This is a genomic window from Mycobacterium sp. 236(2023), from assembly GCF_029623955.1.
Taxonomy (GTDB): Bacteria; Actinomycetota; Actinomycetes; order Mycobacteriales; family Mycobacteriaceae; genus Mycobacterium.
In genome coordinates this window covers 113,413-226,737 of record NZ_JARSBP010000003.1, presented here as the reverse complement: position 1 = coordinate 226,737, position 113,325 = coordinate 113,413, and the positions used below count along the sequence as shown (strand labels likewise).

At 67.6% G+C, this 113,325-nt stretch carries 108 protein-coding genes and 1 tRNA gene (1 of these 109 only partly in view); 47 read left to right on the top strand and 62 right to left on the bottom strand.

What is annotated here, in order from left to right:
* A protein-coding gene (gene ipdE1, locus P9A17_RS12195; RefSeq protein WP_278038903.1) for an acyl-CoA dehydrogenase IpdE1 crosses the window boundary here: on the bottom strand, nt 1-244 show its 5' portion. It extends 905 nt beyond the left edge of the window; 244 of the gene's 1,149 nt are visible here — the first part of the coding sequence; its start codon is at nt 242-244; its stop codon lies off the left edge, out of view.
* 60 nt (nt 245-304) lie between these two features.
* On the opposite strand from ipdE1, the gene fadD3 reads away from it, so the two are divergent.
* The 6 genes from fadD3 to P9A17_RS12165 are packed head-to-tail and all read left to right on the top strand — an operon-like array spanning nt 305 to nt 7,190.
* The gene (gene fadD3 / locus P9A17_RS12190) at nt 305-1,834 is read left to right on the top strand and encodes a 3-((3aS,4S,7aS)-7a-methyl-1,5-dioxo-octahydro-1H-inden-4-yl)propanoate--CoA ligase FadD3 (protein ID WP_278038902.1); all 1,530 of its coding nucleotides are present in this window, start codon (nt 305-307) and stop codon (nt 1,832-1,834) included.
* Nucleotides 1,835-2,959, top strand: coding sequence for an acyl-CoA dehydrogenase family protein (locus P9A17_RS12185; RefSeq protein WP_278038901.1), 1,125 nt, complete (start codon nt 1,835-1,837; stop codon nt 2,957-2,959). It begins immediately after the preceding gene.
* A 6-nt stretch (nt 2,960-2,965) separates the two neighbouring features.
* Nucleotides 2,966-3,925, top strand: a complete 960-nt coding sequence (locus tag P9A17_RS12180) for an acyl-CoA dehydrogenase family protein (RefSeq protein ID WP_278038900.1) — start codon at nt 2,966-2,968, stop codon at nt 3,923-3,925.
* Complete coding sequence (locus P9A17_RS12175; protein ID WP_278038899.1) at nt 3,922-4,863, top strand: acyl-CoA dehydrogenase family protein; 942 nt, start codon at nt 3,922-3,924, stop codon at nt 4,861-4,863. The genes P9A17_RS12180 and P9A17_RS12175 overlap by 4 nt, the downstream gene beginning before the upstream one ends.
* A gap of 51 nt (nt 4,864-4,914) precedes the next feature.
* A complete protein-coding gene (locus tag P9A17_RS12170) occupies nt 4,915-6,027 on the top strand; it encodes a pyridoxal phosphate-dependent aminotransferase (RefSeq protein WP_278039828.1) in 1,113 nt (370 codons plus the stop codon).
* On the top strand, nt 6,015-7,190 hold the full coding sequence (locus P9A17_RS12165; RefSeq protein ID WP_278038898.1) for an MFS transporter: 1,176 nt from the start codon (nt 6,015-6,017) through the stop codon (nt 7,188-7,190). The genes P9A17_RS12170 and P9A17_RS12165 overlap by 13 nt, the downstream gene beginning before the upstream one ends.
* On the opposite strand, the gene P9A17_RS12160 is transcribed toward P9A17_RS12165, so the two are convergent.
* Nucleotides 7,156-7,668, bottom strand: a complete 513-nt coding sequence (locus P9A17_RS12160) for a GNAT family N-acetyltransferase (RefSeq protein ID WP_278038897.1) — start codon at nt 7,666-7,668, stop codon at nt 7,156-7,158. The two genes, P9A17_RS12165 and P9A17_RS12160, sit on opposite strands and share 35 nt — an antisense overlap.
* Nucleotides 7,669-7,719: 51 nt before the next feature.
* On the opposite strand from P9A17_RS12160, the gene P9A17_RS12155 reads away from it, so the two are divergent.
* Nucleotides 7,720-9,003 (top strand): HNH endonuclease signature motif containing protein, encoded by a 1,284-nt coding sequence (locus P9A17_RS12155; protein WP_278038896.1) that lies wholly within the window; start codon nt 7,720-7,722, stop codon nt 9,001-9,003.
* Nucleotides 9,004-9,031: 28 nt separating this feature from the next.
* Here the strand turns inward: P9A17_RS12155 and P9A17_RS12150 are convergent, their stop codons facing one another.
* From P9A17_RS12150 to xylA, 4 genes are all read right to left on the bottom strand, one after another.
* The gene (locus P9A17_RS12150; RefSeq protein ID WP_278038895.1) at nt 9,032-10,309 is read right to left on the bottom strand and encodes an ABC transporter permease; all 1,278 of its coding nucleotides are present in this window, start codon (nt 10,307-10,309) and stop codon (nt 9,032-9,034) included.
* A gap of 17 nt (nt 10,310-10,326) precedes the next feature.
* Nucleotides 10,327-11,112 carry an ATP-binding cassette domain-containing protein gene (locus P9A17_RS12145; protein ID WP_278038894.1) on the bottom strand — a complete coding sequence of 262 codons (786 nt, stop codon included), beginning with the start codon at nt 11,110-11,112 and terminating at the stop codon, nt 10,327-10,329.
* A gap of 6 nt (nt 11,113-11,118) precedes the next feature.
* The gene (locus P9A17_RS12140; protein WP_278038893.1) at nt 11,119-12,195 is read right to left on the bottom strand and encodes a substrate-binding domain-containing protein; all 1,077 of its coding nucleotides are present in this window, start codon (nt 12,193-12,195) and stop codon (nt 11,119-11,121) included.
* A 100-nt stretch (nt 12,196-12,295) separates the two neighbouring features.
* Nucleotides 12,296-13,534 (bottom strand): xylose isomerase, encoded by a 1,239-nt coding sequence (xylA, locus tag P9A17_RS12135; RefSeq protein WP_278038892.1) that lies wholly within the window; start codon nt 13,532-13,534, stop codon nt 12,296-12,298.
* Nucleotides 13,535-13,697: 163 nt separating this feature from the next.
* Here xylA and P9A17_RS12130 point away from each other — a divergent pair, with 163 nt between their 5' ends.
* Both P9A17_RS12130 and xylB read left to right on the top strand, forming a co-directional pair.
* A complete protein-coding gene (locus P9A17_RS12130; RefSeq protein WP_278038891.1) occupies nt 13,698-14,846 on the top strand; it encodes an ROK family transcriptional regulator in 1,149 nt (382 codons plus the stop codon).
* The gene (gene xylB / locus P9A17_RS12125) at nt 14,843-16,237 is read left to right on the top strand and encodes a xylulokinase (protein WP_278038890.1); all 1,395 of its coding nucleotides are present in this window, start codon (nt 14,843-14,845) and stop codon (nt 16,235-16,237) included. Before P9A17_RS12130 ends, xylB begins: the two co-directional genes overlap by 4 nt.
* Here the strand turns inward: xylB and P9A17_RS12120 are convergent, their stop codons facing one another.
* Genes P9A17_RS12120 through P9A17_RS12110 form a run of 3 tightly spaced genes read right to left on the bottom strand, consistent with a single transcriptional unit; the run spans nt 16,238 to nt 20,264 of the window.
* Complete coding sequence (locus P9A17_RS12120) at nt 16,238-18,166, bottom strand: acetoacetate--CoA ligase (RefSeq protein ID WP_278038889.1); 1,929 nt, start codon at nt 18,164-18,166, stop codon at nt 16,238-16,240. It lies immediately after the preceding gene.
* Nucleotides 18,151-18,888 (bottom strand): 3-hydroxybutyrate dehydrogenase, encoded by a 738-nt coding sequence (locus P9A17_RS12115; protein ID WP_278038888.1) that lies wholly within the window; start codon nt 18,886-18,888, stop codon nt 18,151-18,153. The genes P9A17_RS12120 and P9A17_RS12115 overlap by 16 nt, the downstream gene beginning before the upstream one ends.
* A complete protein-coding gene (locus P9A17_RS12110; RefSeq protein ID WP_278038887.1) occupies nt 18,885-20,264 on the bottom strand; it encodes an MFS transporter in 1,380 nt (459 codons plus the stop codon). Before P9A17_RS12110 ends, P9A17_RS12115 begins: the two co-directional genes overlap by 4 nt.
* Nucleotides 20,265-20,343: 79 nt before the next feature.
* Between P9A17_RS12110 and P9A17_RS12105 the strand changes: the two genes are divergently transcribed.
* Genes P9A17_RS12105 through P9A17_RS12095 form a run of 3 tightly spaced genes read left to right on the top strand, consistent with a single transcriptional unit; the run spans nt 20,344 to nt 22,568 of the window.
* The gene (locus P9A17_RS12105; protein ID WP_278039827.1) at nt 20,344-21,294 is read left to right on the top strand and encodes a LysR family transcriptional regulator; all 951 of its coding nucleotides are present in this window, start codon (nt 20,344-20,346) and stop codon (nt 21,292-21,294) included.
* 9 nt (nt 21,295-21,303) lie between these two features.
* Complete coding sequence (locus P9A17_RS12100) at nt 21,304-22,068, top strand: alpha/beta fold hydrolase (RefSeq protein WP_278038886.1); 765 nt, start codon at nt 21,304-21,306, stop codon at nt 22,066-22,068.
* Between the two features lie 35 nt (nt 22,069-22,103).
* Entirely contained in the window at nt 22,104-22,568 is a 465-nt protein-coding gene (locus P9A17_RS12095) for a hypothetical protein (protein WP_278038885.1), read from the top strand.
* Here the strand turns inward: P9A17_RS12095 and hsaB are convergent.
* The 4 genes from hsaB to hsaA are packed head-to-tail and all read right to left on the bottom strand — an operon-like array spanning nt 22,565 to nt 26,114.
* A complete protein-coding gene (gene hsaB / locus P9A17_RS12090; protein WP_278038884.1) occupies nt 22,565-23,131 on the bottom strand; it encodes a 3-hydroxy-9,10-secoandrosta-1,3,5(10)-triene-9,17-dione monooxygenase reductase subunit in 567 nt (188 codons plus the stop codon). The genes P9A17_RS12095 and hsaB overlap by 4 nt on opposite strands.
* Nucleotides 23,132-23,133: 2 nt before the next feature.
* A complete protein-coding gene (hsaC, locus tag P9A17_RS12085; RefSeq protein ID WP_278038883.1) occupies nt 23,134-24,033 on the bottom strand; it encodes an iron-dependent extradiol dioxygenase HsaC in 900 nt (299 codons plus the stop codon).
* A gap of 12 nt (nt 24,034-24,045) precedes the next feature.
* The gene (gene hsaD / locus P9A17_RS12080; RefSeq protein ID WP_278038882.1) at nt 24,046-24,930 is read right to left on the bottom strand and encodes a 4,5:9,10-diseco-3-hydroxy-5,9,17-trioxoandrosta-1(10),2-diene-4-oate hydrolase; all 885 of its coding nucleotides are present in this window, start codon (nt 24,928-24,930) and stop codon (nt 24,046-24,048) included.
* On the bottom strand, nt 24,930-26,114 hold the full coding sequence (gene hsaA / locus P9A17_RS12075) for a 3-hydroxy-9,10-secoandrosta-1,3,5(10)-triene-9,17-dione monooxygenase oxygenase subunit (RefSeq protein WP_278038881.1): 1,185 nt from the start codon (nt 26,112-26,114) through the stop codon (nt 24,930-24,932). Before hsaA ends, hsaD begins: the two co-directional genes overlap by 1 nt.
* A 178-nt stretch (nt 26,115-26,292) precedes the next feature.
* On the opposite strand from hsaA, the gene P9A17_RS12070 reads away from it, so the two are divergent.
* Together P9A17_RS12070 and P9A17_RS12065 are read left to right on the top strand one after the other, a co-directional pair.
* Nucleotides 26,293-27,363, top strand: coding sequence for a ferredoxin--NADP reductase (locus P9A17_RS12070; protein ID WP_278038880.1), 1,071 nt, complete (start codon nt 26,293-26,295; stop codon nt 27,361-27,363).
* Nucleotides 27,364-27,385: 22 nt separating this feature from the next.
* Complete coding sequence (locus P9A17_RS12065) at nt 27,386-27,967, top strand: hypothetical protein (protein WP_278038879.1); 582 nt, start codon at nt 27,386-27,388, stop codon at nt 27,965-27,967.
* Between the two features lie 15 nt (nt 27,968-27,982).
* Here P9A17_RS12065 and P9A17_RS12060 read toward each other — a convergent pair whose 3' ends face one another.
* Together P9A17_RS12060 and P9A17_RS12055 are read right to left on the bottom strand one after the other, a co-directional pair.
* A complete protein-coding gene (locus tag P9A17_RS12060) occupies nt 27,983-29,080 on the bottom strand; it encodes a GGDEF domain-containing protein (RefSeq protein ID WP_278038878.1) in 1,098 nt (365 codons plus the stop codon).
* 109 nt (nt 29,081-29,189) lie between these two features.
* Entirely contained in the window at nt 29,190-31,340 is a 2,151-nt protein-coding gene (locus P9A17_RS12055) for an acyl-CoA dehydrogenase (RefSeq protein WP_278038877.1), read from the bottom strand.
* 304 nt (nt 31,341-31,644) lie between these two features.
* Between P9A17_RS12055 and kstR the strand changes: the two genes are divergently transcribed.
* Genes kstR through P9A17_RS12040 form a run of 3 tightly spaced genes read left to right on the top strand, consistent with a single transcriptional unit; the run spans nt 31,645 to nt 33,678 of the window.
* The gene (gene kstR / locus P9A17_RS12050) at nt 31,645-32,253 is read left to right on the top strand and encodes a cholesterol catabolism transcriptional regulator KstR (protein ID WP_278039826.1); all 609 of its coding nucleotides are present in this window, start codon (nt 31,645-31,647) and stop codon (nt 32,251-32,253) included.
* A 3-nt stretch (nt 32,254-32,256) separates the two neighbouring features.
* Nucleotides 32,257-33,015 carry a trehalose-phosphatase gene (gene otsB, locus P9A17_RS12045; RefSeq protein WP_278038876.1) on the top strand — a complete coding sequence of 253 codons (759 nt, stop codon included), beginning with the start codon at nt 32,257-32,259 and terminating at the stop codon, nt 33,013-33,015.
* Between the two features lie 48 nt (nt 33,016-33,063).
* Nucleotides 33,064-33,678 carry a class I SAM-dependent methyltransferase gene (locus P9A17_RS12040; RefSeq protein ID WP_278038875.1) on the top strand — a complete coding sequence of 205 codons (615 nt, stop codon included), beginning with the start codon at nt 33,064-33,066 and terminating at the stop codon, nt 33,676-33,678.
* On the opposite strand, the gene P9A17_RS12035 is transcribed toward P9A17_RS12040, so the two are convergent.
* From P9A17_RS12035 to P9A17_RS12020, 4 genes are read right to left on the bottom strand one after another with little or no spacing between them, the layout of a single operon-like run.
* Nucleotides 33,675-34,775: a LacI family DNA-binding transcriptional regulator gene (locus P9A17_RS12035; RefSeq protein WP_278038874.1), complete on the bottom strand. Its 1,101-nt coding sequence runs from the start codon at nt 34,773-34,775 to the stop codon at nt 33,675-33,677. The genes P9A17_RS12040 and P9A17_RS12035 overlap by 4 nt on opposite strands.
* Nucleotides 34,776-34,813: 38 nt before the next feature.
* Nucleotides 34,814-35,686 (bottom strand): metal ABC transporter permease, encoded by an 873-nt coding sequence (locus P9A17_RS12030; RefSeq protein ID WP_278038873.1) that lies wholly within the window; start codon nt 35,684-35,686, stop codon nt 34,814-34,816.
* Nucleotides 35,683-36,480, bottom strand: a complete 798-nt coding sequence (locus P9A17_RS12025; RefSeq protein WP_278038872.1) for an ABC transporter ATP-binding protein — start codon at nt 36,478-36,480, stop codon at nt 35,683-35,685. The genes P9A17_RS12030 and P9A17_RS12025 overlap by 4 nt, the downstream gene beginning before the upstream one ends.
* Nucleotides 36,467-37,459, bottom strand: a complete 993-nt coding sequence (locus tag P9A17_RS12020) for a zinc ABC transporter substrate-binding protein (protein ID WP_278038871.1) — start codon at nt 37,457-37,459, stop codon at nt 36,467-36,469. The genes P9A17_RS12025 and P9A17_RS12020 overlap by 14 nt, the downstream gene beginning before the upstream one ends.
* A gap of 85 nt (nt 37,460-37,544) precedes the next feature.
* Between P9A17_RS12020 and P9A17_RS12015 the strand changes: the two genes are divergently transcribed.
* Together P9A17_RS12015 and P9A17_RS12010 are read left to right on the top strand one after the other, a co-directional pair.
* Nucleotides 37,545-38,693, top strand: a complete 1,149-nt coding sequence (locus P9A17_RS12015; RefSeq protein ID WP_278038870.1) for a GTP-binding protein — start codon at nt 37,545-37,547, stop codon at nt 38,691-38,693.
* 83 nt (nt 38,694-38,776) lie between these two features.
* The gene (locus tag P9A17_RS12010; protein WP_278038869.1) at nt 38,777-39,889 is read left to right on the top strand and encodes a diguanylate cyclase; all 1,113 of its coding nucleotides are present in this window, start codon (nt 38,777-38,779) and stop codon (nt 39,887-39,889) included.
* 3 nt (nt 39,890-39,892) lie between these two features.
* Here P9A17_RS12010 and P9A17_RS12005 read toward each other — a convergent pair whose 3' ends face one another.
* Genes P9A17_RS12005 through aztB form a run of 4 tightly spaced genes read right to left on the bottom strand, consistent with a single transcriptional unit; the run spans nt 39,893 to nt 44,857 of the window.
* A complete protein-coding gene (locus P9A17_RS12005) occupies nt 39,893-40,720 on the bottom strand; it encodes a sulfurtransferase (RefSeq protein ID WP_278038868.1) in 828 nt (275 codons plus the stop codon).
* A 25-nt stretch (nt 40,721-40,745) separates the two neighbouring features.
* Nucleotides 40,746-41,945 (bottom strand): zinc metallochaperone AztD, encoded by a 1,200-nt coding sequence (gene aztD, locus P9A17_RS12000; RefSeq protein WP_278038867.1) that lies wholly within the window; start codon nt 41,943-41,945, stop codon nt 40,746-40,748.
* A gap of 27 nt (nt 41,946-41,972) precedes the next feature.
* The gene (gene aztC / locus P9A17_RS11995) at nt 41,973-42,872 is read right to left on the bottom strand and encodes a zinc ABC transporter substrate-binding protein AztC (RefSeq protein ID WP_278039825.1); all 900 of its coding nucleotides are present in this window, start codon (nt 42,870-42,872) and stop codon (nt 41,973-41,975) included.
* Nucleotides 42,872-44,857 (bottom strand): zinc ABC transporter permease AztB, encoded by a 1,986-nt coding sequence (gene aztB, locus P9A17_RS11990; protein WP_278038866.1) that lies wholly within the window; start codon nt 44,855-44,857, stop codon nt 42,872-42,874. Before aztB ends, aztC begins: the two co-directional genes overlap by 1 nt.
* A gap of 41 nt (nt 44,858-44,898) precedes the next feature.
* Between aztB and aztA the strand changes: the two genes are divergently transcribed.
* Nucleotides 44,899-45,504, top strand: a complete 606-nt coding sequence (gene aztA / locus P9A17_RS11985) for a zinc ABC transporter ATP-binding protein AztA (protein ID WP_278038865.1) — start codon at nt 44,899-44,901, stop codon at nt 45,502-45,504.
* Nucleotides 45,505-45,509: 5 nt separating this feature from the next.
* Nucleotides 45,510-46,268, top strand: coding sequence for a 5-oxoprolinase subunit PxpA (locus P9A17_RS11980; protein WP_278038864.1), 759 nt, complete (start codon nt 45,510-45,512; stop codon nt 46,266-46,268).
* On the opposite strand, the gene P9A17_RS11975 is transcribed toward P9A17_RS11980, so the two are convergent.
* A complete protein-coding gene (locus tag P9A17_RS11975; protein WP_278038863.1) occupies nt 46,261-46,596 on the bottom strand; it encodes a helix-turn-helix transcriptional regulator in 336 nt (111 codons plus the stop codon). The genes P9A17_RS11980 and P9A17_RS11975 overlap by 8 nt on opposite strands.
* A 101-nt stretch (nt 46,597-46,697) precedes the next feature.
* Here P9A17_RS11975 and P9A17_RS11970 point away from each other — a divergent pair, with 101 nt between their 5' ends.
* Nucleotides 46,698-47,900 carry an MFS transporter gene (locus P9A17_RS11970; protein WP_278038862.1) on the top strand — a complete coding sequence of 401 codons (1,203 nt, stop codon included), beginning with the start codon at nt 46,698-46,700 and terminating at the stop codon, nt 47,898-47,900.
* Here P9A17_RS11970 and P9A17_RS11965 read toward each other — a convergent pair.
* A complete protein-coding gene (locus P9A17_RS11965; RefSeq protein ID WP_278039824.1) occupies nt 47,892-50,057 on the bottom strand; it encodes a cation-translocating P-type ATPase in 2,166 nt (721 codons plus the stop codon). The genes P9A17_RS11970 and P9A17_RS11965 overlap by 9 nt on opposite strands.
* A gap of 5 nt (nt 50,058-50,062) precedes the next feature.
* Nucleotides 50,063-50,347 carry a DUF1490 family protein gene (locus tag P9A17_RS11960; protein ID WP_278038861.1) on the bottom strand — a complete coding sequence of 95 codons (285 nt, stop codon included), beginning with the start codon at nt 50,345-50,347 and terminating at the stop codon, nt 50,063-50,065.
* 60 nt (nt 50,348-50,407) lie between these two features.
* On the opposite strand from P9A17_RS11960, the gene P9A17_RS11955 reads away from it, so the two are divergent.
* Both P9A17_RS11955 and P9A17_RS11950 read left to right on the top strand, forming a co-directional pair.
* Nucleotides 50,408-51,406, top strand: coding sequence for a permease (locus tag P9A17_RS11955; protein ID WP_278038860.1), 999 nt, complete (start codon nt 50,408-50,410; stop codon nt 51,404-51,406).
* Entirely contained in the window at nt 51,403-52,116 is a 714-nt protein-coding gene (locus P9A17_RS11950) for a TIGR03943 family protein (RefSeq protein WP_278038859.1), read from the top strand. Before P9A17_RS11955 ends, P9A17_RS11950 begins: the two co-directional genes overlap by 4 nt.
* Here P9A17_RS11950 and P9A17_RS11945 read toward each other — a convergent pair.
* The gene (locus P9A17_RS11945; RefSeq protein ID WP_278038858.1) at nt 52,110-52,373 is read right to left on the bottom strand and encodes a type B 50S ribosomal protein L31; all 264 of its coding nucleotides are present in this window, start codon (nt 52,371-52,373) and stop codon (nt 52,110-52,112) included. The two genes, P9A17_RS11950 and P9A17_RS11945, sit on opposite strands and share 7 nt — an antisense overlap.
* 90 nt (nt 52,374-52,463) lie before the next feature.
* Here P9A17_RS11945 and P9A17_RS11940 point away from each other — a divergent pair, with 90 nt between their 5' ends.
* On the top strand, nt 52,464-53,378 hold the full coding sequence (locus P9A17_RS11940; protein WP_278038857.1) for an MBL fold metallo-hydrolase: 915 nt from the start codon (nt 52,464-52,466) through the stop codon (nt 53,376-53,378).
* Nucleotides 53,369-54,607: an ArsB/NhaD family transporter gene (locus tag P9A17_RS11935; RefSeq protein ID WP_278038856.1), complete on the top strand. Its 1,239-nt coding sequence runs from the start codon at nt 53,369-53,371 to the stop codon at nt 54,605-54,607. Before P9A17_RS11940 ends, P9A17_RS11935 begins: the two co-directional genes overlap by 10 nt.
* Before the next feature lie 6 nt (nt 54,608-54,613).
* Here the strand turns inward: P9A17_RS11935 and rlmB are convergent, their stop codons facing one another.
* From rlmB to carD, 4 genes are read right to left on the bottom strand one after another with little or no spacing between them, the layout of a single operon-like run.
* On the bottom strand, nt 54,614-55,558 hold the full coding sequence (gene rlmB / locus P9A17_RS11930) for a 23S rRNA (guanosine(2251)-2'-O)-methyltransferase RlmB (RefSeq protein WP_278038855.1): 945 nt from the start codon (nt 55,556-55,558) through the stop codon (nt 54,614-54,616).
* A complete protein-coding gene (gene cysS / locus P9A17_RS11925) occupies nt 55,558-56,973 on the bottom strand; it encodes a cysteine--tRNA ligase (RefSeq protein ID WP_278038854.1) in 1,416 nt (471 codons plus the stop codon). The genes rlmB and cysS overlap by 1 nt, the downstream gene beginning before the upstream one ends.
* An 11-nt stretch (nt 56,974-56,984) precedes the next feature.
* Nucleotides 56,985-57,479 (bottom strand): 2-C-methyl-D-erythritol 2,4-cyclodiphosphate synthase, encoded by a 495-nt coding sequence (gene ispF, locus P9A17_RS11920; protein ID WP_278038853.1) that lies wholly within the window; start codon nt 57,477-57,479, stop codon nt 56,985-56,987.
* An 8-nt stretch (nt 57,480-57,487) separates the two neighbouring features.
* Complete coding sequence (carD, locus tag P9A17_RS11915; RefSeq protein WP_278038852.1) at nt 57,488-57,976, bottom strand: RNA polymerase-binding transcription factor CarD; 489 nt, start codon at nt 57,974-57,976, stop codon at nt 57,488-57,490.
* Between the two features lie 332 nt (nt 57,977-58,308).
* Here carD and P9A17_RS11910 point away from each other — a divergent pair, with 332 nt between their 5' ends.
* Genes P9A17_RS11910 through disA form a run of 3 tightly spaced genes read left to right on the top strand, consistent with a single transcriptional unit; the run spans nt 58,309 to nt 61,449 of the window.
* Complete coding sequence (locus tag P9A17_RS11910; protein ID WP_278039823.1) at nt 58,309-58,863, top strand: hypothetical protein; 555 nt, start codon at nt 58,309-58,311, stop codon at nt 58,861-58,863.
* Nucleotides 58,864-58,919: 56 nt separating this feature from the next.
* Complete coding sequence (gene radA, locus P9A17_RS11905) at nt 58,920-60,317, top strand: DNA repair protein RadA (protein ID WP_278038851.1); 1,398 nt, start codon at nt 58,920-58,922, stop codon at nt 60,315-60,317.
* Between the two features lie 58 nt (nt 60,318-60,375).
* Nucleotides 60,376-61,449, top strand: coding sequence for a DNA integrity scanning diadenylate cyclase DisA (gene disA / locus P9A17_RS11900; protein WP_278038850.1), 1,074 nt, complete (start codon nt 60,376-60,378; stop codon nt 61,447-61,449).
* Here the strand turns inward: disA and P9A17_RS11895 are convergent.
* Both P9A17_RS11895 and P9A17_RS11890 read right to left on the bottom strand, forming a co-directional pair.
* Complete coding sequence (locus tag P9A17_RS11895; RefSeq protein ID WP_278038849.1) at nt 61,446-62,207, bottom strand: hypothetical protein; 762 nt, start codon at nt 62,205-62,207, stop codon at nt 61,446-61,448. The two genes, disA and P9A17_RS11895, sit on opposite strands and share 4 nt — an antisense overlap.
* A 56-nt stretch (nt 62,208-62,263) precedes the next feature.
* Entirely contained in the window at nt 62,264-62,884 is a 621-nt protein-coding gene (locus P9A17_RS11890) for a carbonic anhydrase (protein ID WP_278038848.1), read from the bottom strand.
* On the opposite strand from P9A17_RS11890, the gene P9A17_RS11885 reads away from it, so the two are divergent.
* Nucleotides 62,883-63,782, top strand: coding sequence for an A/G-specific adenine glycosylase (locus tag P9A17_RS11885; protein ID WP_278038847.1), 900 nt, complete (start codon nt 62,883-62,885; stop codon nt 63,780-63,782). The two genes, P9A17_RS11890 and P9A17_RS11885, sit on opposite strands and share 2 nt — an antisense overlap.
* A gap of 83 nt (nt 63,783-63,865) precedes the next feature.
* Nucleotides 63,866-66,463 carry a LuxR family transcriptional regulator gene (locus P9A17_RS11880; protein ID WP_278038846.1) on the top strand — a complete coding sequence of 866 codons (2,598 nt, stop codon included), beginning with the start codon at nt 63,866-63,868 and terminating at the stop codon, nt 66,461-66,463.
* A gap of 5 nt (nt 66,464-66,468) precedes the next feature.
* Here the strand turns inward: P9A17_RS11880 and P9A17_RS11875 are convergent, their stop codons facing one another.
* Complete coding sequence (locus P9A17_RS11875) at nt 66,469-67,449, bottom strand: helix-turn-helix domain-containing protein (RefSeq protein ID WP_278038845.1); 981 nt, start codon at nt 67,447-67,449, stop codon at nt 66,469-66,471.
* A gap of 72 nt (nt 67,450-67,521) precedes the next feature.
* On the opposite strand from P9A17_RS11875, the gene P9A17_RS11870 reads away from it, so the two are divergent.
* Nucleotides 67,522-67,773 (top strand): hypothetical protein, encoded by a 252-nt coding sequence (locus tag P9A17_RS11870; protein ID WP_278038844.1) that lies wholly within the window; start codon nt 67,522-67,524, stop codon nt 67,771-67,773.
* Here P9A17_RS11870 and P9A17_RS11865 read toward each other — a convergent pair.
* Entirely contained in the window at nt 67,756-68,520 is a 765-nt protein-coding gene (locus P9A17_RS11865; protein ID WP_278038843.1) for an alpha/beta hydrolase, read from the bottom strand. The genes P9A17_RS11870 and P9A17_RS11865 overlap by 18 nt on opposite strands.
* A 21-nt stretch (nt 68,521-68,541) precedes the next feature.
* Here P9A17_RS11865 and mhuD point away from each other — a divergent pair, with 21 nt between their 5' ends.
* Entirely contained in the window at nt 68,542-68,859 is a 318-nt protein-coding gene (gene mhuD / locus P9A17_RS11860; protein WP_278038841.1) for a mycobilin-forming heme oxygenase MhuD, read from the top strand.
* A 37-nt stretch (nt 68,860-68,896) separates the two neighbouring features.
* Nucleotides 68,897-70,198 carry a serine hydrolase gene (locus tag P9A17_RS11855; protein ID WP_278039822.1) on the top strand — a complete coding sequence of 434 codons (1,302 nt, stop codon included), beginning with the start codon at nt 68,897-68,899 and terminating at the stop codon, nt 70,196-70,198.
* On the opposite strand, the gene P9A17_RS11850 is transcribed toward P9A17_RS11855, so the two are convergent.
* The 6 genes from P9A17_RS11850 to lysS form a co-directional block, all read right to left on the bottom strand.
* A complete protein-coding gene (locus P9A17_RS11850) occupies nt 70,188-70,745 on the bottom strand; it encodes a histidine phosphatase family protein (RefSeq protein WP_278038840.1) in 558 nt (185 codons plus the stop codon). The genes P9A17_RS11855 and P9A17_RS11850 overlap by 11 nt on opposite strands.
* A gap of 15 nt (nt 70,746-70,760) precedes the next feature.
* A complete protein-coding gene (locus tag P9A17_RS11845; protein WP_278038839.1) occupies nt 70,761-71,561 on the bottom strand; it encodes a CbtA family protein in 801 nt (266 codons plus the stop codon).
* Nucleotides 71,562-71,584: 23 nt separating this feature from the next.
* Nucleotides 71,585-71,803 carry a CbtB-domain containing protein gene (locus P9A17_RS11840; RefSeq protein WP_278038838.1) on the bottom strand — a complete coding sequence of 73 codons (219 nt, stop codon included), beginning with the start codon at nt 71,801-71,803 and terminating at the stop codon, nt 71,585-71,587.
* Nucleotides 71,804-72,003: 200 nt separating this feature from the next.
* Nucleotides 72,004-74,547: an ATP-dependent protease ATP-binding subunit ClpC gene (clpC1, locus tag P9A17_RS11835; RefSeq protein ID WP_278038837.1), complete on the bottom strand. Its 2,544-nt coding sequence runs from the start codon at nt 74,545-74,547 to the stop codon at nt 72,004-72,006.
* A gap of 276 nt (nt 74,548-74,823) precedes the next feature.
* Nucleotides 74,824-75,165, bottom strand: coding sequence for a histone-like nucleoid-structuring protein Lsr2 (lsr2, locus tag P9A17_RS11830; protein ID WP_278038836.1), 342 nt, complete (start codon nt 75,163-75,165; stop codon nt 74,824-74,826).
* 106 nt (nt 75,166-75,271) lie between these two features.
* Nucleotides 75,272-76,789 (bottom strand): lysine--tRNA ligase, encoded by a 1,518-nt coding sequence (gene lysS, locus P9A17_RS11825; RefSeq protein ID WP_278038835.1) that lies wholly within the window; start codon nt 76,787-76,789, stop codon nt 75,272-75,274.
* Between the two features lie 23 nt (nt 76,790-76,812).
* Here lysS and P9A17_RS11820 point away from each other — a divergent pair, with 23 nt between their 5' ends.
* Entirely contained in the window at nt 76,813-78,069 is a 1,257-nt protein-coding gene (locus P9A17_RS11820; RefSeq protein ID WP_278038834.1) for an alanine racemase, read from the top strand.
* A gap of 3 nt (nt 78,070-78,072) precedes the next feature.
* Here P9A17_RS11820 and P9A17_RS11815 read toward each other — a convergent pair whose 3' ends face one another.
* The 10 genes from P9A17_RS11815 to ftsH form a co-directional block, all read right to left on the bottom strand.
* Nucleotides 78,073-78,888, bottom strand: coding sequence for a type III pantothenate kinase (locus P9A17_RS11815; RefSeq protein ID WP_278038833.1), 816 nt, complete (start codon nt 78,886-78,888; stop codon nt 78,073-78,075).
* Nucleotides 78,889-78,892: 4 nt separating this feature from the next.
* Complete coding sequence (gene panC / locus P9A17_RS11810; RefSeq protein WP_278038832.1) at nt 78,893-79,837, bottom strand: pantoate--beta-alanine ligase; 945 nt, start codon at nt 79,835-79,837, stop codon at nt 78,893-78,895.
* Nucleotides 79,837-80,781 (bottom strand): DUF2520 domain-containing protein, encoded by a 945-nt coding sequence (locus P9A17_RS11805; protein ID WP_278038831.1) that lies wholly within the window; start codon nt 80,779-80,781, stop codon nt 79,837-79,839. Before P9A17_RS11805 ends, panC begins: the two co-directional genes overlap by 1 nt.
* A 76-nt stretch (nt 80,782-80,857) precedes the next feature.
* Nucleotides 80,858-82,090: a DUF6779 domain-containing protein gene (locus P9A17_RS11800; protein ID WP_278038830.1), complete on the bottom strand. Its 1,233-nt coding sequence runs from the start codon at nt 82,088-82,090 to the stop codon at nt 80,858-80,860.
* A gap of 65 nt (nt 82,091-82,155) precedes the next feature.
* Nucleotides 82,156-82,632 (bottom strand): DUF3180 domain-containing protein, encoded by a 477-nt coding sequence (locus P9A17_RS11795; protein WP_278038829.1) that lies wholly within the window; start codon nt 82,630-82,632, stop codon nt 82,156-82,158.
* Nucleotides 82,632-83,159 (bottom strand): 2-amino-4-hydroxy-6-hydroxymethyldihydropteridine diphosphokinase, encoded by a 528-nt coding sequence (gene folK / locus P9A17_RS11790; RefSeq protein ID WP_278038828.1) that lies wholly within the window; start codon nt 83,157-83,159, stop codon nt 82,632-82,634. The genes P9A17_RS11795 and folK overlap by 1 nt, the downstream gene beginning before the upstream one ends.
* Before the next feature lie 19 nt (nt 83,160-83,178).
* Nucleotides 83,179-83,559 carry a dihydroneopterin aldolase gene (gene folB, locus P9A17_RS11785; RefSeq protein ID WP_278038827.1) on the bottom strand — a complete coding sequence of 127 codons (381 nt, stop codon included), beginning with the start codon at nt 83,557-83,559 and terminating at the stop codon, nt 83,179-83,181.
* Entirely contained in the window at nt 83,552-84,358 is an 807-nt protein-coding gene (gene folP, locus P9A17_RS11780) for a dihydropteroate synthase (protein WP_278039821.1), read from the bottom strand. Before folP ends, folB begins: the two co-directional genes overlap by 8 nt.
* Before the next feature lie 17 nt (nt 84,359-84,375).
* Nucleotides 84,376-84,981 (bottom strand): GTP cyclohydrolase I FolE, encoded by a 606-nt coding sequence (folE, locus tag P9A17_RS11775; protein ID WP_278038825.1) that lies wholly within the window; start codon nt 84,979-84,981, stop codon nt 84,376-84,378.
* 31 nt (nt 84,982-85,012) lie between these two features.
* Nucleotides 85,013-87,400 carry an ATP-dependent zinc metalloprotease FtsH gene (gene ftsH / locus P9A17_RS11770; RefSeq protein WP_278038824.1) on the bottom strand — a complete coding sequence of 796 codons (2,388 nt, stop codon included), beginning with the start codon at nt 87,398-87,400 and terminating at the stop codon, nt 85,013-85,015.
* Between the two features lie 179 nt (nt 87,401-87,579).
* Between ftsH and P9A17_RS11765 the strand changes: the two genes are divergently transcribed.
* Nucleotides 87,580-88,527: an alpha/beta hydrolase gene (locus tag P9A17_RS11765; protein ID WP_278038823.1), complete on the top strand. Its 948-nt coding sequence runs from the start codon at nt 87,580-87,582 to the stop codon at nt 88,525-88,527.
* A gap of 1 nt (nt 88,528) precedes the next feature.
* On the opposite strand, the gene P9A17_RS11760 is transcribed toward P9A17_RS11765, so the two are convergent.
* On the bottom strand, nt 88,529-89,299 hold the full coding sequence (locus P9A17_RS11760) for an MBL fold metallo-hydrolase (RefSeq protein WP_278038822.1): 771 nt from the start codon (nt 89,297-89,299) through the stop codon (nt 88,529-88,531).
* 34 nt (nt 89,300-89,333) lie between these two features.
* Between P9A17_RS11760 and P9A17_RS11755 the strand changes: the two genes are divergently transcribed.
* On the top strand, nt 89,334-90,071 hold the full coding sequence (locus tag P9A17_RS11755; RefSeq protein ID WP_278038821.1) for an SIMPL domain-containing protein: 738 nt from the start codon (nt 89,334-89,336) through the stop codon (nt 90,069-90,071).
* 116 nt (nt 90,072-90,187) lie between these two features.
* Here the strand turns inward: P9A17_RS11755 and P9A17_RS11750 are convergent, their stop codons facing one another.
* From P9A17_RS11750 to dacB, 5 genes are read right to left on the bottom strand one after another with little or no spacing between them, the layout of a single operon-like run.
* The gene (locus P9A17_RS11750; RefSeq protein ID WP_278038820.1) at nt 90,188-92,410 is read right to left on the bottom strand and encodes a molybdopterin-dependent oxidoreductase; all 2,223 of its coding nucleotides are present in this window, start codon (nt 92,408-92,410) and stop codon (nt 90,188-90,190) included.
* Nucleotides 92,411-92,432: 22 nt separating this feature from the next.
* Nucleotides 92,433-93,014, bottom strand: a complete 582-nt coding sequence (gene hpt / locus P9A17_RS11745) for a hypoxanthine phosphoribosyltransferase (protein WP_278038819.1) — start codon at nt 93,012-93,014, stop codon at nt 92,433-92,435.
* Nucleotides 93,015-93,042: 28 nt separating this feature from the next.
* Nucleotides 93,043-93,996, bottom strand: a complete 954-nt coding sequence (tilS, locus tag P9A17_RS11740) for a tRNA lysidine(34) synthetase TilS (RefSeq protein WP_278038818.1) — start codon at nt 93,994-93,996, stop codon at nt 93,043-93,045.
* A complete protein-coding gene (locus tag P9A17_RS11735; RefSeq protein WP_278038817.1) occupies nt 93,975-95,048 on the bottom strand; it encodes a zinc-dependent metalloprotease in 1,074 nt (357 codons plus the stop codon). The genes tilS and P9A17_RS11735 overlap by 22 nt, the downstream gene beginning before the upstream one ends.
* A complete protein-coding gene (gene dacB, locus P9A17_RS11730) occupies nt 95,039-96,409 on the bottom strand; it encodes a D-alanyl-D-alanine carboxypeptidase/D-alanyl-D-alanine-endopeptidase (RefSeq protein ID WP_278038816.1) in 1,371 nt (456 codons plus the stop codon). Before dacB ends, P9A17_RS11735 begins: the two co-directional genes overlap by 10 nt.
* A 124-nt stretch (nt 96,410-96,533) precedes the next feature.
* On the opposite strand from dacB, the gene P9A17_RS11725 reads away from it, so the two are divergent.
* From P9A17_RS11725 to alc, 3 genes are all read left to right on the top strand, one after another.
* Entirely contained in the window at nt 96,534-97,019 is a 486-nt protein-coding gene (locus P9A17_RS11725; RefSeq protein ID WP_278038815.1) for an inorganic diphosphatase, read from the top strand.
* A 140-nt stretch (nt 97,020-97,159) separates the two neighbouring features.
* On the top strand, nt 97,160-97,681 hold the full coding sequence (locus P9A17_RS11720) for a 2-oxo-4-hydroxy-4-carboxy-5-ureidoimidazoline decarboxylase (protein ID WP_278038814.1): 522 nt from the start codon (nt 97,160-97,162) through the stop codon (nt 97,679-97,681).
* Between the two features lie 37 nt (nt 97,682-97,718).
* A complete protein-coding gene (alc, locus tag P9A17_RS11715; RefSeq protein WP_278038813.1) occupies nt 97,719-98,756 on the top strand; it encodes an allantoicase in 1,038 nt (345 codons plus the stop codon).
* Nucleotides 98,757-98,760: 4 nt separating this feature from the next.
* On the opposite strand, the gene P9A17_RS11710 is transcribed toward alc, so the two are convergent.
* Both P9A17_RS11710 and P9A17_RS11705 read right to left on the bottom strand, forming a co-directional pair.
* Entirely contained in the window at nt 98,761-99,162 is a 402-nt protein-coding gene (locus P9A17_RS11710) for a hypothetical protein (protein WP_278038812.1), read from the bottom strand.
* Nucleotides 99,163-99,232: 70 nt separating this feature from the next.
* Nucleotides 99,233-100,270 (bottom strand): TerC family protein, encoded by a 1,038-nt coding sequence (locus P9A17_RS11705; protein WP_278038811.1) that lies wholly within the window; start codon nt 100,268-100,270, stop codon nt 99,233-99,235.
* 219 nt (nt 100,271-100,489) lie between these two features.
* On the opposite strand from P9A17_RS11705, the gene P9A17_RS11700 reads away from it, so the two are divergent.
* From P9A17_RS11700 to P9A17_RS11680, 5 genes are read left to right on the top strand one after another with little or no spacing between them, the layout of a single operon-like run.
* Nucleotides 100,490-104,464 (top strand): Pls/PosA family non-ribosomal peptide synthetase, encoded by a 3,975-nt coding sequence (locus P9A17_RS11700; protein ID WP_278038810.1) that lies wholly within the window; start codon nt 100,490-100,492, stop codon nt 104,462-104,464.
* Entirely contained in the window at nt 104,461-105,807 is a 1,347-nt protein-coding gene (locus tag P9A17_RS11695) for a M1 family metallopeptidase (RefSeq protein ID WP_278038809.1), read from the top strand. The genes P9A17_RS11700 and P9A17_RS11695 overlap by 4 nt, the downstream gene beginning before the upstream one ends.
* Nucleotides 105,804-107,084 (top strand): hypothetical protein, encoded by a 1,281-nt coding sequence (locus tag P9A17_RS11690; protein WP_278038808.1) that lies wholly within the window; start codon nt 105,804-105,806, stop codon nt 107,082-107,084. The genes P9A17_RS11695 and P9A17_RS11690 overlap by 4 nt, the downstream gene beginning before the upstream one ends.
* On the top strand, nt 107,081-108,052 hold the full coding sequence (gene galE, locus P9A17_RS11685; protein ID WP_278038807.1) for a UDP-glucose 4-epimerase GalE: 972 nt from the start codon (nt 107,081-107,083) through the stop codon (nt 108,050-108,052). The genes P9A17_RS11690 and galE overlap by 4 nt, the downstream gene beginning before the upstream one ends.
* 4 nt (nt 108,053-108,056) lie before the next feature.
* Nucleotides 108,057-109,826, top strand: coding sequence for a hypothetical protein (locus P9A17_RS11680; RefSeq protein ID WP_278038806.1), 1,770 nt, complete (start codon nt 108,057-108,059; stop codon nt 109,824-109,826).
* Here P9A17_RS11680 and pip read toward each other — a convergent pair.
* Nucleotides 109,819-110,751, bottom strand: coding sequence for a prolyl aminopeptidase (gene pip, locus P9A17_RS11675; protein WP_278038805.1), 933 nt, complete (start codon nt 110,749-110,751; stop codon nt 109,819-109,821). The genes P9A17_RS11680 and pip overlap by 8 nt on opposite strands.
* A gap of 55 nt (nt 110,752-110,806) precedes the next feature.
* Between pip and P9A17_RS11670 the strand changes: the two genes are divergently transcribed.
* Together P9A17_RS11670 and P9A17_RS11665 are read left to right on the top strand one after the other, a co-directional pair.
* On the top strand, nt 110,807-111,265 hold the full coding sequence (locus P9A17_RS11670) for a CAP domain-containing protein (protein ID WP_278038804.1): 459 nt from the start codon (nt 110,807-110,809) through the stop codon (nt 111,263-111,265).
* Between the two features lie 211 nt (nt 111,266-111,476).
* Nucleotides 111,477-111,965, top strand: a complete 489-nt coding sequence (locus P9A17_RS11665; protein ID WP_278038803.1) for a hypothetical protein — start codon at nt 111,477-111,479, stop codon at nt 111,963-111,965.
* A 130-nt stretch (nt 111,966-112,095) separates the two neighbouring features.
* Here P9A17_RS11665 and P9A17_RS11660 read toward each other — a convergent pair whose 3' ends face one another.
* Both P9A17_RS11660 and P9A17_RS11655 read right to left on the bottom strand, forming a co-directional pair.
* Complete coding sequence (locus P9A17_RS11660) at nt 112,096-112,929, bottom strand: L,D-transpeptidase (RefSeq protein WP_278038802.1); 834 nt, start codon at nt 112,927-112,929, stop codon at nt 112,096-112,098.
* Nucleotides 112,930-113,228: 299 nt separating this feature from the next.
* Nucleotides 113,229-113,304 (bottom strand) — tRNA-Thr (locus P9A17_RS11655).
* Nucleotides 113,305-113,325: the final 21 nt, after the last annotated feature.

Here is a 113,325-nt window from a genome sequence, read left to right as displayed (position 1 = left end):
TCGCATACTCCTCGTAGAACGCGACGCGGTGCGCGACCGACAGTCCGCGACCGCCGTGCTCCACCGGCCAACCCAGGCACGTCAGCCCCGCCGCGGCGAGATGACGGTTCCACGCGAGCCGTTCCTCGAAGGCTTCGTGCTCGCGGCCGGGGCCACCCAGCCCCTTCAATGCGGCGTAGTCACCGACGAGATTCTCGGCGAGCCAGTCGCGGACCTCAGCCCTGAACTCCTGGACCTCTATCACCCCTGTAGGGTAGCCTACCAAGCACTTGCTTGGGTACCCCGGACTGCTACAGGAGCTTCGATGACGACCTCCCCGAGGACCACCCCCGCGGTTCTCGAACGGATCGCTCGAGAGCTCGGAGACCACCTCGCCGTGGTGACGCCGGAACGCTCGCTCACCTACGCTGACCTGCGGTCGGAGGTCAGGCAGGTCGCTGCGGCAATGATCGACGCCGGTATCGAGACGGGTGATCGCGTCGCGATCTGGTCTCCCAACACGTGGCACTGGGTGGTCGCATCCCTGGCCACCCACCACGCCGGCGCGGTCCTTGTGCCGCTCAATACCCGCTACACGGCGAGCGAGGCCTCCGACATCCTGGCCCGCACGGAAGCCCCCCTCGTGTTCGCCTCCGGACAGTTCCTCGGCGCCGACAAGGCAGCCAGCCTCCACCGGGATGCGCTGCCGGCACTGCGCCACATCGTTCGCGTGCCGATCGAGAAGGCCGATGGGACGTGGGACGAGTTCGTGGCGCGTGGCGCGAAGGAAGAAGCTCTGTCCGCCGTCGACGCACGCGCCGCGGCGGTTAGTTCCGACGACGTGTCCGACATCCTGTTCACGTCGGGTACGACGGGTCGCAGCAAGGGCGTGCGGTGCGCGCACCGTCAGTCCCTGGACGCGTCTGCGGCGTGGGCAGCGTGCGGGCAGGTCACCAGCGGTGACCGCTACTTGTGCATCAACCCGTTCTTCCACAATTTCGGCTACAAGGCGGGAATCTTGGCTTGCCTGCAGACCGGCGCCACGCTGTTTCCCGAGCTGACATTCGACCCGGAGAAGGCGATGAAGGCCGTGCAGGACCACGGAATCACGGTGCTGCCCGGCCCCCCGACGATCTATCAAACGCTGCTCGACCACCCCAAGCGGGTCGAATTCGACCTCAGTTCACTGCGTTTCGCGGTCACCGGCGCGGCTACGATCCCCGTCGTACTGATCGAGCGGATGCAGAACGAACTCGACATCGACATCGTCCTGACGGCATACGGGCTGACCGAGGCCGCCGGGTTCGGCACCATGTGCCGCGCCGAGGACGACGCCGTCACGGTGGCGACGACATCCGGCCGTCCGATCGCGGATTTCGAGCTGCGTATCGGCGAGTCCGGTGAAGTCCTGCTGCGCGGACCCAACGTGATGCTCGGCTACCTCGACGACGCCGAAGCCACTGCCGCCGCGATCGATGGCGATCGGTGGCTGCACACCGGCGATGTCGGCGAACTCGACGACGCCGGAAACCTGAAGATCACCGACCGACTCAAGGACATGTACATCTGCGGCGGGTTCAACGTCTACCCCGCCGAGATCGAACAGGTGCTTGCGCGCCTCGACGGCGTCGCCGAAGCCGCCGTAATCGGTGTTCCCGACGAACGACTCGGTGAGGTCGGCAAGGCTTTCGTCGTTGTCAGGCCCGGTGCCGAGCTCGATGAGGCGGCCGTGATCGCTTTCACGAAAGAGCATCTGGCGAATTTCAAGACACCGCGCTCGGTGGCCTTCCTCGACGTGCTGCCCCGCAACCCCGGAGGCAAAGTGGTCAAACCGCAACTGCGAGAGATGAACTAAATGGATCTCACATTCGACGACGCTACCTCCGAGTTCCGCTCCGAGGTCCGCGACTTCCTCGCGGCCAACACGAGCGCGTTTCCGACGAAGTCCTACGACACCGCGGAGGGTTTCGAGCAGCACCGCCAGTGGGACAAGGTGTTGTTCGATGCCGGACTCTCGGTGATCACGTGGCCGGAGAAGTACGGCGGTCGCGACGCCTCACTGCTGCAGTGGATTGTGTACGAGGAGGAGTACTTCCGCGCCGGTGCACCCGGTCGCGGCAGTGCGAACGGCACGTCGATGCTCGCGCCGACACTGTTCGCGCACGGCACCGAAGAACAACGTGACCGCATCCTGCCGAAAATGGCCAGTGGCGAAGAGATCTGGGCCCAAGCCTGGTCGGAGCCGGAATCCGGCAGCGACCTCGCGTCGCTGCGCTCGACGGCGACGAAGACAGACGGCGGCTGGCTGCTCAACGGGCAGAAGATCTGGAGCTCGCGCGCCGTGTTCGGCGAGCGGGCCTTCGGGTTGTTCCGTTCCGATCCGGAGGCGCAGCGCCACAAGGGCCTCACCTACTTCATGTTCGACCTGAAAGCCGACGGTGTGACGGTGCGCCCCATCGCGCAGCTCGGCGGCGACACAGGGTTCGGTGAGATCTTCCTCGACGACGTCTTCGTCCCCGACGAGGACGTGATCGGCGGGGTGCACGACGGCTGGCGCGCGGCGATGAGCACGTCGAGCAATGAGCGCGGTATGTCACTGCGCAGCCCGGCCCGGTTCCTCGCACCCGCGGAACGCCTCGTCGCACAGTGGAAGGACAACCCGGATCCGGCGTTCACCGATCGGGTCGCCGATGCGTGGATCAAGGCGCAGGCCTACCGGCTGCACACCTTCGGCACTGTCACCCGGGTCTCGAACGGCGGGGAACTGGGCGCGGAATCGTCGATCACCAAGGTGTTCTGGTCCGATCTGGACGTCGCGTTGCACCAGACCGCGCTGGATCTGCGTGGCGCCGACGGCGAACTCATGGACGGCGTCACCGAAGGACTGCTGTTCGCCCTCGGCGGCCCGATCTATGCGGGCACCAACGAGATCCAGCGCAACATCATCGCCGAGCGGCTCCTGGGCCTGCCCAGAAAGTAGACAGACGTGAACTTCGAAATAGACGAACAGCAGCGGGATTTCGCCGCCAGCATCGACGCGGCGCTTGGTGCCGCGGATCTGCCCGCCGCCGTGCGGGCGTGGGGCGCAGGCGACACGGCACCCGGCCGCAAGGTGTGGGCACAGTTGGCCGACCTCGGCGTGACGGCACTGTTGGTGCCCGAAAAATTCGACGGCATCGAGGCCCACCCGGTAGACCTGGTGGTGGCGCTGGAAAAGCTCGGCAAGTGGAACGTTCCCGGGCCGGTCACCGAATCCATCGCGGTGGCACCGGTTCTCCTCGGTGATGACGAGCGCTGCGGTGCGCTGGCCGCCGGCGAGCTGATCGCCACCGTCGCGGCACCTCCCCTGGTTCCGCGTGCAGTCGACGCCGATACTGCCGGCCTGATCCTGCTCGCCTCGGACGGCTCGGTGAGCGACGCCGCGGCGGGCGAGCAGCACGAGTCCGTTGACCCTGCCCGAAAGCTGTTCGAGGTCAGCACAACCGGTGAGGCCAAGGCTGCCGACGTGGGTCGGGCGTTCGAGTTCGGTGCCCTGGCGACTGCTGCGCAGCTCGTAGGCGCAGCCCAAGCGATGCTTGATGCATCGGTCGAGTACGCCAAGCAGCGCAGTCAGTTCGGCACGATCATCGGCACCTATCAGGCGATCAAACACAAGCTGGCCGACGTGCTCATCGCCGTCGAGCTGGCCCGTCCCCTCGTCTACGGTGCGGCCTTGTCACTTGCCGACGGATCCTCAGAAGCCGCGCGTGACGTGAGCGCCGCGAAGGTCGCCGCCGCGGATGCCGCCCTGCTGGCAGCGCGGTCGTCGCTGCAGACGCACGGCGCGATCGGCTTCACCCAGGAACATGACCTGTCGTTGCTGTTGCTGCGGGTTCAGGCGCTGCGGCCGGCGTGGGGCGACCCGACCTGGCACCGGCGCCGAGTGTTGGAGGCACTGACCAAATGAGCGAAGAGCGGGAGTTGTTGCGCGACACCGTCGCCGCACTCGTCGAGAAGCACGCATCGCCCGAGGCGGTGCGTGCGGCAGCAGCGTCGGAGCGCGGCTACGACGAGAAGCTCTGGACCATGCTGTGCGAACAGGTGGGCGCCGCAGCATTGGTGGTTCCCGAGGAGCTCGGCGGCGCGGGCGGCGAATTGGCCGATGCCGCAGTGGTACTCGAAGAGCTCGGCAAGGGCCTGGTCCCCACCCCGCTGCTGGGCACGACGCTCGCCGAACTGGCCTTGCTGTCCGTCGACACGCCTGACGAGGAGCTGCTCGGGAGCCTCGCAGAGGGGACGTCGATCGGGACGGTCGTCTTCGATGCCGGGCACGTCGTCAACGGCAACGTCGCCGACGTCGTCGTCGCGGCCGACGGCGAGAACCTCACCCGCTGGACGACCTTCACGACCACACCCACGGTGGCCATGGACATCACGCGGCCGCTCGCCGCTCTCGAAGCCGCCGAGACAGCGCCTCTGGGAACAGACCCCGGTTTGGCCGACATCGCGGCGATCCTGTTGGCCGCCGAGCAGGTCGGGGCCGCGTCGAAGTGCCTTGACCTGACGGTGCAGTACACGAAGGACCGGGTTCAGTTCGGCCGGCCGATCGGCAGCTTCCAGGCCCTCAAGCACCGCATGGCCGATCTGTACGTCGCGGTGCAGTCCGCCAAGGCCGTCGTCGACGAAGCGGTGAGTGACCCGACAGCGACCTCAGCCGCGTTGGCACGGCTCGCGGCCAGCGAGGCGTTCTCGAAGGTCGCCGCGGAAGCCGTGCAGATGCACGGCGGCATCGCGATCACGTGGGAGAGCGACATCCAGCTGTACTTCAAGCGGGCACACGGCAGCGCGCAGCTCCTCGGGGCGCCGCGGGAGCAGTTGCGTCGGCTCGAATCCGAGGTGTTCTAGCCTGAGACCGTGACCATTTCGCTGCGCGCCGGAATCCCGCCGTTCTACGTGATGGACGTGTGGCTGGCCGCGGCTGAACGACAGCGCACGCATGGCGATCTGGTCAACCTGTCCGCCGGACAGCCGAGCGCAGGTGCGCCGTCGGCAGTGCGCGACGCGGCCGTGGCAGCACTGAACCGCAACCAACTCGGCTACACCGTCGCGCTCGGCATCCCCGAGTTGCGTACGGCGATCGCCGGTTCCTACCAGGCCCGCCACGGACTGTCGGTCGACCCCGACGACGTCGTCGTGACGACGGGTTCGTCGGGCGGATTCCTGCTGGCGTTCCTGGCGTGCTTCGACGTCGGTGACCGCGTCGCGATCGCCAGCCCCGGCTACCCGTGCTACCGCAACATCCTGTCGGCGCTCGGCTGCGAGGTGGTGGAGTTGCCGTGCGGACCGGACACGCGATTCCAGCCGACGCTGGAGATGCTGACCGAGCTCGACCCGCCGGTCGCCGGAGTCATCGTCGCAAGTCCGGCCAATCCGACCGGCACCGTCATCCCGCCCGAGGAACTGGCCGCAATCGCTTCGTGGTGCGAGTCGTCGGGGGTGCGGCTGATCAGCGATGAGGTGTACCACGGGCTCGTCTACGACGGCGCGCCCGCGACCAGCTGCGCATGGGAGACCTCACGGGAATCGGTTGTCGTTAACAGCTTTTCGAAGTACTTCGCGATGACGGGCTGGCGCCTCGGCTGGCTGCTCGTCCCGCAGGAGCTCAAGCGGGCGGTCGATTGCCTGACGGGGAACTTCACGATCTGTCCGCCGGTTCTGCCGCAACTGGCTGCCGTCGCGGCCTTCACACCGGAATCCATCGCCGAAGCCGAAGCGCTGCTCGATGGTTACTCCGCCAACAGGACTCTGCTGCTGGACGGTCTGCGGACGATAGGCATCGACCGGCTGGCCCCGACAGACGGAGCGTTTTACGTCTATGCCGATGTCTCGCACCTGACCACCGATTCACTGTCGTTCTGCTCGAAGTTGCTGAACGACACCGGTGTTGCGATAGCGCCCGGCGTCGACTTCGACACCGTGCGAGGCGGGGCGAACGTGCGGTTGTCGTTCGCAGGTCCGTCTTCCGACCTTGAAGAAGCGTTGCGCCGAATCGGGAATTGGCTAGATTGACGCAAACAGCGCAACGCGCACCACTCCTCGCGGCGGGGTTCACGACGGCGTTCGGCGCCCATGCGGTCGCGGGAACACTCGGCACCACCACGTCCGGGACGGCGGCATCACTGCTGACGCTCGGTGCGCTGCTCGCGATCTACGACGGAGCAGAGGTCATCCTCAAGCCGGTGTTCGGCACACTCGCCGACCGGATCGGCGCCCGCACCGTCCTCATCACAGGACTGGTGATCTTCGCCGTGGCATCCGCGTCGTACGCCATTGCCGACGACCCCACCTGGCTGTGGGCGGGCAGGTTCGGGCAAGGCATCGGCGCCGCCGCATTCTCCCCGGCCGCATCGGCTTTGGTGGCGTTGTTGACCCCTCCCGATGCGCAGGGCCGCGCGTTCGGCACCTACGGCTCCTACAAGTCGATCGGGTACACGCTGGGCCCGCTACTGGGCGGGGTGATCGTCGCCATCGGAGGCATGCAGTTGCTGTTCGCGGTGATGGCTGCGCTGGCGGCAGCGGTCGCGCTGTGGGCGCTGGTCTCCGTGCCCGCGCTGAAGCCACGGCCGCGCCAACGCCAGACGCTACTCGACACCATACGGCGATTCGCCGAATCCTCCTTTGTGACACCGACGCTCGCTCTGGCCTCCGCGACCGCGGCGCTGTCGGCAGGCGTCGGCTTCCTTCCTGTGCTGGGCACCCAGGCCGGGCTGTCACCCGTCGTCACCGGAGCTGTGGTGTCCGTGCTGGCGCTGACCACCGCCGTCGCTCAGCCGTGGGCCGGACGTGCACTTGACCGCGGTCAGATCACGGTTCGTGTCGGCATCGGGGCCGGGATCGCCGTCACTGCAGCGGGTTTGGCAGCAGCGCTGCTGCCGGGTCTGGTGGGGCTGCTCCTAGCCGCCGTTGTGATCGGCGTGGGCTGCGGGCTCATCACGCCGCTGGCGTTCACGATGCTGGCGCGGTCGACGCCGGAGGAGCGACTCGGCCAGACGATGGGCGCCGCCGAGATCGGCCGGGAGTGCGGCGATGCCGCAGGGCCGTTGGCCGTCGCAGGGATAGCCGCGGTGTCAACTGTGCCGTTCGGGTTCGCCGGACTTGCGGTCCTCGTGGCCGCCTCCGGGGTGGCGACGGCAACGCTCAATCGGGCCCGCGGAGATACCGAACGTCGGTGATGGCCGCACCACCGATGGTGTCGGCGCGGCGCGCTCCGTCGGCCCTCCACTTGTCGCGCTCGTAGAAGCGTCGGGCGCGTGCGTTTGTTTCCAGAACCCATAGGACGTAGCGATCAAAACCGTTCTTGTACAGCTGTTGTCGAGCGGCGCCGATGAGGAGTTGCCCGAACCCACGGCCCCACCGATCCGGATCGACATACATCGACCACACCTCGCCGTGGTCGGCGAGGCCAACGTCGCGACAGCGTCCGATCGTTGTCAGTCCCACAACCTCGCCGCCGTCAGAGAGTGCCAGCAGCGTGACCGGGCCTTGGGGAAGAGTCCGGTCGAAGGCGTACCTGGCAGCCCGCGCCGCCACGTCGAGTCCGTCCAGGTACTCCTGCGGTAGCAGTCCGCGGTAGCCAACCTGCCAGGCGCGGACGTGAACGTCGGCCACCGCGAGCGCGTCAGCGGGTTCCGCGCGGCGGATCTGGGTCACCGAGAAAGTATGCGCGCGGAGTTGTCGGGGGTTGGGTGTAGCGTCGGATTTGTGATCGAACATTTGTTCGAAGTAGATCCGGAGGCCTCCGAGAAGAAACTCCGGATCCTCGTCGAGCACCTCGAGGAGCTGAAGTCGAAAGCTGCGGCCGCGCAGGCCCGAGCGACCGCGTTGTGGGCGGCCAAGCGTGCCGCGGCCGAGCAGGCTGCCGGGCTGGCCGCGAAGAGACGGGGGAAAGGGCTGGCGTCGGAGATTGCGTTGGCCCGCCATGACGCGCCGGTCAAGGGCAACCAGCATCTCGGGTTCGCCAACGCGCTGGTCTACGAGATGCCGTACACGCTGGCGGCGTTGGAGGCCGGGGTGCTCTCGGAGTGCCGGGCCACGCTGATCGTGCGCGAGTCGGCTTGTTTGTCGCGGCAGGACCGCCAGCAATTGGACACCGAACTCTGTGCGGACCCGGCCCGGTTGGTGGGGTGGGGTGACCGACGGGTCGCCGCCGAGGCCGCCAAGATCACCGCACGTTTGGATGCCGCGGCGGTGGTGGAACGCAACACCAAGGCGGTCAAAGACCGTCATGTCACCACTCGGCCTGCGCCCAACGGGATGGTCTACGTGACGTTCCTGATGCCGCTGACCCAGGGCATCGGCATGTACGCCGCACTCAAACGCGGAGCCGACATGAACGGCGACGGTCGCTCGCAAGGCCAGTTCATGTGCGACACCGCCTATGAGCGGGTGACGGGCCGCAGCGCGACCGTACCGGTGGATGTGAGCCTGAACCTGGTGATGGCCGATACGACGCTGGCCGGTGATGACACCGAGCCGGCCTGGTTGGACGGCTACGGTCCGATCCCTGCCGGGTTCGCCTGCCAGCTCACCGGTGATGCGGTCGCCGACAAGGACGCCAAAGCGACGCTGCGCCGGCTCTACCGCCATCCCCGCAGCGGGCAGTTGGTGGCGATGGAGTCGCGGTCGCGGACCTTCCCGAAAGGACTGGCCACGTTGATCAGGGTGCGGGACCGCACCTGCCGCACCCCCTACTGCAACGCCCCGATCCGCCACCTCGACCACGCCACCCCCGACCGCGGCGGCGGAAAGACCAGCGCGGTCAACGGACTCGGCGTCTGCGAGGCGTGCAATTACGCCAAAGAAGCACCCGGCTGGCGGGTGAGCACGAGTATGCGCGACGGCGCCCACCACGCCGAGTTCCTCACCCCGACCGGGGCCAGGTACCACTCCCTGGCCCCGCCACTGCCCGGGGTGCCGGTACGCCAAAAGATCAGCCTCGTCGAAGGCCAACTCAGCATCGACCTCGTCACTTTCGAAGCTGCCTGATGGACAGCGAATGCTGTTGCAGCCGAGCTTAAGCCAGGCCGGTGGAGGAGCGCCGCCTGCGCGAGATCGCATCGACGCTTGCCGCGAGCAGCAGAACTCCGCCGGTGACCAGGAAGTTGATGTAGGACGACTGGTTGAGCAGACCGAGTCCATTGGCGATGGTGGCGACGACCACGCCGCCGATGACGGCGTCCAGCGCGCGGCCCTTACCGCCGAACAAGCTGGTGCCGCCGATCACCGCCGCGCCGACCGCGTACAGCAACACGTTGCCCGCACCAGAGGACGCCGACACCTTGCCGGCGTACGACGCGGCGATGATTCCGCTGAGTGCCGCGAGCGACGAACACACAATGAACACCGAGATGCGGATCCGGTCGACGTTGATGCCCGCCCGCCGTGCAGCTTCGGCATTTCCGCCGACGGCATAGATGTGGCGTCCGTACGACGTGCGCCTCAGCACCACCGTCAGCACGATCAGCAACACCAGGATCAGCGGGAGCACATACGGGATGCCGCTGATCTCCACTCGCGCATTCACACTGCGGTTCACGCTGAGGATGTACGTGACACCCAGTACGACGAGCGCGAGTGCCGCCACCCGCGCGGCGACTACCCCGAGTGGCGAATTCGCCAGTTGCAGTGCCTTCTTGCGCCGGTAGTTGTAGAACTCCAAACCGGCGAACCCGACCACCACGACTGCCGCGACGACCCATCCCACCGACACCGGCAGGTTGCTGATCGTCAGGCCGCGGATCACCGAATCGTCGACGCGCACGGACCCGCCCTCACCGATCAGCTTGAGCGTCACACCCTGCAGACCGAGGAAGAACGCCAAAGTCACGACGAACGAAGGGATTCCGAGCTTGGCCCGCAACAGGCCGATAGCGAGCCCGATCAACGCCCCGATCGCCGTTCCCGCCAGGATCGCCGCCCACCACGGCCAGCTCATGTTGACGACGGTGAGCGCCATCGCGCACGCCGATACGCCACCGGCGACACCGGCCGACAAGTCGATGTCGCCGAGCAGCAGCACGAACACCAAGCCCATGGCGAGTACGCAGATGGAGCCTGCCTGGGTGATCAGGTTCGCAAGATTGAGCGCCGAAAGAAACCGCTCATTCGCCAGCCCGAACACGATGAACAACACGATGAGGCCCAGTACCGCAGGCAGCGATCCCATATCGCCGCCGCGCACGCGGCGCAGGTAGCCGCGTACCGCGTCGCCGAAGGATTCGTTCGCCGTGGCATCGTCGGCGAAATCGGCATCGGCCAGGGTGACCTCGGATTGTGTCTTGGCAGTGGTCATTTCGATGTTCCTCCTCGTCACATCGACTCGGCGGCCTGCGCAGGCGCGAGCCCGAGGCTGCCGGAGCGCCCGGCGGTGATGAGTTCCACGACCTGTCCGTGCGTGACCTCGGATGCCTTGACCTCGGCAGCCACCCGGCCGAGGTACAGGGCGCAGATCCGGTCTGCCACCTCGAAGACATCGGCCATGTTGTGGGAGATCAGCACGACGCCGAGTCCCTGCTCGGCGAGCCTGCGCACCAGATCGATGACCTGGCGGGTCTGCGCCACACCGAGTGCGGCCGTGGGTTCGTCGAGCAGAACCACTTTCGAATTCCACAGCACCGACTTCGCGATCGCCACCGTCTGCCGCTGCCCGCCCGACAGGCTCGACACGGGCTGCCGCACGGACTTCACCGTGCGGACCGACAGTGACGTCAACGCCTGCCGGGCCATCGTTTCCATCCGTGCCTCGTCGAGCATCCCGCGGCTCTTGAGCTCTCGGCCGAGGAACATGTTCTCGACGATGTCGAGGTTGTCGCACAGCGCGAGGTCCTGGTAGACGACCTCGACCCCGAGTGCCGACACATCGTTCGGGCTGCGCACTGTCACGGGCTTGCCCTCGAACAGATAGGTGCCGCTGTCAATGGGGTGGATCCCGGCGATGGCCTTCACCAGCGTCGACTTGCCGGCGCCGTTGTCGCCGACCAGCGCCGTCACCTGGCCCGGATAGACGCAGAAGTCGACGTCGTGGAGCACGTGCACGACACCGAAACTCTTGTTGACGCCCTGCAATTCGAGCAGTGGAGCCACTGGTTCGGCCATACCGCGTCAGGCTCCCGCGGCGGTGCACATCTCGGCGAACTGGCCCGAGCACACCTCTTCCCTGGACTGGCCACCGTCGTCGAAGACGACATCGATGTTGTCCTTGGTGATCGACTTCGGCGTGAGCAGCACCGACGGAACGTCGCGTCCACCGGTGTCGTCGCGTGACGTGGCGGTCGTCTTCGGCTCCTCGCCGTTGGCGAGCGAGATCGCCACCTCGGCAAGCGCATTGGCTTCCTCGGTCGCTGACTTGTAGACGGTCATGCACTGGGTGCCCGCGAGAATGTTCTGCAGCCCCTCGACCGTGGCGTCCTGTCCGGTGACCGGAACCTGGCCGGCGCGCTTGTTCTTCTCCAGGATCGAGATGACCGAGCCCGCGAGACCGTCGTTGGCGGCATAGACCCCGTCGACGCGACCATCGGCAGCGGTGTACATCTGCTCGAAGATCGTCACGGCCTTGTCGTTGTCCCAGTCCGGCACCGCCTGCTCACCGACATTCTTGATCGTCGGCACCTTGTCGATCACCGAGTGCGCCCCGGCGCTGAACAGCGTCGCATTGTTGTCGGTAGGAGATCCGTTGAGGAACACCACATTCGACGGCTTGCCGCCGAGGCAGTCGACCAGGCCCTGACCCTGGAGCTCGCCGACGATGTTGTTGTCGAACGAGACATAGACGTCGGCGGACCCGCCGAGGGTCAGCCGGTCGTAGTCGATCGTCTTGACGCCCTGGGCGGCGGCCTTCTCCTGGATCGAGGCTCCGCTGTCAGAGTCGAGGTTGACGATCGCCAGAACGGTGACACCGTCGGCGATCATCCCGTCGGCGATGGTGGCCATCGTGTCCGCCGATCCTTCGGCGTTCTGAATCGTGTACTCGACGCCGGCGTTCTTGAACGCGGCCTCCAGCGCGGGGCGGTCCTTGGTCTCCCACCGCACCGAGGACTTGGTGTCGGGCAGGATGACGCCGACCTTGCCCGCGCCACCGTCACCTTGGGCGGACTGGGTATCCGAATTCGAGCCGCAGGCCGTCAGTGTCATGCTGACCCCGACCACGGCGGTGACGAGCAGGGTGCTGGTTCGCTTCACGAAAACTCCTCCGAACAGTTCATGGTGGACGACTCGCACTTTTTGTTGCCCGGTACCACATATAGCGTGACGTGCATCGCTGTGGGACGGTTTGAACGTTTCACCGCGCACCCATCAGGTGCTCGATGGCCAACTGGTTGAGAGTCACGAAACCGCAACCCTTTCCGCCGAAATACGCACCGGAATCGAAATCCTCGTAGGCCGTCCGGTCGGCGAGCAGATCGGCGTAGGACTCACCATCGCCGAGCGTCGGTGTCCGCAATTCGGCCACCTTCGCCGCCGCCATCGCCTCCTGCACCTCCGGGTCGGCCCGGAACGCCGCCGCCCGCTGGCGCAGCAACAGATACATCCGCATGTTGGCCGCCGCGGACGCCCACACGCCGGAGGAATCCTCCGTGCGGCTGGGCTTGTAGTCGAAGTGCCTCGGCCCGTCGTAGGCGACGCCCCCGTCGGGGCCGCCGTTCTCGAGCAGGTCGACGAGCGCGAACGCGTTGGCGAGATCGCCGTGGCCGAAGACCAGGTCCTGATCGAACTTGATCCCCCGCTGACCGTTGAGGTCGATGTGGAAGAGCTTGCCGCTGTAGAGCGCCTGCGCGATGCCGTGCACGAAGTTCAGCCCGGCCATCTGCTCGTGGCCCGTCTCGGGATTCACGCCGACCATCTCTGGATGCGCCAGCGTGTCGATGAACGCCAGCGCATGTCCGACGGTCGGCAGCAGGATGTCGCCGCGCGGCTCGTTCGGCTTCGGCTCGATCGCGAACCTCAGCCCGCCGCCCTGGTCAATCACGTACTGGCACAACAGGTCCAGCGCCTCGCGGTATCGCTCCAGCGCCGCACGGACGTCCTTCGCCGAGTCGTACTCGCCGCCTTCCCTCCCGCCCCACATGACGAAGGTCTGCGCACCGAGTTCGGCTGCGAGGTCGAGGTTGCGTAGGACCTTGCGCAACGCGAACCGGCGCACCGAGCGGTCATTGCTGGTGAATCCGCCGTCCTTGAAGACCGGTTGGGTGAACAAGTTGGTGGTCACCATCGGCACGACGATGCCGGCGCTGCCGAGTGCGGCGGCCAGGCGGTCGATCGCCTGCCTGCGCTCGGCGTCGGAGCTACCGAAGGCGAACAGGTCGTCGTCGTGGAACGTCATGCCGTAGGCGCCGAGTTCGGCCAGCCGCTCGACAGCCTCCACGGCGTCGAGGGGAGGCCGGGTGGCCACACCGAAGGGATCGACGCCGGGCCAGCCGACGGTCCAGAGCCCGAACGAGAACTTGTCGGAAGGACGCGGCGTCAAAAGATCCGGCGTCAGAGCGTCCGCTGCGGTGACAGCGGAGTCCAGGGCGGTCATCAGATGCTCCTCGGGAATCATGGCACCGGAAAAGCGGGCCATCAACGAAGAAATATGCTTTTGTTCTTCGTGCGAACATAAGATGTGGCCTACGACACTGTCAAGGCCGAAGCGAGGGGCGAAGAGTCGGGTGAATCAGCCAGATAGGCCGAGCACTGGACGTGTGGGCACGAGCACCGACGACGTCCGGCGGCGCAACCTGTCGAGCGTGCTGACGCTGGTACACCGCCGCCGTGCGCTCAGCCGCGCCGAACTCACCCGCCACACGGGGCTGTCACGGTCCACCACCAAAGACCTCGTCGAGGAACTCGTCGCCCGTGGCCTCGTCGAGGAATCACCAGCCTCCTCGGTATCCCAGGTCGGACGCCCCAGCCCCATCGTGCGGCCCAGCAACCGCGTCCTCGCCATCGCGGTCACCCCCGAAGTCGACGCCGTGACCGTAGGCGTGGTTTCGCTCGGCGGCGCGGTGCTCGACGTCGTGCGGCGCCCGACCGAGCGGGTGCCGACGGCGGCCGACACCGTCGCCATCGCCGCCGAGGTCATCCACGACATCCGCGACGCCCTCACCGGAGGGCAGGTCGTGACCGCCATCGGCGTCGCGGTGCCCGGCCTGGTACACGGCCCCGAATCCGTCGTCCAACTCGCGCCCAACCTCGACTGGCACGACGCCGAAATCGGCCAGATGCTCAGTAGTGCAACGGATTTGACCGTGTATGCAGCCAACGACGCCAATGTCGGCGCGAACGCCGAGCACCTGTTCGGCAAGCACCAGGACGCCGATCATCTGATCTACGTCAACGGTGGTCCCAGCGGCATCGGCGCGGGCTTCGTCGTCGCGGGCGAACTGCTCGAAGGGGTGGCTGGGTACGCGGGCGAGCTCGGCCACACCTACGTCGGCGGCGGCGAGCAGTGCCACTGCGGAAGCATCGGCTGCCTGGAAACCGAAGTGACGCAGGCGCCTTTGGCACGGCTACTGACCGAAATGGACGGCGGCGCGGGGGCCGATCCTTTCGCCCACACGCATGCCGAACGCGACGTCCTCGCCAGGCAGGGCAAGTATCTGGCGATAGCGCTGGGAAATGCGATCAACATGCTGAACCCACGCTTGATCGTGCTCGGCGGATTCCTGCGCGTCTTCCCGGCTTTCGCCGGTGCCGTACTCCACGAAGAGTTGACGCTGCGCAGCATGGGCGCACCGCGCGACCTGGTCCGCGTCGTTGCCGCCACCCTCGGGGCGGACACGTTGGTCATCGGGGCGGCCGAGCTGGCCTTCGCCCCCGTTCTCGCCGATCCAGGAAGGTACGGACTATGACACTCGTCGCGGGAATCGACTCGTCGACCCAGTCGTGCAAGATTGTCGTCTGCGATGCCGACACCGGCGAGACGGTCCGCACGGCATCCTCGCCGCACCCCCGAGGCACCGAGGTCGACCCGCGGTTCTGGTGGGAAGCGCTGCAGCGCAGCATCACTGAGTCAGGTGGGTTGGACGATGTCGCTGCCGTCTCGGTCGGAGGCCAGCAGCACGGCATGGTGTGCCTGGGTGCCGACGGCCAGGTGATCCGAAACGTGCTGCTGTGGAACGACACCCGCTCGAGTGAGGCCGCCACGCAGCTGGTCGACGAACTCGGCGGCCCGGCCGAATGGGCCCGCCGCACCGGCGTCGTCCCCGTCGCGTCGATCACCGCAGCCAAACTGCGCTGGCTCGCCGACCACGAGCCCGACCACGCCGACGCCACCGCCGCGGTATGCCTGCCCCACGACTGGTTGACGTGGCGCCTCCGGGGATCCGCCGATATCGCCGACCTGCGTACCGACCGCAGCGATGCCAGCGGCACCGGCTATTTCTCAGCCGAATCCGACAGCTACCACACGGATCTGCTCGAACTCGCCTTCCGAGGTCGTCGGCCCGCGTTGCCCCGGGTGCTCGGGCCGCACGAGTCGGCGGGCACGACTGCGGGCGGAATCATTCTCGGGCCAGGCGCCGGCGACAACGCCGCAGCCGCGCTCGGGCTGTCTGCGGGAGCGGGCGACTGCGTGGTGTCACTGGGGACGTCTGGAGTGGTGAGCGCAGTCGGCGACGCCGCCGCCCATGACCCGGAAGGTATCGTCGCCGGCTTCGCCGACGCCACGGGACGGCAGCTTCCCCTGGTATGCACGCTCAACGGAGCGCCGGTGCTCGCCGCGGTCGCCGCCATGCTGCAGGTCGACTTCGCAGAGTTCGACAGGCTTGCACTGTCGGCGGCAGCCGGCGCCGACGGTCTGGTGCTCATCCCCTATTTCGAGGGAGAGCGCTCGCCGAATCTGCCGCAGGCCGCCGGCGCACTTCACGGGGTGACGACCCGAAACCTCAACGCCGCCAACATTGCCAGAGCAGCGGTCGAAGGCCTGCTCAGCTCGATGGCGTACTGCGTCGACAAGATCAGCCAGCAGGGCGTCGACGCCGATCGGATGATCCTCGTCGGCGGTGGCGCCCGCTCGGAAGCTGTCCGCCGCATCGCTCCCGCCGTCTTCGGCACCGCGGTCGACGTACCCGCGCCCGCCGAGTATGTCGCGCTGGGTGCCGCCCGCCAGGCGGCATGGGTGCTCTCCGGCCAGAGCGCGCCGCCGACCTGGACCTCCGAGACAGCTGCCCGCTACGAAGCAGACGCGGTACCGCACATACTCGAGCAGTACCACGCGGCACGAGAACTCACGCTGAGGTGATCACCTCCGCTGTTGCGCCGCATACCAGTCCAGCAGCGCGGGATCGTCGACGGCGCTGCGCTCGACGACTTTCGCCGGGTCGCCGCCCTGGAACAACTTCTTGATCGGCACCTCGAGTTTCTTGCCCGTGCGCGTGTGTGGAATGCCGGGGGCGGCGATGATCTCGTCGGGCACGTGCCGCGGTGACACGTCGACGCGAATCACCTGATTGATCTTCTCGCGCACCTCCTCGGTGAGGTCGACGCCATCGGCCGGGACGACGAACAGTGGCATCCAGTACCCGCCGTCGGGCCGTTCGGCACCGATCACCAGCGCCTCGGCTACCTCGGGCAGGCTCTCGACGGCCTGGTAGATGTCGGCGCTGCCCATCCTGATCCCGTGCCGGTTGAGGGTGGAATCCGACCGGCCGTGCACGACGACGCTGCCGTGATCGGTGATGGTTATCCAGTCGCCGTGGCGCCACACACCGGGGTATGTCTCGAAATACGCGGCGCGGTAACGGCTTCCGTCGGGATCGTTCCAGAAGGCGACGGGCATGGACGGCATCGGCTTGGTGATGACCAGTTCGCCGACCTCGCCGCGTACCGGTTTGCCGTCCTCGTCCCAGGCGTCCAGCGCACAGCCGAGGAACGGCGCCGACAGCTCGCCCGGCCACACCGGCACGGTGCGCACGCCACCGATGAACGCCGACACCACGTCGGTGCCACCGCTGATCGAGGCCACCTGAACGCCCAGCTGGTCGGCGAGCCATTGCGACGACGACGACGGCAGCGACGAGCCGGTGATCCCGACCGACCGTAAAGCCGAAAGATCGTACGCTGCAGCGGGTTCCGCCTCCGCCTTCATACACCCGAGCACGTAACCGGGGCTGGTGCCGAGAACTGTCGCGCGAACCCGGGCCGCAATGTCCCACAGAGCATCCGGCTGCCCGGCCGAGGGACTGCCGTCGTAGCAGACGATGGTCGACCCGACGAGTAGCCCGGCCACCTGGAAGTTCCACATCATCCAGCTCGGGCTGGTGAACCAGAAGAATGTGTCGTCCCGGCCGATGTCGGACTGCAGCGCAACGGCTTTGAGATGCTCGAGGACGACGCCGCCGTGGCCGTGGATAATGCCCTTCGGCAAGCCGGTGGTGCCCGACGAGAACAGAATCCACAACGGGTGGTCGAACGGCACCGCGACCGGCTCCAAGCCGGCTCCGGAACGGTCGGCGAGGTCGTCGAGCGTGAAGGACGCCGTGAGCGTCGGAAGGCCGTCGCGCAGCGCGGCGACGTCTTCCCGCTTATCGCGGTACTTTCCACCGAACGTGTAGCCGTGCGCGGCAACAAGGACCTTCGGCTCCAACTGACCGAGGCGGTCGAGTGCGGCCTTGGCCGAATAGTCCTGCCCGCATGCACTCCACACCGCCCCGATGCTCGCGGCCGCAAGGAATGCGATGACCGCCTCGGGGATGTTCGGAAGGTACCCGACCACCCGGTCACCCGGCTCGACACCGGCGGACCGCAGTTTGTCGGCGAACGCCGCCGACCGCTCAAGCAGTTCAGCCCACGAGATTTCGCGATCGGGCACGCCTTCGCTGACGTGCAGGATGGCCGGCCGGTCGGTGCGCGCGTTGCGCCGTACCTGGTCGACGTAGTTCAGCGTGGTTCCCGGAAACCACTGCGCACCAGGCATTTCGGTGGTCGCGAGAACGTCTTCGCCGCGCTCACCGAGGTCGAAGTAGTCCCACAGCGCTGCCCAGAAGGCTTCGGTGTCGTCGACCGACCACTGCCACAGGACGCGGTAATCGGGGAACGTCGCGTCGGTGCGTCGTTCGGCGAAGCGCGCGAAGTCGGTGACGATCGCTCCGGTGATGTCGTGTTCGGTCGGGACCCACTGCGGCTTGATGGGCAGCCCGCTGCCGGGGCCTTCCTTCACCGCGCGCTCCATCCACCATCCATCGTGTACGAGGCGCCGGTCACCATGCCCGCGACAGGCGACGCCAGCCAGGTGACCAACGACCCGACCTCCTCCGGTTCGACGAGGCGCTTCACGGCGCTCTCCTTGAGCAACACGTCGGTCAGCACCTGGTCTTCTCCGATGTTGTGCGTCCTGGCCTGATCGGCGATCTGCTTGGTCACCAGCGGGGTACGGACGTAGCCTGGGTTGATGCAGTTGCTGGTCACGCCATGCGGACCGCCCTCCAGCGCGGTCACCTTCGAAAGCCCTTCCAGCGCATGCTTGGCCGTGACATAGGCGACCTTGTACGGCGACGCCCGCAGCCCGTGCACCGACGAGATGTTGATCACGCGGCCGAACTCGTTGCGGTACATGTGCGGCAACGCGGCGCGGATCAGCAGGAAGGGCGCTTCGACCATCAGCGCCATCATCGACCGGAACTTCTCGGGCGCGAACTCGGTGATCTCGCTGATGCTCTGAATGCCGGCGTTGTTGACCAGGATGTCGGTCTCCAGCGTCAGCGTCTCCAGCGCCTCGACGTCGAAAAGATCCAGCGTCCAGGCGGTTCCGCCGATCTCCTGCGCCAGTGCCTTCGCTCCGACGTCGTCGATGTCGGCGACGGTGACCGCGACACCCTCGGCTGCCAGGGCCCGTGCGCACGCCGCGCCGATGCCGCTCGCGCCGCCCGTCACCAGCGCGGTGCGCCCGCTCACACGCCTGCCTTGCGCTCGGAGCGTGCCACGTCCTCGGCATCGGCGATGTCGAGCGACTTCAGGTCGATGCCGTTGGTCTCGCGCGCCACCACGACCGAGACGAGCGTGATCGCGCAGGCGATCGCCAGGTAGATCGCGATCGGCACCGGCGAGTCGTAGATGTCGAGCAGCTTGACCGCGATGAGCGGTGCGAGCGAACCCGCGACGATCGACGTCACCTGATAGCCAAGGGACACACCGGAATACCGCATCCGGGTCGGGAACATCTCGGCCATGATTGCCGGCTGCGGCGCGTACATGAACGCGTGGATCACGAGCCCGAGGGTGACGGCCGCCGTGATGATGATGTAGTTGTTGCTGTTCATCATCGGGAAGGCGAAGAACCCCCAGGTGGCACCGAGAACCGCGCCGACCATGTAGACGGGACGCCTGCCGAAGCGGTCCGAAAGGTGACCGACCAGCGGCACGACCGCGAAGTGGACGAGGTGCGCGACGAGCAGGTAGCGCAGTATCGAATTGGTGTCCGTACCGACCTGCACCTTGAGGTAGGTGATCGTGAACGTGACGACGAGGTAGTACATGATGTTCTCGCCGAACCGCAGCCCCATCGCGGTGAACACGCCACGCGGATAACGCTTGAGGACCTCGACCACGCTGTAGGACGACTCCTTGATGCGTTCGGCTTCCTGTTGCGCCGCAACGAAGATCGGGGCATCGGTGACCTTGGTGCGGATGTAGTAGCCGATCAGCACCACCACGGCTGACAGCCAGAACGCGACGCGCCAACCCCAGGACAGGAACGCGTCGTCCGACAGGGTCCCCGTCAGGATCAGCAGCACGACGGTGGCGAGCAGATTGCCCATCGGCACGCCGGCCTGCGGCCAGCTGGCCCAGAACCCGCGCTGCTTGTCGGGGCTGTGCTCGGCGACGAGCAGTACGGCGCCACCCCATTCGCCGCCGACGGCGAAGCCCTGGATGAACCGCAGGGCGACCAACAAGCCGGGCGCCCAGTAGCCGATCTGCCCGAAGGTGGGCAGGCAGCCCATCAGGAAGGTGGCGACGCCGACCAGCAGCAGACTGAACTGCAGCAGCTTCTTGCGGCCGTACTTGTCGCCGAAGTGCCCGAACACCACCCCGCCGACCGGGCGCGCGATGAAGCCGACCGCGTAGGTGGCGAATGCCAGGAAGATCGCGTTGAGCTCGCTGGTGGTCTCCGAGAAGAAGATTTTGTTGAAGACCAGCGTGGCGGCCGTGCCGTAGAGGAAGAACTCATACCACTCGACGACGGTGCCGGCCATCGACGCGGCGACGACGCGCTTCAGACTCTTCGAGATCGAACCCGGCCCGTCGGGCCGGGCATCGTGTTGCGTGCTCATCGCAGCATCCCTCCGTGAAGACCCCTGTGATGCCCACCACAGTTGTGAATGAGTATTCATGCAGCTACCCAGCGCAGCAATGCCCAAAACCGCACCGGGCATCTGCAAAAATGCAGACATGACGTCACCGGGGCGCCGCCCCAGCGCCGATGACCTCCTGGTCCTGCTGTCCGTCGGCCGGACCGGCAAGTACACGACCGCAGCCGACGAACTCGGCCTCAACCACACGACGATCAGCCGGCGGATCGCCGCTCTGGAGGCCGCGGTGGGCGGCCGGGTGCTCGCCCGCGTCGCAGGCGGCTGGGAACTCACCGACCTCGGCCGCGACGCCCTCGCCGCCGCCGAGGCGGTGGAGACCGCGGTCCGGTCACTGGCCACCGACACCGCCGGGCAGCGCGCGCTGGAGGGCGTCGTGCGGATCTCGGCAACGGACGGGTTCTCCGCCTACATCGCCGCGCCCGCCGCTGCCGCGGTGCAGCGCCGACACCCCAAGGTCGCCGTCGAGATCGTCGCGGCAACGCGCCGCGCGACGCAGCAGAGATCCGGCCTCGACATCGAGGTCGTCGTCGGAGAACCGAAAGTCCATCGCGCCAAGGCACTGCGCCTCGGCGACTACTGCCTGGGCCTGTACGGTTCCCGGGACTATCTGGCCGACCACGGCTCCCCCGCGAATATCGCTGACCTGCACAGGTTTCCGTTGATCTACTTCATCGACTCGATGCTGCAGGTCGACGACCTGGATCTCGCACCAAGCTTCGCCCCCGCGATGCGCGAGTCCGTGACGTCGACGAACGTCTTCGTCCACGTCGAGGCAACGCGGGCGTCGGCAGGTATCGGGCTACTCCCGTGTTTCATGGCCGACCGTCACGCCGACCTCGTTCGCGTGCTGCCCGACGAGGTCTCGATCCGGCTCACCTATTGGCTGGTCACCCGCGCCGAGACGCTGCGTCGCGCCGAGGTGGCCGCGGTCGTCGACGCCATCAGGGATCGGGTGCGCGACCAGCACGACGTGCTGCTCGGTAAGGGTTAGCGTTGCGCCATGCCCTTCCTCGAACACGAACGCGGACGCGCCTACTACCGTCATTGGGCCGCAGAGGATCCGACCGCGGCGGTGATCTTCCTGCACGGTTTCGGCGAGCACACCGGCGTGTATCACCGGTACGGCTTCACGCTCAACTCCGCGGGGATCGACCTGTGGGCGGTCGACCAGTTCGGCCACGGCCTGAGCCCCGGCGACGGTGGTGACTTCGGCTCCATCGAGGACAGCGTGGCGCTCGCCGATCAGCTCGCCGAACTCGCCGCAGAGCGCGGGGTTCCGCTGATCGCGCAGGGTCATTCGTTCGGTGCGATCGCCACGCTGTTCCGACTCCTCGACAATCCCGATCCGTTCCGCGCCGGCGTCGTCTCGGGGTCGCCGCTCGTCCCCATCCCCGAGATGCTCGACGCCGACACGTCGTTCGACATCGACCCGGAGTCGCTGTCGGCGGACCCGTTCTATCTCGACGCCATGGTGAACGATCCGTTGGCCTTCGTCGAGGCAGACGGCGCGGCGCTGGCCCGCGAACTCGACCGCGGCTGGGACCGCTTCGGAAAGGATCTGCCGTCGCTGTCCGTGCCGACGTTGGCCGTGCATGGAGCGTTGGACCAGATCGGGCCGATCGGCGCGGTCCGCGCCTACGCCGAACAGATCGACGCACTGTCCCTGGTCGAGTTCCCCGCCGCCAGGCACGACATTCTCAACGAAGTGGAGCACCGACAGGTCGCCGCGGCGATCATCGACTTCATCGCAGCTCAGCTGGCCTGAGAGCAAGTTATCCACAGGAGTTGTGCACAGTGGGGATGAATAACACCGATGTGATTCAGATCGAGCCCGACGACGCGCTGCTGGCGTGCACGACGCTGGATGTCGTCGACCACGTCGACGCCCACCTGCTGCGCACCGAGGTAATCCAGAGGCCGGAGCAATGGGCCCGCGAGATTCTCACGAACGTGACCGCTATGCGGCAGCTGAGTCTTCGCGCCGGATGGACGTTGCTCGGTATCAAACTGCGGCATGCCGATCGCACCGCGATCGCCGGATGGTCCGTCACCCACAACGACGCCGAATACCTGCGGCTGCACGCCGACTCCTTGACCGGGCTGACCGGCGAACTGGTGACCAGGTCGACCGACGACGGCGTTGTGTTCGCGACATTCGTCCGGCTCGACGGACGGGTCGCGCAATTCCTGTGGGACAGGGCGGTGTCGGCGCACATGCTCATCGTCCCGGCGCTGCTTGCCGACGCGGGCGAACGCGCCGGTTAGAGCCAGGTGTCGTCGGTCGTCGCGGTGAGGAATGCCTCGAGATCGTTACGCCAGTCGGCGGGGGTGTTCTTGTCGGGCTCGATGCCCGTGTACTGCCCGTGGTAGAAGAGCAGCGGCCGCGGCTTCTTCTTCGGGACGTCGGACAGTGAATGAACCGCACCGAACACCACGAAGTGATCCCCGCCGTCGTGCACCGAGGCAACCGAGCAGTCGATGTGGGCCAGTGAACCGTCGATGACCGGCGAGCCCAGTTTCGATGGCGTCCAGTCGATTCCGGCGAACTTGTCGGGCTCACGCGAGCCGAAGCGGGCCGAGACATGCTGCTGGTTCTCGTGCAGGATGTTGACGCAGAAGTTGCCACTGGCCTCGATGGCCGCCCACGACCGCGACACCTTGGTCGGGCAGAACAGCACCAGCGGTGGTTCCAGAGACAGCGCCGCGAACGACTGGCAGGCGAAACCGACGGGGGCGCCTTCATGCACCGTCGTGATCACAGTGATGCCGGTGCAGAACTGGCCAAGCACATTCCGAAATGTGCGCGGATCGATCGGAGGATTGGCCACCGCTACTTGAAGCCCACGCTGAAGTCGTGGCCCCACAACGAGACCGCAGTACTCTCCCGCGCCACCCAGTCGTCGTCATCAACTTCGAGTCCCTCACAACCGAACTCGATGTCGAAGCCGCCGGGCGTCTTCATGTAGAACGACAGCATCTTGTCGTTGACGTGCCGGCCCAGCGTGGCCGACATCTTCACCTTGCGGCGCAACGCACGGTCCAGGCACAGGCCGACATCGTCGGCCTCACCGACCTCGACCATGAGATGGACGATGCCGCTGGGGGTTTCGCCGGGCATGAACGCAAGGCTGTGGTGGCGGGGGTTCACGCCCAGGAAGCGCAACCACGCGGGCGCACCGTCGGCGGGTCTGCCGACGAGCTGCGGGGGCAGCTTCATCGAGTCGCGCAGGAAGAAGCCCAGGACGTCGCGGTAGAAGTGCAGCGTCTCGGCGTCGTCGCGGGTGGTGAGCACGACGTGTCCGAGACCCTGCTCCTCGGTGACGAACTTGTGGCCGTAGGGGCTGACAACGCGGCGGTGCTCCAGGGCGACACCGTGGAACACCTCGAGAGTGTTGCCCGACGGGTCGTCGAAGATGATCATCTCGTCCACGCGGCGATCGGCCTTCTCGGCGGCTGTCGCCTCCTTGTAGGGCGTGCCCTCGACGTCGAGACGGGACCGGATGTCCTGCAGCTGCGCGGCATTCGCGGTTTCCCAACCCGACTCCAGCAGCCGGTCGTGATCGCCGGGCACGATGATCAGCCGCGCGGGGAACTCGTCCATCCGCAGATAGAGCGCCCCCTCGGTAGGGCCTGAACCCTCGACCATCCCGAGGACCTTCAGTCCATACTCGCGCCACGCACCGATGTCGGTGGTCTCGATGCGCAGGTATCCGAGCGACTTGATCGTCACGAGTATCCCCCTCTACGTCTTGAGGAAATCGGTGGTGAGCTTGTTGAACTCGTCGAACTTCTCCAACTGGGCCCAGTGACCACACTGCCCGAAGACGTGCAACTGCACCCGCGGAATCTGCTTGAGTGCCACGAGCGCGCCGTCGAGCGGGTTGACCCGGTCCTCGCGACCCCAGATCAGCAGTACCCGCTGACGGAGCTTGTAGACGTCGCGCCACATCATGCCGAGCTCGAAGTCCGCGCCGGCGAACGACTTCCCCATCGCCTTGGTCGCCGCCAGCGACTCAGGCGTGCTGGCGATCTGGAAACGCTCTTCGACGAGCTCCGGGGTGATCATGTTCTGGTCGAAGACCATGATGCGCAGGAATTTCTCGATGTTCTCGCGCGTCGGATCGTTCGCGAACCGGCCGAGCAGCTTGACGCCCTCGGTCGGGTCCGGTGCGAAGAGGTTCACGCTGAGGCCACCGGGACCCATCAGCACGAGCTTGCCCGCCCGTTTCCCGTTGTCCAAAGCGAACCGCACCGCGGTGCCGCCACCGAGCGAATTGCCCACCAGGTCAGCACTTTCGATGCCGAGATGGTCGAACAGGTTCAGCAGAGCCGTCGCGCTGTAGCGGTTGTACTGCTCGTGCTCGGTGTGCTTGTCGGAATGCCCGTAGCCGGGCTGGTCGACGGCGAGCACGTGGAACTGCTCCGCCAGCACCGGGATGTTCTTGCCGAAGTTCGACCAGCTCGACGCGCCCGGCCCGCCGCCGTGCAGCAGCACCACGGTGCGCGCGGCCGGGTCACCCGCCTCGTGATAGTGCAGGCGCATGTCGTCCCGGACCTGCGCGTAGCGCGAGGTCGACTCGAACGTAATCTCTTGCTGCTGGGCAGCTTCGGCGGCGAAAGACGTCACTAGACCATCGTGTCCTGGGGCGGGAGACCGAAGGCGTCGTTGCCGAAGATCAGGTAGGCGCGCTCGGGCTCGTTGGCCGCGTGCACGCGGCCCGCGTGAGCGTCACGCCAGAACCGTTGCACGGGCTGCTCGAGCTGCAGCGCCGTCGCGCCGGAAGCCTCGAAGAGCAGGTCGATCGACGCGATGGCGCGTGCGGTGGCACGCACCTGATCGCGCCGGGCGGCAGCGCGCAGCGAGAACGGGATCTCCTCGCCGGCCTGCAGCAGCCGATACTCCTCGCCGACGTTGCCGATCAGCTGACGCCAGCCGGCGTCGATGTCACTGGCGGCCTCGGCGATCCGGATCTTGGCGAAGGGATCTTCCTTCGACTTCTCACCGGCAAACGCCGCGCGCACGCGCTTGCCCTGATGTTCGACGTGAGCGTCGTAGGCGCCGTAAGCCATGCCCATGATGGGCGCGCTGATCGTCGTGGGATGCATGGTTCCCCAGGGCATCTTGTAGACGGGCGCGGTGTTGTTCTCGTAGCCGCCCGCGGTGCCGTCGTTCATCGCCTTGTACGACAGGAAGCGGTGCCGCGGCACGAAGACGTCCTTGACGACGACGGTGTTGCTGCCGGTTGCCTTGAGGCCCACCACATTCCAGACATCATCGATGCGGTAATCGGTGCGCGGGATCAGGAAGCTGCCGAAGTCGACGGGCTTGCCGTCTTTGATGACCGGACCGCCCAGGAATGCCCATGTCGCATGGTCGCAACCCGAGGACCACTGCCAGGCGCCGCTGACCAGGTAGCCGCCGTCGACGACCGTGCCCGCGCCCATCGGCGCGTAGGACGACGACACCCGGACCGTCGGGTCGGCACCCCACACGTCTTCCTGGGCCTGCTGATCGAACAGCGCAAGGTGCCAGTTGTGCACGCCGATGATCGACGACACCCAACCGGTGGATCCGCACGCGCTGGCGATGCGACGGACAGCCTCGTAGAAGAGCGTCGGATCGCACTGCAGACCACCCCACTGCTCGGGCTGGAGCAGTTTGAAGAAGCCGACCTCATCGAGTTCGGCGACGGTCTCGTCGGGCAGTCGCCGCAATTCCTCGGCGGCGGCGGCGCGCTTGGCGATCCGCGGCAGAAGATCGTCGATACCGGAGAGAACCGACTGCGCGTCGCGCTGTTCAATGGACGTCACTGGTTTGCCTCCAAAGGCGTGCGAAGTAACCTACAAGAGATTAGAACACGTTACGATTTGTGTCGAGTAGCGGTGCCCTGTGGCAGCTGGACCTGCGGACATTCATTTCTGTAACCTGTTCTAGTTATGACCGACGTAAGTGTGGAGAGAGGGCCCCTCCTGTGACGGACTCAGTCTTGTGACAGACGTTGCCGCCGACGAGCCGCTGGGCGCCCATGTGCTCGAACTCGAGATCGCCGACGTCATCGATGAGACGGCGGACGCGCGGTCGCTCGTGTTCAAGTCTCCCGCCGATGCACCCGTGGCGCCGGAGAAATTGCGCTATGCGCCGGGCCAGTTCCTGACGCTGCGCGTCCCCAGCGATCGCACGGGTTCGGTCGCACGGTGCTACTCACTGTGCAGTTCGCCGTTCACCGGCGATCCGCTGACGGTGACGATCAAGCGCACCGCCGACGGCTACGCGTCGAACTGGCTGTGCGACAACGCGCACGCCGGGATGAAGATGCACGTGCTCGCGCCGTCGGGCACCTTCGTCCCGAAGAACCTCGACACCGACTTCCTGCTGCTCGCCGCGGGCAGCGGCATCACCCCGATGCTGGCGATCCTCAAGTCGGCGCTGTCGGAGGGCAAGGGCAAGGTGACGCTGGTCTACGCCAACCGCGACGAGAAGTCCGTCATCTTCGCCGAGGCCCTGCGCGATCTCGCCGCCAAGCACCCCGACCGGCTCGCCGCGATCCACTGGCTCGAGTCCGTGCAAGGTCTGCCGAACGTGACGGCGCTGGCGGAACTGTTCGCCCCCTACACCTCGCGTGAGGCGTTCATCTGCGGTCCCGGCCCGTTCATGGCCGCCACCGAGGAAGCGTTGAAGACCGTGGGGACGGCAGCCGAGAAGATCCACATCGAGGTCTTCAAGTCGCTGGAATCAGACCCGTTCGCCGCGGTGAGCGTCGAAGAAGACGACAGCGACGAGGGCCCGGCCACCGCGACCGTCACGCTCGACGGCTCCACCCACGAGGTGACGTGGCCCCGCAAGGCCAAGCTTCTCGACGTCCTTCTCGACAAGGGCCTCGATGCCCCGTTCTCCTGCCGCGAAGGCCACTGCGGCGCGTGCGCAGTGATGAAGAAGTCCGGCGACATCGAGATGGAGATCAACGACGTGCTCGAGCAGCAGGATCTCGACGAGGGGCTGATCCTGGCCTGCCAGGCGCACCCGAAGTCCGATTCCGTCGAAGTCACCTTCGACGAGTAGCGAGGGGATTACCTTCATCACGATGAACCGGCTAGCAGCAGGCACCGCACTGGCAGCGGCACTGGCGGCGGCGCTTGTGAGCGCACCGGGCGCGGGTGCCGCGTCCAACACGGGCGTCTCGTCGATCCCCGTGGACCCCGCCACCCAGATCCAGATGCACATCACCGCCAATTGCGTGGCAGCCGAGGGTAAGTGCTACTTCAACACCTCGGCCAACCTGCTGACACCCAACGGCCCCACCGGTTTTCCGGGTGACACCTGGGCTCGGCAGACGGTGACACTGCGCAGCTCGAACCGCGACGTCTACCAGGAAGCCTGGTATAGCGCACCCGCGGGCATGCCCCGGGAACTCAAGGGCGCCAACCACGACAACGTGCTGTCGAAGCTCTACAAGGGGCTGCGTGACGTCGAGATCTCGGTGACGACGTTCGGTGGCGGGCCGATCCAGCGCTTCACGACCGACGGCGATTCCCGGCCGCTCGACTGGTCCACAGGACAGCCGAACACGGTGGCCGATTTCATCGCCTGCTCTCAGATCCAGGTGGTCTACAGCGGGGTGAATCTGACCACACCGACCGCCTGCGCGCAGACGACGTTCAGCTAGCAGACCGGACGGACCTCACACCGCGCGGTTGCCGGGCGCGTCGAGCGATCCGTGCCAGGCGTCGGTGTGGTGACACTGGTTGCCTCCGTTGCGTTTTGCGCGGTACATCGCCATGTCGGCCATCGAGATGAGGTGGGTCACGGCGCCGTCGCGATCGCGCGCCGGCACCGAAGCCAGCGGCACACACGCCGTTCCCAGGCTGGCCGTCACCGGGATATCCAGGTCTGCGATGGCGTCGCAGACCTGGTGGAAGCCCGCAACTGCAGTCGCGGAGGGAATCAGATCGGCGATGAGGAATTCTTCGCCACCGCTGCGCGAGATCACCGCAGTCCGGGAGGAGCTCTGGCGCAGCGCCTCTGCGACCGCAACGAGGGCCTGGTCCCCGGCGGCGTGCCCGTACGTGTCGTTGATGCCCTTGAACTTGTCGAGGTCGAGCAGGGCCACGACGAGGTAGTCCTGTGGATCGCGGCGCTGCGCGACCAGGTTGAGCGTCTGCCTGCGAAACGCTCGCCTGTTCAGCAGTCCGGTGAGTGGGTCGAGGCTGGCGTCGAGCACATCACCTTTGAACGTCCGCACGAGGCTGCGGATCGCCAGCGCTATCGCGACGTTGGCCTGCACCACCAGGAAGAGATCGACGACGGCGAGCGCGGCATGCCCTTGCGCTCCGAGTCTGATCGCTTGCCATGTCGCCACCGCCACGAACACGACTGAGACAGCGATCAAGAGACGGGCCGAGTGGAAGAACGCGACGTAGGCCGAGATCGTGGTGAAAGCGATGCACCCGAGCAAAGCCGCCAACGGGTTGGGGTAGGCCAGACAGGCCAAGGTGATCGAGCCCGCGGTCAACGCCGCGAAAACGGTCGACTGCGCGTGGGAGGGCCATCGCCACAGCCATATCGCGGCGCCCGCGAATCCGCCGGCTGCCGCGACCACCATCATCGCGTGCCCCGGCGGGCTTTGCGGACCGTCGGGACCACTGAGCAGGACGAGGACCGCTCCCGCCATCAAGAGGGACGTTGCTGCGACGAACAGCCGCACCTTGGTGGCGATGTCGCGCGACTCCAACGATTCTCGAAACCAGGTGTAGTGATCAGCCTGTGTCCGATCCCGCATCCTTCACCAACTCCGCACCAACTTCGCCACACCAGCGCCGCGCTTTGCTAGACGGCTTCGGCCCTACGATACCCGCCGAGCTTCGCGGTTATGACGAAGTGTTTGCCCGCTAGCGCGGCAGGCCGAGCAGGCGCTCACCGGCCATCGTCAGCAGGATCTGCTCGGTGCCACCCGCGATCGTCAGGCACCGCGTGTTGAGGAAGTCGTGCACCAGATTGTCGGCCACGACCCCGGCACCCTCGGACAAGTCCATCCGGAACTCCGCGAGCGCCTGCCGGTACCGCACACCGATCAGCTTGCGTGCACTCGCCTGCGGTCCGGGATCCTGACCCTCGACCGCGAGCTGCGCGATCCGCTGATCCAGAAGTGAGCCGACCTGCGCGGTGACGATCAGCTGACCGAGCTGATCTTGTTGTGCGCCATCGATTTCGGCGACGCCGCCCTTCTCGGTGACGACACGCAGCAGCTCCTCCATGGGATTGCCCAACGCGGTGCCCTGCGCCATCGCGACACGCTCGTTGGCCAGCGTCGTACGCGCCAGCCGCCATCCGTCGTTGACCTGACCGACCACCATGTCGTCCGGCACGAAGACGTCGTCGAAGAACACTTCGTTGAACAACTCGTCGCCGGTGATCTCGCGCAGCGGCCGGATCACGATGCCCGGGCTCTTCATGTCGATCAGGAAGTACGTGATGCCCTTATGTTTGGCCGCCTCGCCGTCGGTGCGCGCCAGGCACACACCCCAGTGCGCCTTCTGCGCCGACGATGTCCAGACCTTCTGGCCGGTGAGCTTCCAGCCGCCGTCCGCGCGGACGGCCTTCATCCGCAGCGCCGCCAGATCCGAGCCGGCACCCGGCTCGGAGAACAGCTGGCACCACTGCAGCTCCCCGCGCAGAGTCGTCGGCACGAACTGCTCGACCTGCTCGGCACTGCCGTGCTCGAGGATGGTCGGGACCGCCCACCACCCGATGACGAGATCGGGACGAACGACGCCCGCCGCCGCGAGTTCCTGATCGATGAGCAGCTGTTCTGCGGGCCCGGCTTCACGCCCGTGCGGCTTGGGCCAGTGCGGTGCAAGCAGTCCCGTCTCGGCGAAGGCGACCTGACGGTCGGCTTCGGGTGCTGCGGCGATCTCGGCCACCGCGGCGGCGATCTCGGGGCGCAGGTCCGCCACCGAGTCCAGGTCGATGTGCAGGTCCCTGCGCACGCCCTGCTGCGTCAGCGCCGCGACGCGACGCAGCCACCGCGAGCGCCCGCCGAGGAACTGCCCGATGCCGTACGCGCGGCGCAGGTAGAGGTGCGCATCGTGTTCCCAGGTGATGCCGATGCCGCCGAGCACCTGGATGCAGTCCTTCGCGTTGGCCTTGGCGGCCTCGATACCCACCGATGCGGCCAGCGCTGCTGCGATCGACAACTGTGAGGCGTCGCCGTCGGCTTCGGAGGCCGCCCGCGCGGCATCAGCCGCCGCGACCGACGCCTGCTCTGAACGCAGCAGCATCTCGGCGCACATGTGCTTGATGGCCTGGAAGCTGCCGATCGGCTTGCCGAATTGTTCGCGGACCTTCGCGTAGTCGGTGGCCGTGTTCAGCAGCCAGCGCGCCAGCCCGGCCGCCTCGGCGGCCAGGAGGGTGGCGGCGAGGTCGACGACGCGCTGCGCGGGCACCGCCAGCTCCTCGCCCGGGGCGTCGGCGAAGACGACGCGCGCCAGCGGCCGGGAGAAATCGGTGGCGGCCAGCGGCTCGACCGTCACGCCGTCGGCGGCGGCGTCCACCAGCAGCCATGCATCACCGGCGGGGATCAGCAGGACCGACGTCGCGTCGGCGCCGAGCACGTACACGGCGTTACCGCTGACCCGGCCGCCGTCGACGGTCACGTCGGCGTTGAGCGTGACGCCCGCGGTCCGCTGGCCCGTCGCCAGCGACTCGAGCAGTTCGGCGTGTGAATCCGCTAACACCAGGGTGGCCAGGGCCGTCGTCGCGACCGGGCCGGGAACCAGCGCGGCGGCCGCCTCGTCGACCATCGCGGCCAGGTCGGAAACCGTGCCGTCGGCCCCGCCGTGCTCCTCCGGAAGGGCCACACCGAAGATCCCTAGTTCGGCGAGGCTGCCGTAGGGGGCCCGCCACGCGTCCGCGTCTCCTTGCTCGACATCGCGCGCCAACTCCGCGGCAGCGGACGCTGCGGCCCAGGTCCGGACCAGTTCGCGGGCGGCGTACTGTTCGTCAGTGTCTACAGCCGAGGCGTTGGAAAGGCCAGCGGGCACCGGTGCTCCTAGCGTTTGGGCGAGAAGACCGTGCTTCCCACTAGAACGTGTTCTAATAGTGCCAGCGTTCGACCGTCAAGTCGACCGCCATTACAGCAGGACACGTCGGTGTCTCCACGACACGGAGGTGAGAGAAACGTGACTGGCATGCGTATCGTTTTGTCGAAGATCGCATCACGAAGGAGCCACTCGCCGCATGTCTGGGACGCCGGAATTGTCTGAGATGTCCGCGGGGAAGTCGCCGACCTCAGCGCGTGCCACCGGCAACGCGGGGTCTGATTCCCGCCCCCGCCAGGTCATGAACGTGGCGGTGCTCGCCGAATCCGAACTCGGTTCCGAAGCCCAGCGTGAGCGCCGCAAGCGCATCCTCGACGCCACCCTGGCGATCGCGTCGAAGGGCGGCTACGAGGCCGTGCAGATGCGGGCCGTCGCCGAACGTGCCGACGTCGCCGTCGGCACGCTGTATCGGTACTTCCCCTCCAAAGTGCACCTGTTGGTCTCGGCGCTGGGCCGCGAGTTCGAGCGCATCGACGCCAAGACCGACCGCGCGGCGCTCGCCGCCGGTGTGACCGCCTACCAGCGGCTCAACATCATGGTCGGCAAGCTGAACAGGGCGATGCAGCGCAACCCGCTGCTCACGGAGGCCATGACCCGAGCGTTCGTGTTTGCCGACGCATCCGCGGCAGGCGAGGTCGACCACGTCGGCAAGCTGATGGACTCGATGTTCGCCAGGGCCATGAGCGACGGCGAACCGACCGAGGACCAGTACCACATCGCCCGCGTCATCTCGGATGTGTGGCTGTCGAATCTGCTGGCCTGGCTGACGCGTCGCGCCTCGGCGACCGACGTTGCCAAGCGTCTCGATCTGGCCGTGCGGCTGCTCATCGGGGACGGCGACCAACCTAAGATCTGACGCGTGACCCTGCCGCCTGAGTTGAAGAATGCACTGGACTCGGCGGCGGCGACGCCCCGGCTGCTCGTGACGTCGGACTTCGACGGCACGCTGGCCCCGATCGTCAACAACCCCGCCGACGCCCGGCCGCTGCCCGATGCGGCCGACGCGCTCGTTCACCTGGCCGGGCTGCCGTCGACATCGGCCGCGCTGATCTCCGGGCGCGCGCTGCAGACGTTGCGCGAGCTCTCGTCGATGCCCGCGTCGGTAAACCTGGTCGGCAGCCACGGCGCCGAATTCGAATCGGGGTTCGCCCACGAGATCGACCGCGACCTGTTGCAGACCATCAGCGACGGGCTCGAAGCGATCGCGGCCGACAAACCCGGCGTGACCGTCGAGACGAAGCCCGCCAGCGTCGCACTGCACGTGCGCAACGCCTCGGCTCCCGACGGCGACGCGGCACTGGCCGCCGCCTGGGACGCCGCCGCGCAGTGGGACTCCCACGTGACGACCGGCAAGTCGGTCCTGGAGTTCGCGGTCGTCACCACCGACAAGGGGGAAGCCGTCGACATTCTGCGCGCCGAACTGGACGCCACCGCTGTCCTGTTCTTCGGCGACGACGTCACCGATGAGAAGGCCTTCGCGCGGCTGCGCGACTCCGACGTCGGGGTCAAGGTCGGCCCGGGTGACACGGCGGCCCGGTACCGGGTCGACTCCCCCGACGATGTCGCAGCAGCGCTGCGCTATCTCAGCGATCGGCGCGAGGCGAACCGGCTTGCCTGATCGGCAATAGTATTTGCGGTTCCTGCTGCGGCGAACGACATTGGAAGCATGACTGATTCAGCCGCGCTGGGTGCCGAGTGGGACGAGCGCTACACAACTTTCGCCGATCGCATGCCGGACGACGCACCGAGCGCGGTGCTGATCGACGTCGCCGAAAAGCTCACTCCCGGCACTGCGCTCGACATCGGCTGCGGCATCGGCGCGAACGCCATATGGCTTGCCACACAAGGCTGGACGGTGACCGCGCTCGACGTCTCACAGGTCGCCCTCGACCGGGCCACGGCCCGGGCACAGCAGGCCGGTGCCGAGGTCCGATGGATGCTCGGCCGGCTCGAGGATCTCGCCGTTCCGCCAAGCGATTTCGTGGTCGCGCACTATCCCGCGCTGCGTCATTCACCGGGTCACGATGCCGACCGCGCACTGCTCGCCGCGGTCGCACCCGGAGGCACGTTGCTCGTCGTGCACCATGCCAACGTCGAGATCGAACGGGCGAAGGCACACGGCTTCGACCCGTCGGATTACCTCGCCCACGACGATGTCGCCGGCCTGTTCGGAACCGACTGGGACGTGACCATCGAACGGGAGCGCCCGCGCGACAATCCTGCGGGCATCGACGGCCAACACACCCACGACGACATCGTGGTCGCGCGCAGAAAGCGTTAAGCGGGCGGACCCGACGTCCGTCCGCGCACCACCTCGGTGTCGAGGATCTCGATGGCCGGCAGCCCCGATCGTGGGGGACTGTGCAGCAGTTCGCCTGCGCGGCGGCCCTTCTCGACACTGGGCTGCACGACTGTGGTCAGCCCGCGCTGCCGCGCCTCGGGGACCCCGTCGAACCCGGTCACCGTCATCTGCCCGGGCACGTAGATCCCCTTCGCGCGCAGATGGTCCATCGCCGAAAGGGCGAGCACGTCGGCGGTGCACATCAGCGCGGTGATCCGCGGATTGGCCTCCAGCGCCACATCGGCGCCGGCCCCGCCGGACGTCGGCAGATGCTCGTAGCTCTCGACGATGGTCAGCGACGCCGGATCCAGACCAGCGGCGGTCATCGCGTCGAGCACGCCACGGATCCGCTCGCTCTGCACGTGGAAGTGCGGCGTCTCGACCCGCCGCGGGTCGGCGACACCCGGGCCCGGCCCACCGCTCGGTGGGTCCCGATCCAGCCGCATCGTGAGCAGACCGATCTCGCGATGGCCGAGTTCGATGACGTGGTCGGCGAGGCTGCGCATCGCCGCCCGGTCATCGATGCCCACACACGACGCCCCGGCAACATCCTTGGGCTGGTCGACCACCACCACCGGCAGGTGGCGCTGCAGAACCACCGGCAGATACGGGTCGTCATCGGACGAGGAGTAGATGACGAAGCCGTCCACGCCGGCCGCCAGCACCGCCGCAGTCCCGTCGGCCACGCTGCGGCTGGGGCCGACCGCGACGAGCAGCAGGCCCTGGCCCACCTCTTCACACGACTCGGCAAGTCCCGCAACGAAATCGAGCGCAGCCGGGTCACTGAAGGAGTAGTTCAACGGTTCGGTGATCACGAGCCCCACGGCACCGGCCCTGCGGGTGCGCAACGACCGCGCAACGGGGTCGGGCCCCGGGTAGCCCAGCTGCTTGGCGGTGGACAGCACGCGCTCACGCAATTCAGCCGACAGCTGGTCCGGCCGGTTGTAGGCGTTGGACACCGTGGTGCGCGACACCTTGAGTTCAGCGGCGAGCGAGGCCAGGGTCGCACGGCGCCGCGGCGTCGGACTCCTGGACATGCTCCCCGAGGTTAGTGGATGTGGCGGCGCGTGACGCGTCACGCACCTGCGCGCGCCGCGGATCGCGGACTTGAGCGCGGCGCCCGGCGCCCCGCCCACACCAGCAGCCACACCGCACAGGCGATCGTGACGATCACGAAGCTCGGCGGCATGTTGAACATCGCCGACAGCGCCAGACCCGCCCACACCGACGCCAGGCCGATCACCGCAGACACCGCCATCGCCAGGATCGGGCGTGCCGTCAGCATCAGCGCCGTCGCGGCGGGCGTCACGACGAGGGCGAACAGCAGCAGCGTGCCCACGGCCTGGACGGCCATCGTCACCGTCAGGCCCAGCATGACCATGAACGCGATCGACAACCCTCGCACCGGAACACCCTTGGCCTCAGCCACTTTGCTGTTCACGGAGGTGAAAAGCAGGGGGCGGAACATGAACGCCACGGCCGCCGAGGTCAGCACGAGAAGCACGAAGAACAACAGCAGCTGCTGCGCGGTGATCGCGAGCAGGTTGCCGAACAGAACGTTCGTCAGCGTCGACGAATTGCGGGTGGCCAGCGAGTTGAAGAACAGCCCCAGCCCCGTCGCGAACGCGAGCACGGTTCCGGTGGCCACCTCCCGATCCGATGTCCGCTTTCCCAGTGCTCCGATGACCAGCGCACCGCCAACACAGAAGAGGCCGAGGCCGGCCACCGCGGGCAGGCCGAGCAGCACCGCACCCGTCGCACCGGGCAGGCCGATGTGGGCCAGCGCGTGTGCGGCGAAAGCGGAGTGCCGCACCACGATGAAGTAGCCCATCAGACCGGCGGACAACGCGACGATCGTGCCGCCCATCCATGCGTTGCGCATGAACGACGAACCGAGGATGTGCAGCCAGTTCTCCTGGTAGCCGAGCGCGACGACCGTGTGCGTCATCCCCCGCTCCGCATGTAGAGCTCCCCCTGCAGGGTGTGGGCGACCTGAATCTTGGTGCCGTACATGTGGGTGAGCAGTTGCGCGTCGACCACTTGGTCGAGCGCGGCGTGGTGCGCATGTCCGTCGAGGAGGTAGATGGCGCTGTCGAGCACGGCGAGCATCGGGTTGAGGTCGTGGAGCACGACAAGGATCGTGACGCCCAGCTCGCGCTTGAGGCGGGCGAGGACCGCGACGATCTCGTGCTGGTTGCGCAGGTCCAGCGAGGCCAGCGGCTCGTCGAGGATCAGCATCTTCGGGCGGGCCACCAGCGCGCTGGCCAGCGCGATCCGCTGGCGCTGTCCCCCGGACAGATCGGAGAGTCGCCGGTCGGCGATGTCGGTGGCGTCGACCCAGCCCAGCGCCTCCTCGACGCGCTCTCGATCGGCCGCGGTGGTGCGGCCGAAGCCCCAGCGCCGCCCGGTCAGGCCGAGCAGCACGGCGTCGCGCGCGCGGATCGCCTCATTGGCGTTGGCATCGTAATTCTGCGGTACGTAACCGATCTCGTCGTTGGCCGCGCCGGGACGGCGACCGTCGACCGTGACGTTGCCCGACGCGACGGGCAACAGCCCGAGAATCACCTGCAGCAGCGTCGTCTTGCCCGAACCGTTGGGGCCGATGACCGCGACGAAGCGGCCGGAGTCGACCCGGAAGCTCGACTCCGACCACACGGTTCTGCCGGCACGTTCGACGCTGACGTTGTCGAATTCCAGCGCGGCGTCGAATTCCAGCGCGGCCCCCGGCTCAGGTGGTGACATCGAAGGCCTTGGCAAGTGCATCGAGTTGTGCCACCTGCCAATCCTGGAACGACTTCACCTCCGGCGGCAACGTTTCGGTGACCTCGACAACCGGAACACCCGCCTGCTCGGCGGCGCCGCGAATCTGCTCGGGCACCGAACCCTCGGTCTGGGTGTTGTAGATCAGCACGTCGACGCCGCGGTCCGACAACAGCTTGAGGAACGCGTCGAGGTCGGCGGGACTCGGCTCGCTCTCGTTCGCGGCGGCGACCTGGTAGCCCTCCGGGGTGCGGTCGGCCAGCCCCAGCGCGGCGGCCATGTCGTCGAACACGCTCTCTGTCGCCGCGTACGACTTTCCTGCCGCGCCGTTCTTGATCGCGGTGATGGCGTCGTCGTAGGGCTTCATCGACGTCGCGAACTCGGCACGGCGCTCGGCGAAGTAGCCCGCGCCGTCGGCGGAGAGCTTGCTCAGTTCGGCGGTCACGGCGTCGCTGACGGCGTTGACGGCGGTCGGGTTGTACCAAACGTGCGGGTTGAGGCCCTCGTGATGGTGGTCGGCGTCACGGTCGTGACCGGCTTCGTCGTGACCGGCTTCGCCGTGTTCGCTCAGTTCGACGGCGTTGACGACAGGCGCGTCGGGCGCCGATGACGCGGCCAGCTTCGCCGCCCATTCGTCGTAGTGGCCGCCGTTGACGACGACGAGCTGCGCACCTTCGAAGGCGACGGCGTCTGAAGGGGCCGGCTCGTAGTCGTGCGGATCGACCGAGGAACTCGCGAGCACGGTCGTCACGTTGCCGCAGGCGCCGGCCAGCTGCGACACGATGTCGCCCCACTGATCGACGCTGACGACGATGTCGACAGGTGTCGTCGGGCAGTCACCCTGCGGCGCAGCGGCGCCGTCGGCGGCCGAATTGTCGGTGCTGCTGCAGGCGGCGAAGATGAGCGGGAGGGACGCGGCCAGGGCGGCCAGCGCGCGCACCCTTCGAGACGATCGGATCACGCCGCAACGATAACCGTTTTCATTACCAATCGCACATCGAAGTTCAGCCCTACTGGATTTAATGAAAACGATTATCATTACCGTTATGCCATCCTTGACACTGCCGCAGCTGCCCGTCACCGTCCTGTCCGGATTCCTCGGTGCGGGAAAGACGACCTTGCTCAACCACATCCTGGCCAACCGCGACGGCCGCCGCGTCGCCGTGATCGTCAACGACATGAGCGAGGTCAACATCGACGCCGCGCTCGTGGCAGGACAGGGCCATCTCGACCGCACCCAGGAGAAACTGGTCGAGCTCACCAACGGCTGCATCTGCTGCACGCTGCGCGAGGACCTCATCGACGCGGTCGGCGCGCTCGCGCGCCAGCAGCGGTTCGACCAACTCGTCATCGAATCGACGGGCATCTCCGAACCGATGCCCGTCGCGGCGACCTTCAGCTGGGAGTTCGAGGACGGTTCCAGCCTCGGCCAGCTCGCCCGGCTGGACACACTGGTGACAGTGGTGGACGCCTCCACGTTCCTGACGGAGATCGCCCGCGGGGAAGCCCTCGCCGATCGCGATATGAGTGCGGGCGAGGGTGATGCGCGGAGCATCGCCGACCTTCTCGTCGATCAGGTCGAGTTCGCCGACGTCATCCTGATCAACAAGACCGATCTGGTCAGCGAAGCCACGCTCGGCACTGTCGAGACGCTCGTGCAGCGGCTGAACCCGACCGCGAAGATCCTCCACACCGACCACGGCATCGTCGAGATCGGTGAAGTTCTCGGCACGGGCCTGTTCGACCCCGCAGCCGCCGCCGAGGCACCGGGCTGGGACGAGGAGATCGCGTCCGGACACACCCCGGAGACCGAGGAGTACGGCATCTGCTCCATGACGTTCCGGTCGAACCGGCCGTTCCACCCGGGGCGACTCGCCGACGCGCTGGCCCAGACAACTCGGGTGCTGCGCAGCAAGGGATTCTGCTGGATCGCGACCCGGCCGACGATCGCGGCGATCTGGTCGCAGGCCGGCCCGAATCTCGTCATCGAACCCGCGCAGTACTGGTCGTCCACCGACATCACGCCCGGCCAGGAGATCGTCTTCATCGGCGTGAAACTCGATCGCGACCGGGTGCGCGCGCTCCTGTCCGGAGCGGTCCTGACCGACGCGGAAATGGCCGAGGGCGAACGGACGTGGCCGTCGTATCCCGACCCGCTCCCCAAATGGGGCGTAACGCAGAGCCATTCACACTGACGTAGCAAAGGCCAAAGCGCCGATTCAGCGACGGGTGGCCAGCCCTGCCGCTACGGTGGCGAGTTGGGGGGGACGGCCGCGTGATGAGTTCGACGAATTCGGGCAGACGCCGGTTCGCCGATGCTGCACGACGCTGGTGGCACCAGGACGACCAGTTCGACTGGCTGTCCGGCTATCTGCATGCTCGTGGACTCGCGCCCGCCACCCGGCGCCTCATGGCCGTCATCGCCGGCGCCCTCGTCTTCATGGCTTTCGGTGTGCTGGGTTCCTTCAACCGGGTGCCGGTCCTCACCGTCACTGTCAGTGTGGTGGCCTTCATCGCCGGAGTCGGTTACGCGACCCTGTGGCTGTGGACGTGGCCGTCCAGGCGCCAGTCGTTGGCCATGGGCATGATCGGCTCCGCGCTGATCGCCATCGGTTCGATCATGCAGACCGAACCGGAAGTGGCCCTGATGGGATGCTCCGGACTGGTCATCACCGGGGGCTACCTCGCGTTCTTCCACGACGCGAAGGCGATCCTGTTCAACCTCGCCGTCGCCACCACCGCGGGTGGCTTCTGCGCGGTACGGGTGTTCGAGGCGCAGGACAGCGGCGTGGTCGCGGCCGCCGGATTCTGGCTCGTCGTGGAGCTGAATGTCGCTGTGCCGCTGGCGATCCAGACCGTCGTGCGCACGATGGGCGCCGACGTCGTGCGCTCCGACCAGGATGCCCTGACCGGGCTGCTGAACCGGCGAGCGTTCTACGAACGGGCCACCGCACTGCTGACGTCACCCAATGGCGAGCTGAACCTGATCGTGATCATGATCGACCTCGACGCGTTCAAGAAACTCAACGACACCTACGGGCACACCGCCGGAGACCAGGCGCTGACCGCCGTCGGCTGGACGTTGCGCGAGTCCAGTCCCAGCTCCGCGATCATCGGGCGCGCGGGTGGCGAGGAGTTCCTCGTCATCGACACGCTGCCCGCCGTGACGGCCGAGAAGTTGCCCGGCCAGCTCTGCTCTGCGATTGCCGCACTTCCGCATCCGGTCACCGCGAGCGTCGGCGCGGCCGTCGTCGAATGGGGCGCGGTGCCCGACGCCGGACCCGCGATCGAACGACTCATCCAGACCGCCGACGCGGCGATGTACCGCGCCAAGCGTGACGGCGGCAACCGGTGCCTGATCGAGCGGGCCCCCGCCCCATTTCGGAACTGACGCTTACTCCCCCGTCTCCACCGGGCGAGATTCCCCCGCCCACTGCGACCACGAACCCGGGAACAGTTTCGCCCCCACTCCCTCAGCGTGCAGCGCCGCGACGACAAGCGACGCGGTGACTCCCGAACCGCAGTAGACCGCAACATCATTGGCGTCGGACGGGTACCGGTTGGCGACAGGACCGGACAACCTGCCTTCGGCATCGAGGATCCCGGTGCTCGGCACGTTGCGTGCACCCGGGATATGGCCGGCCACCGGATCGACGGGTTCGGTCTCGCCGCGGAACCGCTCGGGCGCCCGGGCGTCGAGTAACACGCCGTCGAATTCTGCCACTTCGTCAGCAGTCAGGGTTGGTAGTGCGCCATCGTAGAGATCCTCGAAGTGGACCGAGATGTCACCGGGTTCGACTGTCGGCGAGCCTGTTTCGAGGCTGCCGCCCGAGGCGGTCCAGGCAGCCAGGCCACCGTCGAGAATTCTGACATCGGCGACGCCTGCTGCCGTCAACACCCACCAGGCGCGCGCGGAACCCGCCCGATTCCAGTCGTCGTACACGACTGTGGGCACCCCGTCCCGCAGACCCCATCGTCGCGCCGCCGACCCGACCGCCGCACCCGACGGCAGCGGATGCCTGCCCCGCCCCGGCACGGAGTGGTCGGACAGTTCGTCGTCGAGGGAGACGTACACCGCGCCGGGCACATGCCCGCGGGTGTACGCCTCCCGTCCGTCCGGCTGCGCCAGCTCCCAGCGGACGTCGAGGACGTTCACCGGTTCACCGTCGGCGATCAGCCGCGCCAGTTCTGCTGCGGTGACGAAGATGTCGGCACGGGTCATCTCACGATGGTGCCACCATCACCCATCAGTGGTCATGCCCGACTGCCCCGCTGAGTTCGTTGGGCGTTTGGTCGAGAGTCGCCGACGCGGTGATGGCGCCGGACTGCAGGTCGACCAGATGAATCTGCTTGGCAGCCGGGTCCGTGACGTACACGGCGCCTTCACGGGTGAACACGGTAGGACGCGGGTCCTGCCAGTCGTCGGGTTCGGTCCACGGACCCGTGACGTCGACGGTCTTCATCTGGGCGCCGGTCACCGGGTCGAACACGTACAGCTTGCCGTCGGTGCCGAGCATCAGCGCCTCTGCCTGCGGGCCGCGGGCCAGTGAGCGGAACGAATAGCTCACCGAAGGCGGCAACTTGACGACCTTGAGCTGATCGGTGGTGGTGTCGATCAGCGAGAACTGCTCGGGACGCTCCAGCTCGGCGTCGGGCTCGATCTTCATGTCGCCCAGCGCAACCGGAGAATCCTCGTGGCCCTTGATGTTGCCGATCCGGCCGTACGGGGTCGGGCTCGTGACCTTTGTGAACGTGCCGTTCGCGTAGATCAGCGCACCGTTCTCACACCCGAGGACGACTTCCTCGTCGGCGACCACAGTCTCACCGTGCAGGCCCGGGCAATCCTCGCTGCGCGCGATCTCACGGTCACCCTGCAACGCGACCGCGCCGGTGCGGCCCTCCGGGTCACCGAGGCTGTGCACCAGCGTACCGTCGGCCAGGATGACCGCGACACCGTGGTGTGGCTGCGGGGTCGTGAACTTCTGCGTGTCAGGCATACCGTCGGCGAGCGCGTGCGGATCGAAGGCCGTGATCTCCCCGGTGCCATCGGCGAAGAGCACGGTGTTCTCACCATGCGGCACAACGTGTCCCGCTTCCGCCGCAGGGAACGTGTCATCGGTCAGCACGGCACCCGACGCATCGAGGACGCGGAAGCCCTCATCGGTTGTGACGAGGACGTGCGCATCGTCACCGGCGGGGTTGACCCGCAGGAATCCGTCGAGCGGGATGTCCTGCTTGACCTCGAGGGTCTCTCCGTCGAGCACATAGAGCCCACCGTCGTAGGTCGCCACCAACGGCTCGATGATCGGCGTGGCCTGAGGCTGGGTCTCGAGCGTTCCGAGATTCTCGGAACTGCCCGTACTGTCGCCGCCCGACCCGCAGGCAGTCAGCGCTGCCGCCGCAAAGGACACCGCTCCGACGCGGTAGAGCCACCGCGGATTGGACATGTTTCGCTCCTTCCGAGCGTTGAGGGCCTACGGCTGTCGCAGGCCCGTCACGATGGCGTCGGTATTGGCGCGCATCATGTCGAGATAGGTCGCCGCCGGCGTGCCCGGCGGGCTCAGCGATTCGCTGTAGAGCGAAACGATCTGCACGTTCACACCTGCGTCCCGGGCCAGCACCCGGGCGAGCTTCTCCGGCTGCGACGAGTCGACGAAGATCGCCGGGACACCGGCAGTTCGGATCGCACCGACCAGCGACTGCAGATCCGAGGCGCTCGGCGCGGCGAGGGTCGTGCCGCTGGGGACGATCGCGCCGACCACGGTGAACCCGAACCGCTGCGCCAGATAACCGAGGACGTGGTGATTGGTGACGAGCTTGCGGCGCTCGACGGGGATGTCGCCGAACCCGGCAGCCATCGCCGCGTCGAGGTCCCGTAGGCGCGTCCGGTAGGTCTGTGCGTTCTGCGACACCGTCGCCGCGTCGATGCCGTCCATCTCGGCCAGGACCGCGTCCTCGATGGCGTCGACCGCGGTGATCATCCGCTGCGGGTCGGTCCAGAAGTGCGGGTCGGGAGCGCCCTCGCTGTCGCCGTCGGTGTAGTGGATCGGGTCGATGCGATCGCCGACGGGCAGTGTCGGAACTCCTGCTTCGGAGGCACTTTCGACGTTGCGGGTGATGTTCTCTTCGAGACCGAGCCCGTTGTAGACGATCAGGCCGGCAGTGCTCATCGCTGCGGCGTCCTGTGCGGACACCCCGAATGAATGCGGATCGGCGTTGGGCTGCATCAGGACTCGGACGTCGGCGGCATCTCCGACCACGTTCCGCACAATGTCGCCGAGGATGTTGGTCGTGACGACGATGCCGCCGGCCTGCTGCGGGGCGCCGCACGCCGTGAGCGCGGCCGCGAGGATCGCGACGAACCATACGCGGATCACCGGCCCGCCTCGACCATCAGCCCTGGAAAGACTTCGGTGCGCAGGGTGCGTGACACCCGCAGACCGTCCTGATAGTCGATCTCGTAGATCTCCCGGGTCTCGGCGTTGTTCACGTAGGCGCGATCCGAGTCGATGTCGACGACCGGTTGCGGTCCGTCTTCGGTGATTCGACTGGGGAACAGCGGAACTCGGGCGGTCTCGGTCTTCGAGGTCACCTCGAACATGCTGAGCGTTCCGTCGCGGCGCAGGACGAGCACGGTGCCGTCCCCGGCGGTGTTGGTAGCGACCGCGTCGGGAACCGGGATCAGCGTCCACGACCGCTGCCTGCTGTCGAGCACCCAGACCGTGCCGGCAGACAAACCGGCGAAGACATCGGCGCGGTCCCGATGGTCCATCCGCGACGGCGCCTTTGGCGCGTCGGCCGGATAGGGCGCGGCAGTGACGGAGAGATCCTTGTCGCCGCCGGTCACCCGGACCGCCCCGGAATCGCACCCGACGACCACCGCACGCCGGGTCGGCATCGCCCACGACGGGTTCGGGCACTGTCCGGTGAGATCGGTTGCCCCGCTGTCGTCGACGACCTGCATGCGCCCCGACGCCGCGACCGTGACGAGACGGCCGCCGTAGGGCACCACCGCGACGGCATCGCGGGGGACCTGCAGGCCCTCAGGTACTGAGACCGACTTCTGCCCCAGCTTCTCGCGGTCCGCCAATTGCACGTTCCCCGTGGATGTTCGGACTGCGACGGTTGAATTGCTTGCGCTGACGGCCTCGGCGGGAGCGTCGAGGGTGGCCACTTCGGTGGGCGCAGTGGCGAAGTAGTGGTAATGGTCCCCGTGGTCGAATGTCCACGCTCCGGCGTCGACGACGATCGTCTGCCGGTCGGTGCTCAGGTAGGCGAAGCGCCCGTCGCCGTTGAGGTCGGTCACCGCACCGTAGGAGCCGATCGGTGTCTCGGTCTCGTCGACGGCGTCGTAGACCGACGTGTCGCCCGTTGCGGGATCGACGAGCACGAGCATGGTCTGCGCCCCGTCGAGTTCGCGCGCGCCTTCGACGACCACCTCGTCGTGACCACCTGCGGGTTGTTCGTCGGCGACGGGCGCGGACGGGCTCGCGCAACCGGCCGCGATACAGGCCGATGCCGTGACGGCCGTGACGCGGCGCCACCGGCTGCGCAGGAACGACACCGCTGTGGAGGTGAAGAACATCAGGACCGCGACGCCGGCGATCGTGGCACCACCGGCGGTACCGGCATACCAGGAGATCAGCAGCCCGAGATACACCGCCGCGGAACCGATCGCGGCAGACAGCACCATGACTCGGGGGATCGACTTCGCCCACAACAATGCCGCCGCCGGCGGCGCGACGAGCAGGCCCAGCACCAGCAGCGTGCCCACCACGTGGAAGGACGCCACCATCGCCACCGCCATCAACACGGTCAGCACCGGGCCCGCGACTGCGGGCCGCAACCCCAACGTGGCGGCCTTGCGCGGGTCGAAAGACACGGCGACGAAGGCGCGGTGACCGATGACGACAGCACACAAGGACATGAGCAAGGCCACTCCCAGCACTACGAGATCGGTTGCGCCGACGGCGAACACGTCGCCGAACAGGAAGCCGGTCAGGTCGACGGCAAAGCTCTGGGACCTCGACACCACGATGACTCCGAGCGCCAGCATTCCGACCAGGAGCAACCCGATGCTGGTATCCGATGACAGCTTCGATGACCGTCCGATCGCGACGACCCCGACCGCCATCACGAGTGCCGCGGCGAGTCCGCCCGCCATCAAGCTGACACCAAGCAGGGCGGCGACGGCGACGCCCGGAAGCATGCCGTGGGTCATGGCCTCTCCGAGAAAGACGTTGCGCCGCAACACCACCCAGCAGCCGACGAGTGAGCACAGGCAGGCCGCGATGACGCCGGCCACCAGTGCTCGCACGACCATGTCGGCCTGGAACGGGTCGATCAGCCAGTGCGTCATGCCGTAAACTTCTATCAGTAATGAATATCATTTTCAATAAGGTGTCTTTCGGCCACCCTGCCACGCCCGTCTTCCAGGGGCTCACGGTGACGATCGCGCCCGACGCGATCACGGCCGTCACCGGATCGAACGGCTGCGGCAAGTCGACCCTGCTCGGGCTTCTCGCGGGCGTGCTGCATCCCGATGCCGGCCGGATCGACCTCGGCACAAGGGACGTCGCGCTTGCCGTGCAACGCAGTTCGGTCACCGACAGCTTTCCTGTCACCGCCGCCGAGGCGGTCATGATGGGGCGGTGGCGCCGGCTCGGGCTGCTCCGTCGCCCGAAGGCGGCCGATCACGACGCCGTCGAATACTGGCTGTCCGAGTTCGGGCTCCGGGAGCTCCGCCGGCGCACGCTCGGCGAGCTGTCGGGCGGCCAGCGGCAACGGGTACTCCTGGCGCAGGCGTTCGTACAGGAAGCCGGAGTTCTCCTGCTCGACGAGCCGACGACGGGCCTCGACGTCGCGTCGACGGCAACCGTCACCGGCCACCTTCGGCGGCTCGCCGACGCGGGAACCACGGTGGTCGTGGCCACGCACGACCACGCCGTCATCTCGGCTGCCGATCACCGCATCGACCTCGACGCCACCCGCGGCGCACTACGCTGACAAGCATGAGCTCTGTCGATCTCAACGCCGATCTCGGTGAAGGCTTCGGCGTCTGGACGCTCGGTGACGACGACGCGATGCTGGACATCGTCACCTCCGCCAATGTCGCTTGCGGCTTCCACGCGGGCGACCCCGCGACCCTGAGGAAGGTGTGCCGGGCGGCCGCGGAGCGTGGCGTCAAGATCGGCGCCCAGGTGAGTTACCGCGACCTGGCCGGGTTCGGCAGGCGCTTCATCGATGCCAGCACCGAAGACCTGATCGCCGACGTCATGTACCAGATCGGTGCGCTGTCGGCGCTCGCCACGGCTGCCGGCTCCTCCGTTTCGTACGTCAAACCGCATGGCGCGCTGTACAACTCGATCGTCACGAATCGTCAGCAGGCGCACGCCGTCGCCGAAGCGGTGCACGCCGTCGACCCGTCACTGCCTGTGCTCGGACTCGCCGGGTCGGTGTTCTTCGGCGCCGCAGAGGAACTCGGGCTTCGCACTGTGCCGGAGGCTTTCGCCGATCGCTCCTACCGGCCCGACGGCCAGCTGGTCTCGCGTCGCGAACGAAATGCTGTGCTGCACAACCCTGACGACATCGCCGAGCGCGTCATCTCGATGGTCACCAAGGGCCGCGTCGACGCCGTCGACGGCTCGACGATCCCGATCACCGTCAAGTCCGTGTGCGTCCACGGTGATTCGCCGGGCGCAGTGCAGATCGCGACCGCGGTGCGCGAACGGTTGGTTGCCGAGGGCGTGACGCTGGCACCGTTCAGTTAGCGACAGCGTCCCGGTTCGCGCCGACGACCACACTGTCGAGCAGACCCGGGATCGCGGCGTCCACCTGATCCCGGCGCAGCTGTTGATAGGTCAGTCCGTCGATGACGAGACGCTCCGTGACACCCGCCTCGCGGAGGATCTTGAAGTGGTGCGTCGCCGTCGACTTGTTGATGCCGTCGTACAGCGCGCCGCACTGCAACGGCGTCCCCGCATTGTGGAGCCGGCGCACGATCTCGAGCCGCACCGGATCGTGGATCGCCGCGAGCACCTTCTGCACCGGGCCGACCGGGTGCACCGGATAGTCGGTGACCAGCGCGTTGTCAGGCATCGGAATAAGCCTCGCAAAACTCGGTTTGATCTATGTCGAACCGAGCGTACGCTCGGTTCGGTTCGATGTCCGTCAAACCGACGATCCGGAGGAGCGCCGCCATGGTCGCGTTCGACCGACCGATCAGTGAGACCCAGCGGTGGGCCTACCCGCTGCTGCTGGTCCTGAGCGGTGTCGCGCTGGGCGTGTCCGGGCTGCCGGCCCCGCTGTACGGCATCTACGAAGAGAACTGGCACCTGTCGCCACTGGCCACCACGATCGTCTTCGCGGTGTACGCCGTCGCGGCACTGGGGGCCGTCCTCGTGTCCGGCAAGATCTCCGACGTCGTCGGGCGCAAGCCGGTACTGGTCGGCGCCCTGATCGCACTGCTCGTCGGCCTCGGTGTGTTCCTGATCGCCGACAGCATGCCGATGCTGCTGCTCGCCCGCACCATCCACGGCGCCGCTGTCGGCTCGATCGTCGTCGCAGGCGCTGCGGCCCTGCTGGACCTACGCCCCGATCATGGTGTGCGCGCCGGGCAGCTCAGCGGCGTCGCCTTCAACATCGGCATGACCGTCGCGATCCTCGGCTCGGCGCTGCTCGCACAGTACGCACCGCATCCGCTGCGCACACCGTATGCCGTCGTCGCCGTCATCTGCCTCATCGTCGGCGTCGGGGTGCTCGCGCTCCGGGAGCCGCACACCGCGCGCACCCGCGGCCCGATCCGCATCGCCAAGCCGGCGGTACCCGCCGAGATCCGCGGCGACTTCTGGTTTTCCGCGCTGGGCGCCATGGCGTCCTGGTCGGTGCTCGGCGTGCTCCTGTCGCTGTATCCGTCCCTGGCCGCGCGGCAGACCCACATCGACAACCTGGTGTTCGGCGGCGCCGTCGTCGGCACCACCGCCTTCGCCGCCGCACTGGCCCAGCTGGCCGCTACGCGGGTGCCCGCGAAGTATTCGGCGATCATCGGCGATGCCGGGATGGCCGCCTCCCTGCTGCTGACGATCCCGGTGCTGCTGACACACCAATGGCAGTTGGTGTTCGTCGCGGCCGCACTTCTGGGTGCGACCTTCGGGCTCGGCTTCGGCGGTTCGCTGCGGCACCTGTCCGACGTGGTGCCCGCGGGCAGGCGTGGCGAGACGATGTCGGCGTTCTATCTGCTCGCCTACTCGGCCATGGCCGTGCCCACCTTGGTCGCCGGATGGGCTGCGACGCAATGGGACCTGGCCGCGGTGTTCCCGTGGTTCGCCGCCGTGGTCGCCGTGGCCTGCCTCGGCGCGGCGCTCGCAGGGCTGCGCAGCGTGCGGGCAGCGAGATCAGCGTAGGGCTGACCGATTGTCGTCCGGGGTGGTCAGCCCGTAGCGGATGAGACGAGAGCTGTTGGCCACCACGGCAACCGATGACGCGTTGTGCAGTATCGCGGCGAGCACCGGCGACAGCGCCCCGCCTGCCCCGACCATCAGGCCGATCGCATTGACAGCGATCGACATCGCGTAGTTCTGCCGGATCACGTCGACCGCTCTACCACCGAGATCGCGCACGTCGAGCAGACGTTGCAGGTCGTCACTGGCCAGCGCGACATCGGCGGTCTCGACGGCGACATCGGTGCCGCCCAGCCCCATCGCGATACCGATGTCGGCCTCGGCGAGTGCGGGAGCGTCGTTGACACCGTCGCCCACCATCGCCACCGTGTGCCCCTCATCGCGAAGCCGCCGAACCACGTCGAGCTTGTCCTCGGGAAGCACCTCGGCCTGCCACTCCGTGATGCCCAGCTGTTCTGCGACCGCGGATGCGGCATCGGGGTGATCCCCTGTCAGCATCACGATGCGTCGAACACCGTTGGCCCGCAACCGTTCCAGCACCGCACCCGCCTCCGGGCGCACCTCGTCGCGAAGGCTGATCAACCCGACCAGCTTCCCGTCGACAGCGAGCAGCAACGGAGTCTCGGACTGCTTACGCAACTTGTCGACCCAGTCGGTGGCCTTCTTGGTCACCCGGACCTTCTCCTGCTTCAGCAGTGACGGGCTGCCGAGAAGCAGCGTCCGCCCGTCGGCCCATGTGCGCATCCCCAGACCCACGAGGACCTCGCACTCCTCGTGCGGCGGGATCTCGATGTGGCGCTCCTGAGTCGAGCGGATCACCGCCTCCGCCAGCGGGTGACGCGAGTGGATCTCCGAGCTCGCCGCGTAGGCCAGCACCTGCTCGGGTTCCCAATCCTTGTGGAAGGCAACGAGGTTGGTCACCATCGGGCGACCCAGCGTCAACGTTCCCGTCTTGTCGAACACGACGGCATCGACGCGACCCGCCTGCTCGAGGTGCGACCCGCCCTTGATCAGAATGCCCCGCCGCGCACCGTTGCCGATCGCCGCGCTGATGGCCGTCGGGGTCGAAAGCCCCACCGCGCACGGACACGCCACCAGCAGCATCGTCATTGCACGACGCACGTCGCGCGTGACCACCAACGTCGCCAGCGACAGCAGGAACGACGCCGGTACGAACCTGCGCGAGAAGCCTTCGCCGACCGTCTGAATCGGGGCGCGGTGCTCCTGCGCCTCCTCGACCCGCGAGATGATCCGGCCGATCGTGGTGTCGCGGCCGACCGCCTCGGCACGAACCACCAGCCTGCCGCGGACGACCACGGATCCCGCGAATACGCGAGCGTCAGCGGTGACGGCGACGGGCAGGTTCTCGCCGGTGATCGCCGACTGGTCCACGATGGCCTCGCCGTCGACGACCACGCCGTCGACCGGGAGCGCGACCTGATCGTGGACGACGACCTCGTCACCGATCCTCAGTTCGTCGGTCGCCACCTCCACCTCGGTGCCGTCCGCGAGCCGCACCCACGCGGTGTCCTGGTTGCCCTGGAGGAGATTGGCGATGGCCCGGCGCGTCCGCCGCAAGGTCAGGTCCTGCAGGTATTCGCCGATGTTCAGCAGCCACAGAACCGTCAACGCAACCACGTTCTCGCGCAACACGAGGCTCGCGATCGTCGCGGCGCTGACCAGTACGTCGGTGCCCGCCGAACGACCGCCACGCAGCGTGCGCAGCGCACCCCGCAGGAACGGATAACCGGTGAAGATCGTGACGCCCGTGGCGGCGAGGCGGCTGGTCGGACCCAGCAGCGGAGGACGCGCGAACACATACCGGCGGACACCGAGCAGAACCAGCGCGGTTCCGCCGACGGCCATCCGCAGCACGTCGGCGTTGGTGACGTCCGCCGAGTGCGGCGCCCGCACGGGAATCAGGTCGTCGGCGATATCGACCGCCGACTCGACTGCCGCGAGGACGGCGCCGCGATGACACCGCTTCGGCGAGTACCAGATCACCACCGACGCGGTGCGTGGATACGCGTGCACGGCACGCACGCCCGGAATCTGCTCGACGGAATCCTCGATCGCGACGGCACGTGCCGCGTCGTTGCGAAACCACGGCGCGTGCAAGCGCATCCGGCCCGCGGCATCAGACCTGACGGTCAGAGCCACCACAGTCAGTGATCGTGGTCGTGCGTACCGTCGGCCACCGCGGGCGGCGGGCTTTCCTCGCCGATACGCTCCCTTGCCTCGGCGACCACGTCGGCCACCTGCAGGCGTGCCGACTCGGCGCCCTCTTCTGCCTTGCGCACACCGCGCAGCGCCCACGCCGTCGCGGTCACCGACGCCTCACGGATCGGGGCTTTCTCGTAGGCTTTCTTGACACCTTGGTAGGCGGCCACACCCACCGCGCCGGTAACGACCGTCGAGGCCGCTTTCGCCAGAAATGCTCCCAGAACCATCACTTCACCTTAGCTCTCTGCTCTCACGTATCCGGTAACTCGATAAATCCAGATGGCACAATGACCGCCGTGGCCGCGCAGACCCAGTCGATGAATCGGCGCATCGGGTCGATGCCCGTGCTCGTCATCGCGGTGCTCGCGCTTGCCGTCGCCGGAACGTCGCTGCGCTCCTTCGTCGCAGATACTCCGGACATCGCGACCGCCGCGACGGTGTTCTGCGGAATCTTCGTGCAGGCCTTGCCTTTTCTCGCACTCGGCGTGATCATCAGCGGCGCTGTTGCCACCTTCGTGACGCCGGACCGGTTGGCCCGCTGGCTCCCCCGCCGTCCGGCGGCGGCGATCCTGGCCGCCGGCGTGGGCGGCGCCGCACTGCCGGGATGCGAATGCGGCTCCGTACCCATCGCGCGCCGACTGTTCGGCGAAGGCACCGTGGGCGCCGCGGCGCTGACGTTCATGCTCGCCGCTCCCGCCATCAACCCGGTGGTGCTGGTCGCCACCGCGGTGGCGTTTCCCGGCGAACCGGGCATGGTGGCTGCCAGGTGCGCCGCCTCTCTGCTTACGGCACTGATCATGGGTGCGCTGTGGGCACGGTTCGGGCAACCGAAGTGGATCACCCGCCAGATGCCGCACGCCCACGCCGAGGGTGACACGCGCTGGGCCGTCTTCTCTGAGGCTGCCCGCCACGACTTCCTGCAGGCCTCGTCGTATCTGGTCATCGGTGCCGCGGCTGCGGCGGCCCTGCACGTCCTCGTCCCGGACTGGGTGTTCGAGCACCTCGCCAGCCAGATCCTGCTCGGCATCGTCGTGATGGCATTGCTGGCAGTCATCCTGGCCCTGTGTTCGGAGGCCGACGCGTTCGTCGCGGCCAGCCTGTCGATGCTGCCTCTGCTTCCCCGGCTGGTGTTCCTCGTCGTGGGCCCGGCGATCGACATCAAGTTGTTCGCGATGCAGGCCGGAATGTTCGGGCGCGCCTTCGCAATCCGCTTCGCCCCGGTGACATTCGTCGTCGCTGTCGTCACCGCGACATGCGTCGGTCTTCTCGTACTGGGGAACCGATGAGCCGCGAGACGGAGAACGCGCTGCTGCTGCTCGTCGGTGTGAGCGCCGGCATCATCACGGTCAGCGGCGCCTACACCCGCTACGTCAAACCGTCGCTGGAACCGTGGCTGCTGGCATCCGCCGCGCTGCTGGTCATCCTGGCGGTGACCTCGATCATCCGCGACGTCCGGCGCGGGCCCGGCACCGACACTCACGACGACCACGGACACCGCACCGGGGTCATCTGGTTGTTGATCATCCCGGTCGCTCTGCTCGCCTTCGTGGTGCCGCCCGCTATCGGGCCGCAGACCGCGCGCCCGTCCGTCGCCGACGTCTCGACCGACACGTTGCGCCGCCCCTTTCCGCCGCTGCCCGACGAGTACGCACCCGAACTGGCGCTGCCGGATCTTCTGATCCGCAACGCCCAGGATTCGGCGGGCACGCTCGACAACCGGCTCGTCTCTCTGACCGGGTTCACCATGAAAGACGGGGACCGCACGGATCTCGGCAGAATCGTCATCCTGTGTTGTGCGGCCGATGCGCAGTTGGCCCGAATCGCCCTCAGCGGACCCGCCGCTGAGCAGGCGTCGACTCTTCCCGACGGGTCGTGGGTGCGAGTCGAAGGCAAAGTACCTGCAGGGCAGAGTGATTCATCCCGAAACACGATTCCGCGCATCGACGTGTCCCTCGTCCAGCAGATCGAGCAACCCGAGAACACCTACAGCTACTGACCGTTACGCCCTCCGTAGCGGCGCCGGAACTTCTCGACCTGCCCGGCCGCGTCGACGATGCGACGACTGCCGGTCCAGAACGGGTGCGAATCGGACGTGACCTCGACGACGACGAGCGGGTATTCGCAGACGCCGTCCGGGGTTTCCCAGGCGATGGTCCGCGTGCTCGTCATCGTGGACCGGGTGAGGAACTGTTTCCCGGTGTTGGCGTCCTGGAAGACCACCGGATGGTAGTCGGGGTGAATCCCTGGCTTCATTCGAATCCTTTGCACGCACCTACTTGGCAATGATTTTCATTATCAAGATACACGGGTAGGGACCGACCCGCCGAGCCTTAGGGTGGCGTCATGCGACTCAAGCCCGGCCGGCCCGATCTCGGCGCCTACACGGCCTACTTCGACCTGCCGCGGGCCGAGTCGCGGGCGCCCCTGACCGTGTCCTGGGCCGGCGTCACGACACTGCTCGTCGACGACGGCACGTCGGCGGTGATGACCGACGGGTTCTTCTCCCGACCGAGCCTTCTCACCGTCGCCGCTCGCCCTCTCACACCCTCGCGTCCCCGCATCGACGCGGCGCTGACCCGGCTTGCCGTCCGACGCCTGGACGCCGTCACCCCGGTGCACACACATTTCGACCACGCCATGGATTCCGCCGAAGTAGCCAACATCACGGGCGCCACGCTGATCGGAGGCACCTCGGCGGCCAACATCGGCCGCGGCCGCGGACTCGACCGGATCCACGTCGCTACCCCGGGTGAGGCCGTCACCGCCGGCAATTTCGACATCACCCTCGTCGAAGGCGATCACTGCCCTCCGGACCGCTTCCCTGGCGCGATCACCGCGCCCGTCGGGCCACGCGCGCGGGCGTCGGCGTACCGGTGCGGCGAGGCCTGGTCGACACTCGTGCACCACCGTCCCACCGGGCGGCGGCTGCTGATCGTCGGCAGCGCGGGCTTCGTTCCCGGCGCGCTGGCCGATCACGGCGCCGACGTCGTCTACCTCGGTGTCGGACAGCTGGGCCTGCAGCCGGAGGACTACCTGGTCGAGTACTGGGTAGAGACGGTCCACACCGTCGGGGCCCGCCGGGTCGTACTCATCCACTGGGACGACTTCTTCCGCCCGCTCGACAAACCGTTGCGCGCGTTGCCGTTTGCCGGTGACGATCTCGACGTGTCGATGCGTGCGCTGACCCGCCTCGCCGCCGAGGACGGTGTCGCATTGCATCTGCCCACGCTGTGGCAGCCGGCGGACCCATGGAACTGACGCTCTCGATCGTCGCGCTCGTCGCGGTCCTCGGTTTCGCCCTGTTCCGCCCACACCGCTGGCCCGAGGCCGTCGTCGCCGTCCCTGCGGCAGGCCTACTGATCGGGGCCGGCGCCGTCTCCTGGGACGACGCCGTGACCGAAGTCGGACGACTGGCCCCGGTAGTCGGGTTCCTGGCCGCAATACTGGTCCTCGCCCGCCTGTGTGACGACCTCGGACTCTTCCACGCTGCGGGCACACTGATGGCCAGAGCCACCTCGGGCAGCCAGAATCGCCTTCTCACTTCGGTATTCGCGATATCGGCGGCTGTCACCGCGATCCTGAGCCTGGACGCCACCGTCGTCCTGCTGACACCCGTCGTCCTCGCGACCGCACGCGCACTGGCCGTTCCCGCCCCTCCACACGCCTATGCGACAGCGCATCTGGCCAACAGCGCCTCACTGCTGCTGCCGGTGTCCAACCTGACCAACCTGCTCGCCTTCGGCGCGGCGGGCCTGACGTTCCTCCATTTCACCGCAGCGATGTCACTGCCCTGGGTGGCCGCGATCCTCGTCGAATTCCTGCTGCTGCGTTGGATTTTCGCCAAAGACCTGAGCGTCGCTCCCCACACGGCACCGACCGGACCGCTCGAGGTGCCGGTGTTCGCGCTGGTTGTCGTCGCCCTGACCCTGGCGGGATTCGCCGTCACGTCGCTGCTCGGCTTCTCCCCCGCCTGGGCCGCGCTCGCCGGTGCGCTCGCCCTGGGGATCCGCGCGCTCGCGAGGCGCCAGACCACGGTCACGAAGATCGTGACCGCACTGGATGTTCCGTTCCTCGCCTTCGTGCTGTGCCTGGGTGTCGTGGTCGTCGCCGTGATGAACAACGGCCTCGAAACCCTGATGCACCGTGTCATCCCCGACGGCCAGGGCCTGCTCGCGCTGCTCGGTATCGCAGCGGTGGCGGCGGTCCTGTGCAACGTCGTCAACAACCTGCCCGCGGTGCTCGTTCTGTTGCCGATCGTGGCGCCCGCCGGCCCGGCCGCGGTACTCGCGGTGCTGATCGGTGTCAACGTCGGGCCCAACCTGACCTACACCGGATCCCTGGCGAATCTGTTGTGGCGCAGCGTGGTCCGCCGCGATCTCAAAGCCGGATTCGCCGAGTTCAGTCGCGTCGGGCTGTTGACGGCACCGGCGGTTCTGGTCGCGGCAGTACTCGGCCTGTGGGCCTGGATCCAGCTGTTCGGGCTCTAGCCCCGACTAGCTCGCGCGTCGCTGCCGGGCGATCTCGGCCAGCACCACGCCCGCGGCGACAGACGCGTTCAACGACTCGGTCGGCCCAGCCATCGGGATCGAGACGATGTGGTCACAGGTCTCCCGGACCAGCCGCGACAGGCCCTTGCCCTCGGACCCGACCACCACCACGATCGGGCCGTCGGCCGGCAGTTCGTCGATCGTCGTGTCACCACCGGCATCCAGACCGACCACCAGCAGGCCGGCATCGGCGAACTGCTTCAGTGTGCGCGTCAGGTTCGTCGCACGTGCCACCGGTGTGCGCGCAGCCGCGCCTGCACTCGTGCGCCACGCGACCGCCGTCACGGACGCCGACCTGCGCTGCGGAAGCACGACCCCGTGCCCACCGAACGCGGACACCGACCGGACGATCGCACCGAGGTTGCGGGGGTCGGAAATATTGTCCAGCGCGACCAGAAGTGCCGGCGCCGCATCGGATTTCGCCTCGCGCAGCAGATCGTCGGGATGCGCGTACTCGTACGGCGGCACCTGCAGCGCGACGCCCTGATGCATGCCGTTGGCGGCGATCCGGTCCAGGTCGTGACGCTGCACCTCGAGGATCGAGATCCCCCGGTCAGCCGCCATCTGCACGGACTCGGTGAGGCGCTCGTCGTTGTCGGCGCCGAGTGCGACGTACAGAGCCGTCGCGGGCACACCGGCGCGCAGGCATTCGACGACCGGATTACGCCCCAGCACGATTTCGGTGTCGTCGGTCTTCTTGTGCCTGCCCTGGGCAGACCTCGCCGCTTTGGCGGCCCGCTTGCCCGCCGGATGATGGGGCCGGTCCTTCGCGGCAGGCGTCGCACCCTTGCCCTCAAGGCCGCGGCGCCGCTGCCCGCCGGAACCGACCGTCGGACCCTTCTTCGTCCCCGCTTTGCGAATCGCGCCGCGGCGCTGTGAATTGCCCGCCATTACTTGTCCGTCCCGTCCAACAGTGACCATTGGGGACCGTCGGCGGTGTCGGTCACCTCGATACCCGCCTCTTTCAGGCGGTCGCGAATCGCGTCGGCTTCGGCCCAATCACGTTGCGCCCTGGCCTCCCCGCGGCGTTGCACCTCGGCACGCACCAGCACATCGACGGCGTTCAACGCCGCCGAGGTCTCATCGCGCGACTCCCACCGCTCATCGAGCGGATCGGCGCCGAGAATGCCCATCATCGCCCGGATCGACATCGCATGCGTCAGAGCGGCGTCGTGATCGCCGGCGTCGAGCGCCCGGTTCCCCTCCGCGCGGGCGGCATGCACCTCGGCCAGCGCGATCGGAACCGCGAGATCGTCGTCGAGGGCCGCACCGAACTTCGGCGTCCACTCACCCGGGACCACTGCTCCGACCCGGTTGCGCACCCGATGCAGGAAGTCCTCGATCCCGCTGTACGCCTTCGCCGCGTCCTGCAGCGCGTTCTCGGAGAACTCGAGCATGGACCGATAGTGCGCGCTGCCCAGGTAATAGCGCAGCTCGGCAGCCCGAACTCGCTGCAGCACAGCAGGAATCGACAGAACATTGCCCAGCGACTTGCTCATCTTCTCGCCACCCATGGTGACCCAGCCGTTGTGCAACCAGAACTTGGCGAAACCGTCGCCCGCGGCTTCGGCCTGGGCGATCTCGTTCTCGTGATGCGGGAACACCAAATCCATCCCGCCCGCGTGGATGTCGAACTCGGGACCGAGGTACTCCTCGCACATCGCGACGCACTCGGTGTGCCAACCCGGACGGCCACGCCCCCACGGCGTCGGCCACGACGGCTCACCGGGCTTGGCGCCCTTCCACAGCGTGAAGTCGCGCTGGTCGCGCTTACCTGTGGCCACGCCCTCGCCCTGATGGACGTCGTCGACCCGGTGGCCAGACAGTTTCCCGTAGTCCGGCAGCGTCGACACGTTGAAGTAGACGTCGCCGTCACCCTCGTAGGCGTGACCGCGCTCGATCAGCCGGTCGATCAACTCGACCATCTGGGTAATGTGCCCGGTCGCCCGTGGCTCCGCCGACGGCGGCAGCACGCCCAGGGCGTCATAGGCGGATGTGAAGGCGCGCTCGTAGGTGGCGGCCCACTCCCACCACGGCCTGCCCGCGTCCGCAGCCTTGTTGAGGATCTTGTCGTCGATGTCGGTGACGTTGCGGATGAACGCGACGTCGAATCCTTTGGCGGTCAGCCACCGGCGCAGCACATCGAACGCGACCCCGCTGCGGACATGCCCGATGTGGGGCAGCCCTTGCACCGTCGCACCGCACAGGTAGATGGAGACGTGACCGGGCCGCAGTGGCGCGAAATCGCGCACACCGCCAGACAAAGTGTCATAGAGCCGCATGACAGCTGCGGGGCGTTCGGTCACGACGGGCCAGCTTACCGGCCGTTTAGAGCTTTACCGTCATCGCCAACGACGAGGGCCGTCGCGATAGCCGCCAGCCCCTCTCCCCGCCCGGTCAGGCCGAGGCCGTCCGTCGTCGTCGCCGACACCGACACCGGGGCGTCGAGAAGCTCCGACAGCAGCTTCTGGGCCTCGGCGCGTCGCGGACCGATCTTCGGGCGATTCCCGATGACCTGGACGACGGCGTTGCCGACGTGCAGACCCTGCGCCTTCAGCATGGAGTGAACGTGGCGGAGCATGTCCGCACCACTGACGCCTCGCCATTGCGGCAGACCGGTTCCGAAGACCTCGCCGATGTCACCCATGCCCGCTGCTGACAGCAACGCATCGCAGAGGGCGTGGGCGGCAACGTCTCCGTCCGAATGGCCGGCACAGCCGTCCCCGTCGTCGAACAACAGGCACAACAACCAGCACGGACGACCGGCTTCGATGGGATGAACGTCGGTCCCGAGACCGACGCGGAAGGTCATGTCCGCCCTCAGGAGGCGGCGGCCAGAACCTCGTCGAGAATGGTCGACGCCTTCTCGTCATCGGTGTTCTCGGCAAGCGCGAGCTCGCCCACCAGAATCTGGCGCGCCTTGGCCAGCATCCGCTTCTCGCCCGCGGACAGGCCGCGTTCCTGATCACGACGCCACAGGTCGCGAACGACCTCGGCGACCTTGTTCACGTCACCGGAGGCCAGCTTCTCCAGATTGGCCTTGTACCGACGCGACCAGTTGGTCGGCTCCTCGGTATGGGGGGCGCGCAGCACCTGGAAGACCTTGTCCAGGCCCTCTTGTCCGACGACATCTCGCACACCCACGTACTCGGCGTTGTCTGCGGGAACACGAACGGTGAGATCGCCCTGCGAGACTTTGAGGACGAGGTACTCCTTCTGCTCGCCCTTGATGGTCCGGGTTTCGATCGCCTCGATCAACGCAGCGCCGTGGTGTGGATATACGACGGTGTCTCCGACCTTAAAAATCATCAGTTTCGAGCCCCTTTCACACCTCAATGTTAACACGGGCCGCTACGGGGGGCGGGTCAACGGTGCAGGTCAGGGGCACAGTCAGTGAACACTAGGGGTTGACACGCCAGCCAATCCGTGCATCGCGGGCGGCTTTTTCGGGGCGTTCTCGGAGCGTTTCGTGAGCGTTTCTGGGCCGCTCGCGCCCTCCGCTACCGCGCGCTTTCATGACCTACTACTCTGCATAGTCGAACCGCCGGGACCACCTGGACCCGGCGTGCCACGTCGCCCCGTCGGCCGAGCAGGAGGCCCCAGTGAACCCCAACAAACCGCGCCGTTGGGCCGTCGCGGCCATGGCGACTTGCGGACTGGCCGTGTCTCTCGTGCTGAGCGGCTGTAGCGCAGGGCAGGTCTCGCAGTCGGCGACCCAGGAGCCCGCCGTCAACGGCACCAGCGGCAAAGCCGGCAACATCGCGCTGCGCAACGTCCACATCCGCGCGTCGCAGACCACCGACTACGTCGAACCGGGATCCGAAGCCGAGCTGATCTTCGTCGCGGCGAACAATTCCGCCGACGTCCCCGACAAGCTCGTCTCGATCACGTCCGACGTGGGCACGGTCACCCTCAGCGGCGACGCCGAGGTTCCCGTCAACGGCTCGCTCGTCGTCGGCTCTCCCGACGGACAGGTGACCGCGCTGGAGGCCGTGGAGGCTGCCGACGCTGTCGACGCGACGATCGCGCTGACCAAGCCGATCTCCAACGGTCTCACCTACGACTTCACCTTCACCTTCGAGAAGGCCGGTGAGACCACCGTGGCGGTGCCGATCTCGGCCGGTGAGACACCGCGCCGCGAGGAGGCCGTCGAGGCAGGCTCGGAGTCCTCGGGCGGGCACTCCGGCGGTCACTAGGCGACACGGTCGCTGAGCACCGCGGTTCTGTCGGTGCTCCCGGTTACCGTCAGCGCGTGGCCCGGACAAATTCGAAAGTACGTTCGCAATATCGTTGCTCCGAGTGCCATCACGTCACGCCCAAATGGGTCGGCCGATGTCCGGAATGCGGCACCTGGGGAACGGTCAATGAAGTCGCACTCGCCGCGGTAGGCGGGTCGGCGACGCGCCGCCCCGTCGCGCCTGCCTCGCCTGCCGTGCCGATCAGTTCGATCGACCCGGGCACCACGCGCCACTTCCACACCGGGATCAGCGAGTTGGATCGCGTGCTCGGCGGCGGGGTGGTCCCGGGATCGGTGACGCTGCTGGCCGGCGATCCAGGTGTCGGGAAATCCACGCTGCTGCTCGAGGTCGCCCACCGCTGGGCGTCGACCGGGCGGCGGGCGCTGTACCTGTCCGGTGAGGAGTCCGCGGGCCAGATCCGGCTGCGCGCCGAGCGCACCGGGTGCACCCACGACGAGGTGTACCTGGCCGCCGAATCCGATCTGCAGACCGCTTTGGGCCACATCGACGCGGTACGGCCCAGCCTCGTGGTCGTCGATTCGGTGCAGACGATGTCGACGACCGAGGCCGACGGCGTCACCGGTGGGGTCACCCAGGTCCGCGCGGTGACCACCGCGTTGACGATGACGGCCAAGACGACCGGCGTCGCGATGCTGCTCGTCGGGCACGTCACCAAGGACGGCGCGATCGCGGGCCCGCGGTCGCTGGAGCATCTCGTCGACGTCGTGCTGCACTTCGAAGGCGATCGCGCGTCCTCGCTTCGCATGGTGCGTGGCATCAAGAACCGCTTCGGCGCCGCCGACGAGGTTGGTTGTTTCCTGTTGCACGACAACGGAATCGAGTGCGTTTCCGACCCGTCGGGACTCTTTCTCGACCAGCGCCCTAAGGCCGTGTCGGGGACCGCGGTGACCGTCACGCTCGACGGTAAGCGCCCGATGATCGGCGAGGTGCAGGCGCTGATCGGTTCACCCGCGAACGGAAGCCCACGCCGCGCCGTCAGCGGCATCGACTCCTCCCGCGCTGCGATGATCACCGCGGTGCTGGAGAAGCGGGCCAGGCTGCCGGTCGGCTCGAACGACATCTATCTATCCACGGTCGGCGGCATGCGGCTGACGGACTCGTCGTCGGACCTCGCCGTCGCGCTCGCGATCGCCTCCGCGTTCACCGATCTGGCACTGCCCACGACCGCGATCGCCATCGGTGAAGTCGGCCTGGCCGGCGACCTGCGACGCGTCACCGGCATGGACAAGCGGCTCTCCGAGGCCGCTCGGTTGGGATTCACCCATGCCGTGGTGCCCGCCGGCGTGTCGTCCCCGCCGCGCGGGCTGAGGGTCCTGCCCGCCGACAACATCGGCTCGGCATTGCAGGTACTGAGGCAGATCAGCCAGAATGGCGCGAGCCAGCGACATTGAGGGATGAGGGGTGGCCGTGAAATCGTCGACGGGCAGAACCTCGCGCACCGTCGTGCCGATGACGCGGCCGACCCTGAGGGAGACCATCTCGCGGCTCGCACCCGGGACGCCGCTGCGCGACGGACTCGAACGCATCCTGCGCGGCCGCACCGGGGCGTTGATCCTCATCGGCTACGACGACAGCGTCGAAACGATCTGCGACGGCGGCTTCTCGCTGGACGTCCGCTACGCGCCGACCCGGCTGCGCGAACTGTCCAAGATGGACGGCGCGGTCGTGCTCTCCAGCGACGGCAGCCGAATCCTGCGCGCCAACGTCCAGCTCGTCCCCGACCCGTCCATACCGACCGAAGAATCCGGCACCAGGCACCGCTCCGCCGAGCGCACGGCGATCCAGACCGGCTACCCGGTGATCTCCGTCAGCCACTCGATGAGCATCGTGACTGTCTACGTGGCCGGAGAGCGCCACGTCATTCCCGACTCGGCGACGATCCTGTCGCGCGCCAACCAGACCATCGACACCCTGGAGCGCTACAAGACGCGTCTCGACGAGGTCAGCAGACAGCTGTCGGCCGCCGAGATCGAGGACTTCGTGACGCTGCGCGACGTCATGACGGTTGTCCAGCGGTTGGAGATGGTGCGACGCATCAGCCTGGAGATCGACTCGGACGTCGTCGAACTCGGCACCGACGGGCGCCAGCTCAAGCTCCAGCTCGACGAGCTCGTCGGCGACAACGAGACCGACCGCGAGCTGATCGTGCGCGACTATCACGCAAACCCCGACCCTCCGCTGTCGGCGCAGGTGACGGCGACACTCGAAGAACTCGACGGGCTCTCCGACAATGAGCTGCTCGACTTCACCACGCTGGCAAGGGTTTTCGGATACCCGTCGACGGCAGAAGCGCAGGACTCCGCAATGAGCTCACGCGGCTACCGAGCGATGTCGGGCATTCCGCGGCTGCAATTCGCCCACGTCGACCTGCTGGTGCGGAACTTCGGCTCACTGCAGGGGCTGCTCGCCGCGAGCGCCAGCGACCTTCAGTCCGTCGAGGGCATCGGCTCCATGTGGGCGCGCCACATCAGGGAAGGGCTCTCCCAGCTGGCCGAGTCGACCATCGCCGACCGGCTGGCTTAACCGACGGGAGCTGGTGCCGGCCCTGGCTGCGGGTTCGGCGGCGGCGCCGCCTCGGCCAGGATGAATGGCACCGGGGCAGACCTGAGGTTTCCGAGCTGGACGACCAGGTTGTACATGCCGGGCCCGATCGGCTGCCGCGGCAGCGGGCAGTTCGGCGCAGAACCCATCCCGGTCCACGTCACCTCGGTGGTGACCTGCTCGCCGGGCTGGAACGTCTTGATCAGCGTCTCGTTGGACGGCGCGCAATCGAGGTTCGACCACAGGCGATTGTTCTCCAGCGTGTACACGTAGGCGGCCAGCACCGCAGCACCGACGTCGCGCTGGCAGGCGACGAGACCGATGTTGGTGACGACCATCGTGAACTTCGGCTGGTCACCGACGATGAACTGCGGCTGGTTCGTGATGCCCTTGACCGCCAGCGTCGAGTCGGGGCAGTCGTCGCCCTCTTTGAGGATCGGCGGCGGCGCCACCGCAGCCGTCGGGGTCGGCGTTGGCGGTGGCGCCTGCTGGGCCGGGGGCTGGATCGGGGACTTGACCTCGGGGTTCTCCCCTGGCAGCGGCGTCGGCGGGGCGGCTTCTCCCGTCGCAGCCGTCGACTCGTTCGCGGTCGGCTGCTCGGTGCTGCTGGTGTTCAGCACGACCACCGTGATCACGGCGACCACAATGCCGATGACCAACGCGGCAAGACCGATCGCCAGCGCCCTGCGTCGCCAATAAATTTGCCTGGGCAGAGGCCCATGCGGTTCCAGATCCAGCACAACATCACGGTAAGGGCACGTCATCCCGCCCTGTCCGAGGTTGCTCGGCGTGTCGCCTAGCTTTCGCCGATGTCACCGATATGGTCGCGCAACACCACCTGGCCGTCCGCCAGGTGGTAGGTCAGGCCGACGATCGCCACCCTGCCCGACTCGACCGCGTTGGCGACGGCGGTCGAACGCTCCAGCAGCTGTTTGCCGGTCTCGATGACGTGCCTGGCCTCGAATTCGTCGACACGCGCAAGGCCGTCGCGGCGGCCGACGAGGATCGACGGCGTCACCCGCTCGACCACGTCGCGGACGTATCCGCCGGGCACGTCACCGGTGTCGATCGCCGCCAGCGTCGCGCCGACGGCACCACAGCTGTCGTGGCCCAGCACGACGATCAGAGGCACGTTGAGGACGGTGACGGCGTACTCGATGGAGCCGAGGACGGCGCCGTCGATCACATGGCCCGCTGTGCGGATGACGAACATGTCACCGAGACCCTGATCGAAGATGATCTCGGCGGCGACGCGGCTGTCGGAGCAACCGAACACGATCGCGGTCGGCTTCTGCGCCGCCGCGAGGCTGGCGCGGTGCTCGGCACTTTGATCGGGGTGCTCGACCTTCCCCGAGACGAAGCGGTCGTTACCCTCCTTGAGTGCTTTCCAAGCGGTCAACGGGTTCGTGTTAGGCATGGCCGTCATTGTGCCCGAGCCGGTCTCGTTGATCGATCCGAACGAGTTGATCGGTTGGTACGACCGCGAGCAACGCGATCTGCCGTGGCGGCGGCCGGGCGTCTCAGCCTGGCAGATTCTGGTCAGCGAATTCATGTTGCAGCAGACACCTGTCGCCCGGGTCGAGCCGATCTGGCTGGATTGGATCGCGCGCTGGCCCACCCCGTCGGAGACGGCGGCCGCAAGCGCCGCCGACGTTCTGCGGGCCTGGGGCAAACTCGGCTACCCGCGCCGGGCGAAGCGTTTGCACGAATGCGCGGTGACGATCGCCACCCGGTACGGCGACGTCGTGCCCGATGACGTCGAGACACTGTTGACGCTGCCGGGCATCGGCACCTACACGGCGCGGGCCGTCGCGTGCTTCGCCTACCGGCAGCGGGTTCCGGTGGTCGACACCAACGTGCGCCGGGTGGTCGCTCGCGTCGTGCACGGCCGCCACGACGCCGGCTCCCCGTCGTCACGAGACCTCGGCGACGTCGAGGCGCTGCTCCCGCACGACGAGACGGCGCCGCAGTTCTCGGTGGCGCTGATGGAGCTCGGTGCGACGGTGTGCACAGCACGAGCCCCTCGGTGCGGTCTGTGCCCGCTGAGGCATTGCCAATGGCGCGCACTGGGATTCCCGGCGGGTCCCGGGCCCGCCAAGAAGGCGCAACGGTACGCGGGCACCGACCGCCAGGTTCGCGGGCGACTGCTCGACGTGCTGCGCGGCAACGATGCCCCTGTCACGCGGGCCGAACTGGACCTGGCCTGGACGACCGACACCGCGCAGCGCGACCGTGCCCTGGGTTCGCTGCTTGTGGACGGACTCGTGGAACAGACCGCCGACGGCCGCTTCGCACTGTGCGGCGAGGGCGAGTGAGCGCGAAAACCATGCGCCAATAAATTGACGCGGGCGTACCATCTGGAACAGCCATTGATCAATGGCACACCCGGGGGTCGGTCATGCCACATTGGCCGTTCGTCGCGCGGTCCGATGAAGTGTCGGCAGCGCTGACGGCACTGCACGCAGGCAAGGGCGTCGTGCTGCGCGGTGAAGCGGGCGTGGGAAAGACCACGCTGGCCCGGTTCCTGGCCGACGCGCTCGAATCCGAAGGCTGGACAAAGCGCTCCGTCCTCGGCACCCAGACCGGACGTTCGGTTCCGCTGGCAGCGTTCAACAATGTGGTTCGGCTCGACACAGCCCACGAACCCGCGGTGATGCTCGCCGTCGCGTATCGGGAACTGATTGCGGCGCAACACACGGTCCTCGTCGTCGACGACGCGCAATACCTGGATTCGTTGTCGGCGCTGCTAATTCAGCAGCTCGCCATGGACGGTCCGCAGCGGTTGATCGTCACCGCACGGTCGGACGTGCCAGTATCCGATGCTGTGAGCGCGCTGTGGAAGGAAAACCTGTTGCAGCGCCTCGACATCGGCGCGTTCACGAAAATTCAGACAGGCGAGGTGTTGAGCCACGTCACCGGTGACAACGTCGATGAATCCGCGGTGGACGAGTTCTACCGGCTGTCAGCGGGCAGCCCACTTCTGTTGCGGGGACTGGTCACCGACGCTCTCGCCGACGGCACCCTGGCCGCACGCGACGGACGGTGGCGCCTCGGAGCGCAGCTGCCCATCGGCAACGACGTCAGCGAGATCGTCGAGGCGCGCCTGGCATCGCTGGCACCACCGGTGCGCGATGTCATCGAAATCGTCTCGACAGCAGAGGTTTTGGACTGGACTGTCCTGCACGAGCTGTGCAGCGAGACCGACATCAGCGCGGCCGAGCGCAGCGGCGGGCTACAACTGGTCAGGGAGGGCGCCAAGACGCTGGTGCAGGTCGGACACCCGATCATCGGTGAGGTGGTCAGGAAGAACTGCGGTTCCGCACGCATCCGCGAAATCAATACCCGACTGGCACAAAGCTTCTCGCACAGACCACGAGAGGATGTCCGGACCACGATCGCGCTGGCACAGTTCATCGTCCGCAGCGATGCGCCTCCCGACGTCGCACTCGTACTCGATGCAGCCCAGAACGCGGTGAAAATGGCCGACCTGGTACTCGGCGAGGAACTCGCGCGCTTTGCCCTCGACCACGGCGGGGAACTGCGCGCGGCAATCGCCCTCGCGGATGCACTCAGCTGGCAGGGCCGCGGGGCCGAAGCCGAAGCGCTCCTGGCAGGTTTCGACCCCGACGGCACCGACGCCGAAGAAACCTTGATGTGGGGGTGCCTGCGGGCGGCGAACCTCTACTTCGGCTGCGGGCACGGTGAGGCGGCACGTGAAGTGCTGGCGCTGATCTCGAAACGTGTCGCGCGCGGGACGAATCTGACCACGGTTGCCGCAATGCAGGCGTCGTTCGCCTATTTCGACGGCGAGGTCGCCACCGCCACCGCGGTCGGCCTCGCGGCGCTGAAAGACAGCCCCTCGCCGTCGGCCGCGGCATGGGCGGCGATGGCCACTGCGGGCTCGCTCGCGCTGTCCGGGCATTTCGACGGCATCGCCGAGATCGTCGACATCGGTTCCCGGGCAGCGCAACTCTCCGAATCCGGGCCGCAACGCTACGCACTCGGGCTGGCCGAGGTGCTCGCACACACCGCCAGCGCAGACCTCGCCGCGGCAGATCAGGTGTGCCGGCGATATGCGGCTACGACCTCGGGCGTCCCCCAGGCCGAGGCGATCGTCAGCGCTCTGCTCGGACGCGTCGAGCTCACCCGCGGCAGCCTCAACGCCGCGTGCAGACACCTGGAAAAGGCACTGTGGACGATGTCGGGATCCCTTCCCGCAGGCTGGGTCATGCTCGCCGCCGCGTGGCTGGCGCAGGCCGAAGGCGGCCGCGGCGACGCGACAGCTGCGGACCGCGCCCTACGCAAAGCCGAGCAGATGCACGGGCCGCAGGTGGCGGTTTTCGAACCAGAGCTCGTGCTCGCGCGCTGCTGGGTCGATGCGGCCAACGGTGAGACGACCACTGCGCGCGAGCACGCGTCGCGGGCGGCCAGGATCGCCCGCATGCACGGCATGTCCGCAGTGGAGATGGGCGCCCTCCACACCGCCGTCCGGCTTGGTGACCGCAGCCAGGCACCCCGGTTGAGCCAGCTGGCACGGACTGTGAACTATCCACTGCCGGAAGCCATGTCACTACATGCGCGTGCACTCGCCGACCGCAACGGCGACGCACTCGATGACGTCGCCGAGAGGTTCCAGGCGCTCGGCACGCTGGCGATGGCTGTCGACGCCGCGGCGCACGCCGCGCGGGAACATGCGCGCCGGGGCGCGCGCGTCAAGGAGCTCGAATCTTCCCTCCGCGCGCACTGGCTGGCCAGCCAGGGCGGCATCCGCACGCCCGCCACCGATGCTGTCGGAAGCGCGTTGCCGATCACCGACCGTGAGCGTGAGATCGCCACGCTCGTCGGCGGAGGGCTGACGAATCGTCAGGTGGCCGAACGCCTCGGCGTATCGGTTCGCACGATCGACGGCCATCTGTACCGGATCTTCACCAAATTGGGGCTGGAGGACCGTAGCCAACTGAGCCGGCTACTGCGCGGAGACTCCAATCTCGGGTAGTTCGATCAGGCGATGACCGAGACCTCCGGATCGGCGGAGTTGAAGCGCCTGCGGTAGTCCGATGGCGTCACGCCGATGATGCGGCGGAAGTGATGGCGCAGCAGGGTCGCCGTTCCGAACCCGGACTGCTCGGCGATCCGGTCGATGTCCATCGTCGACTCCTCGAGCATGCGGCGCGCGTAGAGCACCCGCTGATCCGTCACCCACTGCATCGGGGTGCGGCCAGTCTCCTCGACGAAACGCCGCGCAAAGGTGCGGCCGGACATGTGTGCGCGGCGTGCCAGCGTCGTGACGGTGTGGGGCTTGTCCAGGTTCGCCAGGATCCAGTCCAGGTGCGGCGCGAACCGCTCCGAACACTTCACCGGAATCGGCTGGTCGATGTACTGCCGCTGTCCTCCGTCGCGTTGCGGGGGCACCACCATGCGGCGGGCGATCTTGTTGGTGACCTCGCTGCCGAGTTCCCGGCGCACCAGATGCAGGCAGGCGTCGATACCCGCCGCGGTGCCCGCGCTGGTGATCAGGTTGCCGTCGTCGACGAACAGCACGTTGCGATCCACCTGCGCCGTCGGATACATCTCGGCCAGCGCGTCGGCATGCATCCAGTGCGTGGTGCACGGTCTGCCGTCGAGCAGGCCTGCGGCACCGGCGACGAACGCCCCCGAGCACACCGTCAGGATGATCGATCCGGTTTCCGCGGCCCGCCGGATGGCGTCGAGCGCTTGGGGCATGTAGGTGCCCTCCTGGCTGGCGATCGCCGGGATAGCGACGAGGTCGGCGCCGATCAGGTCGTCGAGCCCGTGGTCGGGCACGATCGTCGCGCCGACGGACGTACGCAGCGGCCGGCCCGGTTCGGGCCCGCACACCTTGAACTCGAAGTTGGGGACGCCGTCGGCCGAGCGGTCGATGCCGAAGACCTCGCAGATGACTCCGAACTCGAACACCGCGAGCCCGTCGAGCACGAGCACGGACACCGTTTTCAAGGCCATGGCAGCATCTTATCGACGTGTGTCGCTTCTGCCACTGTCGGCGGGATATTTTCTACGCGGAGTATTACTGCCATGAGTACCGCACTGGCCTTCCTGATCCTGATCTCGCCGTTCGCCCTCGCCGCGCTTCTGACCTGGGCCGCCAACCGCTCCGGCTCGCTGCGCCTGCACATCGACCAGTTCCGGTGGGCCGCGCCCATGACCGGCCGCTTGTTCGAGGACCGCGACTCGTTCCGAGTGCAGCACGACGTCGATGCCATCCGCACGCGCTTCGAGGCGCACCCCGACTGGCCCGTCTCCAGCGCGTCAGGCGAACGTCGTTAAGAACGCCTCGACCGCGTCCCGGTATTTCCGCGGCGCGTCGTCGTGGATGAGATGGCCCGCGCCGGGCACGTGCACATACGTCGCCCGGCGCGCCATTTCCGCCATCGCCCCCATCTGACCTTCTGGCGTGACGCCGGCGCCCGCTTCCAACAACAACGCCGGCACCGACACCGCGCGCCACTGTTCCCAGTAGTCCCGCCGCCCCCACTCCGCCGCGATCTCGATCCACTTCTCCGGATGGCCGTGCAACCGCCACCCCGTTGCCGTCCGGTCGAACGCCTCCAGGAAGTACTGCCCCGCCACCGGCCCGAACGCGTCGTACACCTGCTGGGCCGTCGCGAAGTCGACAGGCAGCGCATACACCCACGGTTCCCACGGTCCCGTCGTCCTCCCGCGGAAGTCGGGCGCCATGTCCTCGACCACCACGGCCTCCACCAGCTCCGGCCGTTCGGCGGCCAGACACCAGGAGTGCAGCGCACCCATCGAATGGCCGACCATGACCGCAGGTTCACCGAGCGCAGCCACCGCGTCAGCGAGGTCGGCGACGAACCGCTCCGTCGAGATCGGGTGAGGGTCCGCGAGGTCGCGCCCCCGGTGCCACGGCGCGTCGTAGGTGTAGACCCGCCCCAACCGCGTCAGCCAGGGCAGCTGCCGCGGCCAGGTGGTACCGCGCCCCATGAGGCCGTGCACCAGAACGAGTGGACGGCCGGTCCCGCCATGACAGGTCAGCAGCTCAGTCGACACCATTGGGCACGGTAGCCTGTCGCCATGTCAGTGGTGAAGATCAACGCCATCGAGGTTCCGCCCGACGCGGGTCCGGAGCTGGAGAAGCGGTTCGCGCATCGCGCCCATGCGGTCGACAACCAGCCCGGTTTCCTCGGCTTTCAGCTGCTCCGTCCAATCAAGGGGGAAACCCGCTACTTCGTCGTGACGCAGTGGGAATCCGAAGAGGCATTCCAGGCGTGGGCATCCGGACCCGCCATCGCTGCGCACGCCGGCGAGCGGTCCAACCCCGTCTCCACCGGCGCATCACTGCTCGAGTTCGAGGTCGTTCTTGACGTCGCAGGGACCGACTCCGAGGCGTGAGGCGGGCCGGGCCCGGCGCCGAGCGATCAACTGTGCGATAGCGCTCGTCACCGTCGCGGCCCTGGCCTGCGGATGCGCGACTACACGTCCGGCGCCCGCCGATGCGGCGTACGGGGTGCCGATCCAGATCAACACCCCCCAGGGGCTGCGCGCCAAGCAGACCATGGACATGCTCAACAGCGACTGGCCGATCGGTGAGGCCAACGTCCGCACGATGGCGGTCCCCGATCTCGTCGAACACGTGGGTGTGACGCTCGACCGGATCTGGTGGGACCGGCCGTTCAAGGTCACCGACGTCGAGGTGGGTGCCGGGCACGTGACGATGGAGGTGGTCACCTCCTACGGCGTCGCGCAGACCATCCGATTGCGCACCGACGATGCGGGCATGATCGACCGGTTCACCGTCGACCTCGTCAAACCCGAGATCGACGAATGGTCCGACATCGACGAGCAGATCTCGGCGACCGGGGCGAGGTACTCGTATCAGGTGGCGAAGGTCAACGACGGCCGCTGCGAGAAGGTGGCCGGGTCCAACACCGACATGTCACTGCCGCTGGCCTCGATCTTCAAGCTGTACGTGCTGCTGGCCGTCGCCGAGGCGGTCAAGGCCGGCACGCTCGCTTGGACCGACACGCTCACGATCACCGAGGAGGCGAAGGCTGTCGGCTCGTCCGGGTTCGACGAGCTGGAACCCGGCGCGACCGTGACCGTGCGCGAAGCCTCCCAGCAGATGATCTCGGCCAGCGACAACATGGCGACCGACCTCCTGATCGAGCGGCTCGGGCCCGGCGCCATCGAGCGCGCGCTCGTCACCGCCGGCCACCACGACCCCGCGAGCATGACGCCGTTCCCGACGATGCACGAGCTGTTCTCGGTCGGCTGGGGCACCCCCGACCTCCGCGAGCAGTGGAAGCAGGGCTCACCCGAGGTGCGGGCGCAGCTGCTTCAGCAGACGAATTCCCGTCCCTACGAACCGGATCCGAATCGCACCCACATGCCCGCATCCGAGTACGGCGCCGAGTGGTACGGCAGCGCCGCCGACATCTGCCGGCTGCACGCGACGCTGCAGAGGGAAGCGGTCGGCGAGGCCGCGGCGGTGAAGGACATCCTGTCGTTCCTGCCGGGCATCGACCTCGACCGCACCGAATGGCCCTACATCGGCGCCAAGGCGGGCAACCTGCCCGGCGATCTGACGTTCAGCTGGTACGCCGTCGACAAGTCGGGTCAGCCGTGGGTCGTCAGCCTGCAGTCGAACTGGCCGGAGTTCCGCAGCCAGACGGCGGCGGCGTGGCTGATGTCGATCGCACGGCAGACGTTCGACCTGATCCCTAGGGGTTAGACCGGAGCGTCCATACGTGGCCGCGGAAATGCATGACCGTCCGGCTCACCGGGGCAATATCGATGCGCCAGAACGACTTCGGCGGCGCATCCACCGCCACCAGGACGGCCGCCCGAACCACGGCGGGGTGTGTCACGGCAACGACACGGGCGTGTTCTGACGTCAACGAGTCCATCCAACCGGCTACGCGCGCAACGAGATCGACGACGGACTCGCCGCCATGGGGTGCACGGGTCGGATCGGTGAGCCAGATCGTCATCTCGGCGGGCGGCACCCGGCCCAGGAAATCACCGCGCCACCGACCGCAGTCCAGGTCCGCCAGACCCGGCCGTATCTCCGGCTCCAAACCCAGCAGCAGCGCCGTCTGCTGGGCACGCGCCTCCGGACCGCACACAGCACGCTCGACCGGCCCGAGATCCACAGTGTTGACGGCGGCAATCTGTCTGCGGCCGAGGTCGTTGACTCCTTCGTCGGTGGGAAACCGTCCGGCCGCCATCGCATCGGTCATGGCATGTGACACGAGGGTCAGCCGGACGACCTCACTCACCGCGGTGTCATCGGATCACGCAGCCACGGACTGCTTCTTCTCGCCCAGCAGTCGGGACACCATCGCCGCGAAGACCAAGCCGATGGTCGCGTAGATGACGGCCTGCGTGCCCAGCGAATACAGCCGGAATTCGTAGAGCAAGTCGGCCGGGAAGCCCTCGTAGACGATGACTCCCGCGTCGTCGACCAACGGACCGGGGGTCTCGTCGATGGTCGGCAGGATCAGCATCACGACGGCAAGGGCGACGACGTAGGTGCCCGCGGCAGCCAACGTCGCGTTCCAGGCGCCGAGCTTCGGCGCCCATGTGCGGCCCAACCACACCGCACCGACCAGGATCACCACCGACAGCACCACCATCGCGAGATAGAGCAATGTGCGCTGGCGGATGGTCTCGTCCAGGCTCAGCGCAGGCGGGCTCGCCGGATACTTCAGCGCGGGCACGACGTAGAGGCTGAGCAGCATGCCGCCCGCGACGTACACCGAGAGCAGCCGCGCCGAGATGTTGCCCACGCGGCCGTACGCGACCGCGAAGACGACGGCGAACAGCGCACCGATGGCGAGGCTGAACAGCAGGACGCCCAGGCCCATCCCGATGTTCATCTGCACCGCACGGTCGAATCCGCCGCCCTCGCCACCGTGACTGTGGGCCGCGGTTCCCGCTGCAGTCTCAAGAGCTTCGTGCGCAGCGCCGATGCCGTCCTCATAGCCGATGGCCAGTTCGATCTGGGGTTCGACGAAGATCCGCGCGAAGACGAACGCCAACACGCCGGCGATGGCGCCGGCCAGAAGGCCGCGCCCGATGATTTGCTTCTCCATTTTCTGTTGTCCTCGGCTCAGGCTCAGTGGCAGGGGAAGCCGAGGAGGTGGCGGGCGTCGTGCACGAACTCGTGGATCCCGGTGCTGCTGCTACCGAAAACCGACGTCGCGCCCTGGTCCATGCCGATGAAGTAGATCACCAACAGCGCGAGGAACGCGGTCAGCGAAAGCCACAGGGCGGCCTTTGTGCCCGAGAAGTCGATGGCGCCGGCGTGGGTCTTGCCCACCTCTGGAGAAGTCATTCCGTATTCCTTTCCGGGATGTCGCGTCCCGAACAGAGTTGCGACGGGCATCGGGTCTGACTGTTCAGTGGCGCGACCGTTCTGGAGTTTCACCAGATTCCGACAACCGTCGATTACACGAGCATCGTAAGCCCAAAAGGGCGGTCACCCTCCCCCGGATCGAGAATTGGGAAGATGACCGCCCGATTGGCTAGGTGAAACTATTCAGCAGCGCTCGGCGCGCCCGCCGCTCCGGCCTGGGCGAGATCCGGTTCGGCGTCTGCGGCGGCCTTGCGGGCACCGGCGAACGTGAACACCGCGTCCTCGCCCTGACCTTCGCCGTCCCAGTTCTCGACGTCGACGGTGACGTTCTGGCCGGGTCCGACCTCTTCGAAGAGGATCTTCTCCGACAGCTGGTCCTCGATCTCGCGCTGGATCGTCCGGCGCAACGGCCGCGCACCCAGCACCGGATCGAAGCCACGCTTGGCCAGCAGCGCCTTCGCCTTGTCCGTCAGCTCCATCGTCATGTCCTTGGCAGCGAGCTGCTTGGACACCCGGCCGATCATCAGGTCGACCATCTCGATGATCTCCTGCTGCGTCAGCTGGTGGAAGACGATGATGTCGTCGATGCGGTTGAGGAACTCCGGACGGAAGTGCTTCTTCAGTTCGTCGTGAACCTTCTGCTTCATCCGCTCGTAGTTGTTCTCGCCGCCGCCCTGGGTGAAGCCCAGCCCGACCGCCTTGCTGATGTCGCTCGTACCGAGGTTCGAGGTGAAGATCAGCACCGTGTTCTTGAAGTCGACGGTGCGACCCTGACCGTCGGTCAGACGGCCGTCCTCGAGGACCTGCAGGAGGCTGTTGTAGATCTCCTGGTGGGCCTTCTCGATCTCGTCGAACAGCACGACCGAGAACGGCTTGCGGCGCACCTTCTCGGTGAGCTGGCCGCCCTCTTCGTAGCCGACGTACCCGGGAGGGGCACCGAACAGCCGCGACGCGGTGAAGCGGTCATGGAACTCGCCCATGTCGATCTGGATGAGCGCGTCGTCGTCGCCGAACAGGAAGTTCGCCAGCGCCTTGGACAACTCGGTCTTACCGACACCCGACGGGCCGGCGAAGATGAACGAGCCCGACGGGCGCTTGGGGTCCTTCAGACCGGCGCGCGTGCGGCGGATCGCCTTGCTGACCGCCTTGACGGCGTCCTCCTGGCCGATGATCCGCTTGTGCAGCTCGTCTTCCATGCGGAGCAGACGAGTGGTCTCCTCCTCGGTCAGCTTGAACACCGGGATACCGGTCCAGTTGCCCAGCACCTCGGCGATCTGCTCGTCGTCGACCTCGGCCACGACATCGAGATCGCCTGAGCGCCACTGCTTCTCACGCTCGGCACGCTGCGCGACCAGCTGCTTCTCCTTGTCGCGCAGATTCGCCGCCTTCTCGAAGTCCTGCGCGTCGATCGCGGACTCCTTCTCCCGGCGGGCGTCGGCGATCTTCTCGTCGAACTCGCGAAGGTCCGGCGGTGCGGTCATCCGGCGGATGCGCATCCGCGCGCCCGCCTCGTCGATGAGGTCGATCGCCTTGTCCGGCAGGAACCGGTCGTTGATGTAGCGGTCGGCCAGTGTCGCCGCCGCGGCGATCGCGCCGTCGGTGATCGAGACACGGTGGTGCGCTTCGTAGCGGTCCCGCAGACCCTTGAGGATCTCGATGGTGTGCGCGACCGTCGGCTCTCCGACCTGGACCGGCTGGAAGCGGCGCTCCAGCGCGGCGTCCTTCTCGATGTACTTGCGGTACTCGTCGAGGGTCGTCGCACCGATCGTCTGCAGCTCGCCGCGGGCCAGCTTCGGCTTCAGGATGCTGGCGGCGTCGATCGCGCCCTCGGCGGCACCTGCGCCGACGAGCGTGTGCAGCTCGTCGATGAACAGGATGATGTCGCCGCGGGTGTTGATCTCCTTGAGGACCTTCTTCAGGCGCTCCTCGAAATCGCCGCGGTAGCGGCTGCCCGCGACCAGCGACCCGAGGTCCAGGGTGTAGAGCTGCTTGTCCTTCAGCGTCTCGGGCACGTCGCCGTGCACGATCGCCTGCGCGAGACCTTCCACGACGGCGGTCTTGCCGACGCCGGGCTCGCCGATCAGCACCGGGTTGTTCTTGGTGCGGCGGCTCAGGACCTGCATGACCCGCTCGATTTCCTTCTCGCGGCCGATGACGGGGTCGAGCTTGCCCTCCATCGCGGCGGCGGTCAGGTTGCGGCCGAACTGGTCGAGCACGAGCGACGTGGACGGATTGCCCGCCTCACCGCCGCGTCCCCCGGTGCCCGCCTCTGCGGTCTCCTTGCCCTGGTAGCCCGACAGCAGCTGGATGACCTGCTGGCGGACGCGGGTGAGTTCCGCGCCGAGCTTGACGAGGACCTGGGCGGCCACGCCCTCACCCTCGCGGATGAGGCCGAGCAGGATGTGCTCGGTGCCGATGTAGTTGTGGCCGAGCTGCAGCGCCTCGCGCAGGCTCAGCTCCAGTACCTTCTTGGCGCGGGGGGTGAAGGGGATGTGACCGGACGGAGCCTGCTGACCCTGCCCGATGATCTCCTCGACCTGGCTGCGCACTCCCTCCAGGGAAATGCCCAGCGACTCCAGGGACTTGGCGGCTACGCCCTCGCCCTCGTGAATGAGGCCCAGCAGGATGTGCTCGGTGCCGATGTAGTTGTGGTTGAGCATCCGGGCTTCTTCTTGAGCCAGGACGACAACCCGACGTGCACGGTCGGTGAATCTTTCGAACATCCGTGGTTACCTGCTCTCCATCGCATAGTGAGGCGCACGCACCGCTCCGATAGCTCCAGTGCTGCGCACCTACGCCGTCCACTCTAATGGGCGACGGCATCGGCTGCCCCGCCTGGCAGCCCCTTTCGGGGTGACAACAGGAGCTACAGATGGCAAGCACCCGACGCTGCTAGGAGCAACGAGGCGCGGTCACAATTCGTTTCCCGGACCACGGGTGAAATGGTTCGCCGCTAGCGAACACGAATAGGCTTTCCGAAAAGGCCTGGCTACGACCGCTCAGGTTGCCGCGTGGAAAGCGTCAATTACGTCGGCGGGAATTCGGCCACGCGTTGACACATTGTGACCGTTTCGACGGGCCCATTCCCGGATTGCGGCGCTCTGCTCACGGTCGATCGCGGCACGGCCACGCCCGGTACCCACCGAGCGTCCACGCCTGCGTCCGCCGACCCGCCGGCCGGCCTCCACCCACTGCTTCAAATCATTGCGAAGTTTTGCGGCGTTCTTGGCAGAGAGGTCGATCTCGTAGCTCACGCCATCGAGGCCGAATTCAACGGTCTCATCAGCGCTGCCTTCGCCGTCGAAATCGTCGACCAAGGTGACGGTAACTTTTTTGGCCATTAGCCGACTGCCTTCCCAAGTGCCAGATGAGCGGAATGCCGTTCATCGCTGGGACCAATCTGCCATAAATGGCGTAGCCATTCAACAATGTTGGATTCGGGGCAGTTCAGTTGCCGTGTCTACGAACAATCGGGAACAATACGGTCTCTCTAATTGACAGTCCCGTAAGTGCCATCAGCAACCGATCGATCCCCATTCCGGTTCCCGTGGTGGGCGGCATCCCGTACTCGAGAGCCGACAGAAAATCCTCGTCGAGGGCCATTGCCTCGTCATCTCCGGCCGCCGCGGCACGCGCCTGGGACTCGAATCTTTCCCGCTGAATGATCGGGTCGATCAACTCGGAGTAGCCGGTGGCGAGCTCGAAGTTACGAATGTACAGATCCCATTTTTCTGTCACTCCTTCGATGCTGCGATGGGGGCGGGTCAGAGGCGTGGTCTCGACCGGGAAGTCGCGCACGAAGGTCGGCGCCCACAACTTGTCACCGACCGTGTATTCCCACAGTTCTTCGACCAATTTTCCGTGTCCGTATCCGCGGTCCCGCGCAATCTCGACCCCGAGGCTGTCCGCGATCTGCCAAAGCCGATCAACGGAGGTCTGCGGCGTGATCTCTTCGCCGAGGACCTCTGACAAACTTGGATACATTTGAATGGTCAGCCATTCGCCATCGAGGTCGTACTCACTGCCATCGGGCAATGGCACCGTGCGCGTCCCGATCGCTTCGTCGGCGACCTCCTGAATAATTTCGCGGGTGACGACGGCCGAATCGTCGTAAGTGCCATAGGCCTGATAAGTCTCCAGCATCGCGAATTCCGGTGAATGCGTTGAATCGGCACCTTCATTTCTGAAGTTCCGATTCAGCTCGAAGACCTTGTCGAATCCACCGACCACGCAGCGCTTGAGAAACAGCTCGGGAGCGATGCGCAGGTAAAGGTCCGCATCGAGTGCGTTGGAGTGCGTCACAAAGGGCCGCGCAGCCGCTCCACCAGCCAATGTCTGCAACATCGGCGTCTCGACTTCGAGGAAATCACGCCGCTCCAGGGCCGAACGGACCGCACGCACCACCGCAACTCTTTGGCGTGCAATTGCCCGGGCCTCCGGACGCACGATCAGATCGACATAACGCTGCCGGACGCGCGATTCCTCGCTCATTTCCTTATGGGCGACGGGCAGCGGGCGCAGCGCTTTCGCCGCGATTTGCCACGAATCGGCGAGCACGGAGAGTTCACCGCGACGCGAACTGATCACCTCGCCGTGCACGAAAACGATGTCGCCGAGATCGACATCGGCTTTCCACGCATCCAGTGACTCCTGCCCGACCTGGTCGAGGCTGATCATCACCTGCAGTTGGGCCCCCTCACCCTCCTGCAACGTCGCAAAGCACAGCTTCCCCGAGTTACGCGCGAAGATGACCCGCCCCGCGACGCCGACCGTCTGCCCGGTCTTCGTGTCCGCCGCCAGGTCCGGATATGCCGCGCGCAGCTCGGCAAGGGTGTGCGTGCGGTCGACCTTGACGGGGTACGGGTCACGACCCTCGGCGAGCAACCGGTCGCGCTTGGCCTGACGAATGCGGAATTGCTCGGGGATATCGCCGAGAGAATCGTCGGGAGAATCTGGGGGCGTCACGACGAGCCAGCTTAAATGAACGAATGGCCATGTCCGGCATCGCTGCGATCGACATCGCAGCGGTGCGTGCCCTGTCGGATCAGCCGCTGGACTTCAGCCACAAAGGCATCCCGCCGTCGTGGTGGGGGCACAGCCCCGCCGAGATCGTCCGGCGGGCGCCGCGACTGTTCGAATCCGGGGTTTCCGGCCCGCTGTGCGTCCTGCGGGCAGACGCGCTGACACACAACCTGGACACGATGGCCCGGTGGTGCCGGACGCGTGGCGTCGAGCTCGCCCCGCACGGCAAGACGCACATGTCCCCGCAGTTGGCCGCGCTGCAACTGGCGGCGGGCGCGACCGCGATCACCGTCGCAACCGTCGGCCAGGCCGCGGTCTACCGCGCGTTCGGGGTCCGGGACGTGCTGTTGGCCAACGAACTGCTCGACGACGGCGGGCTGAGCTGGGTGTCGGCCGCGCTGGACGCGGACGACGCGATGCGGTTCACGTGCTGGGTGGACTCGGTGCGCGGGGTCGAGCTGATGACGGCGGCGCTGGCCGGCGCACGTCGTCCCGTCGACGTGTGCGTCGAGCTCGGTCTGCCCGGTGGTCGTTCAGGTTGCCGCTCGGCACGCGACACCGACGAGGTGGCCCGCGCGGCCGCCGCGTCCCCGCGGCTGCGACTGGTCGGGGTGGCCGGATACGAGGCAGCCCTGGGCCAGACGCTCGATGACGGGGCGCTCGAGGCGGTCGCTGCGCATCTCGACGACGTGCGCGCCGCCGTCATCCGGCTGGCCCCGGTCTTCGAGACCGATCGCGTTCTCGTCAGCGCGGGTGGCAGCACCTACTTCGACGACGTCGCCGAGACCCTCACCGGCTGGCCGGCCGGCTTGTCCGTGCGGACCGTGCTGCGCAGTGGCTGCTACCTCACCCACGACCACGGCCTGTATGCCGACACGTCACCCCTGACCCGCGGCGGCCGCGACGGCCTGCGTCCTGCCATAGAGGTGCATGCACAGGTGGTGTCGCGGCCCGAACCCGGCCTGGCGATCCTGACGATGGGTCGCCGCGACGTGTCGTTCGACCAGGGGATGCCGGTGCCGCTCGATCTGCCGGACAGTGCGGTCACCAAGCTCAACGACCAGCACGCCTACCTGCGGCTGGGTAGTCGGGATCGCGTCGATCCGGGTGACTGGCTGCGGTTCGGGATCTCGCACCCGTGCACGACATTCGACAAGTGGCGGGTCCTGCCGGTGCTGGACGCCGAGGACCGTGTGATCGATCTGATCCGGACGTATTTCTGACGGTCAGCGGGCCTGTTTCAGCTTGCCGTTCTTGCTGTCGCGGTTGCGTTCGAACACCAGGCGCAGCCCGTCGAGGGTCAGGTGGCGGTCGTAGTGCTCGACGGTGCGCAGATCGGCGAGCACCAGCGGCGCGCCGTGCCCCGTGGCGACGACGTTCACGTCGTCACCGCCGAACCCGTCGACGTCGTCCCGGATCCGGCTCACCAAACCGTCGACGAGACCGGCGAATCCGAACACGGCGCCCGCCTGCATGCATTCGACGGTGTTCTTGCCGATCACCGAGCGGGGCCGGGTCAGCTCGACGCGGCGCAGCGCCGCCGAACGGGCCGCCGCCGCATCGGAGGACACCTGGACGCCGGGAGCGATTGCGCCGCCGAGGAACTCGCCCTTGGCCGACACCACGTCCACACAGATCGAGGAACCGAAGTCGACGACGATCGCTGCGGTGCCGAATTTCTGATATGCCGCAAGACAATTCACGATGCGATCGGCGCCGACCTCCTTCGGGTTGTCGACGAGCAGCGGGATGCCGGTCCGCACCCCGGGTTCGATCAGCACATGCGGCACCGAAGGCCAGTACTGTTCCAGCATCACCCGCACCTCGTGCAGGACCGACGGGACCGTCGACAGACCCGCAGCCCCGGTCAGCCGTTCCGCATCGTCACCGATGAGACCGTCGATGGTCAGCGCGAGTTCGTCGGCGGTCACCTCGGATTCGGTGCGAATCCGCCAGTGGTGCGCCACTTTCGCGTGATCGCCGGACCCCGAGATCAGGCCGACCACCGTGTGGGTGTTGCGGACATCTATCGCGAGCAGCACGATGTCAGTTCCTCCAAGGCAATTCGTGACGCTCACCGGTGGCGGCCCGCGGATGGCCGTCGATGCCGGCGCTGGCGCCGATGTCGATCGCGATGTTGTCGAGCAGCCTGGTGCGTCCGAGTCTGGCGGCGATCAGCAGGCGGCCCGGGCCTTCGGCGGGTGCCGGTCCCAGCATCGGGTCGCGAATCTCCAGGTAGTCCAGCTGTAGCGCCGGAACCTCGTCGAGGACGGCGCGCGCCGCGTCGAGTGCTGCGTCGGCGCCCGTCGACGCGGCATACATTCCGGCGAGCAGCGCGGCCGACAGCGCACCGGCTTGTTCCCGTTCGACGGGATCGAGATACCGGTTACGCGACGACATCGCCAGCCCATCGGACTCGCGCACCGTCGGCACCCCTTGAACCTGGATGTCGAGATTGAGGTCGGCGGTCATCTGCCGGATCAGGGCCAGCTGCTGGTAGTCCTTCTCGCCGAAGAACGCCCGGTCCGGGCGCACGATGTTGAAAAGCTTCAGGACCACGGTCAGCATTCCGGCGAAATGTGTTGGCCGCACGGCACCTTCGAGCTCAGCTCCGACCGGACCGGGATGCACGGTGGTCCGCATCCCGTCGGGATACATGTCGTTCGCCGTAGGGGTGAAGGCGATCTCGACGCCTTCGGCACGCAGCAGGGCGAGGTCGTCGTCGAGGGTGCGTGGGTAGGCGTCGAGATCCTCGCCTGCCCCGAACTGCAGCGGGTTGACGAAGATCGAGGCCACCACGACAGCGCCGGGCATCTTCTTGGCGGCTCTGACCAACGCCAGGTGGCCGTCGTGGAGAGCACCCATCGTCGGCACGAAGACGATCCGCCTGCCCGTGGTGCGCAGCGCCCGCGTCACGTCCGAGACGTCACGCGGCCGTTGGTACACATTGAGTTGTCCCGCAACGAATTTGGGAGCATTACGACTGATCATCACTGTCCTGCTTCTGTCAGTACGTCGAAGACGGCGGCGGGCGCGTGCGCACGTTGCGCTGTGCGCCACGAGTTCGCCCGGTATGCCTGCGCCAGATCGGGATTCACTTCTTCCAGCGCCCGCAGGTGGCCCGCGACCGCGGCGGCATCGCCCCGCGCGACCGGCCCTGTCAGAGCCGACTGACCGCGCTGCAGCGCGTTGTCCAGCGCCGCGCGCGCCAGCGGACCGACGATCCGCTCGGCGATGCCGCCCGGGGCATCGCCGACAGTCTCCTGGCCGAGCAACTCCTGCCCCCACAGCGCCGCACGCAACGCATCGACCGCATCGAGCACCACGGTGACCAGATGATTGCTGGAGTGGGCCAGCGCGGCGTGATACAGCGTGCGCGCATCCTCGCGCACCCGGAACGGTTCCCCGCCGATTTCCAGCACCAGCGACTGCGCGATGGCGTACCCGATCTCGTCGCCCGCGGTGATGCCGAAACACGTACCCCGCAGCCGGTCGACGTCCTCGTCGGTGCCCACGAACGTCATCGCCGGATGAATCGCCAGCGTGATGCAGCCCCGATCTGCCAGCGGCGCCAGCACGCCGATCCCGTTGGCGCCCGACGTGTGCGCCACGATGGTGTTCGGCCGCACGGCTCCTGTCCCAGCGAGCCCGTCGACCAGCACGGCCAGTTCAGCGTCGGGAACCGCGAGCAACAGCAGCTCGGCTCGGCCTGCGACCTCGTCGACCGGCAGGATCGGGGTGTCCGGTAGCCAGCGCTGGGCCCGGGCCCGAGACGCCTCAGACACCGCGCTGCAGCCGGCGACAACATGTTCGGCGCGTTCGAGCGCCACGCCCAGCGCGGTACCGACCCGGCCCGCGGAGATCACACCGATCGTGAGCCGTGCCGGGCGGAGTCCGTCGTGCGGAGCGTTCCCGCCCGCGGAGGGCTGCAGCATCGCAGTCGACCTCACTGTTTCTTCAGCTTCGTTCCGGTCCTCGACACGGGTACCGGACAGTCGCCAAGAGCCTAACTCAATCGCCGCGGCGTCTCCGCCGCCCGCCGCCCGACGGCGTCGCCTGCAGTCGCGCCATCAGATCGGCGACCGATTGACCGCCGGCGTGAGCGCCACCATCGCCGTCCTGCTCGTCAGGCTCGGGTTCGGGCACAGGCTCGGGCTCGGGCTCGGGCTCAGTGGGGGCCGGCGCCTGCTGTTCGGATCCGGAGGAATGCCTGCCCCTCGGCGGTTCGGCAGGTGGTTCCGCGGGAGCATCGGGCGGCGACGGGGGCGGGGCATCATCCCGCGCGCGGCGCCTGCCGACGTACTCACCCTGGGTCCCGTTGGCGGGCGGAGCCACCCAGTTGCTTCCCGGCTCGCCGGCCGGAATCCATTGCCCCTCAGCGGGAGCCGGTTGCCACTGACCGGCGGCGGGGACCGGCGCCTGAACTGGCTCCTGAACCGGCGGAGGTGGCGCCTGCGGAGGCGGGGGCGGCAGCCACGGGAATTGGGGTTCTGCAGGCGGCGTCGGCGGCGGGGCCTGCGGGGGCGGTGGCGTCTGCGGGGGCGGCGGTAACCACTGAGGTTCCGCGGTCTCCTCGCGGCGCCGCCGTCCGCCGGCCCGCTCCCCCGCCCTGCGGTGCGCGCCACCGGGATCGCCGGGTTCTGGCGCCCAATCGCTTTCGGGCGGATGCGGCTCTACCGGAACGTCGATGATCGGGCTTTCGTCGGTCTTGGGCGCATCGTCCTCGACGACCCGGGGCTCGTCCTCGGTGTCGATCCGGCTGCTGCTGACCCGCCCCGCCATGCGTTCGGTCTCGATCGCAGGCCGGTGCGAGAGATCCGCGTCGAACAGATACTCCAGATTCGCGCGCAGCGCAGCGAGTTCGGCGCGCAGCGCGGCCACCTCGTCCGCCGACTCCGCCCGCACCTCGGCTGCCAGCTCACGGCGCAGGTGCGACTCGACCGACAGTTCGTACTCTCGCCGCGCCGAGATCTCCCGGTCGAGTTGCAGGTCGTACACGAGCTTCAGGTCACGCACCTTGGCCTGATCGCTGTCGCTCTGCCTGCGGTAGATGACGGAGACGAACGCGGCGACGACGGCGGCCCACAGCGCCAAAATCACTGCCAGCTTGAGCAACTCGACACGACTCGTGAAAACCAGCGCCGAACTGGCGAGAATGGCCAGCACCAGCAACACTGTCATGAGAATCCAACCGGGCCTGCGGTTGCCGCGTCTGAGGCGGCCGCCGCGGGTCGGATCGGTCATGGGGCGACTGTACCTGCCACAGGTCGCCTGGCGTGTCGACCTCTACGGCGATTCGGGCTCGTTGGTCAACTCGGCGCCGGGTCGGGGTTCTGGGTGGGGTCGTCGGGCGAGGTGCAGCAATGCTGGAGCCACATCGCGGCGATCACCAGCGCCAACGCGCACAGCGCCGCGACCACCGCACCCGAGGTGTCCTCGGCCGCGACCCGCAGCGTGCTGCGCCGCGGCAGCAGGTAGACCACCACCGCCAGCCACCACCCCAGCACCACGCTGCCCATCCACGCCGACGCCTTCGCGATCACCACGGATCGCGCGACGGCGAGCGGGTGCAGGCGCCCCCCTCCGACGCCGATCTGACCGTCACGAATCCTGGCGCGCACGAAGAACGCCCAGCCCGCGACCGCAACGGCGACTCCCAGCAGCGACGTCCCCGTCCACAGCGTGATCGGGGGGAACGCCCGGTACACGACGTACATCAGCAGATAGCCGACGACCGCGGCGATCGCGACGGCAGCGGCCAGATCGCGTTTCCGGGTGAGCCCCATCAGCCCTGCGCCCCGGCCCGCAGCACCAACGCCGTCGACCGCACGCCCGCCGTCTCGGCGGCATCGATTGCGGCCAGGAAATCGGCTGCCGCACCGGGCTGCCCGCCCACCGTGATCGTCGCGCCGGGATCCACGGCCAGCCAGGGGATCAACACGAACGCGCGCACATGCGCGTAGGGATGCGGCAGCGTCAGGTCGGCGTCGTGCGACACGACCTCACCGTCGGGGCCGTGACAGGACACGAGGTCCACGTCGAGGGTTCGCGGACCCCAGTGGACGTCGCGGGTCCGTCCCGCCGCATTCTCGAGCTCGTGGGCGCGGCGTAGCCAGCCGTGACCGTCGAGGTCCGGATCGTCGGCTATGACAACGGCATTCAGGAACGCCTGCTGTTCGACACCGCCCCAGGCGTCGGTCTCGTAGACCGGTGACACCGCGCGGACTGCACCGCCGAGACCGTCCACCACCGACTGTAGGTGCGCCATCCGGTCCCCCATATTCGACCCGATGGACAGCACAACCCTGGTCATCTGGCGTTCTCCGACCGCGTCACACCGCTCCCCTGCCGCCCCTACGGGACCGGCGCGCCGTCACGGCGACATCGTTGAACTGCAACGGAATCGGCGCGGACGGCTTGTGCACCACCACCTCGACGGCGTGGGCCCGCTCGTCGCGCATCACGTCGTCGGCGATCTCACCGGCCACCGCCTCGATCAGCTGGCGCGGGGGTCCGGCGACGATGTCGGCGGCGCGCTGCGCGAGCACGCCGTAGTCGAGTGTGTCGGCGAGGTCGTCGCTCGCGGCCGCCGCGGAGAGGTCGATCCACACGGTGATGTCGATGATGAAATCCTGGCCGTCTCTGCGCTCATGCTCGAAGACACCGTGGTTTCCGCGAACCGTCAGTCCCCGCAACTCGATTCGATCAGCCATGCGAACCAGCCTGCCATGCCGTCACCACTGCCAGCGCGTCGACCGACGCGCGCACGTCATGCACACGAACACCCCAGGCGCGATTCCAGGCGGCGAGCGCCGAGACCACTGCGGTGGCAGTCTCGCGTCCCGACGGCGGTCGGGGCTCCCCGCCCGGTTCGGCCAGCAGCGCGCCCAGGAATCGTTTGCGTGAGGCCCCGACGAGCACCGGGATGCCCGTCGCCACGAACTCGGGAAGGGCTTTCAGCAGCGCCCAATTGTGTTGCGCCGTCTTGGCAAATCCGAGGCCCGGATCGATGATCAGCTTGGCCGGGTCGACCCCGGCTGCCACCGCCGAATCCACCCCCGCCAGCAGTTCGGCACGGACCTCCCCGACGACGTCTCCGTACGCGGGCGCATCGTGCGGGTTGTCGCTGCCGACCGAACGCCAGTGCATCAGGATCCACGGCACCCCGGCCTCGGCGACGACGTTCACCATGTCGGGGTCCGCCCTGCCGCCGGACACGTCGTTGACGATCTGGGCGCCGTTCTCCAACGCCGCCTGCGCCACCGCCGCGTGCATCGTGTCGATACTGACCGTGATCCCCTGCTGCGCAAGCTCTTTCACCACCGGCACGATCCGGGCCGTCTCCACGTCGGCGTCGATCCGCGTCGCCCCCGGACGTGTCGACTCCCCCCCGACGTCGACGATCGCGGCGCCCTGGGCCGCCAACTCGACCCCGTGCGCGATCGCGCGATCACGGTCCAGGAAGAGCCCACCGTCGGAGAACGAGTCATCAGTGACGTTGACAACCCCCATGACCTGCACGGTGGAACTCACTTGCGCAGGATCAGGTCCAGGGCTTCGGCGCGAGATGCCTTGTCGGTCTTGAACTGTCCACGCACCGCCGACGTCGTCGTCACGGCGCCCGGCTTGCGGATGCCTCGCATCGCCATGCACAGGTGCTCGGCCTCGATGACGACGATGGCACCGCGCGGGTCGAGCTTGCGCATCAACGCGTCCGCGATCTGCGCGGTCAGCCGCTCCTGAACCTGGGGCCGCTTCGCGTAAAGGTCCACCACGCGCGCCAGTTTCGACAACCCGGTGACGCGCCCGTCGTGGCCGGGGATGTAGCCGACGTGGGCGACGCCGTGGAAGGACACCAGGTGGTGTTCGCATGTCGAGTACATCGGGATGTCCTTGACCAGCACCATCTCGTCGTGCTGCTCGTCGAACATCGTGGTGAGCACTTCGTCGGGGTCGGTGTAGAGGCCGGCGAAGATCTCCCGGTAGGACCGGGCCACTCGCGCGGGTGTGTCCACCAGGCCTTGCCGATCCGGGTCCTCACCGACCGCGATCAGCAGTTCACGCACCGCTGCTTCGGCGCGCGCCTGGTCGAAATCGGGGGTGAGCGTGGCCGAATGATTGTGCGACCGCGTCATCGAAGTCTCCATTCAGATGTATCGGCCAGTCTCAGTCCTGGCCGGTCGGGCCGTTGCGCCCGTTCTCCCTGCCGCCTTCGTGGCCGGGGCCCTCCGTCGGGTTCGGTGCGGGCGCACCGCCGTGGGGAGCGTGTTGCCCGGGCTGCGGGTAAGGCTGATAGGGCGGATAGCCCTGATACGGGGTGCCGTGCGGACCGTGACCCTGCCAGCCGCCCTGCGGCGGAGGCGGGTACCAATAGCCTTGCGGCTGTTGCTGATTCGGCGGAGCTCCCTGCGGCTGGGGCTGCTGTGGCGCGCCCGGCTGCTGGGGCGGCGGGGGCCAGCCGGGCGCGTGCCATCCGGCGGGGGCGCCGTAGTCGGGCTGGGTGGGCCCGGCGGGCGCGCCGTTGGACCCCTGCGACCCGTTGCCGCCGTTCTTGTACGCCCGCTCGGCCGCGGCGGCCGACGCCTGCGCGATCGCCACCTTGAAGGCGGGCTCCGGAACCGGCTTGGGCCACGGCTCGCCGCGCTCGATTGCCAGCTCGCCGGGCGTCTTGATCGGCGGCTTGTCGGACGGTATGCGCCCACCGAAGTCGTCGAACATGGTCAGGCGCGGGCGCTTCTTCACGTCGCCGAAGATGGCTTCGAGCTCGACGCGGTGCAGCGTCTCCTTCTCCAGCAGCTCACCGGCGAGGGTGTCGAGGACGTCGCGGTACTCGGTGAGGATCTCCCACGCCTCGGTGTGGGCGGCCTCGATGAGCTTGCGTACCTCGTCATCGATGATCTGGGCGACCTCGTGGCTGTAGTCGGCCTGCGTGCCCATCGTGCGGCCCAGGAACGGGTCGCCGTGCTCGGTGCCGTACCGAACAGCGCCGAGCTTGCTGCTCATGCCGTACTCGGTGACCATGGCACGGGCGATCTTGGTGGCCTGGTCGATGTCGGATGACGCACCGGTGGTCGGCTCGCGGAACACCAGCTCCTCGGCGGCGCGGCCGCCCATCGCGAACACCAGGCGCGCAATCATCTCCGACCGCGTCATCAGGCCCTTGTCGTCCTCGGGGACCGCCATCGCGTGACCCCCGGTGCGGCCACGGGCCAGGATCGTCACCTTGTAGATCGGTTCGATGTCCGGCATCGCCCATGCGGCCAGCGTGTGGCCACCTTCGTGGTAGGCGGTGATCTTCTTCTCGTGCTCGCTGATGAGCCGACCCTTGCGCCGCGGACCGCCGACAACGCGGTCGACTGCTTCTTCCAGCGCGGCCCCGGTGATGATGGTGCCGTTCTCCCGCGCGGTGAGCAGTGCGGCCTCGTTGATGACGTTGGCCAGATCGGCACCGGACATGCCGACGGTGCGCTTGGCCAGTCCGTCGAGGTCGGCGTCGTCGGCGATCGGCTTGCCCGCCGAGTGCACCTTGAGCACCGAGCGCCGGCCTGCGAGGTCAGGGCTGGACACCGGGATCTGCCGGTCGAATCGGCCGGGGCGCAGCAGCGCCGGGTCGAGGATGTCGGGTCGGTTGGTCGCCGCGATCAGGATGACGCCCTGGCGTTCGCCGAAGCCGTCCATCTCGACGAGCAGCTGGTTGAGCGTCTGCTCACGTTCGTCGTGGCCGCCGCCCATGCCGGCACCGCGCTGTCGGCCGACGGCGTCGATCTCGTCGACGAAGATGATGCAGGGGTTGTTCTGCTTGGCCTGCTCGAACAGGTCGCGGACGCGGGACGCGCCGACACCGACGAACATCTCGACGAAGTCGGAACCCGAGATGGTGAAGAACGGAACCCCGGCCTCGCCGGCGACGGCGCGTGCCAGCAGCGTCTTGCCGGTGCCGGGCGGGCCGTAGAGCAGCACGCCCTTCGGGATCTTCGCGCCGAGCGCCTGGTAGCGGCTCGGGTTCTGCAGGAAGTCCTTGATCTCGTAGAGCTCTTCGACCGCCTCGTCGACACCCGCGACGTCGGCGAAGGTGGTCTTCGGCATGTCCTTGGACAGCATCTTGGCCTTGGACTTACCGAAGCCGAAGCCCATCCGGCCGCCGGACTGCATGCGGGAGAACATCACGAACAGGCCGACGAGCAACAGCAGCGGCAGCATGTAGATCAGCAGCGTGCCCAGGATGCTGCTCTGGTTGACCACGGTGTTGGTCTTGACGTTCTTGCCCTGCAGCGCCTCGAACAACGTGACCCCGTACCCGGTGGGGTACTTGGAGATGACCTTGTTGCTGTTCTCGGTGTCGCCGTTGCCGTTCTTCAGCTCGAGCCGGAGCTGCTGCTCACGGTCGTCGATCTGCGCGCTGTTGACGTTGTCGCTGCTGATCTGAGCCATCGCGACGGAGGTGTCGACGGGCTTGTACCCGCGGGTGTCGTCGCTGAAATAGAAGAAAGACCAACCCAGCAGCAGCACCACGGCGATGACCGTGAGGGTGCGGATCACATTCTTGCGGTTCATAAGAGTTGTGTGGCCGGGGTCTGTCCCCAGCCCAATCCTTCCAATATGCGCAGCTGGAAAAGTCAAGGCTACCGCTAGACCAACGTCTGGAAGTTCCCGACGGTGGCGCTCTTCGCGCCCAGTGTGCATCCAGGGCGCCGATTCGGCTGGATTCCCGCCCTGTGCGCACACTGGACGCCATGCCGGCCCGGATCTTTCAGCGCAATGTCGATACCAACGGTGTGACGCTTCGGGTGACCGAGGCCGGTGAGCCGGGAGCCCCCGTCGTGGTGCTCTGCCACGGCTTTCCCGAGCTGGCGTTCACGTGGCGTCATCAGGTGCGGGCTCTGGCCGAGGCCGGCTTTCACGTGCTGGCACCCGACCAGCGTGGCTACGGCGGCTCCGAGAAACCAGACGCCGTCGATGCCTACAGCGTCGCGCACCTGACCGATGACGTGGTCGGCCTCCTCGATGACGTCGGAGCCGAGAGCGCGGCGCTGGTCGGCCACGACTTCGGCGCCGTGGTGGCCTGGGGCGCCCCGCTGCTGCGGCCCGAGCGATTCTCGGCGATCGCCGGGCTGAGCCTTCCGCCGGTGCCGCGACCCAAGGTGCCGACGACGCAGGCGTTCCGCCGCATCTTCGGAGACAACTTCTTCTACATCCTGTACTTCCAGGACGAGGGCCCCGCCGATGCGGAGCTGGACCGCGACCCGGCCACGACCTTCCGCAGGCTGTTCTCGATGGGCACCGCGGCGGCCGCCCCCGTGCCCGACGATCCGCAGGGCTTCCTCGACCGCATCCCGGAGCCGGGCCGCCTGCCGGACTGGATCAAGGAGCAGGATTTCGACGTCTACGTCGACGAGTTCACCCGCGGTGGCTTCACGGCGCCGCTGAACTGGTACCGCTGCTTCGACCTCAACTGGGGGCTGACAGCCGAGACCCCGGCACCCACGATCACGGTGCCCGCGTTGTTCGTCGGCGGCAGCGAGGACGCGACGCTGGCCTACACGCCTCGGCATCGTGCGGGCGAAGTCGTCAGCGGCGACTACCGCGAGGTGATGATCGACGGTGCGGGCCACTGGCTCACCGAGGAGCGGCCCGACGAGGTGTCGCGGGTGCTGCTGGAGTTCCTCACACCTGTGGGCTGAATCAGACCTGGGTGCTGACGCCGCGGGTCACCCAGCGCACGGTGTCCCGGACGGCCGACGCGTCGAACACTCGCCGCGCGTCGGCTTCCTGTTCACGGAAGTGCGACCACCCTTCGCAATGCACCGGCACCGCCACGCGGGGCCGCAGAGCGGAGATGACGTCGACGGCACCGGCGGCCGTCATCGTGAACTGGACCGGGCCCGTCAGCGGGAACCGGACACCGCCGAGGTGTACCAGCGCGACGTCGACGTCGAGCCGCTCGGCGGCGGCCAGCACCTCCGGATAGACGACGGTGTCGCCGGTCATCCAGAAGTCGGTCCGTTCGTCGCCCTCGACGCTGACGGCGAACCCGATGACCTTGCCCGCAATCGGGCGGCTCAGCGGCGGCCCGTGCCGACATGGTGTCGCGGTCACCGTCAGCGCGGGCAGCCCGTCGCGCGTCAGCGTCGTCGACTCCCAGTTCTCCAGGCCTGTGGCGCCGCCGCCGAGCCGTCCCGCACCGGGCGCCGTGGTGATCACCTCGCCTGCGCGGGCCAGCAGCGCGCGGCCCGCGTCGTCGAGGTTGTCAGCGTGGTGATCGTGGCTGAGCAGCACGACATCGATGTCACCCACACCGTCCGCCGCCAAGGCGGGACCGGCGGTCTTGACCGACGATGTGCCCCAACCGAATCCGTACCTGCGCCCCGGCGGGTCGAACGTCGGGTCGGTCAGGATGCGCCAGCCTGCGAGCTCGACGAGCACAGTGGGCCCGCCGATGTGTGTCAGCCGCATCGGCTCAGCGTAGTTCCGCGCTAGGGTGCCAGGCATGCCCATCGCCGAGCGCTCAAAGACTGTCAGGAACGCCGTGATCGCCTTCGCCGCGGCGGGGCTCATGGTCGCCGGCGTGACGGCCTGCGACGCGCAGAGCGGCCCGACGCTGGAGCCCAGCGCGGACACCAGACAGGTCACCGTCGTCGGCTCAGGAGAGGTGCAGGGCACGCCGGACACGTTGACGCTCAACGCGTCGATGGAGTTCCTGCAGCCGGATGCGACGGCGGCGATGAACCAGACCAACGAACGCCAGCAGGCCGTCATCGACGGGCTCGTGGGCCTCGGCATCGACCGCGCGGACATCGCGACCACCGCCGCCGACCTGCAGCCCCAGTACGGCAGCGACAGCACGTCGATCTCCGCCTACCGGGCCACGAACTCCGTCAACGTCACGATCCGCGACCTCGAGAAGGCGTCCGACGCGATCAGCCTGATCGTCAGCACTGGAGGCAACGCCGCCCGCATCAACTCGATCTCCTACTCCATCGAGGACGATTCCCAGCTGGTACGCGACGCGCGGGCCAGGGCTTTCGAGGACGCGAAGGACCGCGCCGGCCAGTACGCCGAGCTGTCCGGTCTGGGGCTGGGCAAGGTCATCTCGATCTCCGAGTCGGGCGGCGCCGTCCCCCCGGTGCCGGTGCAGGCGCCGCGTGCGATGGAGGCGGCGGTGCCGATGGAACCCGGCCAGCAGACCGTCGGGTTCTCGGTGACGGTGATCTGGGAGCTGACCTAGCCGGATGACGATCAAGCGGCGAGGCACGAGCCGCGTTGAGGAATCCGGCAATTGACCTAGCCGGATGACGATCAAGCGGCGAGGCACGAGCCGCGTTGAGGAATCCGGCAATTGACTTAGCCGGCGGGCCCGACTGCGACGGGGATTCCGTTGAGCACCGCCGTGCCCGACAACGGATCGAGCACCGATCCGTCATTGAGCTGATTGGCGTTCACGCCCGGGCTGCGGGCGGCCAGCGACTGACCGGTGCCGCCGCGATCGTGGCCCCAGCCGTGCGGCAGCGACAGCACGCCGCGCCGGATGTCCTCGGTCACCTCAACCGGCACCACCAGCTCACCACCGGGACCCTTGACGATGGCCGTGTCGGTGACGCCGAGTTCGGCGGCGTCGTCGGGGTGGATGCGCAGCGTGCACTGGTTGCTGCCGCCGGCGAGCGCGGGCAGGTTGTGCATCCAGCTGTTGTTGGACCGCAGGTGCCTGCGCCCGATCAGCACATAGCCGCCACCAGAGCGCTGGCTCATCGCGTCGCGCAGCCGGGCCGTATCGGAAAGACATTGCGGCGGTGCGAGTTCCACTTTGCCCGACGGGGTACGCAGCACATCGAGTAGGCGCGGCTGCAGCGGTCCCAGGTCGATGCCGTGGGGTGAGGCCTTCAACCGGTCCAGCGTCAGACCGTCGGGCTTGGCGCCGAACGCGTCCCCGTAGGCTCCGATGCGCAGCATCATGTCGAGCCTGCGCTCGTAGCCCGGGCCAGAAGGCAGCATCGCGGTGAGTTCGTCGACGGCGCGCCCGGCCACCGGTGAGCTGTCGTCGGCGGTCTCTTTGGTCAGTGTCATCGAGATGACCTGTTCGTCGACGAGAGCCGGGTCACCGTCGTGCCCGATTCCGTAGAGCATCAGGGCAATTCGTGACAGGATCTCGGCTTCGTCCGGCCTGCCGTCCAGCGGCAGCGCCGGTGGCGAGTAGCGGGCGTTGTTGCGCACCGCGAGACCGTTGAGGGCGAAGTCGAAATGCGGGCTGCGCGACGGCGGAGGCGGCGGCAGGATGGCGTCGGCGTGGCGGGTCGTCTCGTTGAGGTACGGGTCGACACTCACCATGAACCCGACGCCGTCGAGCGCGCGGTCGAGCCGGTCGCCGTCGGGGGCGGACAGCACCGGGTTGCCCGCGATGGTGATCATTGCCTTGATCTGACCCTCGCCCGCCGTCTCGATCTCCTCGGCCAGTACGGCAACGGGCAACTCGGACAACACTTCCGGATGTCCCGACACCCGGCTGTGCCAGCGGCCGGTCCGGAATCCGCGGCCGGGCCGAGGCCCGCGCGGCGCAGGCGCGATCGGCGACAGCGGGAACATCGCACCGCCCGGCCGGTCCAGGTTGCCGGTGAGCACGTTGACGACGTCGACCAGCCAGCTGCTCAGCGTGCCGAATTCCACCGTCGAGGTGCCCATCCGTCCGTACACGGCGGCGCTCGGCGCGGCGGCCAGCTCGCGCGCCAGCGTTCTGATGTCGTCGGCGTCGACGCCGCAGTAGGAGGCAACCGCTTCGGGAGCGAATCCCCTTGCGAGATCGTGGACTTCGTCGACGCCGGTGACATGCTCGGCGATCGCACCGAGGTCGGTCAGGCCCTCGTCGAACAGCACGTGCACGACGCCCAGCAGCAGGGCGGCGTCGGTGCCCGGCCGGGGAGCGAGATGGCGGTCGGCCAGCTCGGCGGTGCGGGTGCGTGCAGGGTCGATGACGACGAGGCGGCCACCCCGCTTGCGCAGCCTCCGCAGCTTGCCGGGGAAGTCCGCGGCGGTGGCGAGGCTGCCGTTGGACACCAACGGGTTCGCACCGATGACGATGAGGTAGTCGGTGCGGTCCAGATCGGGCACCGTGAACGCCACAGGGCTGCCGAACATCAGGCCCAACGACACGTGTTTGGGCATCTGATCCAGCGTGCTCGCCGAGAACACCTGACGGGTGCCGAGGCCCTTGATGATGAGCGGCGGATAGAGCGCGCCCGCGACGGTGTGGGCGTTCGGGTTGCCGAGGTACACCCCGACCGATGAGCCGCCGTGGTCGCGGATCACGGCGCCGAGCCCGTCGGCGACGGCGGCGAACGCCTCGTCCCACGTCGCCTCGGTGAGGACGCCGTCCCGCCGAACCAGCGGCGCACGCAGTCTGTCGGGGTCGTTGTCGAGTTCGCCGAAGCTCGCCCCCTTGGGGCAGATGAATCCGGCGGAGAAGACGTCGTCGCGGTCTCCGCGAGCCGCGGCCACGGCACCGGCGTCGATGGTGAGCGTGAGGCCACACGTGGCCTCACAGAACGGGCAGACCCGAAGGGCAGTTTCGGTCACGCCCTCGATCATGCGCCCCTGGCTAGTGCTCGTAAACCTTCGGGTCCAGCGTGCCGATGTACGGGAGGTCGCGGTAGCGCTCGGCGTAGTCGAGGCCGTAGCCGACGACGAACTCGTTCGGGATGTCGAAACCGATGTATTCGATGTCCAGGTCGACGCGGACCGCGTCGGGCTTACGCAGCAGGGTGCAGACCTTCAGCGACCGCGGACGCCGTGTCGCGAGGTTGCGCAGCAGCCATTTCAGCGTCAGCCCCGAGTCGACGATGTCCTCGACGATCAGCACGTCGCGGTCGTTGATGTCGCGGTCGAGGTCCTTGAGGATGCGCACCACGCCCGACGAGGACGTCGACGAACCGTAGGAGCTGACCGCCATGAATTCGAGCTGGGTGGGCAGCGCAATGGCCCGGGCGAGGTCGGTGACGAACATGACGGCGCCCTTGAGCACGGTGATGAGGACGAGATCCTGATCTTTCGTCGCGTCGCGATAGTCCTCGGCGATCTTGTCTGCGAGCTCGGCAGTCTTGGCTTTGATCTGCTCTTCGGACAGCAAAACCGATTTGATGTCCCCGGGATACAAGTCCGCAGCATGCGCAGGCACATCCACAGCCTAATCGGAAACACCGGTGCTGATGTCAGACGGGCTCGCGGTAGAGCGTCAGCCTGCCGTTGCTGCGCCCGGCGAACAGCCTCACGCGGGCCTCACCGCCTGGCACCGCCACCCCGCCCTGCCCCCGCCATCGGGTAACCAACGCGTCGACGGCGCGGATCTGCTTGTCCGTCAGCTCGCGCGCACCACCGGCCAGGAGCCAGCCCCTGATGACCCGCCGACGCACCGCGTCGGGCAGCGGCGCCAGCGCGGCGGTGTCGGGCCCCTCCCCACCGATCCCGGCGAGGATCGTCGCCGCGGCGGCGTCGAGCGCATCGGTGTCTTCACGCAGCGCGGCCGCCGTCCGGGCCAACGCCTCGGCCACCCCGCCGCCGAGCGCGTCCTCCAGTGACGGCAGCACCTCGGAGCGCAGCCGGACCCTGGTGTAGCGGGGGTCGTCGTTGTGCGGATCGTGCCACGGCGTGAGTCCCAGCTCGGCGCAGGCGCGGTGGGTGACGTCGCGTCGGACGCCGAGCAGCGGCCGGCACCATGGTGGATCGTGCGGCCGCATCCCCGCGATCGACCGCGCCCCGGAGCCACGCCCCAGCCCGAGCAACACGGTCTCGGCCTGATCGTCAAGGGTGTGCCCGAGCAGGACGGGCGCACCGCCGCGCGCCGCGTCGAGCGCACGGTAGCGGGCGCGGCGGGCTGCGGCCTCGGGGCCACCGTCGGAGCCGACGTCGACGCACAACACTTCTACGCCAACGCATCCCAGGTTCATCGCCTGTTGCGCAGCCGTCGTCGCGACCTCGTGCGAGTCGGACTGGAGACGGTGGTCGACGATGAGCGCCGTCGTCGGCAGCAGGGGTGCCGCGACGCCGGTGAGCGCGAGAGAGTCGGGCCCTCCGGACAGCGCGACGCACCACCGGTCGACGGGATGGTCTCGGAGGAAACGTGTGAGCGCGGCCCGCAGCTGCGCTACAGCACCCTGTCGATCCATTGCTGTGGCTCGTCGATTTCCTTGGGCAGCGGCAGAGTGTCGGCGTCGGTCCAGATCGTGTTGAACCGTGCCATGCCGACCTTGGCAACCACGTCGTCGACGAAGGCCTTGCCCTTGGTGTACTGGCTCATCTTCGCGTCCACACCGAGCAGCGCACGCAGCAGCCGCTGCAGGGGCGGTTGTTTGCGTTGCCTGCGCTGATCGAAGCGGTGCCTGATCGACGCCACCGACGGCACGACGGCGGGGCCGACGGCGTCCATCACGTGCTCGGCGTGGCCTTCGAGCAGGGTGCCGAGCACGAGCAGCTGGTCGAGAGCCACCCGCTGCGGTTCGGACTGCACCGCCCGGAGCAGACCGATGACACCCGTCGAGTTCATCTCGGGCTCACCGTTTTTCACCACGACCTGACGGTCACGGACATAGTCGGCGAGGCGGCCGATCATCTGGGGCAGGTCGTCGCCCGCGTCCTCGGTCAGCACCCCGAGCGCGTTGGACATGTGGTCGGCCAGCCACGGGTTGGCGCGGAACTGCACCCGGTGGGTGACCTCGTGCAGACACACCCACATCCGGAAGTCCTTGGGGTCCACCCGCAGTTGCCGCTCCACGGCAATCACGTTGGGGTACACCAGAAGTAGCTCACCACCGCCGTCGGCAAAGGGGTCGTACTGTCCGAGGATTCCCGACGACACGAACGCCAGCACCGCACCCGTCTGCACGCCCGCGATGCGGCCCGTGATCAGCCGGGGCTTGGCATCACCGTCCTGGCGGCCGCCCGTCATCGCCCGCATCGACCGCGACGCCGCACGAATCCACTCCGGCCGGTTGACGATTCGCGCTTCCGGGATCTCGCCGCCCTCGATGAGGCCCGTCACCTCCCGCACCGGCACCTCGGAGGCACGCGCCGCGTCGGCGAGTTGACCGACCGCCTGCTTGCGCGTGTAGTCGGTGATCGGGGATTCGGGCCGGGCCAGCTTGCCGCCGAGGGTGGCGGCCAGGTCCCAGTCGACGGCGTTGCCGACGTTGAAGCGTGTGGTGTTGGAAGTCATCGGCATCCGCAGGATCGGAGGGTGGCGGCGAACGCGTCGAGCGACGTCCGCCCGGTCGGGCCCGCGTCGTTGGACAGCAAGGCGAACGTCAGGACCCGACCGCTCTCGTCGGTGACGATGCCCGCCAGGGTGTTCGTGCCGGTCAACGACCCGGTTTTCGCCCGGAGGTAGCCGACGGCGGCGAGTCCGGGTTCGGTGTCGTGGTAGCGGTTGGACATCGTGCCGCTGCCACCGGCGATCGCCAGCAGGTCAACCATCGGGCGCAGCGCGGGCGTCGAATCGCCCGCTGCGGCCTGGATGATGCCGTCCAGGGTGTCCGCCGTGAGCCGGTCGTCGACCGACAACCCGCTGGAGTCGAACAGCCGCGCCCCCGCGGTGTCGATGCCTGCGTCGTCGAGGCTGTCGAGCACCGCCTGCGCGGCGCCGGCGAAACTCTGCGGCTTGCCGCGCGCTTCGGCGACCTCGCGGCCGATCGATTCGGCCATCACGTTGTCCGACGAATGCATCATCTGGCGCAGCCGCTCCATCAGCGGCGGCGACTGCACCGTTGCGATCTCGGTGCCGTCGGCCGCCCTCGGTGACACCGTCACCTTCGCGGGGTCGAGTCGCAACGCGACCGCCAGCGCCCGGCCCGCGTCCAGCGCCGGGGTCCTGGAGCGCCTGGACTCGACACTGACGGGCTGGGTGCGCCCGCCGTCGAGCATGATCGCCTCCATCGGCGCGATGTCGCCGCCGTCGATGTCGAGCGGATCCCAGCCGGGCGCCATCGACGGGCCGGTATAGGCGCTGACGTCGACCTGCACGGTTTTCACCGCGACCCCGCTGCGCCGGATTTGGTCTGCCAGATCAGAGATGCGTGCCGCGTCGCGGTACCAGGTGTCCTCGTCGCCCGGCGCCGCGGACAACGTCTGATCGCCGCCGCCGACAAGCACGACCGTCCCCGGCGTCGTCGACAGCACGCGCGTGGTCAACCGGGCGTCGCGATCGAGCGTCAGCAGCGCCGCCGCGGCGGTCAACACCTTGTTGGTCGATGCGGGCTGCATCGGCACGTCGGCGCCCTGCGCCCACAGCTCGTCGCCGGTCAGCGCGTCGGTGATGCGGCCGGTGAACTTGCCGAGGTTGGGGTCGGCGGCCACGATGCGCAGCGCCGCGGCGAGTCCGCCCGACGTCGGCATGTCTGCGGAATCGGAGACGGGCACAACCCCCGGATCGGCGGTGGCAGGCGCCGGGACGGGCTCGACGGCGATCTGCTCGTCCGACTGCCGGGTCGCCACCAGGGCGGCCGCCGCGACCACGACGACGACCAACAGCAGAACCGCCGCCCCGACGACCACGTACGTGGATCGCCGCCACTGGGTGGGCCGCATGTTTCTCCTGATCTTGATCGGCCGGGCGGGACGACTGCCCGGCCACCTCTGTAGTGCAGGGTATCCCTCGTTTAGGGTTGACCCGCGTCGTCAGCAGACCAGCACACACCTAGGAGTCACGGCCGTGCAGTTCGATGTCCTCATCGAGATCCCCAAGGGTTCGCGCAACAAGTACGAAGTGGACCATGAGAGCGGGAAGGTCAAGCTCGACCGCTACCTGTTCACGGCGTTCGGCTACCCCACCGATTACGGCTACATCGAGGACACCCTCGGCGAGGACGGCGACCCGCTGGATGCCCTGGTGCTGCTGCCCGAGCCCGTGTTCCCCGGCTGCATCCTCGAAGCGCGCCCCGTCGGTATGTTCCGCATGACCGACGAGAAGGGTGGTGACGACAAGGTGCTGTGCGTCCTCGCCGACCCGCGCTGGGACCACATCCAGGACATCGGCGATGTGTCGGACTTCGAACTCGACGCGATCAAGCACTTCTTTGTGCACTACAAGGACCTGGAGCCCGGCAAGTTCGTCAAGGCCGCCGACTGGGTGGGCCGCGAAGAGGCCGAGGCCGAGATCAACCGGTCGATCGAACGGTTCAAGACCGAAGGCCACTGACGCTTTCCTCGCGAGCAGACGCAAAGTTGCAGGTTTCGGCCTGATTCCGTGTGAGTTTGTGTCTGCTCGCGGGCGCTTTTCTTAGCTTGGCTGTAACACGGCGTAACGTCGGCGCCGCTTGAAGATCCGATCATGACGGTGTGCTGCTGCATCAGGGAATCGGACTCGAGGCGTTCAACACGATGCCGATGCGCCGCGCCGTGCATGCGATCTTCGAGTGCTGCTACAGCGTGCCGCTGGCCGCTGACCTGGCCCGGGCCCGCCCGTTCGACACCCACGACCGGCTCTTCCGCTTCGCCGACACGCTGCTGTTCGGGCTCGCCGAGGAGTCGATCGACTCGATCCTGCAGGCCTATCCCGATGTGGGCAGGCGTCCCGGCAGCGAGAAATCCCAGGCCGAGGTGTGCGCGATCGCCGATGAGCGTCCCGAGATCATGTCGGAGCTCACGACAGCGTCGAAGAACTACCTCGACCATTTCGGGTTCGGGTTCGTCATGTTCATCAACGGCTATTGCGCCGACGACGTCCTCTCCTCGATGCGGGATCGCATGCACAACGAGTACGAGACCGAACGCAAGGTGGTCCGTAACGAGCTGGCCCGCATCAACCGGACCCGGCTCGAGCGCATGCTCGGTCCCGAGGGCGGCTACGACAACTGGTGACACAACTGGTTGAGCCGTACTCGCCTAAAATTTCGGGGTGAGCACTCCTTCGACCCGGCCCGCCAGTCACTCCCACTTCCTGTCCCTTCCCGACCTCGCGGCGCGCTCCGCGGGCGGAGCGGTCCTGTGGGCCAACGACGACGTGTTCGCCGAGAAGGAGAACCTGATCAACCCGGCGCCCGCCGAACACCGGCCGTCGACGTTCGGGCACAAGGGCCAGATCTACGACGGCTGGGAGACCCGCCGTCGGCGCGGTGTCACCACCGAATCCCATGATTCGGCGATCGTGCGTCTCGGGGTGCCCGCGATCGTGCGGGGAGTCGTCGTCGACACCGCGTTCTTCACCGGGAACTATCCGCCGCAGATCTCCGTCGAAGCGGCCTACGTCGAGGGCTATCCGCCGCTCGACGAGCTTCTGGAGAAGGCCGAGTGGACGACGATCGTCGAACGCACGGGAGTCAACGGCGACACCCGAAATCCGTTCAAGACCAATTCAACTCGGCGCTGGACGCATGTGCGGTTGTCGATCTTCCCCGACGGCGGGGTAGCGCGGTTCCGCGTCCACGGGGAGGGCCTGCTGAATCCTGATTTCGCCAAGGACATGACGCTCGACCTCGCGGCGCTGGAGAACGGCGGGCGAATCACGGCCTGCTCCAACATGTTCTACAGCTCACCCAACAATCTGCTACTGCCTGGTGTGGCACGCACCATGGGTGAGGGATGGGAGACGTCGAGGCGCCGCGATTCCGGAAACGACTGGGTGGAGCTGAAATTGGCCGGGCAGGGCCTGCTGAACGCCGTCGAGCTGGACACGTCCTATTTCATCGGCAATGCCCCTGGGGCAGCACGACTTTCAGGTCGCGACGGCGACGGCGACTGGTTCGAGATCGTGCCGAAAACAGAGCTGCTGCCCGACACCCGGCACCGCTTCCGGGTGGACGATGAACGCCCCGTCACCGCAGCCCGGCTCGACGTCTACCCCGACGGCGGAATGGCCAGGGTGCGATTGTTCGGTGCGCTGACGGCCCAAGGGTTACAGGACGTGTGCGACCGCTGGGAGAACGGCGCGGCGTGATGCGTCAGGACGCGCGGGGCTGATCGAGCAACGCGAGCCGGCCGAGCACGTCGCGGCCGACAGTACCCACGTCCTGACCCGACGCGGGGATCAACGTAACCCCGTCGGCCACTCCCGCCGAGGCGATGTCGGCGATCAAACCGGCGAGGCCGTCGACCGTGCCTGCGTAATGGACGGTCCCCTCGTCGGCAGGGCCGAGATCTCGTTGCGCCGACCGGAAGTCGCCGGCCACGGCGACGGTCACATCGAGGATCACCGCGACATCGTCGGAGCCGGCCCGGATGCGCGCCCGGACCCTCCTGGCCTGCTGAAGGTCAGCAGCAGCCACCCGGACGATCTGCTGATCACCGTCGGTGAGTTCGCTCACCCCGCCCGGAACACCGTCTTCTGCCACGAAAAGCCGCACCCGGCCAAGCTATCCAGCCGGCCGGGTGCGGTGCAGTGTTGCGATCAGCGAGAGTGCAATAAACGCACGCTCAGCGGGACGAGTCGTTCTGGGTGTCCGCCGGGCTGCCCTGTTCGGAAACCTCCTCTGGCGTGCCGTTCTTGCGCACGTCGTGAACCCTGGTCTTGTACAGGCTCGCGGCCGTGGTGATGAGCAGCGTGACGATGATCACGCCGAGGCTCGCCAGCGTCGGGATCTCCGGCACCGGAACATGCTCGCCGCCGTTGATGAACGGCAGTTCGTTCTCGTGCAGGGCGTGCAGCAGCAGCTTCACACCGATGAAGCCCAGGATGAAAGCCAGGCCCTGCGACAGGTACACCAGGCGCTTGAGCAGGTCACCGAGCAGGAAGTACAGCTGGCGAAGACCCATGAGCGCGAACACGTTCGCCGTGAACACCAGGTACGGCTCCTGGGTCAGGCCGTAGATCGCGGGGATCGAGTCGAGCGCGAACAACAGGTCGGTGGTGCCCAGCGCCACGATGACGAGGAACATCGGCGTCATCAGGCGGACGCCGTTCTCCTTGACCCACAGCCGCAGCCCATCCCACTGATCGGTGAACTTCATGTGCTTCTGCGCGAACCGCACGACCCCGTTCTCGGCGTCGTCGTCGTGATCGGTGTCGCGGACCAGCTTCAGGGCGGTGTAGATCAGGAACGCGCCGAAAAGGTAGAACACCCATGAGAACTGGTTGATCGCGACCGCGCCGAGCGCGATGAAGATGCCGCGGAAGATCAGCGCCAGGATGATGCCGACGAGCAGCGCCTGCTGCTGGTAGATCCGCGGCACCTTGAAGCTGGCCATGATGATCAAGAAGATGAACAGGTTGTCCACCGAGAGGCTGTACTCGGTGAGCCAGCCTGCGAAGAATTCCACCCCGTACTGGTGCCCGTGGAAGACCCAGGTCCAGATACCGAATGCGATGGCGAGCCCCACATAGATCGTGAGGGCTGTTCCCGTCTCGCGCTTGGACGGTTCATGGGGCCTACGCCCGATGACGAGGACATCGAAAAGCAGGATGCCGATCGTCACGGCGAGGGTGATCCCCCACTCGAGCCCACTGACGTTCATTAAACCTCCGGTCGTCTCACACGCCGGAGGTCTCTTCCACCACCGCCACCGGCGGTAGGCCCACAGCACCGGTCGTCCGATGACGGACGACGTGATGACGACACCGTGGCGAAGGAATACTCCCCTCCAAGCCGCTCATTGTGCCAGGCAGCTGCCCGACACGCGAAACGAGCAACCCGACGGCGTGAGCTGACCCCGGACGCTTAGTAGTTTGTACCCGTGACAGCCCCGGATCGAACCCCCGAGATCCCGCAGCAATATCTGCTGTCCGCCTACGCGTCGGAACCGCGCACGCTGATCGACATCCTCAACGAGACAGCCCGCCGGTTTCCCGACGCCCCCGCGATCGACGACGGAACGGTGCAGCTCACGTATGCCGAGCTGGTGTCCGACGTCGAGGACAGCGTCGCGTGGCTCGGTGCCCGCGGCATCGGTCGCGGCGATCGCATCGGGATCCGGATGCCGTCGGGGAGCTATGCGCTCTACGTCGCGATCCTCGCCACCCTCGCCGCGGGCGCGGCCTACGTGCCGGTGGACGCCGACGATCCGCAGGAGCGTGCCGACCTCGTGTTCACCGAGGCCGCCGTCGTCGGCGTCATCACCGAGAAGGGCCTCGTGCGCGGTCCCGGCTCCTCGCGCGGCTGGCGCGCGACGGCGCCGCTGAGCCGCGACGACGCGTGGATCATCTTCACGTCCGGGTCCACCGGCACCCCGAAGGGTGTGGCCGTCACCCACCGCAACGCGGCGGCCTTCGTCGACGCCGAGGCGAAGATGTTCCTGCAGAACAACCCGCTGGGCCCCGGAGACCGCGTGCTGGCCGGGCTGTCGGTGGCGTTCGACGCCTCCTGCGAGGAGATGTGGCTGGCGTGGCGTCACGGCGCCTGTCTGGTGCCCGCTCCGCGGTCGCTGGTGCGCAGCGGAATGGACCTCGGCCCGTGGCTGGTGTCCCGCGACATCACGGTCGTCTCGACGGTGCCGACGCTGGCCTCGCTGTGGCCCGCCGAAGCACTGGAAGCGGTGCGGCTGCTGATCTTCGGCGGCGAGGCCTGCCCGCCCGAACTCGCAGAACGGCTCGCGGCCGGACCAGACTCGGCAGGCCGCGAAGTATGGAACACCTACGGCCCCACCGAAGCCACCGTCGTCGCCTGTGCGGCCCGCCTCGACGGCTCCGGAGGGCAGGAGCGTAGCGACCCGGGAAAACCAAACAGGAGCGCCGTCAGCATCGGCCTTCCGCTGCCCGGGTGGGACCTGGCGGTCGTCGACAAAGAGGGTCGGCCGGTGGGGGTCGGCGAGGTCGGCGAGCTCGTCATCGGCGGGGTGGGGCTGGCGCGCTACCTCGACCCGGAGAAGGACGCCGAGAAGTACGCCTCGTCGGCGACGCTGGCGTGGAGCCGCGCCTACCGCAGTGGTGATCTGGTCCGGCTCGAAGCCGACGGCCTCTACTTCATGGGCCGCGCCGACGACCAGGTGAAGGTCGGCGGGCGCCGCATCGAACTCGGTGAGGTCGACACCGCGCTCGTCAACCTGCCGGGCGTCAGCGGCGGGGCGGCGGCCGTCCGCAAAACCGCAAGCGGGACACCGCTTCTCGTCGGCTACATCGCCGTGGCTCCCGGACTCGAAGGGACGTTCGACGTCGCCAACGCGCGGGCTCTGCTCGCCGGATCCCTGCCTGCGGCGCTCGTCCCCCGGCTGGTCGTCGTCGACGAGCTGCCGACACGCACGTCGGGCAAGGTCGACAGGAATGCGCTGCCGTGGCCCGTCGACGACCCCACCGATGACGGTGCCGATCTCGGAGGCACTCTCGGCTGGCTGGCCGGACTGTGGCGCGAGGTGCTCGCCTCACCGATCGACGGGCCCGAGGCGGACTTCCACGCCCTCGGCGGCGGATCGCTGTCGGCGGCCCAACTCGTCGCGGCCCTGCGGCAGCGCTATCCGCAGGTGACCGTCGCCGACCTCTACGACCATCCGCGCCTCGGCTCACTCGCCGGGTATCTCGACGAACTGGCTCCCCCGCCCGCCGTCGAGACCCGGACCGTCAAGCCGGTCTCGGCCCTGACCCAGGCCGTGCAGGTGGCGCTCACGGTGCCGCTGGCGATGCTGACCGGCATGCAGTGGGTGGTGTGGCTGGCCGTCGCCAACAATGTCGCCGCCGAGCTGTCGCTCGTCGACTGGGTGCGGCCGATCAGCTGGTGGTGGGTGCTGGGCGGCTTCCTGCTGTTCGTCGCGCCGCCGGGCCGCATGGGCATCGCGGTGTTCGGCGCGCGGATCCTCGTCGGGAATCTGCAGCCGGGGACATATCGCCGCGGGGGGTCGGTGCATCTGCGGCTGTGGCTGGCCGAGCGGCTCGCCGAGGCCAGCGGTGCCGAGAACATGGCCGGTGCGCCGTGGCTCGTCTACTACGCCCGCGCGCTGGGCAACAAGATCGGCAGCGGCGTCGACCTGCACTCTGCACCGCCGGTGACCGGGATGCTGACGCTCGGGCACCGCTGCTCGATCGAACCGGAGGTCGACCTCACCGGCCACTGGATCGACGGCGACCAGTTCCACGTCGGTCCGATCACCGTCGGCAACGACGCCACCGTCGGCGCGCGCACGACGCTGCTGCCCGGCGCCGTCGTCGGCAAGAACGCCGACGTGGCCCCCGGGTCGGGGGTGGTCGGAAAGGTGAAGAACGGCCAGTACTGGAAAGGCTCACCCGCCATCAAGTCCGGTAAGGCCAAACACCCGTGGCCGGATCACCGCCCGCCCCGCGCCCCGCTGTGGGTGGCGATGTACGGCCTCACGTCGATGCTGCTGGGTTCGCTTCCGTTGGCCGCGTTGGCCGCCGGGCTCGCCGTCATCGGGTGGGCCGTGCGCGGCACGTCGTCGGTGACGTCGGCGATCCTGCCCGCACTCGTGTGGGTCATACCTGCGACCACCGCAGCGGTGGTCGTGTACGCGCTGCTGACGTTCGTCGGTGTCCGGGTGTTGTCGCTGGGCCTCAACGAGGGCTACCACCCGGTGCGCAGCCGCTCCGGCTGGCAATTGTGGGCCACCGAGCGCCTGATGGACGCCGCCCGCAACTACCTGTTCCCCGTCTATGCGGGCCTGCTCACACCGTGGTGGCTGCGGCTGCTCGGCGCGAAAATCGGTAAGGGAACCGAGATTTCGACGGCACTGATGATCCCGAAGTTCACCGTCGTCGACGACGGCGCGTTCCTCGCCGACGACACCATGGTCGCCTCCTACGAATTGGGCGGCGGCTGGATCCACGTCGCGCGGGCCACCGTCGGCAAGCGCGCGTTCCTCGGCAACTCGGGCATCACGCAGCCCGGACGGCGGGTGCCCGACGACGGTCTCGTCGCGGTGCTGTCGGCCACCCCGCACAAAGCGAAGGCGGGCTCGTCGTGGCTGGGCAGTCCCCCGGTGCGGCTGCGGCGGCAGCCGACCGCAGCCGACGCGCTGCGCACCTTCCACCCGTCGACGCGCCTGAAGGTGTTGCGCGCCACGGTCGAGACGTTCCGTTTCCTTCCGGTCATCGTGACGTTCGCGATCGGCGTCGCGGTGCTCCTGACGATCCAGCACATGGCGGTGTCGTACGGCTGGCCGTGGGCGGGCGTGGCTGCCGGCCCGATCCTGCTGGTCGCCGGCGCCGTGGCCGGCGGGATCGCGGTTGTCGCGAAATGGCTTCTGGTGGGCCGGATCGCCGCGATCGAACATCCGCTGTGGTCGTCGTTCGTGTGGCGCAACGAGGTGTCGGACACGTTCGTCGAGACCGTCGCCGCCCCGTGGTTCGCCCGCGCCGCATCGGGTACGCCCGTCATGAACCTGTGGCTGCGGGGCCTGGGCGCGAAGATCGGACGCGGCGTGTGGTGTGAGACGTACTGGCTTCCCGAAGCCGACCTGGTGACCCTCGAGAAGGGCGCCACGGTCAACCGCGGCTGCGTGGTGCAGACGCACCTGTTCCACGACCGCATCATGCGGATGGACACCGTGGTCCTGGAGGAGGGTGCGACGCTGGGACCGCACTGTGTGGCACTGCCCGCCGCGCGTATCGGAGCAGCCGCCACCGTCGGACCCGCATCCCTGGTGATGCGCGGCGACGAGGTACCACCCTCGACACGCTGGCAAGGCAACCCGATCGCGCCGTGGAATCCACGCAAGAAGCGCAGCGAGTCAACGGATTCCAAGCCGAAGAAGTCTGCGGCCGCGTGACAGCACGCAAACGGGTCGCCAAGAAGAGCGCTGCGCCTGTCATCGACCCGTATCTGCCGGACGCCGGCAATTTCGGCTTCCGGGTGTCGCGCTACGAACTCGAGCTCGAGTACAAGGTCGCCATCAACCGGCTCACCGGCTCGGCGACGATCACCGCAGTCACGCTGGCCGAGCTGAAGACCTTCACCCTCGACCTGTCGAACGCGCTGTCGGTGACGAAGGTGACGGTCAACGGCAAGCGGCCCGCCCAATTCCGGTCCGCCTCGGGGAAACTGAGCATCGCACTCACCGACCGCCTGCCCGCCGGTGCGGCGATGACGATCGCCATCCGCTACGGCGGCACCCCCCGTCCCATCCGATCTCTTTGGGGCGAGGTCGGATTCGAGGAACTGACCGAGGGGGTGCTGGTCGCCGGCCAACCCAACGGTGCATCGTCGTGGTTCCCGTGTGACGACCACCCGAGTGCGAAAGCCAGCTTCCGCGTCCAGATCGCCACGGAGAGTCCCTATTTCGCGCTGGCGAACGGGGCGCTGCTAGCCAAGCGCGCCCGTGCAGGCATGACCACCTGGGTGTACGAGCAGGCCGAACCGACGTCGACGTACCTGATGACGTTGCAGATCGGCATGTACGACAGACACCGGATGGCCAAGAACGGCGTCGAGATCTTCGCGGTCCTGCCGACCCGGCTGCGCGCCGCGTTCGACCACGACTTCGGACGCCAGCCGCAGATGATGAAGCTGTTCGCCAAACTCTTCGGGCCGTACCCGTTGGCGACCGGCTACACGGTCGTGGTGACGGACGACGATCTTGAAATACCACTTGAGGCACAAGGTATTTCGATCTTCGGTGCGAATCACTGCGACGGCAGGCGGGGCGCGGAGCGCCTGATCGCGCACGAGCTGGCACACCAGTGGTTCGGCAACTCGGTCACCGTGCAGCGCTGGCGTCACATCTGGTTGCACGAGGGCTTCGCCTGCTACGCCGAGTGGTTGTGGTCCGAGCATGCCGGTGAGCGCACCGCCGACGAATGGGCCCGCCACTACCACCACCGGCTCAAGAGCTCGCCGCAGAATCTCGTGCTCGCCGACCCCGGGCCGCGCGACATGTTCGACGACCGCGTCTACAAGCGCGGCGCGCTGACGCTGCACGCGTTGCGCAAGCACATCGGCGACACGAATTTCTTTGCGCTGCTGAAGGGTTGGACGACGCGCTATCGCCACAGCAGTGTGGTCACCGACGACTTCATCGGCCTGGCGAGCCAGTACGCCGACGACTCCCTGCGGCCGTTGTGGGCGGCGTGGCTCTACTCGACGCGGGTGCCGCCGCTGGACCACGGGTCGTGACCGACGCGACGGCGGGGCCGTCGGGGGCGGTCAGCCGCGGCAGCGTGGTCCGGGTCGGGGCGGCCACAGCGATCTCGGCGCTGTGCGGATACGCGGTGCTCTATCTGGCGGCGCGCGACCTCGAGCCCGCCGGCTTCTCGGTGTTCGGCGTGTTCTGGGGCGCGTTCGGGCTGGCCAGCGGCGCCGCGTTCGGCCTGCTGCAAGAGACGACGCGGGAGGTGCGCTCCCCCACTGCCGACCCCGACGGCAGGCTCACCCGCCCGATGCGCGTCGCCGCCGGACTCGGACTCGGCGCCGCCGCCACCATCGCCGCCACCTCGCCGCTGTGGGCGTCGCACGTGTTCGTCGACGCCCGCCTCCTCAGCGTCGTCCTGCTGTGCGGGGGTCTGGCCGGCTTCTGCCTGCACACCACACTGCTCGGGGCGCTCGCCGGGATGGACCGCTGGTCGGAGTACGGCGCGTTGATGGTCACCGACGCGGTGCTGCGCGTCGTCATCGCCACCGCGAGCTTCGCCGTCGGATGGGGCCTCGGCGGCTACCTGTGGGCGACCGTCGCCGGGGCAATGGGGTGGGTTCTGATGCTCGCCGTCTCCCGCGCGACGCGGGCCGCCGCGCAGGTGATCACCCCGGGCGGGACGGCGACGTTCCTGCGCGGCACGGGCCATTCGGTCGCCGCGGCAGGCGCCAGCGCGGTGCTGGTGATGGGATTTCCGGTACTGCTCAAGGCCACGTCCGACGACCTCGGCGCCGCCGGTGGCGTCGTCATCCTCGCGGTCACGCTGACGCGGGCCCCATTGCTCGTGCCGCTGACGGCGATGCAGGGAAACCTGATCGCGCATTTCGTCGACCAGCGCGACCATCGCCTCAAGGCGCTGATCGGACCGTCGGCGCTGGTGGGTGTGATCGGTGTGATCGGGGTGGTCCTGGCGGCACTGTTCGGACCGTGGCTGCTGCGCGAAGCGTTCGGCGCGCAGTACGTGGCCGACGGGGCCCTGCTCGGCTGGCTGACGGCCGCCGCGGTGGGCATCGCGCTGCTGACGCTGACGGGCGCCGCGGCCGTCGCGGCGGCGATGCACCGGGCCTACGCGGCGGGTTGGGTGATCGCTACGGTGGCCTCGACGCTGCTGCTGATGCTGCCGCTGGACCTGGAGAACCGCACGGTGGTCGCGCTGCTCGGCGGACCGGTGATCGGCATCATGGTGCATCTGGTGGCGCTCGCCGGGGCGGCTCGGCAGCGCCCACCTATGCTGCGTTCGACGACTGAGGAGACGATATGAGCTGGCTGGTGACCGGCGGCGCCGGATACATCGGTTCGCACGTGGCCCGCGCGATGCTGGACGCCGGCCTCGGCGTGGTGATCATCGACGACCTGTCGACAGGCATCGAGGCGTTCGTGCCCGACGGCGCGGATTTCGTCAAGGGGACGTTGCTCGACGCGGCGCTGGTCGACGACACGGTGAAGGACGTCAGCGGCGTTATTCACATCGCGGGCTACAAGTACGCCGGCGAATCGGTCAAACGGCCTCTGCACACCTACGAGCAGAACATCTCGGCGACCGTCATCTTGCTGCAGGCGATGGAGCGCCACGGGGTCGACCAGATCGTCTTCTCCTCAAGTGCCGCGACGTACGGCACACCGGACGTCGAGTTCGTCGACGAGTCCACACCAACGGTTCCGGAGTCGCCGTACGGCGAGACGAAGCTGATCGGTGAATGGCTGCTGCGCGATGCCGGCCGGGCGACCGGCCTGCGGCACACCAGCCTGCGCTACTTCAACGTCGTCGGGTCCGGCTCGGACGAGCTGTACGACGCCAGCCCGCACAACCTTTTCCCCAGGGTGTTCGACATGCTCTATCGGGAAGAGACCCCGCGCATCAACGGCGACGACTATCCGACGCCGGACGGCACCTGCGTGCGCGACTACATCCACGTCACCGATCTCGCGCTGGCGCACGTCGCGGCGGCCCGCAGGCTGGCCGACGGACTGGCGGTCGAACCGGTGTACAACCTCGGCAGCGGGGCGGGCACCTCGGTGCGCGAGATCATGAGCGCGATGCGGGACATCACCGGCATCCACTTCGAGCCGGAAGTCATTCCGCGGCGTCCCGGAGATCTCGCCCGAATCGTCGCCACCGGCGAGCTCGCCGCGCGCGACCTGGACTGGGCCAACCGGCACACGCTCGAAGAGATGGTCGCCTCGGCGTGGCGGGCTCGGCAGAAGGCCGGAGACACGTATCCCCGCTAGTTCCATGAGATCTGCCGTCGCCCGCGCCGCCGTGGTGCTGATCGCGGTGCACCTGGTCATCCGGGCGGCGTTGGCGTTCGGCGGCTACTTCTATTGGGACGACCTGATTCTGGTCGGGCGGGCGGGCACGCAGGGCCTGTTGTCGCCGGGGTATCTGTTCGATGACCACGACGGGCACGTGATGCCCGGAGCGTTCCTGGTGGCAGGGGCCATCACGCGGATCGCGCCGCTGAACTGGGTGGGGCCCGCTCTGAGCTTGGTGGTCCTCGCGCTGGTCGCGTCGCTGGCGCTGCTGCGCGCCCTCTACGTCATCCTGGGCTGGCGGCCGGTGTTGTTGCTGCCGTTGACCTTTGCCCTGTTCACCCCGCTGGCGGTGCCGGGTTTCGCATGGTGGGCGGCGGGTCTGAACTCGCTGCCGATGCTGGCGGCGATGGCATGGGTGTGCGCCGACGCGATCCTGTTGATCCGCACCGGAAACCAGCGTTACGCGCTCACCGGCGCCGTGGTGTTCTTCGGCGGGCTGCTGTTCTTCGAGAAATCCGCGATCATCCCGTTCGTCGCATTCACCGTCGTCGCGCTGTACGGCCACGCGACGGGCAGCTTCTCGGTGCGCGACGTGTGGGGTCGAGGTCTGCGGCTCTGGGTGGTGTCGCTGGCGCTGATCGCGGCGTGGACCGGCGTGTATCTGCTCGTTGTCGACCAGCAGCGCTGGAGTTTCGATCCGGCGATGACCTGGGAGCTGTTGCGACGCTCTTTCACCCACGGCATCGTGCCCGGTCTTGTTGGCGGCCCGTGGGATTGGCAACGGTGGGCACCTGCCTCGCCGTGGGCGGTGCCGCCGATGACGGTCATGATCCTCGGTTGGGTGGCGCTGGCCGCGGTGGTCGCGGTGACGGTGATGCGCAAGCGTCGGCTCGGTCCGGTGTGGTTGGCGGCGCTCGGGTATGCGGTGGCGTGCCAGGTGCCGATCTATCTGATGCGCTCGTCACGGTTCACCGCGCTGGAGCTGGCGCAGACACTGCGGTATCTGCCCGACCTTGTCGTCGTGCTGGCGCTGCTCGCGGCGGTGGGGCTGTGCGCGCCCAATCGGGAGCGATCGGCATGGCTGGATTCCTCCGTTCGCCGGAGTGCCCTAACACTTTGCGTGGCAGCCGCTTTCGTGGCCAGCAGCCTGTACTCGACGGCGACCTTCCTGACCAGTTGGCGCGACAACCCGGCGCAACCGTACCTGCAGAATGCGCGCACGGGCCTCGCGCAGGCGCACGCCACCTCCGATGCCCCGATGCTCGACCAAGAGGTGGACCCGCTGGTGCTGCAGCGTGTCGCGTGGCCGGAGAACCTGGCCTCACACATGTTCGCGCTGCTCTCTGATAGACCCGAGTTCTCCTCGTCGACAACGGATCTCCGCATGCTCGACGTCAGGGGCAATCTGGTGGATGCCAATGTGACGTGGGTCCGCAGCATCAGGCAGGGCCCCGACGATCAGTGCGGATACCTCGTGCAGCCGGACTTTCCGGTACGCATGCCGCTCGACGGACCGCTGCTGCCCGCCGACTGGACAGTCGAGATCAACTACCTCGGCAACAGCGACGGTTCGATGACGCTGTCCCTGAGTGAGGGCGAGGCCGTCAAGGTGCCCGTTCACCCCGGCCTCAACCGGGTCTACGTGCGACTGCCCGGCGCGGGTGACGCGATCACCGTCGAGGCCACGACGGCGGCGTTGTCGGTCTGCATCGCGTCGGGACCGGTCGGATTCGTAGCGCCCACTAGATGAACCGATCGACCGCGCCGGCGATTGCGCGCCGCATCGCCGGGCTGCCCGTGTGCCCGGAGTCGTCGATGACGTTCAGCGTCGCGTCCGGCCACGCCTTCGCAAGATCCCAGGCGGTCGACAGTGGACTCCCCAGGTCGAGGCGGCCGTGGATCAGCACACCGGGAATGCCCTGAAGCCGATGCGCGTCGCGCAGGATCTGCCCGTCGTCGAGCCAGGCGCAGTGCGCGAAGTAATGGGTGCAGATGCGGACGAACTCGTACCGGGCCGCGCCGGTCTTGGCGCTGTATTGCCCTGGGCTGCCCAACGCTTCGTGCCCGATCACCGCGTCCTCCCACGCACACCAGTCGGTGGCCGCCTTCTCGCGCACCCCCGAATCAGGGTCTTCCATCAAGAGCCGGTAGGCCTCGACGACGTCGTCCCCGTCGGGCGCACCGGCACGGAACTGCTCCCACGCGGCGGGCAGCAACCGACGTAATCCGCGGTACAGCCAATCGATCTCGTCGGCCGTCGTCATCGTGACGCCGACCAGCGCGATGCCGCTGACGTTCTCCGGGTGGCGTTGCGCGTAAAGCAGGATCAGCGTGGACGCCCAGGAGCCGCCGAACAGCAGCCACGTGTCTACCCCGAGGTGCTCGCGCAGTCGTTCCATGTCGGCGAGCAGATGTGCGGTGGTGTTGTGCGTCATGTCGGTCGTCGGGTCCGCCGCGCTGGGCACGCTGTAGCCGCATCCGCGCTGGTCGAACGAGACGACGCGGAAGGCGTCCTGGTCGAACATGCCCTGTTCGAACGTTGTGTGCGCGGTCCGCGATCGTCCACTGCCCGGCCCGCCGTGCACGACCAGCACGGGGCGTCCCTCAGGGTTACCGCGCGTCTCCCAGAAGATCCGGTTGCCGTTGCCGACATCGAGTAGCCCGGAATCATTCATGGCTTGATTATCTCGGTTTCGTAACGAAACCGGCCGGGCCCGCGATGTCTCGAGGATGAAGATCCTTAAAGTCTTCGCGATCAGCACTGTCGTCGCCACGACCCTCGGCCTGACCGCCGAAGTCACGGCGCAGGCCGATGTAGCCACGGGGTTGTATGCCGGCGTCAACCAGCTCCGTCCCTGCGGGGCGATCCGTCAGGATCCGCGCCTGGCCGCGGCTGCGCAGCGGCACGCCAACGACATGCTGACGAACAACAACCTCAGCCACACGGGTTCGGACGGCTCGTCACCGGCCGCACGAATGACCGCCGCGGGCTACGGCGGGGGCGCCTCCACCGGAGAGATCGTCTTCTGGGCGACAGGATCCTCTGCGACCGCGGACGCGGCACTTGCCTTCTGGATGGGCAGCCCTGGCCACCGGGACATCATCCTGAACTGCGGATACGGCGCAGCCGGCTTCGCCACCGCATCGAACGGCACCATGATGACCGCCGTCGGCGACTTCGCGACGTAGACAGATAGCGAAACGCGAGGGTTTCTATCTCGAAATCGTCTCATTATCAGCCGATTTCGACACAGACAGATACCGAATTACACCGAAGGTATCTGTTCGGAAACGTGTATTCCGTCATGCCCTTCCGGTCGATAAATTGACGATGTCGTTCTGTGGACGGCCTCCTACGCGGAGCGAAAAGTGTGACTGTGATTGAAGGAGTTGGTGGTTGATGGCGGTCTTTGATCGACTCAGCATCAGAGTGGCCGCCGTCGGCGCGGGGTTATGCAGTGTCGCCCTGACATTGAGCCCCGGCGTTGCGCAAGCCGGCGGTGCCTGCTACGAGAGCTCGGCCGGCGAGGTTCCGGCGGCGGCAGCGGCGGCGCCGTGTGCGCCGATCACCGGGATGGCCGGCGGCATCCCAATGGCTCTGCCCGGGCCCATCCCGCCGCCCCTGGCTCCGCCGCCGATCGTGCCGCCGCTGGCCCCGCCACCGGTAGTCCCGCCGATCGTCCCGCCGCTGGCCCCGCCGCCGGTCGTTCCGCCGATCGTCCCGCCGCTGGCGCCGGCACCGCTTGCGCCGATCATCCCCGCGGCTGGAGCCGGCGGTCTCCCGGTTACCACCATGGGCGGTCTCGCAGGCAAGGGCGACATGACAGGTCCCGCGCCGAGCGGAGCACCCGTGGCCGGTCAGCCGATCGCCCCCGGCCCTACAAGGTGAGTTGACTCCGATGGCCCGCCCCCTCTGAGGGGGCGGGCCATTGGTATTTGTCAGGTAAATAACTTGTGGCACAACGCAAATCAGCCGCACCGCTGCGAGGCGATCGCAACGATGCGGCTGAGACGGAACGCTACTGGGGCCGCGCCTGGGGTACCTCGACGCTGTTCTCGCGCACGATGATCGGGTCGCCCACGTTAACCGTGTTGAAGTACCACTCCGCGTCTTCGGTGCTGAGTCCGATGCAGCCATGGCTGCCGTTCTCATAGCCCATCTGATTGACGGCCCACGGAGCCGAGTGCACGAAGAGTCCTCGCTGGGTGAACCGGACGGCGTACTCCACGTCCAGCAGGTAGCCGTCCGGAGCGTCCTTGGGGATCCCCACACTGCTCGAATCCATGACCACGTCACGTTCTTTGGCGAGAACGGAGTAAATACCCACGGGGGTGGGGTATTCCGGCCGACCCATCGAGGCCGGGAAGACCCCGTTCTGACCGAAGAACGGCCTGTGGTGCGGCGCGGGTAGCTCGGACGGGGGCTTACCGTCGATCGTCACGGTGAACGTGTGGTCCGAGAGGTTGGCGACGCCGACGACGGCCGGGCCGATGTCGATCCTTCTGGTGGGCATGTTGCCCACCGTGAGCATCACCGTGCTGTGTGCAGGCCAGAACTCATCCGGAACCCATTGCGCGACATTGCCTTCGACCCACTCGAACTTGCCCGTCATGGGCGGCTCGGAGGTGATGCGCACAGACCGTTCAGCGGCGCGCCGATCGGCCACGAAGCGATCGAACGTGATGACCACCGGGTGGGCCACACCGACAACCGAACCCGCGGCGGGCAGCACCGATTCGACGTCGAGTTGCGGTGTCCAACTGGCCACTTCGCTGATCTCGACGGGTCTTACGACCACGCACGCAGCCACGATGCCCACAGCAAAGGCAGCACTTCGCACAGCCACGCGCATGGCACTCCGTATCGCTCGCAGAACCCTCAGATATTGACGGTTGGAGTCCCACGATAATGGGCAAAAGTAGCGAGCAAACCTTCGTTTCGATCAAGGATTCATCACGCTTCGGCGACGCGCATCCGCTAATGTCATCGTGAATCTCGAAGCGAGAAACCGTGTTTCGGCCAACAGCTGTTGAACGCTTGCGGAGAACCGCGACGAATGGCCCGCGAACGTGCGCAGAGGGCGCAAAAACGGCTGATCTCCCGCCCTGAGCGCACGCTCGTGCGGGCGGCCCAGGCCAGGGAAAGGATCTGTGGAGCCGCCCAGGGGAATCGAACCCCTGACCTTCTCATTACGAGTGAGATGCTCTACCGACTGAGCTAGGGCGGCGCGCTGCGAACAGCGGCATGA

Excerpts from the sequence above, each read along its gene's own strand:
- P9A17_RS12010 (WP_278038869.1), top strand. The coding sequence starts at position 38,777 with ATGAGTTCGACGAATTCGGGCAGACGCCGGTTCGCCGATGCTGCACGA.
- P9A17_RS11960 (WP_278038861.1), bottom strand. The coding sequence starts at position 50,347 with ATGGTTCTGGGAGCATTTCTGGCGAAAGCGGCCTCGACGGTCGTTACC.
- P9A17_RS12025 (WP_278038872.1), bottom strand. The coding sequence starts at position 36,480 with ATGTCACCACCTGAGCCGGGGGCCGCGCTGGAATTCGACGCCGCGCTG.
- P9A17_RS11755 (WP_278038821.1), top strand. The coding sequence starts at position 89,334 with ATGCCCATCGCCGAGCGCTCAAAGACTGTCAGGAACGCCGTGATCGCC.
- P9A17_RS12035 (WP_278038874.1), bottom strand. The coding sequence starts at position 34,775 with ATGTCCAGGAGTCCGACGCCGCGGCGCCGTGCGACCCTGGCCTCGCTC.
- P9A17_RS11865 (WP_278038843.1), bottom strand. The coding sequence starts at position 68,520 with ATGGTGTCGACTGAGCTGCTGACCTGTCATGGCGGGACCGGCCGTCCA.
- P9A17_RS11760 (WP_278038822.1), bottom strand. The coding sequence starts at position 89,299 with ATGCGGCTGACACACATCGGCGGGCCCACTGTGCTCGTCGAGCTCGCA.
- tilS (WP_278038818.1), bottom strand. The coding sequence starts at position 93,996 with ATGGATCGACAGGGTGCTGTAGCGCAGCTGCGGGCCGCGCTCACACGT.
- P9A17_RS11935 (WP_278038856.1), top strand. The coding sequence starts at position 53,369 with ATGGAACTGACGCTCTCGATCGTCGCGCTCGTCGCGGTCCTCGGTTTC.
- carD (WP_278038852.1), bottom strand. The coding sequence starts at position 57,976 with ATGATTTTTAAGGTCGGAGACACCGTCGTATATCCACACCACGGCGCT.
- P9A17_RS11670 (WP_278038804.1), top strand. The coding sequence starts at position 110,807 with ATGAAGATCCTTAAAGTCTTCGCGATCAGCACTGTCGTCGCCACGACC.
- ftsH (WP_278038824.1), bottom strand. The coding sequence starts at position 87,400 with ATGAACCGCAAGAATGTGATCCGCACCCTCACGGTCATCGCCGTGGTG.
- galE (WP_278038807.1), top strand. The coding sequence starts at position 107,081 with ATGAGCTGGCTGGTGACCGGCGGCGCCGGATACATCGGTTCGCACGTG.
- P9A17_RS11890 (WP_278038848.1), bottom strand. The coding sequence starts at position 62,884 with ATGCCTAACACGAACCCGTTGACCGCTTGGAAAGCACTCAAGGAGGGT.
- P9A17_RS12030 (WP_278038873.1), bottom strand. The coding sequence starts at position 35,686 with ATGACGCACACGGTCGTCGCGCTCGGCTACCAGGAGAACTGGCTGCAC.
- pip (WP_278038805.1), bottom strand. The coding sequence starts at position 110,751 with ATGAATGATTCCGGGCTACTCGATGTCGGCAACGGCAACCGGATCTTC.
- folB (WP_278038827.1), bottom strand. The coding sequence starts at position 83,559 with ATGGCTGATCGAATCGAGTTGCGGGGACTGACGGTTCGCGGAAACCAC.
- xylB (WP_278038890.1), top strand. The coding sequence starts at position 14,843 with ATGACACTCGTCGCGGGAATCGACTCGTCGACCCAGTCGTGCAAGATT.
- dacB (WP_278038816.1), bottom strand. The coding sequence starts at position 96,409 with ATGCGGCCCACCCAGTGGCGGCGATCCACGTACGTGGTCGTCGGGGCG.
- ispF (WP_278038853.1), bottom strand. The coding sequence starts at position 57,479 with ATGACCTTCCGCGTCGGTCTCGGGACCGACGTTCATCCCATCGAAGCC.
- clpC1 (WP_278038837.1), bottom strand. The coding sequence starts at position 74,547 with ATGTTCGAAAGATTCACCGACCGTGCACGTCGGGTTGTCGTCCTGGCT.
- folK (WP_278038828.1), bottom strand. The coding sequence starts at position 83,159 with ATGACCAGGGTTGTGCTGTCCATCGGGTCGAATATGGGGGACCGGATG.
- P9A17_RS11800 (WP_278038830.1), bottom strand. The coding sequence starts at position 82,090 with ATGACCGATCCGACCCGCGGCGGCCGCCTCAGACGCGGCAACCGCAGG.
- P9A17_RS12060 (WP_278038878.1), bottom strand. The coding sequence starts at position 29,080 with ATGCGGGATCGGACACAGGCTGATCACTACACCTGGTTTCGAGAATCG.
- mhuD (WP_278038841.1), top strand. The coding sequence starts at position 68,542 with ATGTCAGTGGTGAAGATCAACGCCATCGAGGTTCCGCCCGACGCGGGT.
- rlmB (WP_278038855.1), bottom strand. The coding sequence starts at position 55,558 with ATGGCGGGCAATTCACAGCGCCGCGGCGCGATTCGCAAAGCGGGGACG.
- panC (WP_278038832.1), bottom strand. The coding sequence starts at position 79,837 with ATGATCAGTCGTAATGCTCCCAAATTCGTTGCGGGACAACTCAATGTG.
- aztB (WP_278038866.1), bottom strand. The coding sequence starts at position 44,857 with ATGACGCACTGGCTGATCGACCCGTTCCAGGCCGACATGGTCGTGCGA.
- P9A17_RS12015 (WP_278038870.1), top strand. The coding sequence starts at position 37,545 with ATGCCATCCTTGACACTGCCGCAGCTGCCCGTCACCGTCCTGTCCGGA.
- P9A17_RS12005 (WP_278038868.1), bottom strand. The coding sequence starts at position 40,720 with ATGACCCGTGCCGACATCTTCGTCACCGCAGCAGAACTGGCGCGGCTG.
- folE (WP_278038825.1), bottom strand. The coding sequence starts at position 84,981 with ATGACGCGGTCGCACAATCATTCGGCCACGCTCACCCCCGATTTCGAC.
- P9A17_RS11840 (WP_278038838.1), bottom strand. The coding sequence starts at position 71,803 with ATGACTTCTCCAGAGGTGGGCAAGACCCACGCCGGCGCCATCGACTTC.
- aztD (WP_278038867.1), bottom strand. The coding sequence starts at position 41,945 with ATGTCCAATCCGCGGTGGCTCTACCGCGTCGGAGCGGTGTCCTTTGCG.
- fadD3 (WP_278038902.1), top strand. The coding sequence starts at position 305 with ATGACGACCTCCCCGAGGACCACCCCCGCGGTTCTCGAACGGATCGCT.
- P9A17_RS12110 (WP_278038887.1), bottom strand. The coding sequence starts at position 20,264 with ATGAGCACGCAACACGATGCCCGGCCCGACGGGCCGGGTTCGATCTCG.
- P9A17_RS12095 (WP_278038885.1), top strand. The coding sequence starts at position 22,104 with ATGAATAACACCGATGTGATTCAGATCGAGCCCGACGACGCGCTGCTG.
- P9A17_RS11765 (WP_278038823.1), top strand. The coding sequence starts at position 87,580 with ATGCCGGCCCGGATCTTTCAGCGCAATGTCGATACCAACGGTGTGACG.
- P9A17_RS11870 (WP_278038844.1), top strand. The coding sequence starts at position 67,522 with ATGAGTACCGCACTGGCCTTCCTGATCCTGATCTCGCCGTTCGCCCTC.
- P9A17_RS11980 (WP_278038864.1), top strand. The coding sequence starts at position 45,510 with ATGAGCTCTGTCGATCTCAACGCCGATCTCGGTGAAGGCTTCGGCGTC.
- P9A17_RS11680 (WP_278038806.1), top strand. The coding sequence starts at position 108,057 with ATGAGATCTGCCGTCGCCCGCGCCGCCGTGGTGCTGATCGCGGTGCAC.
- P9A17_RS11910 (WP_278039823.1), top strand. The coding sequence starts at position 58,309 with ATGGCGACTTGCGGACTGGCCGTGTCTCTCGTGCTGAGCGGCTGTAGC.
- P9A17_RS11875 (WP_278038845.1), bottom strand. The coding sequence starts at position 67,449 with ATGGCCTTGAAAACGGTGTCCGTGCTCGTGCTCGACGGGCTCGCGGTG.
- P9A17_RS11975 (WP_278038863.1), bottom strand. The coding sequence starts at position 46,596 with ATGCCTGACAACGCGCTGGTCACCGACTATCCGGTGCACCCGGTCGGC.
- P9A17_RS11955 (WP_278038860.1), top strand. The coding sequence starts at position 50,408 with ATGACCGCCGTGGCCGCGCAGACCCAGTCGATGAATCGGCGCATCGGG.
- P9A17_RS11705 (WP_278038811.1), bottom strand. The coding sequence starts at position 100,270 with ATGAACGTCAGTGGGCTCGAGTGGGGGATCACCCTCGCCGTGACGATC.
- P9A17_RS11880 (WP_278038846.1), top strand. The coding sequence starts at position 63,866 with ATGCCACATTGGCCGTTCGTCGCGCGGTCCGATGAAGTGTCGGCAGCG.
- P9A17_RS12150 (WP_278038895.1), bottom strand. The coding sequence starts at position 10,309 with ATGACCACTGCCAAGACACAATCCGAGGTCACCCTGGCCGATGCCGAT.
- P9A17_RS12065 (WP_278038879.1), top strand. The coding sequence starts at position 27,386 with ATGAACCGGCTAGCAGCAGGCACCGCACTGGCAGCGGCACTGGCGGCG.
- P9A17_RS11660 (WP_278038802.1), bottom strand. The coding sequence starts at position 112,929 with ATGCGCGTGGCTGTGCGAAGTGCTGCCTTTGCTGTGGGCATCGTGGCT.
- P9A17_RS11940 (WP_278038857.1), top strand. The coding sequence starts at position 52,464 with ATGCGACTCAAGCCCGGCCGGCCCGATCTCGGCGCCTACACGGCCTAC.
- P9A17_RS11950 (WP_278038859.1), top strand. The coding sequence starts at position 51,403 with ATGAGCCGCGAGACGGAGAACGCGCTGCTGCTGCTCGTCGGTGTGAGC.
- P9A17_RS11945 (WP_278038858.1), bottom strand. The coding sequence starts at position 52,373 with ATGAAGCCAGGGATTCACCCCGACTACCATCCGGTGGTCTTCCAGGAC.
- P9A17_RS12175 (WP_278038899.1), top strand. The coding sequence starts at position 3,922 with ATGAGCGAAGAGCGGGAGTTGTTGCGCGACACCGTCGCCGCACTCGTC.
- P9A17_RS12040 (WP_278038875.1), top strand. The coding sequence starts at position 33,064 with ATGACTGATTCAGCCGCGCTGGGTGCCGAGTGGGACGAGCGCTACACA.
- disA (WP_278038850.1), top strand. The coding sequence starts at position 60,376 with ATGACGCGGCCGACCCTGAGGGAGACCATCTCGCGGCTCGCACCCGGG.
- lsr2 (WP_278038836.1), bottom strand. The coding sequence starts at position 75,165 with ATGGCCAAAAAAGTTACCGTCACCTTGGTCGACGATTTCGACGGCGAA.
- P9A17_RS11665 (WP_278038803.1), top strand. The coding sequence starts at position 111,477 with ATGGCGGTCTTTGATCGACTCAGCATCAGAGTGGCCGCCGTCGGCGCG.
- P9A17_RS12185 (WP_278038901.1), top strand. The coding sequence starts at position 1,835 with ATGGATCTCACATTCGACGACGCTACCTCCGAGTTCCGCTCCGAGGTC.
- P9A17_RS12170 (WP_278039828.1), top strand. The coding sequence starts at position 4,915 with ATGGACGTGTGGCTGGCCGCGGCTGAACGACAGCGCACGCATGGCGAT.
- P9A17_RS11970 (WP_278038862.1), top strand. The coding sequence starts at position 46,698 with ATGGTCGCGTTCGACCGACCGATCAGTGAGACCCAGCGGTGGGCCTAC.
- P9A17_RS12105 (WP_278039827.1), top strand. The coding sequence starts at position 20,344 with ATGCCCAAAACCGCACCGGGCATCTGCAAAAATGCAGACATGACGTCA.
- P9A17_RS11795 (WP_278038829.1), bottom strand. The coding sequence starts at position 82,632 with ATGGGGCTCACCCGGAAACGCGATCTGGCCGCTGCCGTCGCGATCGCC.
- P9A17_RS11805 (WP_278038831.1), bottom strand. The coding sequence starts at position 80,781 with ATGCTGCAGCCCTCCGCGGGCGGGAACGCTCCGCACGACGGACTCCGC.
- xylA (WP_278038892.1), bottom strand. The coding sequence starts at position 13,534 with ATGACCGCCCTGGACTCCGCTGTCACCGCAGCGGACGCTCTGACGCCG.
- P9A17_RS11845 (WP_278038839.1), bottom strand. The coding sequence starts at position 71,561 with ATGGAGAAGCAAATCATCGGGCGCGGCCTTCTGGCCGGCGCCATCGCC.
- P9A17_RS12145 (WP_278038894.1), bottom strand. The coding sequence starts at position 11,112 with ATGGCCGAACCAGTGGCTCCACTGCTCGAATTGCAGGGCGTCAACAAG.
- P9A17_RS12120 (WP_278038889.1), bottom strand. The coding sequence starts at position 18,166 with ATGGAGCGCGCGGTGAAGGAAGGCCCCGGCAGCGGGCTGCCCATCAAG.
- P9A17_RS11820 (WP_278038834.1), top strand. The coding sequence starts at position 76,813 with ATGGCCATGTCCGGCATCGCTGCGATCGACATCGCAGCGGTGCGTGCC.
- P9A17_RS11885 (WP_278038847.1), top strand. The coding sequence starts at position 62,883 with ATGGCCGTCATTGTGCCCGAGCCGGTCTCGTTGATCGATCCGAACGAG.
- P9A17_RS12100 (WP_278038886.1), top strand. The coding sequence starts at position 21,304 with ATGCCCTTCCTCGAACACGAACGCGGACGCGCCTACTACCGTCATTGG.
- folP (WP_278039821.1), bottom strand. The coding sequence starts at position 84,358 with ATGGGGGTTGTCAACGTCACTGATGACTCGTTCTCCGACGGTGGGCTC.
- P9A17_RS11735 (WP_278038817.1), bottom strand. The coding sequence starts at position 95,048 with ATGCCGATGACTTCCAACACCACACGCTTCAACGTCGGCAACGCCGTC.